95 protein-coding genes, 2 tRNA genes and 2 pseudogenes (1 of these 99 running past the window's edge) are annotated in these 115,343 nt (G+C 72.7%); 52 read left to right on the top strand and 47 right to left on the bottom strand.

The annotated features are described in order from the left end of the window. Positions 1-927, top strand: the end of a protein-coding gene (locus CKY47_RS29175; protein ID WP_306749533.1) for a carboxypeptidase regulatory-like domain-containing protein. The gene continues 1,791 nt to the left of window position 1, outside the view; only the last 927 of its 2,718 coding nucleotides appear in the window; its start codon lies off the left edge, out of view; it ends in the stop codon at positions 925-927. Positions 928-944: 17 nt separating this feature from the next. Here the strand turns inward: CKY47_RS29175 and CKY47_RS29170 are convergent, their stop codons facing one another. Both CKY47_RS29170 and CKY47_RS29165 read right to left on the bottom strand, forming a co-directional pair. Beyond that, the gene (locus CKY47_RS29170; protein WP_306749532.1) at positions 945-1,067 is read right to left on the bottom strand and encodes a hypothetical protein; all 123 of its coding nucleotides are present in this window, start codon (positions 1,065-1,067) and stop codon (positions 945-947) included. 303 nt (positions 1,068-1,370) lie between these two features. Beyond that, entirely contained in the window at positions 1,371-2,225 is an 855-nt protein-coding gene (locus tag CKY47_RS29165; RefSeq protein ID WP_306749531.1) for an integrase core domain-containing protein, read from the bottom strand. Between the two features lie 716 nt (positions 2,226-2,941). Here CKY47_RS29165 and CKY47_RS29160 point away from each other — a divergent pair. Then, positions 2,942-3,526: a DUF998 domain-containing protein gene (locus CKY47_RS29160; protein WP_306749530.1), complete on the top strand. Its 585-nt coding sequence runs from the start codon at positions 2,942-2,944 to the stop codon at positions 3,524-3,526. A gap of 141 nt (positions 3,527-3,667) precedes the next feature. Continuing rightward, a complete protein-coding gene (locus CKY47_RS29155; RefSeq protein ID WP_306749529.1) occupies positions 3,668-4,186 on the top strand; it encodes a hypothetical protein in 519 nt (172 codons plus the stop codon). Between the two features lie 134 nt (positions 4,187-4,320). Here CKY47_RS29155 and CKY47_RS29150 read toward each other — a convergent pair whose 3' ends face one another. Next, a complete protein-coding gene (locus tag CKY47_RS29150; protein WP_306749528.1) occupies positions 4,321-7,287 on the bottom strand; it encodes a helix-turn-helix transcriptional regulator in 2,967 nt (988 codons plus the stop codon). Positions 7,288-8,430: 1,143 nt separating this feature from the next. On the opposite strand from CKY47_RS29150, the gene CKY47_RS29145 reads away from it, so the two are divergent. The 5 genes from CKY47_RS29145 to CKY47_RS29125 all read left to right on the top strand — a co-directional run bounded on the left by CKY47_RS29145 (position 8,431) and on the right by CKY47_RS29125 (position 27,193). After that, a complete protein-coding gene (locus CKY47_RS29145; protein ID WP_306749527.1) occupies positions 8,431-9,654 on the top strand; it encodes a hydroxymethylglutaryl-CoA lyase-like TIM-barrel protein in 1,224 nt (407 codons plus the stop codon). Continuing rightward, complete coding sequence (locus CKY47_RS29140; protein ID WP_306749526.1) at positions 9,651-10,295, top strand: hypothetical protein; 645 nt, start codon at positions 9,651-9,653, stop codon at positions 10,293-10,295. Before CKY47_RS29145 ends, CKY47_RS29140 begins: the two co-directional genes overlap by 4 nt. 142 nt (positions 10,296-10,437) lie before the next feature. Further along, positions 10,438-24,189 (top strand): SDR family NAD(P)-dependent oxidoreductase, encoded by a 13,752-nt coding sequence (locus CKY47_RS29135; RefSeq protein ID WP_306749525.1) that lies wholly within the window; start codon positions 10,438-10,440, stop codon positions 24,187-24,189. A gap of 1,037 nt (positions 24,190-25,226) precedes the next feature. Further along, the gene (locus CKY47_RS29130) at positions 25,227-25,697 is read left to right on the top strand and encodes a MarR family winged helix-turn-helix transcriptional regulator (protein ID WP_306749524.1); all 471 of its coding nucleotides are present in this window, start codon (positions 25,227-25,229) and stop codon (positions 25,695-25,697) included. A 104-nt stretch (positions 25,698-25,801) separates the two neighbouring features. Next, positions 25,802-27,193 (top strand): amidohydrolase family protein, encoded by a 1,392-nt coding sequence (locus CKY47_RS29125; protein ID WP_306749523.1) that lies wholly within the window; start codon positions 25,802-25,804, stop codon positions 27,191-27,193. Positions 27,194-27,698: 505 nt separating this feature from the next. On the opposite strand, the gene CKY47_RS29120 is transcribed toward CKY47_RS29125, so the two are convergent. The 3 genes from CKY47_RS29120 to CKY47_RS29110 all read right to left on the bottom strand — a co-directional run bounded on the left by CKY47_RS29120 (position 27,699) and on the right by CKY47_RS29110 (position 29,851). Beyond that, positions 27,699-27,923, bottom strand: a complete 225-nt coding sequence (locus CKY47_RS29120; protein ID WP_306749522.1) for a hypothetical protein — start codon at positions 27,921-27,923, stop codon at positions 27,699-27,701. A 514-nt stretch (positions 27,924-28,437) separates the two neighbouring features. Continuing rightward, positions 28,438-28,671, bottom strand: a complete 234-nt coding sequence (locus CKY47_RS29115; RefSeq protein WP_306749521.1) for a hypothetical protein — start codon at positions 28,669-28,671, stop codon at positions 28,438-28,440. Between the two features lie 88 nt (positions 28,672-28,759). Beyond that, positions 28,760-29,851, bottom strand: coding sequence for an S-(hydroxymethyl)mycothiol dehydrogenase (locus tag CKY47_RS29110; protein WP_306749520.1), 1,092 nt, complete (start codon positions 29,849-29,851; stop codon positions 28,760-28,762). Between the two features lie 224 nt (positions 29,852-30,075). Here CKY47_RS29110 and CKY47_RS29105 point away from each other — a divergent pair, with 224 nt between their 5' ends. The 4 genes from CKY47_RS29105 to CKY47_RS29090 all read left to right on the top strand — a co-directional run bounded on the left by CKY47_RS29105 (position 30,076) and on the right by CKY47_RS29090 (position 35,321). Then, on the top strand, positions 30,076-31,296 hold the full coding sequence (locus CKY47_RS29105; RefSeq protein ID WP_306749519.1) for an MFS transporter: 1,221 nt from the start codon (positions 30,076-30,078) through the stop codon (positions 31,294-31,296). A 577-nt stretch (positions 31,297-31,873) separates the two neighbouring features. After that, the gene (locus tag CKY47_RS29100; RefSeq protein WP_306749518.1) at positions 31,874-32,317 is read left to right on the top strand and encodes a hypothetical protein; all 444 of its coding nucleotides are present in this window, start codon (positions 31,874-31,876) and stop codon (positions 32,315-32,317) included. Beyond that, positions 32,314-33,564, top strand: a complete 1,251-nt coding sequence (locus CKY47_RS29095; protein WP_306749517.1) for an ATP-binding protein — start codon at positions 32,314-32,316, stop codon at positions 33,562-33,564. Before CKY47_RS29100 ends, CKY47_RS29095 begins: the two co-directional genes overlap by 4 nt. Then, positions 33,561-35,321, top strand: a complete 1,761-nt coding sequence (locus CKY47_RS29090) for a tetratricopeptide repeat protein (protein WP_306749516.1) — start codon at positions 33,561-33,563, stop codon at positions 35,319-35,321. The genes CKY47_RS29095 and CKY47_RS29090 overlap by 4 nt, the downstream gene beginning before the upstream one ends. An 82-nt stretch (positions 35,322-35,403) precedes the next feature. On the opposite strand, the gene CKY47_RS29085 is transcribed toward CKY47_RS29090, so the two are convergent. Further along, positions 35,404-36,267 carry a LysR family transcriptional regulator gene (locus tag CKY47_RS29085; RefSeq protein ID WP_306749515.1) on the bottom strand — a complete coding sequence of 288 codons (864 nt, stop codon included), beginning with the start codon at positions 36,265-36,267 and terminating at the stop codon, positions 35,404-35,406. 96 nt (positions 36,268-36,363) lie between these two features. On the opposite strand from CKY47_RS29085, the gene CKY47_RS29080 reads away from it, so the two are divergent. Further along, positions 36,364-37,260 carry an aldo/keto reductase family oxidoreductase gene (locus CKY47_RS29080; protein WP_306749514.1) on the top strand — a complete coding sequence of 299 codons (897 nt, stop codon included), beginning with the start codon at positions 36,364-36,366 and terminating at the stop codon, positions 37,258-37,260. A gap of 28 nt (positions 37,261-37,288) precedes the next feature. Here CKY47_RS29080 and CKY47_RS29075 read toward each other — a convergent pair whose 3' ends face one another. Beyond that, a complete protein-coding gene (locus CKY47_RS29075) occupies positions 37,289-37,942 on the bottom strand; it encodes a response regulator transcription factor (protein ID WP_306749513.1) in 654 nt (217 codons plus the stop codon). Then, positions 37,927-39,189 (bottom strand): sensor histidine kinase, encoded by a 1,263-nt coding sequence (locus tag CKY47_RS29070; RefSeq protein WP_306749512.1) that lies wholly within the window; start codon positions 39,187-39,189, stop codon positions 37,927-37,929. The genes CKY47_RS29075 and CKY47_RS29070 overlap by 16 nt, the downstream gene beginning before the upstream one ends. Positions 39,190-39,521: 332 nt before the next feature. On the opposite strand from CKY47_RS29070, the gene CKY47_RS29065 reads away from it, so the two are divergent. Continuing rightward, positions 39,522-40,655: an acyltransferase family protein gene (locus tag CKY47_RS29065; protein WP_306749511.1), complete on the top strand. Its 1,134-nt coding sequence runs from the start codon at positions 39,522-39,524 to the stop codon at positions 40,653-40,655. Positions 40,656-40,794: 139 nt separating this feature from the next. On the opposite strand, the gene CKY47_RS29060 is transcribed toward CKY47_RS29065, so the two are convergent. Continuing rightward, complete coding sequence (locus CKY47_RS29060; protein ID WP_306749510.1) at positions 40,795-42,195, bottom strand: glycoside hydrolase family 10 protein; 1,401 nt, start codon at positions 42,193-42,195, stop codon at positions 40,795-40,797. A gap of 986 nt (positions 42,196-43,181) precedes the next feature. Here CKY47_RS29060 and CKY47_RS37015 point away from each other — a divergent pair. From CKY47_RS37015 to CKY47_RS29045, 3 genes and pseudogenes are all read left to right on the top strand, one after another. Next, positions 43,182-43,544 (top strand): annotated as a pseudogene (locus tag CKY47_RS37015) (DUF6188 family protein); the annotation flags it as partial. Between the two features lie 73 nt (positions 43,545-43,617). Then, entirely contained in the window at positions 43,618-44,088 is a 471-nt protein-coding gene (locus tag CKY47_RS29050) for a hypothetical protein (RefSeq protein ID WP_306749508.1), read from the top strand. Positions 44,089-44,581: 493 nt separating this feature from the next. Next, on the top strand, positions 44,582-46,105 hold the full coding sequence (locus tag CKY47_RS29045) for a non-reducing end alpha-L-arabinofuranosidase family hydrolase (RefSeq protein WP_306749507.1): 1,524 nt from the start codon (positions 44,582-44,584) through the stop codon (positions 46,103-46,105). Between the two features lie 131 nt (positions 46,106-46,236). Here CKY47_RS29045 and CKY47_RS29040 read toward each other — a convergent pair whose 3' ends face one another. Both CKY47_RS29040 and CKY47_RS29035 read right to left on the bottom strand, forming a co-directional pair. After that, positions 46,237-47,388: a serine hydrolase domain-containing protein gene (locus CKY47_RS29040; RefSeq protein WP_306749506.1), complete on the bottom strand. Its 1,152-nt coding sequence runs from the start codon at positions 47,386-47,388 to the stop codon at positions 46,237-46,239. Between the two features lie 254 nt (positions 47,389-47,642). Continuing rightward, positions 47,643-48,773 carry a serine hydrolase domain-containing protein gene (locus tag CKY47_RS29035; RefSeq protein WP_306749505.1) on the bottom strand — a complete coding sequence of 377 codons (1,131 nt, stop codon included), beginning with the start codon at positions 48,771-48,773 and terminating at the stop codon, positions 47,643-47,645. A 304-nt stretch (positions 48,774-49,077) separates the two neighbouring features. On the opposite strand from CKY47_RS29035, the gene CKY47_RS29030 reads away from it, so the two are divergent. The 3 genes from CKY47_RS29030 (at position 49,078) to CKY47_RS29020 (ending at position 51,779) form a co-directional block, all read left to right on the top strand. Further along, positions 49,078-50,289 carry a sensor histidine kinase gene (locus tag CKY47_RS29030; RefSeq protein ID WP_306749504.1) on the top strand — a complete coding sequence of 404 codons (1,212 nt, stop codon included), beginning with the start codon at positions 49,078-49,080 and terminating at the stop codon, positions 50,287-50,289. Then, entirely contained in the window at positions 50,277-50,933 is a 657-nt protein-coding gene (locus CKY47_RS29025; RefSeq protein WP_306749503.1) for a response regulator transcription factor, read from the top strand. The genes CKY47_RS29030 and CKY47_RS29025 overlap by 13 nt, the downstream gene beginning before the upstream one ends. A gap of 84 nt (positions 50,934-51,017) precedes the next feature. Continuing rightward, on the top strand, positions 51,018-51,779 hold the full coding sequence (locus CKY47_RS29020) for an HpcH/HpaI aldolase family protein (protein WP_306749502.1): 762 nt from the start codon (positions 51,018-51,020) through the stop codon (positions 51,777-51,779). Between the two features lie 36 nt (positions 51,780-51,815). Here CKY47_RS29020 and CKY47_RS29015 read toward each other — a convergent pair whose 3' ends face one another. The 4 genes from CKY47_RS29015 to CKY47_RS29000 form a co-directional block, all read right to left on the bottom strand. Continuing rightward, entirely contained in the window at positions 51,816-52,256 is a 441-nt protein-coding gene (locus tag CKY47_RS29015) for a hypothetical protein (RefSeq protein WP_306749501.1), read from the bottom strand. Between the two features lie 119 nt (positions 52,257-52,375). After that, positions 52,376-52,729, bottom strand: a complete 354-nt coding sequence (locus tag CKY47_RS29010) for a hypothetical protein (protein WP_306749500.1) — start codon at positions 52,727-52,729, stop codon at positions 52,376-52,378. A 126-nt stretch (positions 52,730-52,855) separates the two neighbouring features. Further along, entirely contained in the window at positions 52,856-53,119 is a 264-nt protein-coding gene (locus CKY47_RS29005) for a DUF4342 domain-containing protein (protein WP_306749499.1), read from the bottom strand. A gap of 155 nt (positions 53,120-53,274) precedes the next feature. Then, a complete protein-coding gene (locus CKY47_RS29000) occupies positions 53,275-53,856 on the bottom strand; it encodes a methyltransferase family protein (protein ID WP_306749498.1) in 582 nt (193 codons plus the stop codon). A gap of 181 nt (positions 53,857-54,037) precedes the next feature. Between CKY47_RS29000 and CKY47_RS28995 the strand changes: the two genes are divergently transcribed. Both CKY47_RS28995 and CKY47_RS28990 read left to right on the top strand, forming a co-directional pair. Beyond that, entirely contained in the window at positions 54,038-55,027 is a 990-nt protein-coding gene (locus CKY47_RS28995; protein ID WP_306749497.1) for an MmcQ/YjbR family DNA-binding protein, read from the top strand. Between the two features lie 1,093 nt (positions 55,028-56,120). After that, complete coding sequence (locus CKY47_RS28990) at positions 56,121-56,933, top strand: AfsR/SARP family transcriptional regulator (protein WP_306749496.1); 813 nt, start codon at positions 56,121-56,123, stop codon at positions 56,931-56,933. 76 nt (positions 56,934-57,009) lie between these two features. Here the strand turns inward: CKY47_RS28990 and CKY47_RS28985 are convergent, their stop codons facing one another. Beyond that, on the bottom strand, positions 57,010-58,428 hold the full coding sequence (locus tag CKY47_RS28985; protein ID WP_306749495.1) for a pyridoxal phosphate-dependent decarboxylase family protein: 1,419 nt from the start codon (positions 58,426-58,428) through the stop codon (positions 57,010-57,012). Between the two features lie 145 nt (positions 58,429-58,573). Further along, positions 58,574-58,954 (bottom strand): cupin domain-containing protein, encoded by a 381-nt coding sequence (locus tag CKY47_RS28980; protein WP_306749494.1) that lies wholly within the window; start codon positions 58,952-58,954, stop codon positions 58,574-58,576. A gap of 181 nt (positions 58,955-59,135) precedes the next feature. On the opposite strand from CKY47_RS28980, the gene CKY47_RS28975 reads away from it, so the two are divergent. From CKY47_RS28975 to CKY47_RS28965, 3 genes are all read left to right on the top strand, one after another. Continuing rightward, positions 59,136-59,221: transfer RNA gene (locus CKY47_RS28975), tRNA-OTHER, on the top strand. Between the two features lie 19 nt (positions 59,222-59,240). After that, a tRNA-OTHER gene (locus tag CKY47_RS28970) sits at positions 59,241-59,323 on the top strand. A 70-nt stretch (positions 59,324-59,393) separates the two neighbouring features. Further along, positions 59,394-60,449, top strand: a complete 1,056-nt coding sequence (locus CKY47_RS28965; protein ID WP_306749493.1) for an iron-containing redox enzyme family protein — start codon at positions 59,394-59,396, stop codon at positions 60,447-60,449. Positions 60,450-60,630: 181 nt separating this feature from the next. On the opposite strand, the gene CKY47_RS28960 is transcribed toward CKY47_RS28965, so the two are convergent. The 3 genes from CKY47_RS28960 to CKY47_RS28950 all read right to left on the bottom strand — a co-directional run bounded on the left by CKY47_RS28960 (position 60,631) and on the right by CKY47_RS28950 (position 63,358). After that, positions 60,631-61,620 (bottom strand): ferritin family protein, encoded by a 990-nt coding sequence (locus tag CKY47_RS28960; RefSeq protein ID WP_306749492.1) that lies wholly within the window; start codon positions 61,618-61,620, stop codon positions 60,631-60,633. Positions 61,621-61,741: 121 nt separating this feature from the next. After that, positions 61,742-62,254, bottom strand: coding sequence for a hypothetical protein (locus tag CKY47_RS28955; RefSeq protein ID WP_306749491.1), 513 nt, complete (start codon positions 62,252-62,254; stop codon positions 61,742-61,744). Between the two features lie 42 nt (positions 62,255-62,296). Continuing rightward, positions 62,297-63,358: an acyl-CoA dehydrogenase family protein gene (locus CKY47_RS28950; RefSeq protein WP_306749490.1), complete on the bottom strand. Its 1,062-nt coding sequence runs from the start codon at positions 63,356-63,358 to the stop codon at positions 62,297-62,299. A gap of 337 nt (positions 63,359-63,695) precedes the next feature. Between CKY47_RS28950 and CKY47_RS28945 the strand changes: the two genes are divergently transcribed. Continuing rightward, positions 63,696-64,688 (top strand): bifunctional lysylphosphatidylglycerol flippase/synthetase MprF, encoded by a 993-nt coding sequence (locus tag CKY47_RS28945; RefSeq protein ID WP_306749489.1) that lies wholly within the window; start codon positions 63,696-63,698, stop codon positions 64,686-64,688. A gap of 35 nt (positions 64,689-64,723) precedes the next feature. Continuing rightward, on the top strand, positions 64,724-64,954 hold the full coding sequence (locus CKY47_RS28940; protein WP_306749488.1) for a hypothetical protein: 231 nt from the start codon (positions 64,724-64,726) through the stop codon (positions 64,952-64,954). A gap of 42 nt (positions 64,955-64,996) precedes the next feature. On the opposite strand, the gene CKY47_RS28935 is transcribed toward CKY47_RS28940, so the two are convergent. Further along, entirely contained in the window at positions 64,997-65,737 is a 741-nt protein-coding gene (locus tag CKY47_RS28935) for a 2OG-Fe dioxygenase family protein (protein ID WP_306749487.1), read from the bottom strand. Between the two features lie 147 nt (positions 65,738-65,884). Here CKY47_RS28935 and CKY47_RS28930 point away from each other — a divergent pair, with 147 nt between their 5' ends. From CKY47_RS28930 to CKY47_RS28915, 4 genes are read left to right on the top strand one after another with little or no spacing between them, the layout of a single operon-like run. Next, positions 65,885-66,196 carry an acyl carrier protein gene (locus CKY47_RS28930; RefSeq protein WP_306749486.1) on the top strand — a complete coding sequence of 104 codons (312 nt, stop codon included), beginning with the start codon at positions 65,885-65,887 and terminating at the stop codon, positions 66,194-66,196. A 20-nt stretch (positions 66,197-66,216) separates the two neighbouring features. Then, on the top strand, positions 66,217-70,155 hold the full coding sequence (locus tag CKY47_RS28925) for a type I polyketide synthase (protein ID WP_306749485.1): 3,939 nt from the start codon (positions 66,217-66,219) through the stop codon (positions 70,153-70,155). Next, positions 70,142-71,797 (top strand): long-chain-fatty-acid--CoA ligase, encoded by a 1,656-nt coding sequence (locus CKY47_RS28920; protein WP_306749484.1) that lies wholly within the window; start codon positions 70,142-70,144, stop codon positions 71,795-71,797. The genes CKY47_RS28925 and CKY47_RS28920 overlap by 14 nt, the downstream gene beginning before the upstream one ends. Beyond that, complete coding sequence (locus CKY47_RS28915) at positions 71,797-72,291, top strand: nuclear transport factor 2 family protein (protein ID WP_306749483.1); 495 nt, start codon at positions 71,797-71,799, stop codon at positions 72,289-72,291. The genes CKY47_RS28920 and CKY47_RS28915 overlap by 1 nt, the downstream gene beginning before the upstream one ends. On the opposite strand, the gene CKY47_RS28910 is transcribed toward CKY47_RS28915, so the two are convergent. From CKY47_RS28910 to CKY47_RS28890, 5 genes are all read right to left on the bottom strand, one after another. Then, a complete protein-coding gene (locus CKY47_RS28910; RefSeq protein WP_306749482.1) occupies positions 72,236-72,844 on the bottom strand; it encodes a TetR/AcrR family transcriptional regulator in 609 nt (202 codons plus the stop codon). The genes CKY47_RS28915 and CKY47_RS28910 overlap by 56 nt on opposite strands. 156 nt (positions 72,845-73,000) lie before the next feature. After that, positions 73,001-73,357 (bottom strand): nuclear transport factor 2 family protein, encoded by a 357-nt coding sequence (locus CKY47_RS28905; protein ID WP_306749481.1) that lies wholly within the window; start codon positions 73,355-73,357, stop codon positions 73,001-73,003. 112 nt (positions 73,358-73,469) lie between these two features. After that, positions 73,470-75,131 (bottom strand): nitrite/sulfite reductase, encoded by a 1,662-nt coding sequence (locus tag CKY47_RS28900; protein WP_306749480.1) that lies wholly within the window; start codon positions 75,129-75,131, stop codon positions 73,470-73,472. Positions 75,132-75,147: 16 nt separating this feature from the next. Beyond that, positions 75,148-76,371, bottom strand: coding sequence for a hypothetical protein (locus tag CKY47_RS28895; RefSeq protein WP_306749479.1), 1,224 nt, complete (start codon positions 76,369-76,371; stop codon positions 75,148-75,150). A gap of 26 nt (positions 76,372-76,397) precedes the next feature. Further along, positions 76,398-78,077, bottom strand: a complete 1,680-nt coding sequence (locus CKY47_RS28890) for a hypothetical protein (RefSeq protein WP_306749478.1) — start codon at positions 78,075-78,077, stop codon at positions 76,398-76,400. A gap of 327 nt (positions 78,078-78,404) precedes the next feature. On the opposite strand from CKY47_RS28890, the gene CKY47_RS28885 reads away from it, so the two are divergent. The 6 genes from CKY47_RS28885 (at position 78,405) to CKY47_RS28860 (ending at position 84,267) form a co-directional block, all read left to right on the top strand. Next, positions 78,405-79,103 carry a phosphoadenylyl-sulfate reductase gene (locus tag CKY47_RS28885; RefSeq protein ID WP_306749477.1) on the top strand — a complete coding sequence of 233 codons (699 nt, stop codon included), beginning with the start codon at positions 78,405-78,407 and terminating at the stop codon, positions 79,101-79,103. Between the two features lie 96 nt (positions 79,104-79,199). Further along, positions 79,200-80,117: a sulfate adenylyltransferase subunit CysD gene (gene cysD, locus CKY47_RS28880; protein WP_306749476.1), complete on the top strand. Its 918-nt coding sequence runs from the start codon at positions 79,200-79,202 to the stop codon at positions 80,115-80,117. 2 nt (positions 80,118-80,119) lie between these two features. Next, positions 80,120-81,439, top strand: a complete 1,320-nt coding sequence (locus CKY47_RS28875) for a sulfate adenylyltransferase subunit 1 (protein ID WP_306749475.1) — start codon at positions 80,120-80,122, stop codon at positions 81,437-81,439. Between the two features lie 2 nt (positions 81,440-81,441). Beyond that, positions 81,442-82,536 (top strand): ABC transporter substrate-binding protein, encoded by a 1,095-nt coding sequence (locus CKY47_RS28870; protein WP_306749474.1) that lies wholly within the window; start codon positions 81,442-81,444, stop codon positions 82,534-82,536. Positions 82,537-82,616: 80 nt separating this feature from the next. Then, positions 82,617-83,339 carry an ABC transporter ATP-binding protein gene (locus CKY47_RS28865; protein ID WP_306749473.1) on the top strand — a complete coding sequence of 241 codons (723 nt, stop codon included), beginning with the start codon at positions 82,617-82,619 and terminating at the stop codon, positions 83,337-83,339. Further along, positions 83,326-84,267, top strand: a complete 942-nt coding sequence (locus CKY47_RS28860) for an ABC transporter permease (RefSeq protein ID WP_306749472.1) — start codon at positions 83,326-83,328, stop codon at positions 84,265-84,267. The genes CKY47_RS28865 and CKY47_RS28860 overlap by 14 nt, the downstream gene beginning before the upstream one ends. Before the next feature lie 116 nt (positions 84,268-84,383). Here CKY47_RS28860 and CKY47_RS28855 read toward each other — a convergent pair whose 3' ends face one another. From CKY47_RS28855 to CKY47_RS28840, 4 genes are all read right to left on the bottom strand, one after another. Continuing rightward, positions 84,384-84,806 carry a sirohydrochlorin chelatase family protein gene (locus tag CKY47_RS28855; RefSeq protein ID WP_306749471.1) on the bottom strand — a complete coding sequence of 141 codons (423 nt, stop codon included), beginning with the start codon at positions 84,804-84,806 and terminating at the stop codon, positions 84,384-84,386. Between the two features lie 266 nt (positions 84,807-85,072). After that, positions 85,073-86,506, bottom strand: a complete 1,434-nt coding sequence (locus CKY47_RS28850; protein ID WP_306749470.1) for an MFS transporter — start codon at positions 86,504-86,506, stop codon at positions 85,073-85,075. Between the two features lie 177 nt (positions 86,507-86,683). Beyond that, positions 86,684-87,316: a response regulator gene (locus tag CKY47_RS28845; protein ID WP_306749469.1), complete on the bottom strand. Its 633-nt coding sequence runs from the start codon at positions 87,314-87,316 to the stop codon at positions 86,684-86,686. Further along, positions 87,313-88,458, bottom strand: coding sequence for a sensor histidine kinase (locus CKY47_RS28840; protein ID WP_306749468.1), 1,146 nt, complete (start codon positions 88,456-88,458; stop codon positions 87,313-87,315). Before CKY47_RS28840 ends, CKY47_RS28845 begins: the two co-directional genes overlap by 4 nt. Positions 88,459-88,613: 155 nt before the next feature. Between CKY47_RS28840 and CKY47_RS28835 the strand changes: the two genes are divergently transcribed. Both CKY47_RS28835 and CKY47_RS28830 read left to right on the top strand, forming a co-directional pair. After that, positions 88,614-89,177, top strand: coding sequence for a VanZ family protein (locus CKY47_RS28835; RefSeq protein ID WP_306749467.1), 564 nt, complete (start codon positions 88,614-88,616; stop codon positions 89,175-89,177). A 232-nt stretch (positions 89,178-89,409) separates the two neighbouring features. After that, entirely contained in the window at positions 89,410-90,069 is a 660-nt protein-coding gene (locus CKY47_RS28830; RefSeq protein WP_306749466.1) for a lytic polysaccharide monooxygenase auxiliary activity family 9 protein, read from the top strand. A 105-nt stretch (positions 90,070-90,174) separates the two neighbouring features. Here the strand turns inward: CKY47_RS28830 and CKY47_RS28825 are convergent, their stop codons facing one another. Beyond that, entirely contained in the window at positions 90,175-90,843 is a 669-nt protein-coding gene (locus CKY47_RS28825; protein ID WP_306749465.1) for a hypothetical protein, read from the bottom strand. 205 nt (positions 90,844-91,048) lie between these two features. Between CKY47_RS28825 and CKY47_RS28820 the strand changes: the two genes are divergently transcribed. The 3 genes from CKY47_RS28820 to CKY47_RS28810 all read left to right on the top strand — a co-directional run bounded on the left by CKY47_RS28820 (position 91,049) and on the right by CKY47_RS28810 (position 94,248). Further along, entirely contained in the window at positions 91,049-91,903 is an 855-nt protein-coding gene (locus CKY47_RS28820; RefSeq protein ID WP_306749464.1) for a hypothetical protein, read from the top strand. Between the two features lie 74 nt (positions 91,904-91,977). Further along, positions 91,978-93,705: a family 43 glycosylhydrolase gene (locus tag CKY47_RS28815; protein ID WP_306749463.1), complete on the top strand. Its 1,728-nt coding sequence runs from the start codon at positions 91,978-91,980 to the stop codon at positions 93,703-93,705. An 81-nt stretch (positions 93,706-93,786) separates the two neighbouring features. Then, positions 93,787-94,248 (top strand): VOC family protein, encoded by a 462-nt coding sequence (locus CKY47_RS28810; RefSeq protein WP_306749462.1) that lies wholly within the window; start codon positions 93,787-93,789, stop codon positions 94,246-94,248. 9 nt (positions 94,249-94,257) lie between these two features. On the opposite strand, the gene CKY47_RS28805 is transcribed toward CKY47_RS28810, so the two are convergent. The 5 genes and pseudogenes from CKY47_RS28805 to CKY47_RS28785 all read right to left on the bottom strand — a co-directional run. Continuing rightward, positions 94,258-95,013, bottom strand: a complete 756-nt coding sequence (locus CKY47_RS28805; RefSeq protein ID WP_306749461.1) for a GAF and ANTAR domain-containing protein — start codon at positions 95,011-95,013, stop codon at positions 94,258-94,260. 210 nt (positions 95,014-95,223) lie between these two features. Further along, the gene (locus CKY47_RS28800) at positions 95,224-95,988 is read right to left on the bottom strand and encodes an O-methyltransferase (protein ID WP_306749460.1); all 765 of its coding nucleotides are present in this window, start codon (positions 95,986-95,988) and stop codon (positions 95,224-95,226) included. After that, positions 95,988-97,262: a 3-dehydroquinate synthase family protein gene (locus tag CKY47_RS28795; RefSeq protein WP_306749459.1), complete on the bottom strand. Its 1,275-nt coding sequence runs from the start codon at positions 97,260-97,262 to the stop codon at positions 95,988-95,990. The genes CKY47_RS28800 and CKY47_RS28795 overlap by 1 nt, the downstream gene beginning before the upstream one ends. Positions 97,263-97,279: 17 nt before the next feature. Further along, complete coding sequence (locus tag CKY47_RS28790; RefSeq protein ID WP_306749458.1) at positions 97,280-98,593, bottom strand: ATP-grasp domain-containing protein; 1,314 nt, start codon at positions 98,591-98,593, stop codon at positions 97,280-97,282. A 144-nt stretch (positions 98,594-98,737) separates the two neighbouring features. Then, positions 98,738-99,172: pseudogene (locus CKY47_RS28785) on the bottom strand (cupin domain-containing protein); the annotation flags it as partial. 715 nt (positions 99,173-99,887) lie between these two features. Between CKY47_RS28785 and CKY47_RS28780 the strand changes: the two are divergent. Then, a complete protein-coding gene (locus CKY47_RS28780) occupies positions 99,888-100,784 on the top strand; it encodes an SDR family oxidoreductase (protein ID WP_306749457.1) in 897 nt (298 codons plus the stop codon). On the opposite strand, the gene CKY47_RS37010 is transcribed toward CKY47_RS28780, so the two are convergent. Next, positions 100,733-101,152, bottom strand: coding sequence for a DUF3040 domain-containing protein (locus CKY47_RS37010; protein ID WP_371320753.1), 420 nt, complete (start codon positions 101,150-101,152; stop codon positions 100,733-100,735). The two genes, CKY47_RS28780 and CKY47_RS37010, sit on opposite strands and share 52 nt — an antisense overlap. A gap of 185 nt (positions 101,153-101,337) precedes the next feature. Between CKY47_RS37010 and CKY47_RS28775 the strand changes: the two genes are divergently transcribed. The 3 genes from CKY47_RS28775 (at position 101,338) to CKY47_RS28765 (ending at position 102,360) form a co-directional block, all read left to right on the top strand. Further along, positions 101,338-101,715, top strand: coding sequence for an STAS domain-containing protein (locus tag CKY47_RS28775; protein WP_306749456.1), 378 nt, complete (start codon positions 101,338-101,340; stop codon positions 101,713-101,715). Between the two features lie 121 nt (positions 101,716-101,836). Then, positions 101,837-102,076, top strand: coding sequence for a heme oxygenase-like domain-containing protein (locus CKY47_RS28770; RefSeq protein ID WP_306749455.1), 240 nt, complete (start codon positions 101,837-101,839; stop codon positions 102,074-102,076). Positions 102,077-102,174: 98 nt separating this feature from the next. Continuing rightward, complete coding sequence (locus tag CKY47_RS28765; RefSeq protein WP_306749454.1) at positions 102,175-102,360, top strand: hypothetical protein; 186 nt, start codon at positions 102,175-102,177, stop codon at positions 102,358-102,360. Positions 102,361-102,475: 115 nt separating this feature from the next. On the opposite strand, the gene CKY47_RS28760 is transcribed toward CKY47_RS28765, so the two are convergent. After that, entirely contained in the window at positions 102,476-102,946 is a 471-nt protein-coding gene (locus CKY47_RS28760) for a GNAT family N-acetyltransferase (RefSeq protein ID WP_306749453.1), read from the bottom strand. Between the two features lie 328 nt (positions 102,947-103,274). Then, the gene (gene ligA / locus CKY47_RS28755; protein WP_306749452.1) at positions 103,275-105,266 is read right to left on the bottom strand and encodes an NAD-dependent DNA ligase LigA; all 1,992 of its coding nucleotides are present in this window, start codon (positions 105,264-105,266) and stop codon (positions 103,275-103,277) included. 103 nt (positions 105,267-105,369) lie between these two features. On the opposite strand from ligA, the gene CKY47_RS28750 reads away from it, so the two are divergent. The 6 genes from CKY47_RS28750 to CKY47_RS28725 all read left to right on the top strand — a co-directional run bounded on the left by CKY47_RS28750 (position 105,370) and on the right by CKY47_RS28725 (position 108,639). Beyond that, positions 105,370-105,576: a hypothetical protein gene (locus CKY47_RS28750; RefSeq protein ID WP_306749451.1), complete on the top strand. Its 207-nt coding sequence runs from the start codon at positions 105,370-105,372 to the stop codon at positions 105,574-105,576. Between the two features lie 115 nt (positions 105,577-105,691). Continuing rightward, entirely contained in the window at positions 105,692-106,108 is a 417-nt protein-coding gene (locus tag CKY47_RS28745; RefSeq protein WP_306749450.1) for an STAS domain-containing protein, read from the top strand. Positions 106,109-106,176: 68 nt separating this feature from the next. Beyond that, positions 106,177-106,656 carry a DUF2975 domain-containing protein gene (locus CKY47_RS28740; protein WP_306749449.1) on the top strand — a complete coding sequence of 160 codons (480 nt, stop codon included), beginning with the start codon at positions 106,177-106,179 and terminating at the stop codon, positions 106,654-106,656. Beyond that, positions 106,656-106,916: a helix-turn-helix domain-containing protein gene (locus CKY47_RS28735; protein WP_306749448.1), complete on the top strand. Its 261-nt coding sequence runs from the start codon at positions 106,656-106,658 to the stop codon at positions 106,914-106,916. Before CKY47_RS28740 ends, CKY47_RS28735 begins: the two co-directional genes overlap by 1 nt. Further along, on the top strand, positions 106,913-107,842 hold the full coding sequence (locus CKY47_RS28730; protein WP_306749447.1) for an ABC transporter ATP-binding protein: 930 nt from the start codon (positions 106,913-106,915) through the stop codon (positions 107,840-107,842). The genes CKY47_RS28735 and CKY47_RS28730 overlap by 4 nt, the downstream gene beginning before the upstream one ends. Then, positions 107,839-108,639 (top strand): hypothetical protein, encoded by an 801-nt coding sequence (locus CKY47_RS28725; RefSeq protein WP_306749446.1) that lies wholly within the window; start codon positions 107,839-107,841, stop codon positions 108,637-108,639. The genes CKY47_RS28730 and CKY47_RS28725 overlap by 4 nt, the downstream gene beginning before the upstream one ends. 18 nt (positions 108,640-108,657) lie before the next feature. On the opposite strand, the gene CKY47_RS28720 is transcribed toward CKY47_RS28725, so the two are convergent. The 7 genes from CKY47_RS28720 to CKY47_RS28690 all read right to left on the bottom strand — a co-directional run. Next, on the bottom strand, positions 108,658-109,020 hold the full coding sequence (locus CKY47_RS28720; RefSeq protein ID WP_306749445.1) for a histone-like nucleoid-structuring protein Lsr2: 363 nt from the start codon (positions 109,018-109,020) through the stop codon (positions 108,658-108,660). 181 nt (positions 109,021-109,201) lie between these two features. Next, on the bottom strand, positions 109,202-111,289 hold the full coding sequence (locus CKY47_RS28715; protein ID WP_306749444.1) for a CotH kinase family protein: 2,088 nt from the start codon (positions 111,287-111,289) through the stop codon (positions 109,202-109,204). Further along, on the bottom strand, positions 111,280-112,104 hold the full coding sequence (locus tag CKY47_RS28710) for a polyphosphate polymerase domain-containing protein (protein ID WP_306749443.1): 825 nt from the start codon (positions 112,102-112,104) through the stop codon (positions 111,280-111,282). Before CKY47_RS28710 ends, CKY47_RS28715 begins: the two co-directional genes overlap by 10 nt. Further along, on the bottom strand, positions 112,101-112,703 hold the full coding sequence (locus CKY47_RS28705) for a DUF4956 domain-containing protein (protein WP_306749442.1): 603 nt from the start codon (positions 112,701-112,703) through the stop codon (positions 112,101-112,103). The genes CKY47_RS28710 and CKY47_RS28705 overlap by 4 nt, the downstream gene beginning before the upstream one ends. A 212-nt stretch (positions 112,704-112,915) precedes the next feature. Further along, positions 112,916-113,302, bottom strand: a complete 387-nt coding sequence (locus tag CKY47_RS28700) for a hypothetical protein (protein WP_306749441.1) — start codon at positions 113,300-113,302, stop codon at positions 112,916-112,918. A gap of 161 nt (positions 113,303-113,463) precedes the next feature. Next, entirely contained in the window at positions 113,464-114,051 is a 588-nt protein-coding gene (locus CKY47_RS28695; RefSeq protein WP_306749440.1) for an LURP-one-related family protein, read from the bottom strand. Positions 114,052-114,226: 175 nt separating this feature from the next. Beyond that, on the bottom strand, positions 114,227-115,343 hold a 1,117-nt coding region (locus CKY47_RS28690), incomplete at its 5' end, for a polysaccharide deacetylase family protein (protein ID WP_371320752.1).

Genomic DNA, 115,343 nt, shown 5'->3' with positions numbered 1-115,343 from the left:
GCGGACGGGGACGGGGCGCTCGACGCGGGCGAGGAACTGGTGGGGGCCCAGGTGGTCGCGGACGGCGGTTCGACCGGCGGCTGGTACGACGGCCACACCGACACCACCGGCCGGTTCCGCTTCGACGCCCTCCCCGTCGGCGTCTACCGCATCCACGTCGGGGCCTCCGGCTGGGTCGCGCCGTTCGACCACGTCGAACTGGTGGACGTCGGCAACGGCGAGACAACCCACACGGTCGGCCTGGTCCGGCCGCTGTCCGGGCTGGAGGTCTCACTGGCGTTCGCCCGACCGTCCTACGCCCCGACCGACCGGCCCGAGCTCGCCGTGCGGATCACGAACAACACCGGCGCGCCGATCCTGGCCCACGTCTTCTGCCGCACCATGAGAATGATCTACGAGGTCGGCAACGGCCCGGAGTGGGGACCGCTCGACCCGACCACCGGTGCTGGTGTGCCGGTGGCGCCGGGCTCGACGTGGACGGGCACGGTGTCGGCGTCGATGCCGGAGGGGGCGCCCGATCACGGCGTCGTCGTCGCCTCCTGCTTGGTCGGGCCACGGGAGCGGGACGGTGCGGTGTGGGCGGGTGCGCCGCTCGCCGGGGCGTTCACCAAGGTCCCGGGTCCGACGTGGACCACCGGTGGCACCCTCCGGTTGCAGGCGGGGGACGCCGTGGAGCCGATGCCGAACACCGAGTTGGTGCTGCACGACGCCTACACCGGTGCCCGGGTCGCGGCCACGACCAGCGGGCCGGATGGCCGGTTCACCTTCGTGGACCTGCCCGTGGGCCACTACACGCCCGCCGTGGCCGGCCACCACCCCGTGCAGTTCAGGTCCGGACCGCTGTTCAGCGCCGTCCGCGGCGAGGACTACCCGAGGGATGTGCGAGTGGAGGCCGCCGGGCTCCACGTCAAGGGGACGGTCCGCTGAAGCCGACCATTCCCCGATCAGGTCGCGAGTTGGTGGCGTAGCGCCAGGATCTCCACGTCCTTGTCCCGACCGCTCATGGGCGGCAGGCGGAGCAGCGCGGACGCGTTGGTCACGCCGAGGTAGGCCGGTCGGAGCGGCACAGTCGGTCATCGTGCCGTGCTGGTCGACACCCCGGTGGATGGCGGTAGTGCCCGCGAGCGCTTCGAGGTTTTGGGCATTGCACGCTCTCCACCTGCGTGGATGGGGTTCTCGGCAGGTACAGGGTTGGCGCTGCTGGTGTAGCCCGATTCCCGAATCTCCGCGAGCAGGTGGGTGACCGGAATCGCGGGATCGGCGGCGCGGCGCGCAGATGGTCGCGGTAGGGGTTGGCTCCGGGCCGGTGTCGGCCGGCGGGCTGGTGTGCGCAGGCGGAAGGACGGGGCGACCTCGGGCTGTGGCCGCGCTCAGGCGGGCGACTCGCTGATCGGGAAGCCGATCCGGCGGACGTCGTCCGCGATGGCGGCGAGGGTGTGGGGTGCCAGAAGTCGGCCACATGGTCTGACCTGCGGTTGGGCTGCTGCGGGTTCGTACTCGTTGATCAGGCCGCCGAGGACCGGTCGGCGGTGTACCGGGATGTGGCCCGGTTCTGGGATCGGCTGGTCCGGTCGTGGTGGTGCGAGTTGCGGTGCTCTGTGTGGTCTGCGGTGGCTGTAGTGGGCCGCGTAGCGGTTCAGCACTGCCCGCAGGTGGTGTTCGTCGATGACGAGCAGGCGGTCGGTGACTTCTCGCCTGACGGTTCCGATGAACCGTTCGGCGTGGGCGTTGGCCCGTGGGCACCGTGGTGGGATCTTCACGACCTCGATGCCCGCGTCGGAGAAGACCGTGTCGAACGAGGTGGTGAACCGGCCGGCCCGGTCACGGATGAGGAACCGGACGTCGTCGGCCTGGCCACCGAGGTCCATCAGCGGGTTGCGGACTTGTCGGGTGGTCCGGAGGCCGTCGGGGTTGGCCGTGGTGCCGAGGATGTGGACGTGGCGGGTGGCGACCTCCATCACGAAGAAGACGCAGATCCGTTTGGGGGTGGTGGCGCAGTCGACGTGGAAGAAGTCGCAGGCCAGCATGCTCGCGGTCTGCGCGTGCGGGAATCGTCGCCAGGAGGTGTCGGTGTCGCGCCGGGGCGCGGGTGGGACTCGCAGGTGCTCGAGCACGCGGCGCACGGTCGAGGCGGCCACCCGGTGGCCGAGCTTGAGCAGCTCACCCTGAATGCGTCGGTAGCCCCACGCGGCGTTCTCCCGGGCCATCCGCTCGATCAACGCCACGGTGGTGTCGTCGACCGGCGGTCGCCCGGTCCGGTTCGGTCAGGTCCACTTCTCCGCGACCAGGCGTCGGTGCCGGCGCGGCACGGTGCCCCGTGTCGCCAACCGGTGCTCACGCAGCAGCCGTGGCGGGTGCCGTGTCAACGCGGTGGGCACTGCGCGATCGGCCCACTCCAGCCGCGGGCGGGAGTGGCTGGCGCGGTACGGCGACTTCGTGTCGTAGCACGAGCAGTTCGACGTCCTTGGCCGCGGAGGACCGGCTGAGAAGCACCAGCCGGCCACCGAATCGAACGAAGATCAGGTACAGCAGTCGTGACGCCACACCACACGATCACGCTCCTGTAGTGCGTGGTGCGCGATCGCCGCAGATCAGCGCCTCGGTGCAGAGTTCTGGCACCCCACAGCATCCGCTGCTGCGCGGGCCGGGCGACACCACCGCCCCCGCCGGGTCGCGCATCTCGACCGGACCGGGCACCCGGAACAGTACCGCCCCCGCCCGAGAAGGAGTCCCCCGGTCCAGTACCCGCCGTCCAGGCGCTCGGTTGTCCCTGCCGCGGTCGCGACGGTCGGCGAGCGGCTCCCGTTCGGCGCCTCGGTCGAGGCGTTGGCCGCGGCATGGGCGGGAGCCGCGACCGACCCGGCACACCTGGTCAGCCTAGGCGCGACGACGGTCGTCGGGTGCGCCGTCGCGGGCATCCTCTTCCGCTGGGAGTGACGCCGTGACCTCGATCGGTGCGGTCGCCGCCGTCGTCTTCGTGGTCGTGTTCACCGTCGACGGGTGGACGCGGCCCGGTTACGGTCCCGTCCGCCGGCCGGTGAGCGCGCTGGCGCTCGGATCCCGGGGCTGGATCCAGCCGGCGAACTTCGTGGTCTGCGGCGCGGGTGTCTGCGCCGGTGCGCTCGCCCTGGTGAGCACCTCCTGGCCGCTTTCGACGGCCGTCGAGGTCTTCGGGGTCGCGTTGGTCGCCTCGGGCGTCTTTCCCATGGACGCCATGCGCGGCTACCCACCCGGCACGCCGGACAACACGCCGGAGCACTACTCGCGCCGGCATCGGCTCCACGACCATGCGGGCGCCGTGGTGTTCGTCTCCCTTCCCGCCGCGGCGGCGATCGCCGCGTTGACTCCGGCACTCGGCGTCCCGTCACGCACGTACTCCGCCGTGACAGCGGGGGTCTTCGCGCTGTTCGTCGTGTTCGGTCGGGCCTGGGAGGACGACTCGCCACGCGCGGGCCTGTGGCAGCGGCTCACGATCCTCGTCGGCTGGGCGTGGTTGGCCCACCTGTTCGTCCTCCACCAGCACTGACGCGGTGGCGGGCGGTGGGAGGAGCACTGCCGTCGGGTGATCGTGGACGCGATCCTGTACGTGGTGGACGACGGCGTCGAGTGGCACGTCATCGCGGATATCCGGTAACGATCGTGGCGGCTGGGCGCTTCAATGAAGCCCGTGGACAACCTGCCTGACGAGCTGCGCGAACGTGTGTCGCGGCTCAACGCCGACCTGCTCACAGACCTCCTCAGCCCTGACGAGGCGGTCTGGCTGGCCTGCGATCTGCTCGTCGCCGGTGTCGAGACCCCTGCGTTGCTCGAGTTGGCCGGCGAGTCGCCGACCCGCTTGACCCTCGCCGACGCGGCGCCGCTCGTTCGGCAGACGCTTGCCGAACTCGGTGCTGAGCCGATCGACGCATCGCAAGCTCCCTGGGTCATCGCCCGTGACGTCGCCCGCCAGATGATCGCCGGAGGTCTGCTGCCCGAAGACGGTGCGCGCTCGCTGTGGGGTCTGTGGTGGTCCTGCGACAACGCGGAGGAGATCGGCCTGATGCTCCAGCCGCTGGAAGCCTGGGACGAGACGTTGCCCGAGCACCGCGACGACGACGCACTCAGGGCTGAGATGCGAGAACTCGCCGAGGGAGTCGTTCGTGCCGCCGACGCGCACCTTGCCGCTGGTGGCATGGTCGAGCCGTGACCCGGCGGCAGGCCCCGAAGTCGTCACGGGGGGCGAGGGTCAATCGTCGCGGCTCGGCATCCCGGTGCGGAGTTCTGACACCCCGCAGAGCACTGCGGAGAACCGCAGTTCCCGGCGTGCTTTCCCCGGCACCATCACGCTCGCGAGACGAAGCCCGCAAGTGCGGAGGACAGTTGGGTTCGACGGCGTACGCCGAGCTTGCGGTAGATGCTCGTGAGGTGGAACTCGATGGTACGTCGCGAAACGTTCAGCTTGCGCGCGATCTCGTCGTTCGAGTTCCCCTCGAGCACCAAACTGGCCACGCGGTACTCGTGCGGCGTCAGCGCGAGCGCGTTGGTCCGGGGGTCGCGTGGTGCGGCCTTCGTCGGTTCGGCGGGCTGCGGGACCTGTGCGCGTGGTGCGCTACCGGAGGTCAGGTCGGCGAGCCGTTCTCCTGGCTCCACGGCGATGCCGCACTGCTCGCCGAGCGTCCTCGCCTCCGCGAGGTGTTGCCGTGCGGCGTCGTGCTGCCCCTTCTCCCGCCGCGCCGCGGCGAGTTCCAGCAGCACTTGTGCGTGCAGCATCCGAGCGGATGACCGCCGCAGCAACGAGTCGGCCTCGGTCAGCCACGGAGCAGCGGCGGTACCGCCGGTCGCGATGCCCACGGTCAGCAGCGCACGGCCGATCACGGTCGGTGCGCCCCACTCCCGTGCCAGTTTCAGCTCCTGCAACGCCAGGTCGAGCGCCGGCTTGCGCTGTCCGAGCCAGAGGTGCGCCAGCGCCGCGTAGGACCGCCAGGGGCGCAGGGCTGGGCTGTGCCGGCCCCAGGCCTGGAACCGCTCACCGCACTCGAGCTGGTCGGCGAGCGCTCCCTCGCTGTCGCCGAGTTCCATGCGCAACGCGCCCCTGGCGTGCAGGAGCGCGGTGTGGTGCCAGGTCTGCGGCAGTGCCCTGGACCTGCCGAAGGGCCGGAGCGCGTTCTCCGCCGCGCCGACGTCGCCGAGCGCCAGCCGAGCGCGGACCTGTGCGTCGACGGCGTAGACGTGTCCGAAGTGGTCCGGGGGCAGCTTCGCGGTACGTGCCGCGGACAACGCGAGTTCCGCGTCCGCGACCGCCTCGGTGAAGGACCCGCGGTGGTGGTGCGCCCGGGACCGGAGGGTGTGGCCGAGCAGCGTGATCAACGTCAGCCCTTCCCGATGGGCCTCGAGCAGGATCTCGTCGCAGTAGCGCATCACGAGCTCCGCCTCGTCGGCGCGGAGGAGGGAGTTGAGCGCTCCGACCATGCGTTGCGGGTGCTGCAGGATGGAGGCCGCACCTCCGGACAGTGCCGCGAGCGCCGCCTTCCGGCACAGCGCCAGGTCGACGCCCCGGTTGCTCGCGTCCTCGGCGACCAGTCCCGCCAACCTGCGGCCGTGCGCGTCACCGCGGCGCCACTCGTGCTCGTCGAACTGGCGGAAGTCCACCTGCCCGGCCGTCGGGTCCCGGGACGGCACGGTGATCCGTTCCAGCAGGCGCAGCATGTCCATGGCCGCGGGGATCTCCGGTCCGATCTCGGACATGGTGCGGCGCAGTACCTCGCTCACGCTGTCGTACGCACCGTCGAAGTAGAGGACCTGGGCGAGCCGGTAAGCGACCGCGAGAACCGTCTCCGGGTCGTCCAGCCCGGTCATCCCCTCCTCGAGGTGCACCACGGCCATCCGCGGGTCGAAGTAGGTCTCGGCAAGACCGAGCCGCAGCAGCAGGTCCTTCCTCTCCGCGGCGGAGAGGTCCTCGCCCAGGGCCCTCTCCAGGAGCTTCGCGCCAGAGCGGGGATCGCCCTCGACGATCACGGTGTCGGCGGCGACGCACAGGGTCTCCACCACCCAGGCGCCCAACCGGGAGGACGTCCGCAGGACGTGGCGTGCCACGAGGAGAGAGGGCGCCCGCGTGTGGTGCAGGAACCGCGCGGCCTTGGCGTGCAGCTCCTCGCGCTCCCGGTAGCAGACCGCGCTCTCGATCGCGCTCTTGATCACCGAGTGCGTGAACGCGAGCCCGCCCTCCGGCGCGAGCACCCCCATCCCCTCCAGCTGCCGCACCTGATCGGCGGCCGCGCCGTCGTTGATGCCGATGACGGCGGTCAGGAGGTCCAGGTCGGCCGGCTCCACGACCGCGATCGCCTTGGCTACCTCGACGAGTTCGCGTGACTGGCGGTTGAGCCGCGCGAGCATCGACTGACCGAGTTTCTCGGATTCGGGGCGGAGCAGGTTGCCCGCGGCCTCCTCGTCCGGCGGCACCGATCGTTCCCGCATCAGACCCAGGACGTGACTCGTCACCATGGGACAGCCGTTGGTGGCACGGAGGACGGCCTGGGTGAACTTCTCGTCCGGTGTGTGCCCGAGCATCCGCTCGGTGAGGTGCACGACGTCCTGCGTCGTGAAAACCGCGAGCCTCATGCGCTCGGCGTAGATCTCCAGCTCCGCGATCAGCAGGGGATCGGTCGGCCGGATGCCGGGCGTGCGGGTCATCAGGATCGTGATCGGGAGCTTGACGACGCGGTGGACCAGGTAGTTCAGCCAGCGCAACGACGGCACGTCCGCCCATTGCACGTCGTCGATGACCAGGCAGAGCGGTGAGCGCTGTGCGAGATCGGCCGCGAAGCGGTAGACACCCCGGATCGCCTGGTGGACGTGGGTCTCCCCGAAGTCGTCCACCTCGGCGGTGAAGTGCCCGGTGATGACGTCGTGCCCGTGCGGTGCGGCTCCATCGTCCCGGCCGGGGGACAGTTCCTCGCGCAGGTAGTCGAAGAGCTGCTGGACGACGGCGAAGGGCATCTCCCGCTCCACCGGCGAGGCCTTCGCCCGGCAGACCACGAACCCGCGCTCGTGGGCGAGCTCGCACGCCGCGTCGAGGAGGGTCGTCTTGCCGATGCCGGTCGCGCCTTCCACCAGGAGCGTGGCGGGTGTCGCGCCCCTCGCTGATTCGAGAGCATCGACGATCCGTTCCAATTCCGCACCGCGACCGACGAGGGTGGTCCGGTGTCGGTGTGCGTCGGCGACCATCCTGCGCGCTCCGTAGATGTCGGCTAGGCCATTCGGGTAGTGCGTAGATCGATTCTGGTCATGTCGGCGTCCGGACGATTCCACGATGCGAGTACCCGCCCGGTCAAGTTCGTACCACGTCGTGGGCGGAGGACTTGTCGTGGCTGAATCCGCAGGTCACGGCGGGCAGGCCCCGTCCAGGGCGCTGACAACGTCGTGCTCGGGCGTAAGTTACGCCGAGATTTGTCACACGTTCACCGTGGGATTGCCCGACCGGGTCGGAAGCGGGCGCGGCGTCGTTCGGCTCAACGGGGATGGTGGTGCAGTCCACCATCGATGGACGGAGGTGCGCGCACCGGTGCGCTCCTGTCCGAGGCTGTGACGAACCTCAGATGAGTGAAATCACGCCGCGTGGGGCGATCGGACAGCGCGTGTCAGCGTCGGCGTCATTTCCGTGTTGTACCGCTGCTCGTCCGTCGGTGCGGACGTGACGGTGTGGGCGGGTGTTTCGGCAACCCGGTCGACGAGTCGGGCGGTGGCATCGGGCGGTTGGCGGGGGCGAGCACGGACGTGCCCGCCGACGCTGTGGACAACCGCAGTGCCCCGCTCGGCGATCGGCGATCTGCGTCACGCTCCCGCAGTCGGCGTGAGCTGCCCGATCACCTCGTGGCGGGGATCCCCGAGGCCATTACCGCTCGTGGGCGGGCACATCGTGGCGGTCATCGCCGCGGACGTCCGGGTTCGGAGGTGGAACTGCGGACTTCCACAGCTCGGCCGGTGCGGAGCTGGTTAGCCTCGTATACGTCCCAGTCGGAGGGCGATCGCATCACCGAGGAGCTGCCGACGGCGGACGACTCGTGGAGTGGTGCGATCGGCCGCTCTGCCGGGCGGTGCGGTTGGTGTGGTCGAGCGGGTGTGGCAGGGCGCCGCAAGTCACCCCGTCCTCACCGTTCTGTCGCACCAGGTGAATGCAGTACGCGTCGATGGTGCCGCAGTGCGGTCGCGGCGGCGACTGTTTTCGTCGTTGCGGTTCTCCGTGGTGTGCGGGCGGCCGATCCGCTCCAGGATCGAGCCGGCCGACGCGGGGGAATTCACCGCATCGGCCTGGAGAGCTTCTTCTGCGCGACGAACGTCGACGTGGAGTCGGCTTCACCAGGAGGACAGGCCGAATTCACCGGACGAACGCCGCGAAACGGTGGCGCGCGGAAATCAGGGTTGACGAGAACAGATTGGCAACGGTGGGTAGTGATGACTGAGTCGGATGTGGTCCGGGAGTCGGCGTTGGCCGGCAAGGTCGTGCTCTGGGAGGAGTCGGCGCGGGACGGGGCCCAGGGCAAGACGCTGATGAGCCCGGACTTCCGGGTGCGGCTGGCACGCGAGCAGGGTGCGATCTTCGGCGAGGACGGCCCTCGGCACGTGGTGTTCGCCGCCGGTTTCCCCGCGGTGTGCAAGGAGGAGTTCGAGGCCGTGCGCCGGGTCGCAGTGGAGGCCGAGGGCACGGTGAGCCCCGCCGCGGTGTGCCGGGGCACGGCCGCGGACGTGCGGCAGGCGATCGCCTCCGTCCGGGGCGTGGCCCATGCGCGGGTGATGCTCGTGGTCCCGGCGTCGGAAGCGATGTCGCAGGTCATGACGCACCTGCCCGCCGCGGAGGCCGTGCGCGCTGGCGCTGCCCTCGTGACCGACTCGCTGGGTGCCGGGGTCGCGGTGGACGTGTGCCTGGCCGACGCGTCGCGCGCCGATCACGGTCTGCTCGCGGACGCCGCACGTGAACTGACCGCCGCGGGAGCGGGTGTGGTGTTCCTCGCGGACACCGTCGGCGACCAGCTGCCCGCCGACGCGGGGGCCATGTTCACGGCTGCGCGTTCCGAGGGCGTCGTGCTCGCCTCGCACGCGCACAACGACCTCGGTCTGGGGCTGGCCAACACGCTGGAAGCGCTGCGCAGCGGCGTGCGGGTGGTGTCCTCCTCCTGGTTGAGCGTCGCCGAGCGCTCCGGTCTGGTGGCCACCGAGCAGGTGCTGTTCCTGCTGTCCTACCGCGCCGACCGGGTGAAGACGCTGCTCGGCGAGGACGCCGACCCGTGGTGCACGCCCCCGGACCTGACCCGGCTGCCCGGCCTGGCCCAGGCGGTGGCCGAGGAGACCGGTGTGCCGCTGGGCGTGACCACCCCGGTGGTGGGCACCGGTGTCGGCACGATCTCCACCGGAACCCCGTTCGTGCACCCGGAGCTGTTCCAGCCCTTCGACCCGGAGCAGTTGGGCATCACCCCGAGCATCGTGCTCACCCACCTGGCCAGCGCACGTGTCGTCACCGCCGTCGCCGCCCGCCTGGGTCACGAGCTCGACGTCACCGGGGCGCGCGCGGCGATGTCGTGGGTCAAGTCCCGCGCCTTCCAGCAGGGCCACGCGGTGGTGGACGACCAGGCGTTCGCCCACTACCTCGACGGAATGCGCGCCGGGGCGGGACAGCGGTGATCGTCGACGTCGAGGGCGCGCGAGACGCCCTGGGCCGGGGAGAGGCGGTGGTCCTGCCCAACCCGGCGCCGCTGACCCACGTCGTCACCGCCACGACCCCGGCCGCGGTCAACGCCGCCAAGGGCCGCCCGGTCGACCAGGCCGTCGCGGTGTGGGCGCACAGCCCCGACGTCGTCACCGCGATCACCTCGGCGGCGACGCTCGAGCAGGCCGCGGCCGCCTTGGCCCGGCGGCTGCTCGCCGACGAGCACGTGACCCTGCTCGTGCCGGTGTCACCCGGTGCTCCCGGCTGGCTCGCACCTGCCACCAGGGACGGCTGGGCGTTGCTGTTCGGCGCCCGCTGGACCCCGGTGCGGCCGGTGCTGGATTCGTTCCCGCTCCTGTACGTGAGCAGTGCGAACCGCACCGGTCACCAGCCTGCGTCCACGACCGCCGACGCCCTCGGGATGTTCCCGCCCGGCACGCCCGTGCTGGAACTCGCGGACAGGGGCCGGGCGGAGCGGGTTCGCCGAGCCACCACCACGCTGCGCCTGCACCCCGACGGCAGCCTCGGCCTGCACCGTCGCGGTGCTCAGGACCATCCGCATCGCGACGCCGCCGCCTATCTCGACCACCTGCGCTCCCGTTACGCCGAATCCTGAACCGAGCAATGCGGCAGCGTTCTCAGTCCACGGGTCGCATTTCGTGCGGTGGGTCCTGGCCGCGGCACAAGTCGATGACAGAACCGCGCCAGGACTTCACCTCCGCACGCCTTCACCACGAATCGAAGGAATCCAGTCGCACATGACCGTGCCCGAACGCACTGCTGCCGCCGACCGGGATGGAATCGCCGTCGTCGGACTGTCCTGCCGTCTTCCCCGGGCGATGGACCCGGACGCCTTCTGGGAACTGCTCGTCACGGGGGCGAGTGCCGTCACCGAGACCCCGGCCGCGCGATGGGACGCGAACGCCCTGTACGACGCGGACCTGTCGCGGCCCGGCAGGGCGAACTCCCGCTGGGGCGGCTACCTCGACGAGGTCGACCGGTTCGACGCGGCGTTCTTCGGGATCTCTCCGCGTGAAGCGACGGACATGGACCCGCAGCAGCGGCTCGCGCTGGAGCTGGCCTGGGAGGCGCTGGAGAACGCCGGTGCGGTCCCGGCCGCCCTGCGCGGGCATCCGGTCGGTGTGTTCATGGGCGCGTTCGGCTCCGACTACGCCACGCTCGCGCAGCGCGAGGGGATCGAGGGGATCGGGCACCACACGGTCACCGGACTCAGCCGCGGTCTCATCGCCAACCGGATCTCCTACACCCTGGGGCTGCGCGGCCCCAGCTTCACCGTCGACTCCGCCCAGTCGTCCGCGCTCGTCGCGGTGCACCTCGCCGCGCAGAGCATCCGCACCGGTGAGTGCGAGGTCGCGCTGGCCGGTGGCGTGCACCTCAACCTCGCACCGGAGAGCACCGTCGGTGCCGCCAAGTTCGGCGGTCTCTCGCCGGACGGGCGGTGCCACACCTTCGACTCCAGGGCGAACGGGTACGTGCGGGGTGAGGGCGGCGGCATGGTCGTCCTCAAGCCGATCGCGACGGCGCTGGCCGACCAGGACGACATCCTCTGCGTGATCCGCGGCAGCGCGGTCAACAACGACGGCGCGAGCGACGGTCTCACCACCCCGGACGCCGACGCGCAGGCGGAGGTCCTCCGCGCGGCCTACCGCGCCGCGGACATCGACCCGCGCCAGGTGCAGTACGTGGAACTGCACGGCACCGGCACCAAGGTGGGCGACCCGGTCGAGGCCTCGGCGCTGGGCCGGGTGCTCGGCGCCGGCCGTGCTCCGGCCGACGCGCTGCGCGTGGGTTCGGTCAAGACCAACATCGGTCACCTCGAAGGGGCGGCCGGCATCGCGGGGCTGCTCAAGACGGTGCTCTCGATCAGCAGGGGGCAGGTTCCGCCCAGCGTCGACTTCGTCGAGCCGAACCCGAACATCGCGTTCGGCGAACTGGGCATCAGGGTCCAGACCGAGACCGCGGACTGGACCGCCGAGCCCCGGCTCGCCGGCGTCAGCTCCTTCGGCATGGGCGGGGCGAACTGCCACGTGGTCCTCTCCGGACCGCCCCGGTCCGCGGGCGGAGCCACCTCGGAGCAGGTCGAGGCGACCCTCCCGTTCGTGCTCAGCGCGAAGACGCCCGAGGCGCTGCGTGCCCAGGCCGGGAACCTGCGCGGCCGGGGACTCGACCACGCCGGCCTCGCTCAGGCGCTGCTCACCCGACGCACGCTGTTCGACCACCGCGCCGTCGTGCTCGCCGCCACCGCCGACGAGCTCGAATCCGGTCTCGCCGGGATCGAGCAGGGCGTCCCCGGCGCGGGCGTCGTCCTGGGGCGCGGCGACGAGGCGGACGCCGGTCCCGTCCTCGTCTTCCCCGGACAGGGTGCGCAGTGGGCGGGGATGGGCCGTGACCTCCTCGACGCCTCGGAGGTGTTCGCGGAATCCGTCACCGCCTGCGAGAAGGCGCTGGCACCGCACGTGGGCTGGTCCCTGACCGAGGTCCTGCGCACGGGCGACGGCCTCGACCGCGTCGACGTCGTGCAGCCGGCGTCCTGGGCCGTGATGGTGTCGCTGGCCCGGCTGTGGGCATCGGTCGGCGTCCGGCCGGCCGCGGTGCTGGGGCACTCCCAGGGCGAGATCGCCGCCGCGGTGGTCTCCGGGAAGCTCGACCTCGACGACGCCGCGACCGTTGTCGCCCTGCGCAGCAGGATCATCGCCGCCGAACTGGCCGGCCGGGGCGCGATGGCGTCGGTCGCCCTGCCCGCCGACGAGGTCCGCCCGTACCTGGTGGGCCACCCGGGAGTCGGGGTCGCGGTGGTCAACAGCGCGCGCTCGACCGTCGTCTCCGGAGACCGGGACGCGGTCGACGCCCTGGTGGCGCGGTGGGAGCAGGAAGGCGTCCGGGTGCGGCGGATCGCCGTGGACTACGCCTCGCACAGCCCGCACGTCGACTCCGTCCGCGAGCGGGTCGTCGAGGCCCTCGCCGGAATCCGCCCGAGGCGGGGCGGCATCCCGTTCTTCTCCACCGCGGACTGCGCCTGGGCGGACCGGCTGGACGCCGCGTACTGGGCGCACAACCTGCGGGCGCCCGTCCGTTTCGGCGAGGCCGTCGGGGCGCTGCTGGCCCAGGGTTTCCGCCACTTCGTCGAAGCCGGCTCGCACCCCGTCCTCGTCGGCGCCGTCGAGGACACCGTGGCCGACGCGGACGTCGACGACGCGGTCGTCGTCGGCTCGCTCCGCCGCGACGAGGGCGACCTCCGCCGCTTCCTCATGTCGGCCGCGGAGGCCTTCACGGGTGGGGTGGACGTCGACTGGTCCGCTGTGGTCCCGTCGGCGCGCGCATCGGTCCGTGCCGCCGACCTGCCGACCTACCCCTTCCAACGGCAGCGGTTCTGGATCGGTGACCGGAACGAGGCACCGGTCGAAACGGGACCGGTGCTGCGCGGGATCGACCTCGTCCGAGCCCACGCCGCCGCCGTGCTGCGCACGACTCCGGACGCGGTCGGTGTGCGGGAGCCGTTCAAGCGACTGGGTTTCGACTCCACCATGGTCGTCGAGCTGCGCAACCGGATCAACGCGGCCGCGTCGCTGAGCCTGCCCGCCGGCGTCGCGTTCGACTTCCCGACGCCCGCGGCCCTCGCGGCGGAGGTCGACCGGCTCCTCCCCGCCGGCACCCGGCAGGCCCCCGTCGCGCTCGCCGCCGCGGAACGGGTCACCACGACCGAGGAGGAGCCCGAGGACGACCCGGTCGTCATCGTGGGCATGGGTTGCCGGTTCCCCCGGGACATCCGCTCACCAGAGGACCTCTGGCGGTTCGTCACCGCGGAGGCCGACGCGACCGGGCCGTACCCGTCCGACCGCGGCTGGGACCTCCGCGCCCCGCTCCCCGGCGGTACCGAGGTCGCCCGCACCGGTGGTTTCCTCTACGACGCCCCGGACTTCGACGCGGAGTTCTTCGGTGTGTCACCGCGTGAAGCGCTCGCCATGGACCCGCAGCAGCGCCTCCTGCTCGAAGTCTCCTGGGAGGCGCTCGAACAGGCCGGGATCGACCCGGAACTGCTGCGCGGCACCGAAACCGGCGTCTTCGCCGGCGCGATGGCCGGCGACTACGGCACCCGGCTGCACGAAAGCCCCGCCGCCGTGGCCGGTCACCTCCTCACCGGTGTCGCCGGCAGCGTCGTCTCCGGCCGGATCGCCTACGTCCTCGGCCTCGAAGGCCCCGCCCTGTCGGTCGACACGGCCTGCTCCTCGTCCCTGGTCGCGCTGAACCTCGCCGTCGAGGCGTTGCGGCGCGGGGAGTGCTCGCTCGCCCTCGCCGGTGGCGTGACCGTGATGAGCACACCCGGCATGTTCGCCGAGTTCGGCCACCAGCGCGGTCTCGCGCAGGACGGCAGGTGCAAGGCGTTCTCCGCGGCCGCGGACGGCACGGGCTGGTCGGAAGGCGTCGGCGTGCTCGTGGTGGAGCGGCTGTCCGACGCGCTGCGCCACGGCCACACCGTCCAGGCCGTCGTCCGCGGTACCGCGGTCAACCAGGACGGCGCCTCCAACGGCCTGACCGCGCCGAACGGACCCGCGCAGCAGCGGGTCATCCGCAAGGCGCTGACCGACGCCGGCCTCTCGGCGTCCGACGTGGACCTCGTCGAGGCGCACGGCACGGGCACCTCCCTGGGCGACCCGATCGAGGCGCAGGCGATCATCGCCACCTACGGACAGGACCGCGACCGCCCGCTGTGGCTCGGCTCGCTCAAGTCCAACCTCGGCCACACCCAAGCGGCGGCCGGCGTCGCGGGCGTGATCAAGGTGGTCATGGCGATGCGGCACGGCGTCCTGCCGAAGACCCTGCACGTCGACGAACCCTCGCCGCACGTCGACTGGTCCTCGGGTGCGGTGCGGCTGCTGACCGAAGCCCGGCCGTGGCCGGAAGGCCCCCGCCGGGCGGCGGTGTCGTCGTTCGGCATCAGCGGCACCAACGCGCACGTCGTCCTCGAACACCGGCCGCGGCCGGAGCCGCAGGTGCGGCAGCGGCGGCAGGTCCCGTTCCTGCTGAGCGCCAAGACGCCGCAGGCGTTGACGGCACAGGCCAGGAGGCTGCACGACCACCTCGCCGACCACCCCGAGCTCGACCCGGCCGACATCGCCTTCTCCTTGGCCACCGGTCGCAGTCACTTCGACCACCGCGCCGCGGTCCTCGCCACCGACACGGCCGGGTTGCGCGAGCTCAGCGAAGGTCGTGGCGCCCGCGACCTCGCCCGGCCGGGCGAACCGGTCGCCTTCCTGTTCACCGGCCAGGGCGCCCAGCACCCGGGCATGGGCCGGGAGCTGCACGCCACCCACCCGGTCTTCGCCGCCGCCCTGGACGAGGTCGCCGACGAGCTCGACCGGCACCTGGACGAGCCGCTGCGCGAGGTCATGTGGGGCGACGACCCCGCCGTGCTGGACCGGACCGAGTACACCCAGCCCGCGCTGTTCGCCATCGAGGTCGCGCTGTACCGCCTCGTGCGCTCGTGGGGCGTCGAGCCGGACTTCGTCACCGGCCACTCGATCGGTGAGCTCGCCGCGGCCCACGTCTCCGGCGTCCTGACCCTGGCCGGGGCAGCGGAACTGGTCGCCGCGCGCGGCCGGTTGATGCAGGCCCTGCCGTCGGGCGGTGCGATGGTCTCCGTGCAGGCCACCGCGGACGAAGTGCGCCCGCAGCTGACCTCCGGCGTGGGACTGGCCGCCGTCAACGGGCCCGACGCGGTCGTGCTCTCCGGAGCGGAGGACGCCGTCCTCGCGCTCGCCGCGCGGTGGGCGGAGCGCGGTCGCAAGACCAAGCGCCTCACCGTGAGCCACGCCTTCCACTCGCCCCTGGTGGAACCGATGCTGGAGGAGTTCCGCCGCGTCGCCGCGCGGATCACCTACTCGGCACCGGCGATCCCGCTGGTGTCGAACCTGACGGGCACCCTCGCGACGGCCGAGCAGCTCCGCTCGCCCGAGCACTGGGTCCGGCACGTCCGTGACGCGGTCCTGTTCCACGACGGCGTGCGGCACCTGCGCCGGCAGGGCGTGACCCGCCTGGTCGAACTGGGCCCGGACGGCGTGCTCGCGGCGATGGCGCAGAACTGCCTGCCCGACACCGACCAGCTCGTCCTGCCCGTCCTGCGCAAGGGCAGGCCGGAAGGCGACACGTCGGTGCTCGCGCTGGCACGCCTGCACAACGCCGGTGTCACCGTCGACTGGACGGCGTTCTTCGCCGGCACCGGTGCCGGCCGCACCGAGCTGCCGACCTACGCGTTCCAGCGCGAGCGGTTCTGGCTCGACCCGGTCGCGAAGACCGCGGACCTCGCCTCCGCCGGCCTCGACCCGATCGCGCACCCGGTGCTCAAGGCGGCTCTGTCCGTCGACGGCACCACGGTGCTGACCGGCCGGCTCGACCCGGCCGGGCTGCCGTGGCTGGCCGACCACCGGGTCGGCGGCGCGGTGGTCGTTCCCGGGACGGCGCTGCTCGAACTCGCCGCCCGCGCCGGCGAGCACGTCGGCCGGACCGCCGTCACCGAACTGGTGCTGATCGCGCCGATGGTCATCCCGGCCGGTGACGCGCTGGACGTCCAGGTCCGGGTCGCGGCGGACGGCGCCTTGCGGACGGTGTCGCGCGCCTCGGGCCAGGGGGAGTGGACCACCCACGCCACCGGCCAGGTCGACGTCGCGACCGGCACCGGGCCCGCCCCGACGCAGTGGCCGCCGGCCGGCTGCGAACCGGTCGACCTGGACGCGTTCTACCCCGGCCTGGCCGACCGGAACCTCCGGTACGGGCCTGCCTTCCAGGGCGTGCGAGCCCTGTGGCGCGGCGACGGCGAGCTCTTCGCCGAGGTCCGGCTGTCCGAGGCGGAGAACGACTACCTGCTGCACCCGGCACTGCTGGACGCCGTCCTGCAACCGCTGGCGGCCGGTGAGCTGCTGCCCGACGGGGGAACGGCGCGGCTGCCGTTCTCGTGGGCGGGCACCCGCCTGCACGCGGCCGGGGCGTCGGTCCTGAGGGCTCGGCTGACCGGGCTCGGTCCCGACACCGTCCGGCTGGCCGCCTGGGACGGCGAGGGCAACCCCGTCCTCGACGCCGACTCGGTGGTGTTGCGGCCGGTGTCCGACGCCCGGTTGCGCGACGCCGTGGCAGCGGACTCGCTGTACCGCGTCGAGTGGCGGCCCACCACCGTCGTGGCCACCACGCGGGGCACCACGCGGCGGCTGCCGGCCCCGACCGGAGGTCCGCTGGCGCACCGGGTGCGCGAGGGACTCGCCTGGGCGCTGACCACCGTGCAGGACTGGCTCGCCGGCGAGCAGCACGGCCGCCTGAGCGTCGTCACCGGTTCCGACCCGGTCGGTGCCGCCGTGCAAGGACTCGTGCGTTCGGCGCAGACCGAGCACCCCGGTCGCTTCCAGCTGATCGAGGTCGACGGCAGCGCCGCGTCCGAAGCACTGCTGCCGTCCTCGGCCGGTGCATCGGAGCCGCACATCGCTGTGCGCGAAGGCAACGCACTGGTTCCGCGGCTCGTGCGCCACGTCCCCGCGGCGAACGGCGCGGAGACCAGGTGGGACAACGGCTCCCTGCTCGTCACCGGCGCCGGTGGAGTCGTCGGCTCGGCCCTGGCGCTGCACGCCGTGACCAGCCGCGGCATCGGTGACGTCGTCCTGGTCAGCCGTCGCGGCGAGCGCGCGCCCGGTGTCGCGAAGCTGGCCGACCGGCTGCGGACGATGGGCGCCTCGGTCACCGTCGAGGCCTGTGACGTGGCGGACCGCGCCCAGGTGGCCGGTCTGCTGGCCCGCGTCCCGAACCTGCGCGGCATCGTCCACGCGGCGGGGACGGTGGCCGACACGGTCGTCGAAGCGCTGACCACCGAAGGGATCGACGCCGTCCTGACGTCCAAGGTGGACGCCGTCAGCCACCTGGACGAGCTGACCAGGGGACTGGACCTCGACTGGTTCGTCGTCTGTTCCTCGGTGGCCGGGTGGTGGGGCACCGCCGGGCAGGCCAACTACGCCGCCGCGAACGCCTGCCTCGACGCGATCGTCCGCGACCGCGCCGCCGCCGGGTTCCCGGCGCTGGCACTGGCGTGGGGCCTGTGGGAAGAGCGCAGCGAGCTCTCCGGGCACCTCGGTGACGCCGACCTCCGGCGGATGGCCGGCGTCGGCATCGCGCCGCTGTCCACGAGGGACGCCGTCGCGGCGTTCGACAGCGCGTTGCGCTCGACGGAGCCGGTACTGGCTCCCATGCGCCTGGACGTCCGTTCCGTCATCGGGCAGCCCGTGTCGCTGCTGGCCGATCTCGTGCGCACGCCGGCCGTGACCAAGCCCGCCGCGACCGCGCCGGCGACCTCCGACGGCGCGTTCGAGCAGCTGACCGCCGACGGGCTGCGGGCGGAGCTGACCCGACTGGTGCGCACCTCCGCCGCCGCCGCACTGGGCCACGCCCAGCTGCGTGACGACCAGGTCGAGCAGCCGTTCTCCGCACTGGGAATGGACTCGCTGACCGCACTGGAACTGCGCAACCAGCTCAGCCGGGCGACCGGTCTGCGACTGCCGCCGACCTTGCTGTTCGACCGGCCCAGCCCGCTGGACGTGGTCGAACACCTGGTGGAAGAACTCTCGAGCGAGGAGGACACCGCTGTGGCCCACGTGGTCCCGCGCGCCGAACCCGAGCCCCGAGCGGCCGAGGACGACCCGATCGTGATCGTCGGCATGGCCGCCCGCTACCCCGGCGGGGTCGGCTCACCGCAGGAGTTGTGGGACCTGGTCGCCTCCGGGACCGACGGCATCACCGCGTTCCCCGACGACCGCGGCTGGGACCTCGACAACCTTTTCCACGACGACCCGGCCCACCGGGGCACCAGCTACACCCGCGAAGGCGGGTTCCTGCACGACGCCGCCGACTTCGACGCCTCGTTCTTCGGCATCGCACCCCGCGAGGCGCTGGCCACCGACCCCCAGCAGCGGCTGCTGCTGGAGACCTCGTGGGAGGCACTGGAGAACGCGGGCATCGACCCGCTGTCGGTGAAGGGCTCTCGCACCGGCGTCTACGCCGGCGTGATGTTCCACGACTACTCCACCCGCGTCCAGGACGTCCACGACATCCCGGACGGCATGGAGGGGATGCTGACGCTCGGCAGCCACGGCAGCGTCGCGTCCGGCCGCATCTCCTACGTCTTCGGCCTGCAGGGCCCCACGATGTCGGTCGACACCGCGTGCTCGTCCTCCCTGGTGGCCCTGCACCTGGCCGCGCAGGCGCTGCGCAACGACGAGTGCTCGATGGCGCTGGTCGGCGGGGTCTCGGTGATGTCCACCCCGGTCACCTTCGTCGAGTTCAGCCGCCAGCGCGCACTCGCCGCCGACGGGCGGTGCCGGGCGTTCTCCTCGGACGCGAGCGGCACCAGCTGGGCCGAGGGCGCGGGCATGCTCGTGGTGGAGCGCCTCTCCGACGCTCAGCGCAACGGGCACCGGGTGCTCGCCGTCGTCCGCGGCAGCGCGGTCAACTCCGACGGCGCCTCCAACGGCCTGACCGCGCCGAGCGGCCCGGCCCAGCGCCGGCTCATCGAACAGGCACTGGCCGACGCTCGGCTGGTCGCATCCGACGTCGACGTGGTCGAGGCGCACGGCACGGGCACGGCCCTGGGCGACCCGATCGAGGCGCAGGCGGTCCTCGACACCTACGGCCAGGACCGCGACCGCCCGCTGTGGCTGGGTTCGTTGAAGTCCAACACCGGCCACACCCAGGCCGCCGCGGGCGTCGGCGGGATCATCAAAATGATCATGGCGATGCGGCACGGCGTCCTGCCGAAGACCCTGCACGTCAGCGAGCCTTCGCCGCACGCGGACTGGACCTCGGGCCTGGTCGAGCTGCTGACCGAGGCGCGGCCGTGGCCGGAGGGCACCCGCCGGGCGGCGGTGTCGTCGTTCGGCATCGGTGGCACCAACGCGCACGTGATCCTCGAAAGCCCCGCCGAAGCCGCCGTCCCGGCGTCCGAGCCGCGTGCGGGGGCGATCACGCCGTGGGTGCTCAGCGCCAGGACACCGACCGCGCTGCGGGCGCAGGCGGCCAAGCTGGCGGACTTCCTCGACCGGGAGCCCGGCCACGACGACGACGCCATCGCGGCGGCGCTCACGAGGCGGTCGCGGTTCGACCAGCGCGCCGTCGTCCTCGGTGGCGATCGCGACTCGTTGCTGGCGGGCCTCACCGCCGCCGCGCACGGCGACGACGCGCCGAACCTGTTCGTCACGGCCGACGAGCGCGCGGGCGGGACCGCCTTCCTGTTCGCCGGTCAGGGCAGCCAGCGGGCCGGCATGGGACGCGAGCTGCACGAGGCGTTCCCGGCGTTCGCGGCCGCGTTCGACGAAGCGGCCGAGGCGCTCGACCCGCTGCTCGGCGTCAGCCTGCGCGACCTGGTCCTCACCGGCGACGGCCTGGACCGGACCGAACACGCGCAGCCCGCGCTGTTCGCGCTCGAGGTGGCGCTGTTCCGCCTCCTCGAAGCCTGGGGGGTGCGACCGGACCGCGTGGCCGGGCACTCCATCGGCGAGATCGCCGCGGCCCACGTGGCCGGCGTCATGTCGCTGCGCGACGCCGCGACGCTGGTCGCCGCTCGCGGCAGGCTGATGGGCGACCTGCCGGAAGGCGGCGCCATGGTCGCCGTGGAGGCCGCCGCCGCCGAGGTGACCGAGCTGCTCGCCGGTCGCGGGCACGAGGTGGGGATCGCCGCGGTCAACGGCCCGAGGTCCACGGTCCTGTCCGGTGCCGCCGGCCCCGTGCGGGCGATCGCCGAGGAGTTGGGGTCGCGCGGCCACCGCACGAAGGCCCTGCGGGTCAGCCACGCGTTCCACTCGCCCCTGATGGGGCCGATGCTGGAGCAGTTCAGGGAGGTCGTGTCCCGCATCGGGTTCTCGGCGCCGCGCATCCCGATGGTGTCGACCCTGAGCGGCCGGGCCGCCGGAGCGGGTGACTTCACCACCGCGGAGTACTGGGTCCGCCACGTGCGCGAGTCGGTCCGTTTCCAGGACGCCGTGCGCGCGCTGGAAGCCGGTGGCGTCCGCACCTTCGTGGAGCTGGGCCCCGACGGCGTGCTGTCGGCGATGGCGTCGGCGAGCCTGTCCACGCCGGCCGCGCTGCTGCCGCTGCTGCGCAAGGACCGCCCGGAACCGCGAGCACTGCTGGACACCGTCGCGAAGCTGTTCGTCCGCGGCATCCCCGTCGACTGGTCCGCTGTCCTGGGCGACCGCGCGCGGCCGCACGTGGAGCTGCCGACCTACGCCTTCCAGCGGCAGCGCTTCTGGCTCGACACCCCGCGTGCCACCGGAAGCGTCGCGGGCACCGGCCTCGGTGGGGTCGGGCACCCGTTGCTGACCGCGTCGATGTCCCTGGCCGGCAGCGGAGCCACCGTCCTCACCGGGCAGTTGTCCACCGCACGCCCGGCCTGGGCCGGTGGCCACCGCGTCGGCGGTGCCGCCGTGGTGCCCGGCACGGCCCTGCTGGAGATGGCCGCCAAGGCCGGGCAGCAGGTCGGCTGTCCGCGGGTGGCGGAACTCCTCTTCCGGGCCGCGGTGGTGCTCCCGGCAGAGGGCACCCTGGACGTCCAGGTGGAGGTGTCCGCGCCCGAGGACGACGGCAGCCGTGTCCTCACGCTGCACTCCCGGACCTCGGCCGACGCGCCGTGGACCGCGCACGCCACCGGCCGCCTCGTTCCCGGCGCACCCGGCGCGGGGGAGAACCTGACCGAATGGCCGCCCGCGAACGCGGAGCCGGTCGACCTCCACGGGCTCTACCCCCGTCTCGCCGAGGACGGCCTGGGCTACGGGCCCGGATTCCAGGGCGTCCGCAGGGCTTGGCGCCGTGGCGGTGACGTCTTCGCCGAGGTGACCCTGCCCGCGGCCCTGCAGGACGAAGCCGGCGACTACCTGGTGCACCCCGCGCTGCTGGATTCCGCGTTGCACCCGTTGCTGGCGGACGCGCTGCGCCTGCCGTTCTCGTGGGCAGGGGTGGAGGTCCACGGACCCGGTGCCGCGTCGCTGCGGGTTCGTCTGCGGGATGAGGGGCAGGACTCGTTCGGCATCGTCGCCTGGGACAACGTGGGCATGCCGGTCCTCTCCGCGGACGAGCTCGTCGCGCGGCCGGTGGTGCGCGAGCAGTTGCAGGTGATCGGTGCCGCACAGGCGGCGGAGACCCTGTTCCGGATCGACTGGACGGCCCCGAAGAAGCTGTCGGGAGCACGAGGAACCGGGCACCTCACGCTGCCCGTCGACAACGGTGACCCGGCGCTGCCGCTGCCGTGGCGGGTCCGGACCGCGCTGGACGCGGCACTGGCCTCCGTGCGCGGCTGGGTGGCGCGGGACCACGAGCCCGGTGCCCGGCTGGCCGTGCTCACCCGAGGCGCGGTGGACGGCGACCCGGTCGCCGCGGCGGTGTGGGGTCTGGTGCGCTCCGCGCAGACCGAGCACCCCGGCATGCTGCAGCTGATCGACCTCGACGGCACGGCCGCGTCGGACAAGGCGTGGAGGAACCTGGTCGGCACCGACGAACCGCAGCTCGCGATCCGCGGTGGACAGGTCCGCGTGCCGAGGCTGGCCGGTGCCGGCACCGCCGGGCCGTCCACCGCCACCGAGTGGCGCGGCGGTTCGCTGCTGGTCACCGGTGCGGGCGGGGTCGTGGGTTCCGCGCTGACCCGGCACGCCGTGCGCGAGCACGGGGTTCGGGAGGTGGTGCTGCTGAGCCGTCGCGGTGCGGACGCACCGGGTATGGCCCGACTGTCGGCCGAGCTGCGCGAGCTGGGCGCGTCCGTCACCGTGGAAGCCTGTGACGCGGCGGACCGGGAGCAACTCGTCGGAGTCCTCGCGCGGATCCCGTCGGATCGGCCGCTGGCCGGCGTCATCCACGCCGCGGGAACCTCGCGGGACGCGACCGTCCAGTCGCTGACCGCGGAGGCCGTGGAGGCCGTGCTGCCGGCCAAGGTGGACGCCGTGACGCACCTCGACGAGCTGACGAGGGACTCCGACCTCACATGGTTCGTCGTCTGCTCCTCCGCTGCCGCCTGGTGGGGCACGGCTGGTCAGGCCAACTACGCCGCCGCCAACGCCTGCGTCGACGCCATCGCGCAGCGCAGGCACGACGCCGGACAGCACGCGCTGTCGCTGGCGTGGGGGCTGTGGGCGGAACGCAGCGAGTTGTCCGGCCACCTCGACGAGGCGGACCTGCGCCGGCTCGTCCGGCTCGGGATCACGCCTCTGTCCACAGAGGACGCGTTGGCCGCGTTCGACACCGCGTTGCGCTCGAAGGAGCCGGTGCTCGCCCCGATCGGGTTGGACACCCGTCAGCTCGTCGACAGCGAGTCGGCGCCGCTGACCCCGCTGCTGCGTGAGCACGCGAAGTCGCGCCCGGCGGTCGAAGCCATGCCTGCGTCGTCCATCGAGGGGCAGCTGGCGGGGAAGGACGAAGGCGCCCAGGAGGCCTTCCTGCGCGACCTGGTCCGAGGGCTGGTGGCCCAGGTGCTCGGGTTCGCGGGTGCTGACGAGGTGGAGGCCGACCGCGGCTTCTTCGAGATCGGGTTCGACTCGCTGACGGTGCTGGAGCTGCGCAACCGCATCGAGAAGGCCACGGGGCAGTCGGTACCGCCCACGGCGATCTTCGACCACCCCACGTCGAGCGCCCTCGCGAAGTACCTGCGGATCCAGCTCGGCGGCGCGCAGGAGGCGGAGCGGCCACTCGACGTGGAGAGGCCTTCGCTGGCCGGGACGACGGTGTTGCTGACCGGCGCGACCGGCGGTCTCGGGCGGTTGTTCGCCGAAGGACTCGCCGAGGCCGGGGCGAACCTCGTCCTGACCGGGCGCGACCGGAGCGCTCTCGACGAGCTGGCGGGTTCCCTCAGCGGCCCCTCGCTGGCGCTGGTCGCCGACGTCACCGACAGCACGGCGTTGACCCGCGCCGTCGAGCGTGCGGAGCAGGAGTTCGGCTCGGTCGACGTGCTGATCAACAACGCCGGCGTCGGCGGTCCGGCCGGCCCCCTGTGGGAGGTGGACGAGGACCACTGGTGGCAGACGATGGAGGTGAACCTGCGCGGGACCGTGCGCGCTTGCCGGGCGGCGTTGCCCGGCATGGTGGAGCGCGGTCACGGGCGGGTGATCAACGTCGTGAGCTCGGCCGGCAAGCACCGCTGGCCGAACGTCTCCGGCTACTCGGTGTCCAAGGCCGCCGCCATCAAGCTCGGCGAGAACCTCGCGCCGGAGCTGGCGGGTACCGGGGTGTCGGTGCTCAACTACCACCCCGGGCTGGTCGACCTCGGTCTGACCCGCAGGCAGCTGGAAGCGGGGGAGACCGGTGACCGGCACCTCGACGGGGTGGGCGCGTGGATGGCCGACCAGCGCGACGGCGGCCGGTTCACCGAGCCCGGAGCCTCCTCGGAGATGCTCGTGCGGCTGGTGTCCGGTGAGGCGGACGCGTTGTCCGGCAGCTACCTGACGCCGGAGGACGACCTGAGCCGCCTGCTCGGAGGCTGATCGAGTGCCCGGACCGCGCCACTCGCGCGGTTCGGGCCTCTCCCGGCGCCCAGGTGGAACGCCTTCCCAGTCGGTATGCCCGTGGACTTGGCCGTCCCGCGACCTGAGGTGGCCTTGCCCGCCGACAACCGCTTCGACGTCACAGCGAACCCAGCGGAAGAAGAACAGCGTGGCGGACGTCGCCCGAGGCGACCACTGGCCGTGGAAGTTCCACACCACACCTGAGGAACCTCCACACCTGGTGTCCTTCCCCGTACGCGGGCGGCTCCGCCGGGTGGTTCGCCAAGCTCAGCGCGGAACTCGCCCGTGACGTCCGGTCGTCCTCGCGGTCGGGCGTGCGGTGGCGCCCGGCGGCTGGTGTGCTCGATGACCGCGAGCACGTACAGACGGGTGCCGCTCGGGGTGGAGGTCTCGAAGAAGTCGCAGGCCGGTAGGGCGTCGACTTGTGAGCGGACGGAGGAAGCCGACCAGGTCGTCGTGGTGCGCTGGGGCGCCGGGCCGGTTCCGGCGTCCTGGAGGAGCTGCCGGACGGTGGAGGCGGCGACCGTGATGCCGAGCACGAGGAGTTCGCCGTGGATGCGGCGGTGGCCCCACGCGGGGTTCTCCCGTGCCGGGCGCAGCACCAGGAGCCCGAAGGAGCGGTTGTCCGTGTGCGGGCCGGGTCGCTGGGGACGGGACCTCATCGCATGGCGTGCGAGGAAGTCCCGGTGCCACCGCAGCACCGTGTCGGGACGTACCGGCAGTGGCGGATCGTGACAGTCGCCTGCTGTAGTGCCATCTCGTACCACTCCGGCGGTCGTCGTCGCGGGTAGTGCGGCAGCTGTGAAGTCCGGAAACCCGACCCGTGTCGTATGGCCTGCGGTGATGTGTTCAGGCGGTGCGGGTCGTTTCAGGATGACGGGGGTCGTTCGGTGGGGGCGGCGTCGAGGCCCGAACGGCCACACGCCTGGTGACCGCTTGCAGTTGTATGTGCGAAGTCGAGTGTGTGCGTGACGTCGGGCATGTGTCTTTTGTCCACGATGTCCTAGAGTCGATATGTGACGAACGACGACCAATCCCGAGACGCTGCGGGTGACGACCTGTTGGACTTGATCGGTCCTGCGTTCGCACGGCTGCGCAGGCGTACGACGCAGGTGGTCGTCGATCCGCCGGTCGAGCGCAAAGACCTGAACCGGAACCTGGTGCTGAACGTCGTCGACGAGGCCGAGGGGGAGATCGGCGTCGGGGACGTGGCGGACGTCTTGGGCGTCGATCCTTCCGTGGCCAGCAGGATGGTCGCCGACTGCATCTCCCACGGTTACCTCCTGCGCCTGCCCTCGCAGGCGGACGGTCGCCGGGCGGTGCTCCGGCTCACCGAGGCGGGACTCGGCCTTCGCGACCGCTTCCGGTCGCAACAGCGCCAGGCGTTCGAGCGCATCACCCGTGACTGGCCCGAGTCCGAGCGCCGGGAGCTTGCGCGGCTGATCATCAAGTACGTCGACTCGGCGACCGAGGCGATCAAGGGTTGAGTGCGCCTCGGCGCGTCGGGCCCGTCGGCTGAGGGTTCTCTCAGGAAGAGCACACCGCGCAAGCGAATGTATGTAAGTTGCACATGTAGGCAACATGCATAAATGTGATCGCGCTCATCCTGAACGGAGCTGCCTCGATGTGTCCTGTCAGTCGTCGTGCCCTGCTGGGGTCGGTCGGTGCCGCCGCGGTGGCGGCCGGGTCGTCGGCCCTGGTCGCCGCATGCTCCACCGACGGCCCGGAGCAACCGTCCTCCGGTCTGACCGCCATCACCAACGCACGGATCTTCGACGGCGAGCGGGTGCTCGATCAGCACACCGTCCTGATCGAGGGTGGGTCCGTGATCGGGATCACCGGGGATGCGCCGTCGAACGCCCGAATCGTCGACGCCCTCGGCGCCACGTTGCTGCCCGGGCTGATCGACGCGCACGTGCACACCTCCGAGGACGGCTTGCGCAACGCGCTGCTGTTCGGTGTCACCACCGAGCTGGAGATGCAGGGCGGGTTCGACGCGAAAGGACGAGAGTCCATCGCAGACCGCGACGACCTGGCCGACGTCCGATCCGCGGGATTCGGCTTGACCGCGCCGGGGGGCCACCCCAGCGAGCTGGTGCCCGACGGCCCGCCGCCCGGGGCCGAGGGCGACGGGCAGGGGCCGCCCGAGGGCCCGTCCGGGTCCAACCCCGCCGAGTCCGAGGTCACGACTCCCGAACAGGCCGTCGCCGCCGTTCGCCTGCGGATCGGGGCCGGCTCGGACTTCATCAAGATCATGATCGAGGACGGGCGCGTCCTGGGTGCGCCGGACCTGCCGGTGATGAGCGACGAGACGATCAGGGCCGCAGTGCTGGAGACGCGGCGGCTCGGCAAGTTGGCCGTCGCGCACACGTTGACCGTCGCGGCGACCGAGCAGGCCATCGCAGCGGGTGTGAGCGGTCTCGCCCACTTGTTCATCGACCGCCCGCACACGCCCGAACTCGTCGAGAGCATCGTGCGTTCCGGGGTGTTCATCACGCCGTGCCTGTGCCTCAACGCTTCGATCATGGGCCGGACCGGTGCCGAACTCGCGACCGACGAACGGGTGGGACCCAGGCTGAGTCCCGAGTGGCGCGACACCCTCAACGGCAGTCTCGACAAGTACCCGGAGGGCGACTTCGACGCGGTTCTCGCGACAGTCGGGGCGTTGCACGCCGCCGGAGTGGACCTCCTGGTGGGCACCGACGTGTCCGTGGCGTGGCCGGAACTGGGCGGGATGGCGCACGGCGCGAGCGTCCACCACGAGATGCAACTGCTGGTGAAAGCGGGTCTCAGCCCTATCGCGGCGCTGCGTGCGGCGACCTCCGCGCCGGCGCGCCGGTTCGGCCTGTCCGACCGGGGCCGCATCGTCCAGGGGGCTCGTGCGGATCTGCTGCTGGTCGACGGTGACCCGACGAGGAACATCGGCGACTCCCTGTCGATCAGGGAAGTGTGGCGGCGGGGCGTCCGGCAGGCCAGGGCGTAGCACCGGGCTGTGCCGCTTGAGAAGGCTTCGTCGTGGGCTCGACTCGGACGTCCGGGCGCAGCCCGCGCACCCACCTGGTACGAGCCGTTCCCGGTTCGAGCCGCGCTGCCGCGGCGGCGGTGCCCGATCTGAGCGGGTGGACAGGTCGAGCACGCTCATCGGATCGTCCTCCGTGTAGTCCCGTGACGACGGGGTTCTCTTCGTGGTGGTCCCGCGATTCGGGGCGGGGGACTGTGAACGAGTGGTTCTGTCGCTGACTGCGTGATCAACGGTTCGAGCTGAAGGGTCGTCGAACTCCGCCGCTGCTTCTGGTTGAACAGGATTCGCTTGCACAGCAGGGCGAAGTTCGCCCGTCCGTGGGTCTGCCGCTTGAGCAGCGAAACGGCGAAGCGTCGCTTGGTCACCGGCGGCCATGCGATTGTTGCATGCATGCCGGCTGTGCGGGGAAGCCGACGGGGCGCGAGCCTCCAGGTCCGCGCCCCGTCGAATCACCGACCCCGCGACGCTACTTGGCGACCTGGTCCAGGTCCACCGGGGTCGCCGCGAGCTTGAAGTACTTGCTCGTCCCCAGGTCCCGTACCGTCTTGATGTTGAATGCCGCGGCCAGCTTCTCCGCGTCACCCTCGCTGACCCCGGCCAACGCCGCGATCGGCGCGTCGAGGACCTCGGCCACGGTCAACCCCTCGTACGCCTTGTCCAGCTGCTTGGCCAAGTCCACGGGAACAGCCACTGGTGACTTCCCCTCGCATCCAGTAGTCGATCATGACTTTGTCACTCTATCGGGCAAGAAGTCCGCATTGCCGCCTACGACCGGATCGGCGCGCACGGCCACCGGGATGGAGCATCGGGCCTCGCCGGGCACCGACCCGACGGTAAGACGCGGCACCTCAAGCGTTCACGGTCGACGGGCTCAGCACGACCGCCCGTACGAGCAGGTTCGACACCGATGGCGTCGGCTCCGAGTCGCGCCCGCCGGCACGGATGGCCACCGATCGGCCGGCTGTTCCGGACCGTGTCTGCCAGACCGCCCCGGCTGCATCGCTGTGGACAACGCGGACGTGCTGCGCACGCGGACCCCCGACCGCGCACCCCGCAGGAGACCAATGGGAACGGGACTGGACCGGGAACTGGCATTCCGCCCCGATGCTGGTCCCGCGAGAGGAACAGGACCGACCTGCGGAACGCCTGATCACTCCGGTGCCCCGGCGGGAGTACCAAGGGTGGGAATGAGGCTGACCGGAGGTTCATGTCGGCAGCCTGGTGGTGGAGTCGTCGTCCGGCCTGTCCGCGCCCGAGCACAGGCCTTGAACGGTCAGGATTGATGGTGCTGCTCGTGGTTCGCTGTCGATGACCGTGGCCAGGATGACGGCCGTGGCCAGGATTCGGCAGGGGCCGTGCGGGGTGCGGGAAGCGGCGTCGGCGATCGCGGTGATCGTCGTGACGGACTGGTCGGACACGTCGCGCTGGTCGGCGGGCACCGTGATCGGGCTCGCGGCTTGGTGGGCACCTCGAGCCGCGGTCGGTCCGATGTCGGGTGCCGTGGCGTGGAGGTCGGCGACCCGACCTTCAGGTGAAGACCACCACGCTGCGCAGCACGTCACCGGCGCGCATCGAGGTGAACGCCCCCTCCACACCGGTCAGGCCGATGCGTTCGGTGACGAAGTGGTCCAGTGGCAGCCGGCCTTGCAGGTGCAGGTCGACCAACGGGCCGAAGTCGCGGGACGGGAGGCAGTCGCCGTACCAGCTGGTGCGGTAGGTGCCGTTGCGCAGGAACGTGTCCAGCAGCGGCATCTCCAGTCTCATCGAGGAGTCCGGGCGGGCGACCAGGACGAACGTGCCGCCGAGCGCCCGGGCGTAGAACGCCTGCTTCCACGTCTCGGGCGTGCCCGCGGCGTCGATCACCACGTCCGCGCCGAGGTCGTCGGTCAGGCCGCGGATCGCGGCGACCACGTCCGGTGTGCGGACGGCGTCGATCACGTCGGTCGCGCCCAGTGCCCGCGCGTGGCCCAGCTTCCGCTCGTCCAGGTCCACCGCGATGATCGTGGTGGCGCCGGCGAGTGTGGCGCCCGCGACGGCCGCGCACCCCACGCCGCCCGCGCCGATCACGGCCACGGTGTCGCCCGTCGTCACGCCGGCGGTGTTCATCGCCGCCCCCAGGCCGGACATGACGCCGCATCCCAGCAGCGCGGCGACGGCGGGGTCGGCCTTCGGGGACACCGGCGTGCACTGGCCCGCGTGCACCAGGGTCAGCTCCGCGAACGCGCCGATGCCCAGCGCGGGCTGCAACGGCGTGCCGTCGGTGAGCGTCATCGGCGTGCTCGCCGTGTAGTCGTCCACGCAGGACTCGGCGCGGCCGCGGCGGCACGCTCGGCAGCGGCCGCACACCGCGCGCCAGTTCAGCACGACGAAGTCGCCGGGTGCGACGTTGTCCACGCCGGCGCCGACCTGCTCCACGATGCCGGACGCCTCGTGCCCCAGCAGGTACGGGAAGGCGTCGCCGATCACGCCGTCGCGGTAGTGCAGGTCGGTGTGGCAGACACCGGACGCCAGCACCCGGACCGTGGCCTCGCCGGGGCCGGGGTCGGGCACGACGATCTCGCGGAGTGCGACCGGCTCGCCCCGGCGCAGGGCGAGGACCGCCTTGACGATCTTGGACATGGTCCGGGCCTCCGCGTCGACCGGTTCGGGCGGCCACAGGATAGGCCACCGGTGGCCGCTATCGGGAATTCCTATGGGCTCGCGCCGGTCGTCGCGTCGGGGGATCGCCGCGTTGGTGCCTTCGGAGCAACGTCCATCGGGAACAGCGGTGTTCTCCCAGCCCAGGGCGCGTGGCAGCATGAACGAGTCCTGGGGGACTGCGCCGCGAGGCGGTCTGGAGAAAAATGAGCACCCTGCCCAAGGTCGCGTCCGGCATCACCGCGTTCGCGGTGTTCGCCACGACCGTCAGCTTCGTCATCTCCATGGCGGGCTCGTCGATGAAGTCCACCGTGCAGGTGCTGTTCCTGCCGATCGCGGACGACTTCGACGTCAACCGCGGCACGCTCGCGATCGGCACGACGCTGTTCGCCGTCGTGACGGCGCTCGCCTCGTCCGCGGTGGGACACCTGGCCGACCGGATCGGCGCGGTGCCGGTGTTGGCGATCGGCGCGGGTATCACCGGCGTGGTGCTGGTGGTCTGCGCGCTGGCCACCGACATCCGGGTGTTCGTCCCGACCTACGGCATCCTCGGCGCGATCGGCTGCACGATGCTGTCGTTCGTGCCGCTGGGCGTGCTGGCCGACCAGCTGTTCCAGGGCCGCAACGCCGGGTTCCTGTACGCGGTGCTGACCAACGGCGCGGCGGTCGGGTTCATGGTGCTCGTGCCGTTGTGGACGTTCCTGGGCGCCGTCACGTCGTGGCGGCAGATCCTGCTGGGCGTCGGCGTGGTGTTCCTGGTGGTGATGTTGCCGCTGTCCTTGCTGCTGGTGCGCTACTCCAACCGCAACTCCGCCCCGCCCGCGCCCGCCGAGCACGGCTTCTGGGCGGGCATCCGGATCGCGTTCGCCGACAAGCGGGTGCGCGGCCTGATCCTGCCGTTCGTCGCGTGCGGCACCACGATGGCGTTCATCGACGTCCACCTCTTCCCGCACATGCACGACCACGGCGTGGCGCCGGTGACCAGTTCGGTGGCGTTCGTGCTGCTGGGCGGGCTGGAGATCGTCGGCTCGCTCGTGGCGGGTCGGCTGTGCGACAAGGGCCTGGTCCGGGCGACGCTGATCGGCGGCTACGCGCTGCGGGCCACGGCGATGATGATCGCGCCGTTCTTCGCCGCCGAGTTCACCGTGCTGGTGTTCGGCGCGCTGTTCGGCGCCAGCTACCTGATCACGGTGGTCGCCACCACGATGTGGATCGCGAAGATCCTGCCGCGCGGCCGCAAGGGCACCGCGATCGGCGTGCTGTGGGCGCTGCACATGGTCGCCGTCGCGGCCAGCAGCCAGCTCGGCGCCGTCCTCGCCGACGCCGCGCACGGCTACCTGCCGGTGATCCTCATCAGCGTCGCGCTCACCCTCGGCGCGATCGTCCTGGTGGCGATGCAACCCGACCCGGACAAGGCGACCGCCTGAGCGGTGCCGCGGGAAGCGGATGCGGACCGGCGCGCCGCCCTGCTCCCCGGCGCGGGCAACGTGCCCGCGCCGTCGTCGAACGAGCCGAACAGCGGCGGTGGCGGTGTCGGACAACCGCGGGGTCGGGCCGGACGGCCCGTCGGGGAACGTGGACTCCTCCCGGTCGTCGCTGCCGACCAGCCGCCGCGTCAGCCTGCGGTCGTGGATCGACCAGCGGCGGTCACGGGTGGCCACGTGCCCCGCCACGGCCGCGCGGGTGTGGTGCGAACGACCGATGCGGCCCGTTCGCCACCCGGGTAGTTTGCCGGTCGCGGGATCGAGGTCGGCTGTCGGTCAACGACCCCGTCCGGCTTCGCGCTGACGACCCCGCCGGCACGGGCTGCGGCGACATCGTCGCGGACAGCGGCCGAGGCGAGCACGACATCATCCGGTTTCCGCCGACGCCCGACGTGCCGGTGCGTCCGATCGCGCGTCCGTGGTCGACGGCGTGCTCGTCCCCGGTCTTGCACCGGACGGGTGCGCGCGTTCGGGGTCGTGACCGCCACTGTGGACAGCAGGGCAGACGAGAGGGAGCCGAATGACCGGGGACGACAAGCCCGAGGTGGTCGCCGAGCTGGACCGCCTCGATGCGGCGGTCAGGGCGGCGCCCGTGGGGGACACGACGGCGCAGATCGCGCTGTGGCGGCAGGTGAGCGCGTTGGAGCACTGGTTCTTCATCGCGCGGGGCCCGGCCGACCGACCCAGTCCCTATGCCGTGGCCGCCGGACAGGGGCCGATGATCTGCCTCTACAGCAGCGCCGCGCGGGCGGACGAGGCCACCCGCACCCTCGGACTGGTCGACCCGGAGAGCGGCTCGGCGCCCTTGTTCGGCGTGCCGATGCCGGCTGCGATCGACTACGTCGCCTCGTTCGGCCAGGCCGGCGTCTTCGGTGTGACGCTGGACCACCCCCGGCTCGGTCACTACATCCCGTTGGCGAACCTGGGGCTGCTCAAGGGCTGGGTCGGAGGGACCGGGCAGTGAGTGGTGCCGACCCGGGTGACAGCTTCGTCGAGGTGATCGCGCGCGAGGTGGAGGCGGACTCGGGCAACCTGGCGTTGCGCGAGGATTTCATCACGCTGCTGCTGGAGCAGGACGCCGACCGCGCCGCCACCGAACTGGGAGCGTTCGAGGCGCTCGGCGGTGATCCGGCGCGGGTCCGCCTGCTGCGCGCCCGGTTGATGGCGGCGCGGTTGCGAACCTCGAACGCGCCGCGGGTCGACGGGACCACGCCCCCGGCCGCGCCGCCCGCACCGGCGGTGCGGGCCGGGGGGAGCGAGCCGACACCGGTTCCGACCCCGACCCGCGAGGACCGTCGGGACGGCGGCGCCGCCGTGTCCGCGTCGCTGTGGGACGCCGAACGCCCGACGGTGACGCTGGCCGACGTCGCGGGCCTCGCCGAGGTCAAGCGGCACCTGGACACCGCGTTCCTGGCTCCGCTGCGCAACCCCGGGCTGGCGGCGGCGTTCGGGCAGAAGCCGGGCGGGTCGTTGCTGATGTACGGCCCACCCGGGTGCGGCAAGACGTTCATCGCCAGGGCGATCGCCGGCGATCTCGGAGCGTCCTTCATCCACGTGACCCTCGCGGACCTGCTCGGCAAGTGGGTCGGGGAGAGCGAGAAGGCGATCCAGAGCGTGTTCCGCGATGCGCGCGCGGCAGCGCCGTGCGTGGTCTTCGTCGACGAGTTCGACGCGCTCGGCGGACGGCGCACCTCCGGTGGCGGCGGGTCGCAGGCGATGCGGATGCTCGTCACCCAGCTGCTGGAGGAGCTCGACGGCGTGGCCGGCGCGAACGACGGGGTCTACTTCCTGGCCGCCACGAACCGGCCGTGGGACATCGACTCCGCGCTGCGCCGACCGGGCCGGATCGACAAGACGGTGCTGGTGCTGCCACCGGACGCGGCCGCCAGGGCGGCGATCGTCAGGGGCGCGCTGGAGGGCAAGCCCGCCGACGGTGTGGATGTCGTCGCCGTCGCGGCGGCCACGGAGGGGTTCTCCGGTGCCGATCTCAGTCACCTGACGACCACCGTGCTGCAGCAGGCCATGGTCGAGTCGATGGACCGCGGTGAGCTGGTACCGGTCACCACCGACGCGGTGCTGGCCGCGGTCGGCGGCGTCACCCCGTCCACGACGTCCTGGTTCGACCAGGTGGCGCCGGTGCTGGAGTACGGCGTCGACGACGGCACCTTCGACCAGCTCCGGGCGTACCGGGTCAGGCGGGGCATGCGATGAGGGACACCGGCCGCACGGCCGCGGGCGACGACGCCGTGGAGCGGAACCTGGACCTGGCCTGGGAGCTGTTCGCGGCACAGCCGGCGCATCCCCAGGTCGCCGAGCTGGCCTCGCAGGTGCTCGCGGTCCAGCCGGAGCGGAGCAGCGTGTCGCTGCTGCTCGCCAACCACCACGAGGTCTGCGGCCGGACCGGCGAAGCGCGGCGCCTCTACCTCCAGGTGGCCGGTCGCCGCGACCACCAGTTCATCAACGCGGCTCGTGCCCTTCGGCACCTGGCGGTGGCCGAGCACGATCATCCCGAGGCGCTGCGCTGGGCGCGCGCGGTGCTGGGCGAGGACCACGAGGGGTGGGGCGACTGGATGGAGCTGGGCTTCGCCCGGGCACTCTGCGGGGAGCACGAGGACGGGTGGCGCCAACTCGACGAGGCGGTGGCACTGTGCTCCCGGACGACGCCGGACGAACTCCCCCACGCGCTCGGGCAGCGCGCGGCGTGCCTGCTGGGCAGCTTCGCACCGCCCGACCGGTTCGTCCCCGCGGCCGAGGAGGCAGTCCGGGCCGATGCGGCGAACTCCCGGGTCGCCCTGCTGCTCGGCTGGGCCTACCTGGTGCAGTACCGGTTCGCCGACGCCGAACGACTCGGGCTGCGACTGCTGCGCGAGAACCCGACGGAAGACCTGTTGCAGGGTTTGGTGGGGACCGCTCGGACGATGCTGCGGATCGTCGGGAACGCCCACGCCCAGGACATCACGCTGGACGACATCCGCCGCAGCGGGGTGATCGAGCTGGGGTGGCGACAACTGCGCGACCAGGTGCTCGGCACCGACCTGGCTTCCGCGCTGGCCGCGTTGGACGACGTGATGCCCGCCGACCTGCGCGCCACCCTGCGACCGGGGGTTCCGATCTCCGACGTGCCCGGGAGCGACAAGCTCGGCTCCGTGGCCGCGGAGGACCTGGTGGCCTGGCACGACGGTCAGCAGCCCGGCTCCGGTGCGGCCTGGGGGCCGGCCGGGTCGTTCCGCCTGATGTCGGCAGCCGAGATCATCGCGATGAGCGCCGGGATCGAGGCCGATCCGGCAGCGCACCCGGACTGGCCCGAGAACGAGGTCTGGGAGCAGGTGATGACCGACGACGCCGGGGCGTACCTGGTCGTCGTCGCGTTCGGGGCGCTGGTCGAGCGCCGACCCGGACACCCCGACGAGCCCGTCGCCGCGTCGATGGCCGACTGGGTCTGGGACCGGGTGGCCGACTTCGGTGGTCGGGACCCGCGACCGGCGCCGCGGAAGGCCGAGCCCTTCCCGGCCGAGCCACCCCCTGTCCCCGGGACGTCGTTGACCGGCGTCATCGCGACGATGTACGCCGCCCTGGGCGCGTCCGAGCGCTCTGCGCCGTACGCGGAGCTGCGCGGGATCTTCCCCGACTCGACCGTCCGGCACGGTGCGCCGGACACCGCGGACCCGAGTCCCGGTGGTGTCGACATCGCGTTGCTCGACGGGGTGGTCAAGAAGATCACCGTCGATGTCGCGCTCTGCCCGGGCGCCGACCGCGTGATCCGCGGGCTCGACCTCGATGGGCGGCGCGGACCGGTCGACGCCCACGTGCGGGCGCACGGTGCCCTCCCGCACAACAGCTGGGAGAACCGCGCCACCGGCGAGGTCACCGTCAACTACGACCTCGCCGAGCACCGACTCGGCTTGCAGTGGAGGAGGGGGAGGCTCGTCCGGGTCTCCGTGTCCGCCGCCGGTCGACCGGACGACTGATCAGGGGACGAGACCCGGTGGACGTGCCGGGCGCTCGCGGAGCTGCCGGTCACCGGTGGATCGCCGGGGTTCACCGGCGCGGTCACAGCCGCGAGGCCGTCCGGACCAGCCCGGCCAGGGCGCGGGAGCGGCTGTGCGCGGGCCAGGCGATGTGGGTGGTGACCAGGGGGGCGTCGCTCAGCGGGACGGCGACGTGCTCGTCCCACAGCCAGGTGCGGGCGGACTCGGGGAAGACCGCCGCGGTGCGGCCGAGGGCGATCAACTGGGCCAGCTGCGTCTGGTCGTGGACCTCGGGACCCGGGCCGGGCGGGTAGGTGCCGTGGCGGGGCCAGCGGGCGAGCGGGAGGTCGGGGACGTCCGAGATCTCCGCCAGGGACAGCCTCGTGCGCTCGGCCAGGGGGTGCTTCGCGGGCAGGATCGCCACCTGGCCCTCCGTCATCAGTTCGACGCTGTCGAACCCGGCGAGGGAGTTGAACGGCGCGTGCATGAGCGCCACGTCGGCGCGCCCGTCGCGCAACATCCCCTCCTGTTCGCACGTGCCGCTCGGCAGGACCTCGATCTCGGCGGCGCCGGGTTCGGCCGCGTGGGCGTCGAGGAGCTTGTCCAGCAGCTCGTGGAACGCGCCCGCCTTCACCGCCAGCACCAGGCGCTCCCGGGGGCCACCCGGACCGCCGGCGCCCCCGGCGCGGCGGGTGCGGCGGACGGCGGCGGTGGTCGCGTCGAGAGCCGCACGGCCCTCCTGGAGCAGGACCTCGCCGGCGCCGGTCAGCGAGACGCCGCGGCGATCGCGCTCCAGCAGGGCGACGCCGAGGCGCCGCTCGAGCTGCTGGATCGCCCGGGACAACGGGGGCTGGGCGATGCCGAGGCGCTCGGCGGCGCGGCCGAAGTGCAGTTCGTCGGCGACGGCGATGAAGTACCGCAACTCGCGGGTCTCCACGGTGTCCACGCCACCAGCCTAGCCCCGCCGTGATACCGGTCGGGTATCACAGGTGACCGGATCGGTGTTGGCGGCCTCCTCCGGCCGCGGGCGAGCATCGACGGCATGAGCACCGACGACACCGCTGTTCCCCTGCCCGGCGGCACCTGGTCCCTGGGCGACCTGACCGTCACCCGGTTCGGCTACGGCGCCATGCAACTGGCCGGCCCCGGGGTCATGGGCCCGCCCGCCGACCGCGACGGCGCGCTCGCCGTCCTGCGCGAGGCCGTCGACCTCGGCATCACCCACATCGACACCTCCGGCGCCTACGGCCCGCGCGTCACCAACGAGCTCATCCGCGAAGCGCTGCACCCCTACCCCGAATCGCTGCACATCGTGACCAAGGTCGGCGCGCACCGCGACGAGCAGGGCGGCTGGCCCCCGGCCCGGCGGCCCGAGGACCTGCGCCGCGCCGTCCACGAGGACCTGGAAACCCTCGGCGTCGACCGGCTCGACCTGGTCAACCTCCGGCTCGGCGACGCCCGGGGAACGCAGCCCGGTTCGCCGGCCGAGGCGTTCGGCACCCTGGTCGAGCTCCAGCAGCAGGGCTTGATCCGGCACCTCGGCGTTTCCAACGCCACCGCGGACCAGGTCGCCGAAGCCCTGGCGATCGCGCCGGTCGCGTGCGTGCAGAACATGTACAACCTCGCTCACCGGCACGACGACGCGCTGATCGACGACCTCGCCGGCAAGGGCATCGCGTACGTGCCCTTCTTCCCGCTGGGCGGGTTCAGCCCGCTGCAGTCCTCGGCGCTGTCGGCCGTCGCCTCGCGGCTGGGCACGACACCGATGTCGGTCGCCCTGGCCTGGCTGCTGCGACGATCGCCGAACGTCCTGCTCATCCCCGGCACCTCGTCGGTGGCGCACCTGGTGGAGAACGTCGCGGGCGCGGGCGTCCCGCTCTCCCGTGACGACCTCGCCGAGCTGGACGGGATCGGCTCGGGGAGCGGCGCCGCCGGGTGATCCGCGGGCAGTCCCGGCGCGGGTGCGCTCAGCCGGCCCCGGCGGCGCCGAGGAAGGCCAGCACGGCGAGGACGCGGCGGTTGCTGTTGTCGTCCGAGGTGATGCCGAGCTTCGTGAAGATCGAGGTGGTGTACTTGCTGATCGACCCCTCGCTCAGGAACAGGCGTTGGCCGATGGCCGAGTTCGACAGGCCTTCGGCCATCAGCGCGATGATCTCGCGTTCACGGCCGGTGAGCGCGTCCAGCGGCGAGGTGGAGCCCGCGTTCAGGATCTTCGCGACGACCGCCGGGTCGAGGGAGGTGCCGCCGGCGCCGACGCGTTCCACCGCCTCGATGAACTGCTCGGCTTCGAAGACCCGGTCCTTCAGGAGGTAGCCGACGCCACCCCTGCCGTCGGCGAGGAGTTCGCGCGCGTAGAGCTGCTCGATGTGCTGGGACAGCACGAGCACGGACAGACCCGGCCGGGCCCGGCGCGCCTCCAGCGCTGCCTGGAGGCCGTCGTCGGTGTAGGTGGGGGGCATCCTGACGTCGATGACGGCCACGTCCGGCCGGTGCTCGGCCAGGGCGCGCAACGTCGCCTCCTTGTCCCCCACGGCGGCCACCACCTCGTGGTCGTAGGCTTCGAGCAGCCGGACCAGCCCGTCCCGCAACAGGTACAGGTCCTCCGCTACGACGATCCGCACGGCACCTCCACGGTGACGCGCGTGGGCCCGCCGGCGGGGCTGTCGACGTGCAGGGTGCCACCGAAGGCGCTGAGCCGGCTCCCGACACCGGCCAGACCGGACCCGGCACGGCGGTCGGCTCCACCCCGTCCGTCGTCCGAGACGGTGATGGCGACGCCCGTGCGCGTGCGGTCGACGGTGATGTCGATGGCCGATCCCCCCGAGTGCTTGACGGCGTTGGTGACGAGCTCCGCGGTCGCGAAGTACAGCGCGGACTCGACCGGAGTCTCCAGCCGGTGGTCGAGGGTGGAGCGCACCGCGGTCCGGACCGGCGCGTCGACGGCGAGCGCCCGGACCGCGTCGACGAGACCGCGCTCCAGGAGCACCGGCGGGACGATGCCGTGCACGAGCTCGCGGAGTTCCCGGAGCGCCGCCAGGGAGGTCTCGCGGGCCTGCCGCAACAACACCTTGGTCCTGGCCGGGTCGGTGTCGACCAGCCGTTCGGCGGCACCGAGCGAGAGGCCGATGGCGACGAGCCGCGCCTGGGCGCCGTCGTGGAGGTTGCGCTCGATCCGGTGCAGCTCGGCCTCCTGCGCGCGCGTGAGGTCGGCCCGTCCCTGGACCAGGGTCGCGATCCTGGCGCCGAGCAGTGCGACCGCGGGCGGCCCGAGGAGGTGTCGCGCCACCGGTCCGGCGGCCCTCCAGGCCACGGGCAGCAGGGCGATCCCGGCGCCGACCGCCGCCGACGCGGCGGTCACCACGAGCGGCTCCGGCGCCGGCGGGAGCAGTTCGGGCGTCGCGAGGCCGAGGGCCCCCGCCGCGATCAGCGCCAGTGGCGTCGCCGACACGGCGCCGACGGTGACCGGGCCGACCAGCACCCAGAGCATGTCCCGCCACGCCGCGGGGTCCAGCGTTCGCCTGAAGAGCCACCGGTGGCACACCGAGATCCACCGGTAGGGCTGGTAGTCGTACCCGTTCCACCAGTAGCCCGTTGCCATTCGGGTCACCGGGACGAGTGGTCGGTACGCGGCGGGGAGGTCGACGCCGGTCCAGCGGGTGACCACGTGCCTCGTGGCGGCGCACACCGGACGGGCGAGCAGCACCAGGTGCAGGACGACCAGCGGGAACACGCAGGCGAGTGCGGCGGGCACGCTGTCGAACAGGCGGGCGAGGACCAGGCCCGCGCCGCCCCAGGCGACCGGCGCGGACGCGGTCAGCGCGACGAGTGCCAGCGAACGCGTGAACCCCTCGGCGAGGGATCGCGCCACCGCGTTGATTCCGCTACCGGCACGGGACATGACCCGCATGTTCTCGGTTGGTGCGGCCGCGTGCAACCGCCGTGCCCAAGAGTGGGGCCGGCCCCACTGCACCCGGGGTCCGGACGCATTACGGCGGCGTCGCGGGCCGCATAACGTCGTCGAAACGACATGCGAGCACGAGCGAAGAAGGACTTCATGGTTGTCGGCACCTGCTCCTCCAGCGGCGACGACGTCGTCGTGGTGAATCCGATCGAACACGTCACGTCCGTCGCCCTCGCCGTTCCGGGATGCCCGTCGCGGTCCCGGTTCGCCCGGGTCGAGCCGACGGGACGTGCCGCCCGGTGAGAACACGACTCGACGCCGACCGCACCACGCGCCCGGCACGCCTCTCCCACATCGACAACCTCCGCGTCCTCCTCACCCTCCTGGTGGTGGTGCACCACTCCGCTGTCCCCTACGGCAACCTCGACGCCTGGCCCAACTGGCGACAGCCCGACCCGTCGTCCGTGGCGTGGCCGTTGGACCTGCTGCTCGTAGCCAACCAGGCGTTCTTCATGGGCTTCTTCTTCCTGCTGTCCGGGTATTTCGCACCCGGCGCGGTCGACCGGAGAGGGCCGGGCGGGTTCGCGGTCGGGCGCCTGAAGCGGCTCGGGATTCCGTTCCTCGGGTTCATCGTGCTGCTGCGCCCGTTCTTCATCCTGCCGACCTACCTCGACCTGCCGGCCGCGACCCGGCCCTCTTTCGCGGTCTACTACCTCACCACCTGGGAGGTCGGTCCCGCCTGGTTCCTCGAAGTGCTGCTGATCTTCTCGCTCGCGTACGCGTTGTCACGGCACCTGCGCGCGACCGCGGCGCCGGTGCGGTCACGACCGTTGCGGCGGCGGGACCTGCTCGCCTTCGCGCTCGTCCTCGCCGTCGCCACCTACGCGTGGCGGACCCTCGTCCCCCTCGGCACCGGTGAGCCGGTGCTCGGACTGCCGAGCCCCGCCTACATGCCGCAGTACGTGCTGCTCTTCGCCGTCGGTGTCGCGGCGTACCGCCGCCGCTGGTTCGAGTCGCTCCCGCGGGGATCGGGCCGGCTCGGCGCGCTCCTCGTGGTGGCGTCGTTCGCGCCGATGGCGCTGGGCGGCTACCGGGGCTTCGGGGTGTCCGGTGCCCTGGCCGGTCACGACCTCGCCCACCTGGCTCTCGCCCTGTGGGAATCGCTGTTCGCGATCGGCGTCATCCTGGTCCTGCTCCGCGGGTTCGAGCGCCACGTCGCCGGTACGTCGCGCTCCAGCCGCTACCTCGCCGACAACGCCTTCGCCGTCTACCTCGTGCACGCGCCGGTCATCGTCGGAGTCGTGGCGGTGTTGCGGCCACTCGGCATGGCGCCCGTGCCGAATTTCCTGCTGACCCTGGCGCTCGCCGCCGTCGCGAGCTGGGGGATCTCGGGCGCCCTGCGCCGTGTGCCCGCCGTGCGGGCGGTGGTGTAGGTGGCTCCGGGGTGTGCCGCTCGTGAAGTGATCGCCGCTGGTGGAGCGGAAGGGTGCTCGACCACGGGCTGCGTGATCGGTGTCCACCACCTCGACCCGGCGGGCGGGAGGTGCGCCGCATCCCGCCCGCCGCGATGCGTCAGGCCGTGGCGCAGGTGACGGTGGGAGTGCCGTTGGTGCCGGTGTGGGCGCCGATGAAGCCGAACGCGGTGGTGCCGTTGACGGCGATCCTGCCGTTGTAGGAGGCGTTGCGCACGGTCATCTCCTGGCCGTTGGCGGTCAGCACGCCGTTCCACAGGCTGCGCACGGTCTGCCCCTGGGCGAAGGTCCACTCGACGGTCCAGCCCGTGGTGGCGGTGGCGCCGGTGTTGCGGACGGTGACCTCGGCCTGGTAGCCGCCGTTCCACTGGCCGGTCACCCGGTAGGTCGCGGTGCAGCCGCTGCCGTTGCCACCGGTCGTGGTGGTGGTCGTCGCCGTGGTCGTGGTGCCGCCGAGGGCTTCGTGGACGGCCCAGTAGGAGGGCTTCTCGGCGAAGTTCTCGTCGTAGATCAGGGCCGCGCCCTCGCCGGGGAACACCGAGGGAATCCAGGAGTGGCCGTCGGAGAAGTCCCACACCGTGATGCCGACGCAGCGGGTCACGGCCAGGCAGGCGTTGGTGACGGTGCGGTAGTCCTGCGCCTGCTGGGCGTCCTTGGTCGCGTCGCGGGGGGTGCGCATGCGGATGTCGAGTTCGGTGATGGCGACGTCCACGCCGAGGTCGGCGAAGCGCTGGATGTTCCGCTGCAACGTGCTGGGCACCTGACCGAGGATGAGGTGGGCCTGCAGGCCGACGCCGTCGATCGGGATGCCCTGCTGCTTGAACGACTTGACCAGGTTGTAGACGGCGTCGCTCTTGGCGCCGATGCCCTCGATGTTGTAGTCGTTGTAGTACAGCTTGGCGTTCGGGTCGGCGGCGCGGGCGGCCTTGAACGCCTCGGCGATGTAGCCGTCGCCGATCTTCTGCTGGAACACCGACTGACGGCGGGTGCCGTCCTCCTCGAACGCCTCGTTGACGACGTCCCAGTGCACGACCTCGCCCTGGTAGTGGCCGGCGACGTTGGTGATGTGGTTGCGCATCACGCCCAGCAGTTCGCCGGCGGGCACGCTGTCGACCCAGTCGGGGAGCTGGTTGTGCCACACGAGGGTGTGCCCGCGCACGATCTGGTCGTGGGCTTGGGCGAAGGCGACGATCTTGTCGGCCTGGGTGTAGTCGAACTGCCCGCGGCGGGGTTCGGTGTACATCCACTTCTGGGTGTTGCCGACGGTGATCTGGTTGAACTCGCTGCCCAGGACGGCGGTGTAGGGGGCGTTGTCCAGGGTCGGGTTGTCCGTGGCGGAGCCGAAGTAGCGGCCCTTGGCGGCGGCGAGCTGCCCCAGGGTGGGGCCGGCATCCGCCGAGGACGGTGCGGCGACCGCCATGCCGACGGCGAGCGTGCCCATGACGGCGACCGTCGTCGTCGCGGCGAGGACGCGACGCGCGCGGCCTGTTGGTGCTGACATCGTGTCGTCTCCTGCATCGGTGTCGGGACCGGCCGCACGGGCGTGCCGGGGGAGTGGGCACCCGCACGGCCGGGCGGGTGCACGGGGCGGACCGGTGGGGTGGTTCCGTCGACCCTGCCCGCGCCTCGGCTCGCCTCGTCCCGACTACCGCCCCGTGGATCGGGACCTGGCCGTGCCCGGCGTGTTCCGTCGTGGCGCGCCACGGTTTCCCGACGTCGTCGACTGAGCGGGGCAGGGGAGGCGCTCCAGGGGGGCGCACCGCCGAGTCTCGTGCACGGGTGCTCCGGCGCGTCGTCAACGGGGTGCCACTGCGGTGGGCGTCCATCGGTGGTGGAAACTTTCGCAACTATAACCGATCAATTTCGACCGGCACGTCAATGTAGCCAGGCCGTGTTCGCCCCGTCAACGCGCTCGCGTGCTAAATGTCCGGGAATACCTTTAGCTCCACCATTTCTTCCCGGCAATGGTGTGAGCGGGATGTCGACCTCAGCCGATCGGAGCAGGGTCTCCCGAGACCGGCAGGGCCGTCGACGGTGAACCGCGACCCCGTCCTGTGGGCACGGGTGGCGGGACTGTCGCGGTCGGGCCGGTCACCCCTGTCGATCGCCGGTGGGCGCGTGGCCCTCCGCGAGAACGCCGGTCTCCTCGGACACGGGGAGCGGGGCCGTACGACGGGGATGCGCCGTGTCCGGCGAACCACTCGCAGCGCGTTGTCACCAGGCCGATGTGCGAGGTCGTCCGGGTGAACCGGCCACCGCCTGACGCGCTTGCCCAGTGCTCTGCTGCGCGTCGTGCTGCCGGGCGGGCACGACTGAGGCGGCGTGCGCTGCTGAGCCGGGTGTGCTCGCTGATGGGCACGTCCTCGCGAATCGACGTCACGTGGGTGGCCGTGAATCCAGAGGGCCGACTGCCAGTCGCCGGCTACCGCGCCGGTGAGCGGCGGTTTGGTCCGGGCCCGGCACGCGGAACCCTGTCGGGTGTCGGGGATGATGGCCGTCGTGGACCCGGTGACCGCAGGATTGGACCGGGCAGGCGATGCTTGGCGCCTGCCCCTGGCGGGGTCGGCCGTCGTCCAGTGCCGCGTCGACTACGCGGTGACCTTCTGCTTCGACTCCCCGGACGGTGTCCACGAGCTGCGGATCGAGGAGGACTTCGTCTTCGCGCCGGCCGACGGGGGCGAGATCGTGTTGCGCCCGGAGAGCGACCCGGCGGGCCTGGGCCCGGTGCTCGCCTGCACCCGCACTTCGGTCGCGGAGGCCCTCGCCTTCGATGACGGACGCCTGGCGGTCTCCTTCGCCGACGGCGGCGGGCTCGCGGTCGGGGGTTCGCGGCACTACGAGGCGTGGACGTTGTCCGGCCCGGCCGGTCTGCTGGTCGTGTCCACTCCGGGCGGTGCCCTGGCGCTGTGGTGGGGGAGAGGACGTGAGGCTCGTCGATGTCGAGTTGGCCCGCCACGACTGGGGGTCGTTGCCCGTGGCGGGGGACAGGGCGGCGGCGACCCCGCGCAGCCTGGTGGGGTTGCTCTCGGCGCACACCGAGGAGGACGCGGACCGGTACTACTGGCGGCTGGAGAACGTCGTCGTGGTCCAGGGCGGGCTGTACGAGGCCGCACCGGCGGTGGTGTCGGTGCTGCTGGCGGGCTTGGCCGGGAGGTTGTCCGAGCCTGCCGAGGAGTGGGTGCTGGAGCTGCTGTTCCAACTCGTCGCGGGCGAGTCCTCCGCGGAGGCCGTCGATCGCGGCCACCCGGACCTCGGCGACCGGTGCAGACGAGTGGCACGGGAAGGGCTGTGGCTGCTCTACTCCGAACTGGGGGGTCCTCGCGGTCGGGCCGTCCGCGCCGTCCTGGAACGCGTCGACGAGGTGTCCGACAGGCTCACCGCCTTGGACGCCTGACCGTCGGCCCGGCCGGATCAGGCCGGCGGACTGGCGCGCGGTGCCGGGACTCGGCCGCCACCGCGCCGGGCACACCTCCCGCGCCGGTCGTCCGCCGATGTCCGCGATCGCTCCCCGCGACCGACTTCGAGCACTGCTCGCACCGTGCCGCTCGATCCGGTCGGCGCCTGAGCGCGGCGGTCGACATCCGCGTGCGCTAAAGGTATTCGCGCTATTTTTAGCAATGGACAGTGCGCTCGATCGTCGCCCCGATCGTCCGTGCGAAACTTTTTCGTCACGTCTTGACCGACGGTGCGTGATCCTTCACAGTCGAATGAACGCGGCGGATGTCCCTGGCGGTCATGTCGCAAACCCACTGCACCTCTTTGCGCAGAGGAGAGGCGAAAGCTCAATTGTTAGCGCTAACAAAGTCGGTCTGAGCGCCTGAATCACGCGGAGACCGCACGTACGCCCCCCATCCCGCCGCCCCACCTCGACGAAGAGGAGTACGCCCATGGCCGGATCAGGCCAACACCCGCCCACCACCGTTCCGCGAGCCCGCAAGCGCCGCAGCCTGGTCGGTGCAGCCATCGCCGTCGTGACCGTGCTGCTCGGCGGCGTGGTAGCCGCGATCGGCGCGGCGCCCGCGTCGGCGGCGACCGTCGACACGACGGCCTGGTACGTGCTGGTGAACCGGAACAGCGGCAAGGCGCTCGACGTCTACAACCTGGCCACGAGCGACGGCGCGCGGATCACCCAGTGGGCCCGCAACGACGGCAACCAGCAGCAGTGGCAGTTCGTCGACTCCGGCGGCGGCTACTACCGGCTCAAGTCGCGCCACTCCGGCAAGGTGCTCGACGTCTACAACTTCTCCACCGCCGACGGTGGCGGCATCGTGCAGTGGGCCGACGGCAACGGCACCAACCAGCAGTTCCGCCTCGCCGACTCCGACGGCGGCCACGTGCGGCTGATCAACCGCAACAGCAACAAGGCCGTCGAGGTGCAGGGCGCCTCCACGGCCGACGGCGCGAACGTCGTGCAGTACAGCGACTGGGGCGGCGCCAACCAGCAGTGGCAGCTCGTGCGCATGGGTAGCGGCCCCACCACCACGACGACCACGAATCCCGGCACGTGCTCCCTTCCGTCGACCTACCGCTGGTCGTCGTCCGGCGTGCTGGCGCAGCCGAGGTCGGGCTGGGTGTCGCTCAAGGACTTCACCTACGTCCCCTACAACGGCAGGCACCTGGTCTACGGCACCACGCACGACACGGGCACGAGCTGGGGCTCGATGAACTTCGGGCTCTTCAGCAACTGGTCGGAGATGGCCTCGGCACCCCAGCAGGCCATGAACTCCGGCACGGTCGCGCCCACGCTGATCTACTTCGCCCCGAAGAACGTCTGGGTGCTCGCCTACCAGTGGGGCGGGACGGCGTTCAGCTACCGGACGTCGAGCGATCCCACCAACCCGAACGGGTGGTCGTCGCCGCAGGTGCTCTCCACGGCGAGCATCACCGGCTCCGGCACGGGACCCATCGACCAGACGCTCATCGGCGACGGCCAGAACATGTACCTGTTCTTCGCCGGTGACAACGGCAAGATCTACCGCCAGGTCATGCCGATCGGCAACTTCCCGAGCAGCTTCGGCTCGTCCTACACCACGATCATGAGCGACACGACGAACAACCTGTTCGAAGCGCCCGAGGTCTACAAGGTCAAGGGCCAGAACCAGTACCTCATGATCGTCGAGGCCATCGGCGCGAACGGCCGCTACTTCCGCTCGTTCACCTCCAGCAGCCTCAGCGGCTCCTGGACCCCGCAGGCCGCCACCGAGAGCAACCCCTTCGCGGGCAAGGCCAACAGCGGCGCGACCTGGACCAACGACATCAGCCACGGTGACCTGGTCCGCGCCACCGCCGACCAGACCAAGACCATCGACCCCTGCAACCTGCAACTGCTCTACCAGGGTCGCAGCCCCAACTCGGGTGGCGACTACGGCAAGCTCCCCTACCGGCCGGGTCTGCTGACGCTGCAACGCTGATCCTCCGACGCGGCTCCATCCCGACCGGGCTGGCGCCCCCACCCCTCGACGGGGGTGGGGGCGCCGGCCCGCGAGGTGCCCGACCCGGCCGCGAACCGGGTCGGGCACGGGCTCCCGCTTCGCGGAAGCTCCTACTTCGTCGCGCACAGCGCCTTGTCGAAGAAGGCGAGGACTTCGGCCCGGCCGGCTTCGTCGTTCGTCACGGCGACGGTGACCGCCCGGCCGTCGGCGGTGATCGCGGCGCGGGTCTGGAAGCCGTCGGCGTCGCCGCCGTGGCCGTACGCCGTGCCCCCGCAGCTGAGCTTCATCTCGATGGTGCCCAGGCCGTAGCGCCACCCCTCGGGGAAGCCGGGCGCGGCCACCGTCCGACGCATCTCCGCGAGCCCGCCGGGCTTGAGCAGCCGACCGTCCTGCAGGGCGACCAGGAACTTGTTCACGTCGCTCGGGGTGGCGATCATCTGCCCCGCGGCACCGGCGATCGACGGGTCGAACCGGGTGATGTCGACCATCTCACCGGCGATGATCCTGCCCTTGTCGTCCCTGGCCGGCAGGTAACCCCGCGGGTGCGGGGCGCGGATCTCGCGGTCGCCCGGCCCCGGGTAGTACGTCTCCCGCAGCCCGATCCGGTTGATGATCCGGTCCGTGACCACCTCGGCGAACGGCCGTCCCGCCACCTTCTGCGCCACCAGGCCCAGCAGCACGTACCCGGCGTTGCTGTACGCCCACGTCCTCTCCTGGCCGGGGGCGAACGTCGGTGCTTGCGTCAACGCCGCGTCCAGCAACTCCCGGGCGTCGAAGTAGCGGTCCCTGATCGGCAGGATGCCCTCTGGCATGAGGGGCATCTCGGTGGTCATCCCGCTGGTGTGGTTCAGCAGCTGCCTGATGGTGATGTCCCGGCCGTCGACCGTCGCACCGTCACCGGTGCCCCGCACCACGCCCGGCAGGAACTTCTCCACCGGGTCGTCCAACGCGATCCTGCCGTCGTCGACCAGTTGCAGGATCGCCACCGCGGTGAACATCTTGGTGTTGCTGGCGATCCGCACGTATCCGTCGGACGGAACCTTCGACCTCGTCCGGACGTCGCCCACCCCGGCGGTGTAGTTCGTCACCCTCCCGTCGCGGTTGCGCACCGACATCAACGCCCCGGGCAGCGACCCGTCGCGGACCAACTCCTCCAGGCCCGCCTGGAGCGCCTTGTCGTGGACCGGCCTCGACCGCTCCTCCGACGCGCCCGCCGACGCCACCTGCGTCACCGCGAGACCGGCGACCGCTACCGCCGCCATCGCCGCGGCGACCACACCGCGACGCCGGCGCGCGGTGCCCGGGCGGGTTCCGGCCGGGCGACTGAGACCATTCGACAAGGGGCACTCTCCAAAGTGGGCGATTCTCGCTGACACGCACAGTCTTGCCGCGGCTCCGGCGCCGCACGATCCCCCGCACTGCACAACCCGGGTACAGCCAGCACTACCTCCGCCGGGGCCCGAACCCCTGCCACGGGGCGACCTCGCGGGCTCGGTGGGCGTCCGCAGGCCGTGCCTCAGTTCGCGCACAGCGCGGCGTCGACGAGTGCGCCCCGGTCCGCGGCGGCGGACCCGTCGTTCACCGACCCGTTGAGCGAGGTGACGACGAGGGTCGTCGCGCGGCCGTCGTCGGTGGCCGCGTTGACGGTCGAGTAGCCCGGGATGTCGCCGCCGTGGCCCCACGCCACCCCTCCGCAGCTCAACGGCATGCTGAACACGCCGAGCCCGTAGCCCTGGCCGGAGCCCGGGGCCGTCGGGATGGTGGTGCGCATCTGGGCCGACTGGGCCGGCTCGAGCAACTTCCCGTCCAGCAGCGCGCGCAGGAAGGTGTTGAGGTCGCCCGGCGTGGAGACGATGTGGCCGGCGGCCCAACCCCAACCCGGGTCCATCCTGGTGAAGTCGACCAGCTCGCCGGTCGCCGGGTCGCGCTGGTACCCCTTCGGGTGCCGGCCGCGGATGTCCTGCTCGCCGACCCCGGGCGCGTACGTGTCGCGCAGGCCGATCCGCCGGATCACCCGCGTGGTGACCAGTTCGTCGAACGGGCGACCGGTGACCTGCTGGGCGATCAGGCCGGCCAGGACGTAGTTCGTGTTGCTGTAGGACCACCCCGTGCCGGCGGGCCTGCCGTCCTCCCTGGCGTTCGCCAGGTCGAGCAGTTCACGGGGGTCGAGGTAGACGTGCCGGTACGGGAAGTAGTCCCCGATGCCCGTGAACATCGAGTCGGTGTGGTCGGGCAGGCCGCTGTCGTGCTGGAGCAGTCGGCGGACCGTGATCCCGTCGACGTCCACGCCCTCGGCCCGCACCAGGCCGGGGAGGTACGTCCCGATGGGCGCGTCGAGCTCCACCCTGCCCTCCCCGACGAGCTGGAGCACGACGACGGCGGCGAACATCTTGCTCGCGCTGCCGATCCGCACCCTGCCGTTCACCGGCACCCCGCCGCCGGTGCGCAGGTCGCCGACGCCGGCCGTGTAGTGACGGGTCCGGCCGTGCCGGTCCCGGACGGCGGCCAGCGCCCCGGGGTGCCGGTCGACACCGACGAGCTTCTCGATGCGCTGCTGGACGGCATCGCGGCGGGGCTCGGCCGAGGAGGTCGGGACCGGGCCGGTGAGCGCGAGACCGCCCGCCGCGGCGACCACCGCCGCCGTCACGGCGACCGCGCGGCGACCTGGCGAGGAGGGCGTTCTGCCCTGTCGGGAAGGAGGTGTGGACGAGTGGGAAGGAGGTGTGGACAAGGCGGACGACTCCCGGGTTCCGTGGACGTGGGTCCTGCGAGGACGGACCGCCCGAGTCTGTTCAGCCTCGCCCGGGTGGACAATCCAGCCTGCTGGACGACCGGGGTGGCGGTGGCACCCCCGGGCCGCTCCTGCCCGGGCTGGTGGGCCGGGACGGGCAGGGGTCCGCGTCCGGTGCGGGGTCGTGTCGATCGGATAGGGTCGCGGCGGGGGAGGTGGCATGGCACGGGGGCGGCAGCGCCTGCGGGGGGCGATCGACGTCGTCGCGCGCCTGGTCGGCGGTTTCGGCACGGCGCTGCTCGCGACGGCCGTCCTCGTCTGGCTCGGCGTGGTCGCGCTGCTCGGCTGCGTCGGTGTCGGCGTCCCCCTGGTGCCCGCGGCCCTGCGTGCGCTGCGGGCGGCCGCGAACCGGGAACGGGCCCGGCTCGAGGTGCTCGACCCCGGCCCGGCGCCGCACCGGGTGCGGGCCGCGCTGCGCGACGCGACCGTGCGGCGTGAGCTGGCCTGGCTGCCGCTGCACGCCACGGCCGGCCTGGCGACCGGGTTCATCGGCCTCGCGATGCCCGCCACGGCGCTGCAGAACACGACGTACCCGCTCTGGTACCACCTGCTGCCACCCGAGGACAACACCCCCAGTCCCATCCCCTGGGCGGTCACCGACCTCACCGGCGCGCTGACCGTGGGGCTGACCGGCGTGCTCTGCGCCGCCGTCGTCGTCGGGCTCGGGCCGGCGCTCGTCCGGGCGCAGGAGTGGCCGGGCCGGCACCTGCTGGCGCCTCCCGCGGGCGCCGACCTCTCGCTGCGGGTCGCCGAGCTGACCGCCACCCGCGCCGCCGCTCTCGACGCGCACGCCGCCGAGCTGCGCCGCATCGAGCGGTCGCTGCACGACGGCACGCAGAACCGGCTGGTCGCGGTGACCGTGCTGCTCGGCGCCGCCCGGCGGGCCGTGGACCGGGACCCGGCCGCGGCCGGCGCCGTGCTGGACCGGGCCCAGGACGCCGCCGAGCAGGCGCTCGCCGAGCTGCGCGAGGTGGTCCGCGGCATCCTGCCCCCGGTACTGGCCGACCGCGGGCTCGCCGGCGCCCTGACCGGTCTCGCGGGCAGTTGCGGCGTGCCCTGCGAGGTGGTGGTGGACGTGCCGGGCCGGTGCGCCGCCTCGGTCGAGGCCACCGCGTACTTCGTGGTGGCCGAGGCCCTCTCCAACGTGGCCAAGCACAGCGGCGCCGCGACCGCCGTGGTGGAGGTGGGCCGGGCGGGTGACCGGCTGCTGCTGCGGATCGGCGACGACGGTCGGGGTGGCGCGGACGAGCGCGGCGGGTCGGGCCTGTCCGGCATCCGCCGGCGGGTCGAGGCGTACGACGGGCGCCTCACCCTGGACAGCCCGCCCGGCGGGCCGACGACGATGCGAGTGGAGCTGCCGTGCGGATCGTGATCGCGGAGGACGACCCGCTGCTGCGCGAGGGGGTGGCGCTGCTGCTGCGCGCCGAGTCGCTCGACGTGGTGGCCACCACGGACACGCCGCGGTCGTTCCTGGCCGCGGTGGCCGAGCACGAGCCGGACGTCGCCATCGTCGACGTGCGGATGCCGCCCACCCACACCGACGAGGGGATCGTGGCGGCCGTCGAGGCGCGCCGCCGCCTGCCCGGTCTCGCGGTGCTCGTGCTCTCGGCGTACGTGGAGCAGGCGTTCGCCACCGAGCTGCTCGCCGCCGGCGCGAACCGGCTCGGCTACCTGTTGAAGGAGCGGGTGGGGCGGGTGGACGAGTTCCTGGGCGCACTGCACCGGGTGGCGGCCGGCGGCACCGCCGTGGACCCCGAGGTGGTGGGCCAACTGCTGGCCCGCAACCCGCGGACCAGCGCGCTGGGCCGGTTGAGCCCTCGGGAACGGGACGTGCTCGCGCTCATGGCCGAAGGGCTCGGCAACGCCGCCATCGCCGAGCGGCTCGTCGTCACCGAGGGAGGGGTGCACAAGCACATCCGCAGCATCTTCGCGAAGCTCGACCTGGCACCCGACGACCGGGCCGACCGGCGCGTCACCGCGGTCCTGCGCTACCTGGAGGGCACCGGGTCGAGGTAGCGAGGCGGTCGCCGGCGGTCGGCCAGGTCGAGGGGGCGGCGCGATCGGCGCTACGGTGCTCCGACGACGACCACGGGAGACAGGATGACCCGGACCGGCGGGAAGACGGGCGTGCCGCGTGAGCTCGGCACGGGGTTGTGGGTCGGGAGCACCGACGCGCGGGTGGTCCGGGCGGCCGCCGGTGGCGGGTTCGACTGGGCGTGCGTCGACGAGCAGCACGGGGGCGCCGCCGGCGGGCGGGAGAACACGGACCTGATCGCCGCCGTGCGCGCGGCGGGCGTCCCGGCCTTCGTCCGCGTCGCCTGGAACCGGCCCGAACTCATCGGCAGGGCCCTCGACAGCGGTGCCGACGGGGTCGTCGTCCCGATGGTCGACAGCGTCGAGCAGGCGCGGGCGGCTGCCGCGGCGACGCGGTTCGCGCCGCGGGGAACCCGCAGCTTCGGGCCGATCCGGTCCGTCGACGGGGTGGCGATCCCGGCGCCGGAACAGGCGAACGCGGACGTCCTGTGCCTGGTGATGGTCGAAACGGTCCGCGGCCTCGACGCGGTCGACGACATCGCGGCCGTGGACGGCGTGGACGGCGTCTTCATCGGCCCGTTCGACCTGTCGCTGGCCCTGGGCCTGGACGTGGCCGGGTTGCTGGCCGACGACGGCGAGGACGGTCCCCTCCGACGGGTGGTCCGCGCCTGCCGCGCCCGCGGTCTCGTGGCGGGCGCGTACGCGGGATCACCGGAACGCGTCGCCCGGCTCCGGGCAGCGGGCTTCACGATGATCGCCGCGGTCGACGACCTGGCGATGATCGCGCGGAGCGCGGGCGAAGCCGCCGCCGCGGCGAAGGCGCGCTGATCGTCGGGGTGCGCCTCGGCGACGGACCTGTCCCGGTCAGCGGCGGCCGGTGGCGAGGATGACGAGGAACTGGCCGCCGCCCGCCTCGACGTCGGCGGTCACCGGCAGCCCCGGCACCAGTCGGGAGAACCGGTCCACGAGCCACTCCGCCGCTTCCCGGGCGTCCCGCTCGGTCGGGCAGCGGGCCACCATCTCGCGGCCGCCCTTGCGCTCCAGCCTCCCGGCGACGGTGATCAACGGCGCGGGTTCGGCCACGTGCAGGCGGTCCGGCCAGGCGATGACCACCTTGACCGCGCCCTTGCGGGTGTTGCACCCGCGGTGCGCGAGCCGCTCGGCGACCTTGGCCTTCCGGTCGGCGGTCCGGCTGTCGACGCTGGGCCCCCGCGGGTCGTTCACCGACATGTCGGGGTCGACCGGTTCGTCGCACACCCAGCACCGCCAGCCGTCGCGCTCGGCCACGTCATCGAGGAGGCTCATCCGGGCAAACTAGCCTGCCGGCCGCCGCCCCGCGCACGCGCCCGGACGAGCGCCGCGGGAAGGGCGTGCCCGGGTCGGCGGGCACGATGGCCGCTCCCGTGCCGGAACCCGGGCGACCGTCAGGCGTCGACCTCCGGCGCCACCAGGGCGTGCAGCAGCTTGACGAGCTGGATCAGGAGCGCGATGGACACGGCGACCACGACGATCGTCAACGTGGTCCGCGTGAGCACCGTCCAGGGGATCTGCGCGTCGTCGAACCGGGACGGGAACACGGCTCGCGCCACCGTCCGCGAGACCAGCGCCGCCGTCGTCGTCAGCACGTCGCCGAGCAGGACCAGCCGGCGCCGGAGGAACAGCGCGTGGACGAGGTTGACCACCACGCCCGGGGCCGGGCCGGCGTCCAGCATCGCGGCGGTCAGGTAACCGGTGCGCGGCCCCGTCGTCACGGCCGGCCGCATCGCTGTGCTCGTCATGGCCGCCTCCGCCTCGTCGGTGCCCCGCCCCTCATCGTCGACCCCCCGGGTCGGGTGCGGACAGGGGCGGAAGTCCGGTGCGGGAGGGACCGGGGTCCTCTCCCGCGCCGGACTCCCGGTGCGGCGCTACGCGCGAGGGGTGCCGTGGCGCTCGACGTCGACGGACCACTCGCTCGCGAGGGCGGCGATGGCCGCGACCGCCGTCACGACGGGCGCGACGACCGCGGCCGCCACCCCGGCCGTCACGGGGACCTCCATCACGGCGCGGCCCTTCTCGTCCTTGATGACCAGGCGCCGGACGTTGCCCTCGTGCAGCAACTCCTTCACCTCCTGCACCAGCGCTTCGCCGCGCAGCCGCGTCGTCGTGCCGGCCTCCGACTGCCCGGTCATGTCGAACCTCCCGTCCCGGTCACCTGGTCAGGTGAGCCGGCTCCTGGGTGCCTCCTCCCAGGCTTCCCCGGGTCGGTGCCCCGGTACAGGGACCTTCGGCCCGCGCCGGCCGGGCGCCGGGTCCCGCGCCTCGACCTCGCCGCCGTCCCGGTCGCTCACCGGTCGTGGGTGGTGCGGGGGCGGAAGCCCGGGATCAGTCGTGGCACGCGCCGGGCGTAGGCGGGGTAGTCGGGGAAGCGCCTGGCGAGGCGGGTTTCCTCCCAGCGGGCCTTGATGCCGAGCAGGACGGCCAGCGCGAGCAGGGCGCACGCCCGCACGGGTCCGGGGGAGGCGAGGGTCCACCCCAGGGCGGTGATGAGCAGTCCGGTGTACATGGGGTGGCGGACGAACCGGTACGGGCCGGTGGTGCGCAGCACGGCGTGGTCGTTGGGCAGCGGCGAGGGCGTCAGGCCGCGGCGCAGCGTGGCGGCGGTCGCGGCCATCGCCACCAGGCCCAGGGCGACGAGGACGAGCCCGGTCCAGCGCAGCGGCGGCGGAGGCGCCCAGCGCGGTCGGGAGAGGACCAGGATCACCAGCAGCGCGAACTGGGCCGCGACCAGGGACACGGCCACCGTCCTGTCGCGGGCCGCGCCCGGCGGCGGGGTGCCCGCCGGGGCGGGACCCGAGGATGCGGGACTGGCCGGGCCGGGACTGGACGGGGCGGGACGCGGTGCGTCGGGTGGTTCGCCGGTACCCATGCGGGCGGACTGTACCCCCGGAGGGGAGCGGGAGGTGCCGATCCGAAGCGCGGGTGGGGTGATCCGATCGGCACCTTCGCGCGGTGGGTCGTCGGTGGTCCGGGGGACGCCCGGTCGACCGGCGGCGCGCGGGCGTTCGGGGGACGACGCACGGGCGCGTGAGGGCCTAGGGTCCTGCCGTGTGGAACCGGATCTCGCCTCCTTGCGTGCCGCCGTCGCCGAGTTCGGCGGGTTTGACCAGCCCGAGCGGTCCTGGGCCGTCCTGACCGCCGCCACCGGGCCGTCGATCGACCTCGGTGTGCCCGCGCACCGCGACGCCGTGCACGTGTGGCTCAACGCCTGGGGGTGCCGCATCCGCACCCCGCGCCCCGGTGAGCCGCGGGTCCTGGACACCGGTCTCGCGGCCTGGTGGGCGGAGTGGCGGGACGACCTGCCGGACCCGGCGGCGCGGCTTGCCCAGTTGACCGACGACGAGGTGGAACGGCTGGGCGAGTGCTTCGCGGCGCTGTCGGCGACGGAGGCCGCGCGGCACGGGCGCGGCACCAGGACACTGGGGCCCACCGCCGCGTCGAAGCTGCTGTTCGCGTTGCGGCCCAACAGCCTGCCGCCGTGGGACAACCTGATCGCGCAACGGCTGCACGGCGCGCGCGACGGCGTGGCGTACCGCGCGCACCTCAGGGTGACGCGGGGGTGGGCGGTGGGGCTGCTGGCCGAGGCCGGCGTGCCCGAACCCGAACTGCTCGACGCGCTGGGGCGGCCCGGGAGGTCGTTGGCGAAGGTCATCGACGAGTACTGCTACCTGGTGTTCACGCGCGGCTGGACGGCCCCGCGCGCGGGGGTGACGGCCGACGACGTGCGGCGGATCGCGAGTGCCCTGCCGCGCACCGAGGAGCGCGTGGTGCGGGACCAGGTCAGGTTCCGCGTCGGTCGGCTCGTGTACCTGGCCCTGTCGCCCGACGAGGAGACGATGGGGTTCGCGTTCCCGAAGGAGGAACGTGAAGCGCTGATCGCCTCGGCGCCGCACCGGTTCCACGCCCCGACGCGGTCGGACATGCGGTTCAACTGGGTGTGCGCGACGCTGTCGGAGCTGACCGTCGACGAACTCGAGGAGTTGGTCGTGGACGCCTGGCGCATGTGCGTGCCCAAGAGCGTCGCGCGCACCCTGTCCTGAGTGCCGCGGTGGTGTGGTGACCGGCCTTCGGAGGCCGGGGGTCGTGACCCCGTCGTCCGCCGGCCGGTCGGTGTTCCCGCGCGGTCGGGTGCGTCCACCCCGGACCCGTCCACCCCGGACCCGCCGACCCCGTCGTCCCGTCCGCCACGCAGCCGGCGGCGGCCCGGCACCGGCCTCGGCGGCGACCCGGTCGGTGTTCCGGGCACCTCGACCACCGCGTCCCGCGCCGGGCCCGAGCGGAACCGGACGGCGGACCGGGCGACGACAGGCCGGAGTGGTCGTGACACCGCGCTCCACAATTACGCTTCCGTTATGTGCGGTGCGCGGTGCGTGATCACCGCTGCTCAACGTCGCGAAACGGAGTTCCGAAACCCTGCCGGCGGGACGCGTCCGACCATTCGATCATGGACCTTCGTGACGGTCGGTAATGGCCTGTAGGTAGTGAACGGAAGCGTTTCGTAACGCTTCCCCCGTCGGCTCGCGGGAAGTTCGAAGTTCGTGGTCCGACGGACGGGGGCCGGCTATCCGTCGAGCCTAGGCCAGATGGCTCGTTGACAGAGGTTTCCTGCTCGACTACCTTTTGATCAATGTTTGTGGAACAATCGGTCCAATTCATTGACATTGGCTGGGGTGCAAATGTCGGAATTCTACCGTCCCGGCGGCGATATCGTTCGGGGTGAGCCGCCCCGCCGCATCCGCCGACACTCGCGACCGCTGTCGGTCGTGAGTTCGCCCACTGCCTTCTATCAGTTGCGGAACCGCCCCGTATGCGGTTCGGTCCACATCGTTGACGGTGTGGTAGCAGTCACGTAGGTTCGAGTTCGGCCTGGTCAAGGCCCGCTTCGAAGAGCGTGTCAACTGCGGAAAACCGAAGCTTCGTCGATAAGTCGAACTGGTGGGAATCCTGGCGCATGATGTGGCTGAACGACGAGTTCGTCTCCCGATGACGGCTCGCGGACCCGGCTGCCCCATGGGTTTGCCGCGGCGTCGGCCCACCTTGTGAAGTCGTCACGATGGGTTTTCTTCGCCGTCTGGGGGATCAGTCGTGTATTTCTCTGTTCTTGGATCGATTGAGATCCGTCATCAAGGTCAAGTGATCCGGCTCAGCGGGGCCATGCAGCAGACGCTGCTGGTCGCCCTGCTGATGTCGGGAGGCACGTTGTTGACCGTCGACGTACTGATGGAAGAACTCTGGGGAACCACTCCCCCCGCCAAGGTCGCCAACGCGTTGCACGCCCAGGTGAGCCGCCTGCGTCGCAGCCTGGCCAGGCTGGAAGCCGGTCAGGCCGAACCGCGCTTGACGACCAGTCCCTCCGGTTACGTGCTCCGCGTCGACCGGTCGGAATTGGATGCCTGCGTGTTCGTCGACACCATCGACGCGATACGCGCCAGGGTGGACGCGGGACTCGTGGCCGACCCGTCCGCGTGCGCCGCCGAGGTGCGGGCGTCGCTCGCGCAGTGGCGGGGACCGGTGTTCGGCGGCCTGACCGGCGGTCTGCTGTGCCAGACGGCCGCCGCGAGGTTCGCCGAGTCCCGCATCTCGGCCCTGAGCCTGCTCTACGAGCTGGAGATCAGCAGCGGCCACAGCACGAAGGTGCTGCCCGAGCTGACCGAGCTGTTCGCGCAGAACTCGTCCCAGGAGCAGCTGTGCCTGCTGCTCATGGTCGCGCTGTACCGCTCGGGCAGGCAGATCGACGCGCTGGACGTCTACCGGAAGTTCCGGCGGGTCCTCGCGGACAACCTCGGCATCGAGCCGACGCCGGCCCTGCAGCGGTACGAGCGGGCGATCCTGGCGCACGACCCGATCCTCGTCGAGGACTTCCTCCGGGTGTCCCGCGGCGGTGACAACGGCAGGCGGCGCCTGGACCTGGTCCAGCCCGCCATGTCCGCACGGGCCGCCGGCTGAGGCCGGGAGGGCCGACGCCCGACGTCCGCGCCACCCACCGGTCCGGTGGGTGGCGCGGACGTCGTTTCCGAGGGGGTCAGCCGGCGCGGCGGTCGTGCTCCGCGCCCGCCGCCGCGGCGACCGCGGTCCTGATCACCTTGACCGAGCGGTCGACGTCGTCCTCCGTGGTCCGCCACGACACCACGGACACGCGCATGGCCGCCCTGCCGTACCAGACCGTGCCGCCGAACCAGCACTCGCCGCTCGCCTGCACGCGGGCGATCACGTCCCGGGTGACCGCGTCGTCGTCGCCGAACCGCACCATGACCTGGTTCAGCACCACGTCGTTGAGCAGCTCCACGCCCTCGATCCCGGCCAACTGCTCGGCGAACCGGCGGGTGAGCGCGCAGCAGCGGTCGACCAGGTCCGCGACCCCCGCCTTGCCCAGCGTGCGCAGCGCCGCCCAGACCGGCAGGCTCCGCGCGCGGCGGGAGAAGTCCGGCACCCACTCGATGGCGTCGCGCTCGCCCGGCCGCTCGGCGGGCAGGTAGCCGGCGCGCTCGTTCAGCATCGCCGCCCGGTGCGCGTCCGGCCGCGTCACGAAGACGATGCCGCAGTCGTAGGGCACGTTGAGCCACTTGTGCGCGTCGCACGCCCACGAGTCGGCCCGCTCCACCCCCTCGACCAGCGGGCGCAGCGACGGGCTCGCCGCCGCCCACAGCCCGAACGCGCCGTCCACGTGCACCCACGCGCCGTACCGGTGCGCCAGGTCGCAGATCTCGCCCACCGGGTCGATGGCGCCGGAGTTCACGTCGCCGATCTGCGCGCACACGATCGGCGGCGACGCGCAGTCGGCCAGCACGCGCGCCAGCTCGTCGACGCGCATCCGGCCCCGCTCGTCCACCGGCACGACGCGGACCCGGCCCGAGCCGAACCCGAGGTACCGCAGGGCGAGGTCGATGGTCATGTGGTGCTGCGCCCCGGCGATCACCTCGATCTCCGGCGCTTCGCGCAGGCCGTGCTTCTCCACGTCCCAGCCGCGCTGGCCCAGCAGGTGGTTGCGCGCCGCGGCGAGCGCGGTCAGGTGGGCCATCGTGCAGCCGGTCGGGAACCCCACCGAGGTGCCCGGAGGCAGCCCGAAGAGGTCGACCAGCCAATCGCCGGCGACGTGCTCGGCGACCGAGATGGCGGGGGAGAGGTTGTACAGGCTGGCGGTCTGGTCCCAGGCGGCGACCAGCCAGTCGGCCGCCACCGCGACCGGCAGCGTGCCGCCGGTGACGTAGCCGAAGAATCGCGGACCGGACGCCGCCGGAATTCCCCCGCGCTCGACGGCCTCGCCCAGCAGCTTGATCGTGTCGACCGCGGGCAGGGAGTTTTCCGGCATGGGGCCGCCGAGCAGTTCGATGAGTTCGTCGAGACCAGCCGTGGCGCCCACCGGCCGTTCCCGCAACCCGGTCAGGTAGTCCACTGCCTGCCGATAGGCCAGGTCGAGTGGCGCTCGTTCGATATTGGTCACGAACTACACGATAGGCAGTGGCGCTGACCGGGACCTGACCATTGTCGGGCCTGTTCGCGAATTACTCCGGAAACACCAAGGCACTCGCTGCCGACAGCCGGGGCCATCGGTCGCGAGCGCCGAGGAGGTGGATCGCGGGGAATCGTCACTCGAGCTGGGACACGATCATGGTGCAGTCGCTGTGCGCCTTCGTCCAGTGACCCTTGCCCTCGGTGTCCTCCACCAGCATGGTGTTTCCGGGGATGAACCGGCGCGACTCGCCGTCGCTCACCCGGGACTCCAGGTCGCCGCTGATCAGCGTCATGATCTGGCGCCGCGGGGCCGGGTGGAAGTCGCCCACGTAACCGGCCGGGAGGAACAGGTAGACCACCTGCTTCGCGGGCACGCCGGCGGAGACGTAGAACGGCGGCGCGGGCGGCGCGAAGTCCTGCGCGACCACCTCCAGCATCTCGTCGACGAAGTGCGACTCACCGGACTCGTCGTGGTACAGCCGCTGGACTGCAATCTTGCGTGACTCGTCGCTCAAGTTCTTCTCCTTCGAATCGGACGCTCGCTCACGAGCATCCCAGAGGTCGCTGATTCCACGCTGATGCGGGACTGCCGCGGCGGATCGCCGGCTCGGCTCAGCGCCAGATCAGGAACGCGTCAGGACCCGTGTCGTAAGGTGGTGACAGCGAAAGGGAGAACGACGAAGCGGAAGCAAGTCGGGAGAGGTACCCAAAGCGGCCTAATGGGGTCCGGGAAACCGGACGGGCTCGCGCCCACGCAGGTTCGAATCCTGCCCTCTCCGCCACCTTTCGCCCGGTAAGTCGGGAGAGGTACCCAAAGCGGCCCAATGGGGTCCGGGAAACCGGACGGGTTCACGCCCACGCAGGTTCGAATCCTGCCCTCTCCGCACGTCCGGCACGGGCGGCGCGGCCGATCGTGCCCAATCCGATCCGGTTTACTACAGAAACGGAGATGCGGTGCCCAGCATCGATACTCCTGACGTGGCGGTCGGCGACCCGGTCGACCACCGGGCGGTCGTCGACGAGGTGACCTCCTGGCTCACGCGTCCGGCGGACGAGGTGGACGCGAAGCTCGCGCCCGAACAGGCCCGCGTGGTGGCGGCGGTCGACCGGCTGAACGGCGACGCCGAGTCCGGGGACGACGACGCGTACTACCTGCAGCAGCTGCTGCTCTCGCGCATCTACCAGACGGTCATGCAGATCCCGGAGTCGCCGACGGCCGAGGGGTCGCGGGTGCTGCACGAGGTCACCCGGTCGCTGGAGGTCGCCACCATCGCCTCGGAGAACCGGTGGATCGAACCGGGCTTCCTCGACTCCGCGCCCACCGAGCCCCGGGAGTACCTGTCCTGGCTCAAGGGCATCGTGCGGGGCCACCGCGCCTTCAAGCACCCCTACTACACCGAGTTCATCAACCAGTCCGCCGGGCACGACGACCTGCGGACGTACGTCATCCAGGAGTCCCTGGTCGACGGCCGGTTCGACGACTTCCTCGCCATGATGCAGGTCGGCACGTCCGGCCAGGCGAAGATGGAGATCGCGAACAACTTCTGGGACGAGATGGGCAACGGCGACCCGGCCGAGGTCCACACCCACCTGTTCAACAAGATCTACGAGGTGTTCGACGTCCGCCTCGACGAGGTCGAGCACCTGCTCACCGGCAGCGACCTGCTCTCCGGCAACCTCGCCGTGATGCTGTGCCGCTACCGCAACCTCTACCCGGAGGCCGTGGGCTACCTCGGCATGACCGAGTGGCTGGTCCCGGACCGCTTCCTCAACGTCATCCGCGCGTGGGAGCGGCTCGGCCTGCCCGAGGTCGGCATCACCTACCACCGGTTGCACGTGACCATCGACTCCCAGCACGCCGCCGGGTGGTTCCACAACGTGGTGCTGCCCGCCGCGACCTCGGAGTACATGCGCCGCGGCATCGCCCGCGGTGCGCTGTGGCGGGTGAACTCCTCGGCCCGCCACCTCGACGAGCGCCTGTCCTACGCCCGCGTCACGGCCAAGGCCTGACAGCCGGCACCCCGTCCCGGTCCGGCCCGCGGCAGCAAACCGCCGCGGGCCGGACCTTTCCCGCCGTCCGGCCCGGGGAGCACGCGCACCCACGCGCGACCCGGGCCGGACGACGGCCGGAAGCCACGAGCCGCCCGCACCGGCGGCTCGTGGCTTTCCGGTTCCCCGGGTCCTCCGCCGCTCAGCGGTGCTGCTTCACCGGCATGGTGCGGATCAGCTCGACCGCCTCCGGCACGCCCATGTACGGCAGGCGGACCTCGGCCATGTCGTCGGTCCACTGCTCGGCCAGGTCGTAGCGCTCCTGCGGCGTGGTCTCCAGCAGCTTGCGGCCGGGGAACACCTCGTAGTCGCGCAGCAGGTCCGCGTGGGCGGCCATCCCCTCCTGGAACAACTCCTCCCGGTGCAGCACGAACTCGTCCACCGGCAGCTCGTCCCACAGCGCCTTGCCGCGCCGCACCAGCTCGATGAGCCGCGGCCGGTACTCGGGGTGCCGGATCAGGTGCTTGCGGACGATGTCGCTGCCCACCGCGAGGTGGCGGATCTCGTCGATCGACGCGCCGCGCGCGATCTCCGCGGCGGCCGGGTCCAGCAGCGTCCACTTGCGCTCGCTGAGCTCGGCCGCGGGCGCCAGGACGCCCTCGATGACGATGGTGAACACCGCGACCGCGCCGATGAAGTCGCCCTCGTCGCGCACCACGCCGGTGGCGAAGTCGGCGATCGGGTCGAGCACGCGTTCGGTGTAGTCGGCGCCCTGCTCGTCGATCAGGGCGTGCAGCTTGTCCTCCGGCACGCCGAGTTCGAGCAGGTGCCGCCGGAAGATCATCGCGTGCCGGGCCTCGTCGACCACCTGGGTGGTGAAGAACTCCAGCTCGGCGATCCCCGGCGCGGCGATGACGTAGTTCGACAGCACCCGCACCGCCCGCGCCTCGGCGATGGAGCGGTTGCCCAGTTCGAGCACCAGCGCCTCCCGCAGGGGGCCGGGCTCGCGCATGTAGTCGGGGGTGGTGGTCGAGTGGCCGCGATCGGCGCGGCCGCGCAGGGTTCCCTGCGCCACGGCGGTCAGCCAGTACGCCAGGTCGCACTGCTCGGCCGACATCGTGAGCTCCTGGGCGCCGTCGAGCAGGTTGGGCGCCCGGTCCCAGTCGGCTTCGACCGGTACGTCGATAGTCATGTCTTCCTTCCGCGGTGGTGTGGACTGCGTGGACGACCGCCCGCACGCGACGCGGGCCGACAGGCGAAGCCCGTCGACCCGCGCTCGTGGTGCCGGCCCGGTGCGGGCGCGGTCGGGTGGATCAGTGGGTGGCCTGGGCCGGCAGCGGGGCGACGTCGTCCTCCAGCGGCGCGGGCACCCGGTCGGACTGCGACCGGCGGCGCATCATGTCCACCAGTTGCTGGTAGCGGGGGCTGTCCTCCGGCTCGAACGGCAGGCCGAACGGCTTGAGGAAGTTGCCGAACACGCCGCGGTCGCCGAAGACGTGGAACGCGACGGCCAGCAGCGCCCACTCCGGGCCGAAGATCAGCATCCACAGGCCCACCACGACACCGCACGTGATGAAGCTGTGCATGGTGTTGTAGAGGACGTAGTAGAACTTCGGGATGCGACCGTCCTTGCTGCGCCGGTACGCGATCGCGCCGGGGATGTAGCCGAACACGTCGATGTAGAGGAACAGGCCGATCGCCGCGATCCAGTTGATCTCGGTGAAGTGCACGATCATCAGCACGATCGTGATGGCGAACGCCACCAGGTACTCCGCCCGGTGCAGGGCGAAGGTGGTCGGCGACTCGTAGGGGTTCTTGATGTCCATGGCTGCGCCCTTCCACGACCTCGTGGTGGTGGTCTGCGGTGATCAGGACAGGTGGAGCGGGTTGCCGGCGAAGTAGTCGGCCAACTGCGCCGCCACGCTGCCGCGCGAAGGCGGGTGGAACGCCAGCGCGTGCACCGCGGACGCGAGGTAGGCCACCTCCGGCGAGCGGATGAACGCGATGCCGCCGAGCATCTCCACGGCCTGCGCCACCGTGCTGGAGAGCAGGTCCTGCGACGCGTACCGGGCCACCAGCACCTTCGCCACGGCCTCGTCGTCGGTCACGCCGTCCTCCAGGGCGCGGGCCGCGCCCTCGACCAGGTCGACGGCCGCCTCCATGCGGACCGCGAGCGCGCCGCGGTCGCTGTCGCTGCCGCGCTTGCGCGACAGCACGGTGTCCACCAGGGACGAGGCCGCGCCGACGTAGGCGGCCGACGTCAGCAGCTCGAACCAGGTGAACCCGGCCCGCTGGAGGTCGTCCAGGCTCTGCTGGTCCTCCAGCGTGCTGCGGATGACCATGCTCCGCGGCACGTGCACGTCGGTCAGCCGGACCTCGTGGCTCTGCGAGGCGGCCAGGATCGGCGTGGTCCAGAACGGCGCGACGTCGATGCCGGGCGAGTCGGCCCGGATCAGCAGCAGCGCCAGGCCGGACCAGCCGTCGGAGTCGGTGAGGTTGACGCTGGCCGTGAGCACGTCCATCGACAGCGACAGGCTGCACGGCTTCTTCGAGCCGTTGACCCGGTAGCCGTCCTCGACCGGTTCGGCGACGACGGCCGGGGCGAGGATGTTCTGGTCGGTGCGGCCCTCGGCCCAGCCGGACGCCAGCAGCAGCCGGTCGCCCGCCACCGAGGACAGCAGCGCGAACTGCGTGGCGGTGAGCCGCTCCGCGGTCTGCGCGAGGCTGAACAGCATCGCCACGGTGAAGTGGTGCATGACCGTGGCGACGCCGAGGGACGGGGACACGGAGGCCAGGCCGCGCTGCACCCTGGTCGCCTCCAGCGGTCCGGCCGCCGCGCCGCCGTACTGCGAGGGCACCAGCAGACCGGGACCGGAGTGTTTCCGGTACATCTCGACCACCGGGCTGTCGGCGGCCTCCCGCTCTGTCATCGGCAAGCTCTCCAGAGTGCCGAGCAGTCCGGGGTGGAAGCGCTCACAGGCCTCCCGTGCGGTTTCCAGAGAACGCATTGCCGTGCCTTTCACGCGAGAGGGCCGAATAGGCGACGCAATGGTGCGCCAAGGGCGCTGCACGTCTCGCGACCCAGCCTGGCAGCCTGGCGCTGACCTGACCCTGACACCGTTCTGACCTGCTTTGACGGTCAATGGGGGAGGTGGCTGCTGACCGCGTGCTGACTGCGCGCGATCAGCTCTTGCGGTGGCGCGGAACTCGTGCGATAAACGAGGCGAACGCAGCTGACGACCGCCACGGGCGAGTTTGGATGCCGTCATGACAGAAGTGTCAGTGGAATCGGACGTGGTGGACACGATTCGGCGGTACGCCGATTCGGGCAATCCCAGCGCCTATTTCGCGTTCAACACCGGCAACGAGCACTTCCGGCTGCCCGGGGTGCCCGGCCTCATCGTGTACCGGCCGGTCGGCCGGTACCTGGTGCAGTTCGGCGGCCCGTTCGCGCCGCCGGACGCCGCGGGCGCGCTGCTGCGCGGGTTCGTCGCGCTCGCCGCCGAGCAGGGTCGGGAGATCGTCGCCGTCCAGCTCCAGGGCGCGGACGCGGGGCCGTACCTGGCGGAGGGCTTCACGATCAACCAGATGGGCGCCTCCTACGCGGTGGACCTGGACACCTTCTCTTTGGCGGGCACGAGGTTCATGCGCCTGCGCAACAAGATCTCCCGGGCGATCCGCACCGGCCTGGAGGTCCGCGAGGCCCCCTACGAGGAGTGGGCGGACCAGGTCCGCGCGCTGGACGCGGCCTGGCTCGGCACCAAGGGGCCGGACGTCAAGCCGCTGGAGTTCCTGGTCGGCCAGACCGGCGGGCCGTACCAGCACCTGCGCCGGCTGTTCGTCGCCGAGCGCGAGGGCACCCTCGTCGGGTACGTGTCCTACGCGCCGGTGTACGGACCGCAGGCCGGGTGGATGCACGACCTGAGCCGGCGGCAGCCCGACTCGCCGCCGGGTGTGATGGAGGCGATCAACAAGGCCGCCCTGGACACCTTCCGCGAGGAGGGCGTGAAGTGGCTGCACTTCGGCTTCACCCCGTTCACCTCGCTGGACGCGCCGAGGTTGCCGGGCTACAGCAAGGCCTTCCACTGGTTCATCAACCACCTGTGGGAGCACGGCGAGCACATCTACCCGTCGCGGACCCAGTTGGCCTACAAGGAGAAGTGGGCGCCGAGCCTGGTGCTGCCCGAGTACCTCGCGTTCCAGCACGGCGCGAGCCTGCCCGCGCTGGTGCACGTCTTCCGGGCGTGCAACGCCATCTGACGCCGCCGTCCGACCGCGCCACCGAAGGGGTGCCGATGCTTGAGCAGCAGATCGGGGAACAGGGCCTGCGGGTCGTGGAGTCGTTCACCGCGTGCGGGGCCGCGCCGGACGACCTGGACGTCGCCCGGGCCGCCGACGAGGCGTTGGCGCGGTTGGAGGTCCTGCTCGCCGAAGCCGAAGCCGAAGCCGGCTCGGACCTCGGGACCGACGCCGGGACCGCGGCCGAGCCCGGTGGGACGCCCGACCGGACCGGCTCCCTGCGGTAGCCGATCCGGTCGCACCGCCCGCCGGCCGCGCCGGCGGGCGGTTCAGTCGTCCTCGCCGAGCGTCGGGTCGCAGCGGTAACCCATGATCAGCACGTCCCTGACCGCCGGGGTGCTGTCGTCCACGACGGTGATCGGCGTGACCGCGTGCAGGATCATCTCGTCGGCCCAGAACATCGTGTCCATGGTGTTCTGGAGCTGGAACTCCGCGACCAGTTCCCGGTCCTTCGTGTAGACCTGCGAAAAACCGCCGGACGCGTTCGTCCGGGACATCAGGTGGATCGCGCCGAAGTGGACCTCGTCGCGGTGCGGGCCCTCCGGCGTCGGCTCGCCGAGTTCCTCGGACCGACCGATGATGCGGAACTGGTGGCACTGCACGTCCCACGGCTGGTGCAATTGTTCCGGCTCCACCGGGAAGTGCTCGAAGTTCCACCGGATCAACGCCTGGAGCAGTGGGTTCTGCACGGTGGTCGCGGTCAACGGGGGCACCGAGCGCTCGATACCGCCGCCGTAGTCGTTCACCTCGGCCGACTGGAAGTAGGGCCGGTGCGGCCGCAGTCGGACCGAGTCGGTGGCGGGCACGTAGCGAAAGCGGTCGTAGCGCCGCTCCCGGAATCGGGCGCCGTTCTTGAGGTACTGGTCCACTTCGAGGTTCTCCCACTCCTTGGCCAGGTCGGCCTCGAAGCGGCGGAGTTCCGGGTCGATCGTCAACTCGGCCGCGGGTACCCGGGCGTAACCCCTGGTCCGCAGCTCTTCACGGGCATTGGGCACCGCTCTGTCCTCCATCCGGGGCTGATCCCACCTCGACGATCCCAAAATGCGCCTGACAGCGAACTGACACGTCCGCGACCGGTTCGGGGTGTCAGCGGGTAGTCAGCCGGAGGTCACGTCGCGGTGATTTACTCGAAGCGCCAGCCGAAGGGGACGGATGCGATGACCGCGGTGCTCGAAAAATTGCAATCGCTGTCCAGGGCGGAACGGCTCGCCGAACTCGAAACCGTAATAGTGGCGGAGTTCAAGGCGGCGTTGCTGATGGACGAGGACGACGAACTGCCGTTGACCGACAGCTTCTTCGACCTGGGCTTGACCTCATTGGGCCTGATGGACGTCCGCGAACGCCTGGAGGAACTCCTCGGCCGCGGCATCGGCAGCACGATGCTGTTCAACAGCCCCACCGTGGAGCTGTTGCTGGACTACTTGACCACCGACGTGCTCACCGAGTTGTTCCCGGCGCGTCGACAGTGACCGGACAGGAGACGCCGGCCATGCCGGACGAGGATGTCGCGACGATCCGGGCGGAGCTGCTGGCCGCCTACGAGACCATCCAGCAGCAGCAGCGCAGCCTGGAGAAGATCGTCCTGGAACGGCTCGAACCGATCGCCGTCGTCGGCACGGGGCTGCGCTTCCCCGGCGGCAACGACACCCTCGACGGCTTCGAGGAGTTCCTGCGCGCGGGCGGCTCGGGCATCGGTCCGCTGCCCCGCGAGCGCTGGGACGTCGCCGACCAGGACGTCGAGGGGCGCATCGGCACGGTGGCGGGCGGCTTCCTCGACCGGGTCGACGAGTTCGACGCCCAGTTCTTCAACATCCCGCCCAAGAGCGCGCCGTACGTCGACCCGCAGCAGCGGCTGCTGCTGGAGACCGCGTGGGAGGCGTTGGAGAACGCCAACATCGACCCCACGGCGCTCCGGCACGGCAACGGCGCGGTGTACGTCGGCGCGTCACCGCTGGACTTCGCGCTCGGCCTGGGCACCCTCGGGGCGGACCAGCTCGACGGCGCCATGGCCACCGGCCTCGGCGCCTACTCGCTGTCGGGCCGGCTGTCCTACTTCCTCGGCTGGCGCGGCCCCAGCCTGACCGCGGACACCGCGTGCGCGTCGTCGCTGACGGCGCTGCACCTGGCCGTGGAGGGCCTGCGCCGCCACGAGAGCGACATCGCGCTGTGCGGCGCGGTCAACGCGCTGCACGACCCGCGCTCGTTCATCATCCTGTCCAAGGGGCGGATGCTGTCGCCCGACGGCCGCTGCAAGTCCTTCGACGACGCCGCCGACGGGTACGCCCGCGCCGAGGGCTGCGGCGTGCTGGTCCTCAAGCGGCTGTCCGACGCGTGGCAGGACGGCGACACGGTGCTCGCCATCGTGCGCGGCACCGCCATCGGCCAGGACGGCGAGAGCGCGGGCCTCACCGCGCCCAACGGCGTGGCCCAGGAAGCGGTCATGCGCACGGCGCTGGCGAACAGCAGGCTCGAACCGGCCGACATCCAGTACGTCGAGGCGCACGGCACCGGCACGCCGCTGGGCGACCCGATCGAGATGGGCTCGATCCACGGCGTCTTCGGCGGTTCCCGGTCCCACGACGACAGGCTGACCGTCGGCTCGCTCAAGTCGAACATCGGCCACATGGAGCCGGCCGCGGGCGTCGGCGCGGTCATCAAAGTGATCCTGCAACTGCGCGCCGGCGTGTTCTACCCGAGCCTGATCGACGCGCCGTCCGGCCGCATCCCGTGGCACGACTACTCGGTGACGGTGCCGACCGAGTGCCGCCCGTGGGAGGCGCCGGTCCGCCGCGCGACCGTGAACGGGTTCGGCGTCACCGGCGCGATCGGCGTCGCGGTGCTGGAGGAGGCACCCCAGCCGCCCGCCCCCGAGGTGCCGCCGCGGGACCTGCCGCGCGACGCCGGGCACGTGTTCACCCTGTCGGCGAAGAGCGAGACGGCGTTGCGCCGGCAGATCGAGCGGTACCGGCGGTTCGTCGCCGAGCACCCGGACCTCGACCTGGCCGACCTGTGCCACACCGCCAACACCGGCCGGGCCCACTTCCGGCACCGCGTCGCGGGCGAGGTGCGCACGCACGCCGAGCTGACCGCGCTGCTGGACCGCGAGGCCGCCAACCCCGGCGTGCGCCCGCGCGGGTCGTTCCGCCGGGTCGCGTTCCTGTTCACCGGTTCCGGCTCGCAGCACGTCGGCATGGGCGAGGTGCTCTACGAGCGGTACCCGGGGTTCCGCGCCCGGGTCGACGAGTGCGACGCGCTGTTCCGGCCGCACCTGGGGCGTTCGATCACCGACCTGATGTTCGGCCGCGCGCCGGACGCCGCGGACGTGATCGCGGAGACCAGGTTCGCGCACGCCGCCCTGTTCACGCTGGAGTACGCGCTCGCGGGGCTGTGGCGCTCGTGGCGGGTCGAGCCCGCGGTGCTGATCGGGCACAGCGTCGGCGAGGTCGTCGCGGCCACGGTCGCGGGCGTGTTCTCCCTGGCCGACGGCGTGGCGTTCCTGGCCACCAGGGCCCGGCTGATCGAGTCGGTGGCGGGCGCGGGCGGGATGGCCGCGGTCGCCGCACCGGTGGACGAGGTCGCCCCCCTGCTGGAGCGGTGGCCCGACCTGGCGGTCGCCGCGGTCAACGCGCCCGACCAGTGCGTGGTCTCCGGCGGCGCGGACTCGCTCGCCGCGGTGGTCGAGGTGCTGCGGGAGCGCGGCGCGGTGGTGAAGCCGCTGCGGGTGTCGAGCGCGTTCCACTCCCCGCTGGTCGCCGGGGTCTCCGACGAGCTGCGGGAGTTCCTGGAGGGCGTGGAGTTCCACGAGCCGGAGCTGACGGTCATCTCGAACGAGACCGGCGCGCCCGCGTCCGCGGACGAGATCACCACGCCCGGGTACTGGGTCCGGCACGTCAACGACACCGTGCGCTTCGCGGCGGGCGTGGCCGCGATCGCCGAGCGCGGCCGGCACGTGATGCTGGAGGTCGGGCCCGCCGGGGTGCTGACCGCGCTGGCGCGCCAGTGCGTGCCCGAGGACGACCACCGGTGGCTCGCCTCGCTCAGCCCCCGCGACGCGGACGCGCGGACCATCCGCGAGACGTTGGCGCACCTGTACGTGGCCGGGGTCGACGTCGCGTGGGCCGCCGTCCACGAGGGGCGGCAGCGGCAGCGGGTCGCGCTGCCGACCTACGCCTTCGACCGCCGCCGGTACGGGTTGCCGAGGCGGGCGGCGGACCTCGACGCGGCCGGGCACCCGCTGCTCGGCCGGGCCGTGCCGGCCGAGGCGCCGGCACGGGAGTTCGCGAGCCGGATCAGCGCGCGCCGACCGGCGTACCTGGCCGACCACCGGGTGGGCGGGAAGGCCTTCCTGCCGGCCGCGGCGCACGTCGAGGTCCTGCTCGCGCTGGCCGACGAGCTGCACGGCGACGCCGGCCGCCCGATCGAGGACGTCCGCTTCCACGAGGCCGTGTTCCTGACCGACCGCCCCACCGGGCTGCGCACCAGGGCGACGCCCGGCGCGGACGGCCGGTGGCGGGTCGACGTGCACAGCCGGCACGACGGCGAACCCGGTGAACGCCGGTGCGCGTCCGCCGTGCTGGGCGCCCCGGACGTGCCCGCCCTGACCGACACCGGCCGCGAGCTGCTGCGCCGCCTGGACGACCTCGGCGAGCCGGACCAGGTGCTGGGCGCGGACGAGGTGCGCGCCGCCTACGCCCGCGCGGGCCTGGACTACGGCCCGGAGTTCAGCCGGGCGAGGGCGGTGCGCCGGCACGGCGCGGACCTCGCGGTCTGCGAGCTGTCCGGCGAGGGCCTGTCCACCGCCGAGCACCTGCCGCCGCCGCTGATGGACGGGGTGACGCACGGCCTCGCGGCGTTCGTGGACGACGGCGAGAGCTACGTGGCCACCGGGATCGCGCGGGTGCGCGTGTTCAAGAAGCCGCGGGCGCGGCTGCTGCGCTCGGTGCTGCGGATCACCAGGCCGGAGCGCGGCCCGGCGTTCACGCTGGACGCCGTCCTGCTGGAGGACGGGACGCCGGTGCTGGAGCTGTCCGGCATGGCGTTCGTGCGGCTGTCCCGCGCCCCGTCCGCACCGGCCGCCGGACCGGCAGCCGCCGGTGACGCCGCGAACGGCAACGGGAACGGCGCGAACGGGAACGGGCAGGTCCCGCCCACGCCCGTCGCCGACGTCATCCGCCGCACCCTGGCGGACCTGCTGTCCATGGACGAGGCGGACGGGGTCGACGGCGACACCACGTTCCTCGAACTCGGGGTGGACTCGTTGGTGGTCGTGGACCTCAAGGACCGCCTCCAGTCACGGCTCGGCCTGACGCTGCCGCTGTCCGCGGTGCTCGAACGGCCGACGGTCGACCAGCTCGCCACTTTCCTCGACCACCAACTCGCGGGCGACCCGGTCGGGTCCCGCACCGGAGGTGATGATGACCGGGGTTGAGATCACCGGGATCGACGAGCACGCCCACGCCGGGCACGAGCCGGACGAGCAGACGCTGACCGCGAGGTCCGCGCTGCACGCCGCGCTGCGGCCCGACGCCGTGGCGGTGGTCTGCGAGGACCGCTCGCTGACGTTCGGGCAGCTGCACGCGGAGAGCAACCGCACGGCCCACGCCCTGCTGGCCGAGGGCCTGGCGCCCGGCACGCGGGTCGGCTACCTGGGCATGGAGTCCGAGCACTACTTCGACATCGCCCTGGGCTGCGCGAAGAGCGGCACCGTGCTCGTGCCGATCAACTGGCGGCTCACGCCCCGCGAGATCGACCACGCGCTGCGCGACTCGCGCGCCGAGCTGCTGTTCGTGGAGAGCGCCTTCCAGGACGTGGTGGGACGGCTGCGCGCCGCGCTGCCCGCCCTGCGGACGGTGATCACGCTGGACAGCCCGACGCACGTGGCGGGCGGCCTGCTGGAGTGGAAGGCCGGCCGGTCGGACACCGACCTGTCGCCGGGCACCGGCCGGGACGACGCGGTCGCCCAGCTCTACACCAGCGGCACCACCGGCCTGCCCAAGGGCGTGGTGCTGCCGCACCGGACGTTCTTCACGTTCATCGCGGACATGCGGCGGCACGGCGTCGACTGGATCGACTGGCAGCCGACCGACCGGGGGCTGAGCTGCTTCCCGGCGCTGCACACCGCGGGCTTCGGCTGGTTCTTCCACTCGTTCAACGTCGGCGCGACCACGGTGATCATGCGCCGGTTCATCGCCGACGAGGCCGCGCGGATCATCGAGCGCGAGCGGATCACCATGCTGTGGGTGGCCCCGGCGATGATGCGCATGATGATCACCGAGCGGGGGGTGACCAGCGAGACGTTCGCCTCGCTGCGCAAGGTGGTCTACAGCGGCTCGCCGATCGACCGGGAACTGCTGCTGACCTGCCTGGAGGTCATGGGCTGCGAGCTGGTCCAGGGCTACTCGTCGGCCGAGGCGGGCAGCTTCGTGACCTGCCTGCCGCCCGCGGCGCACACGTCGGACAGCACCGTGCTCGGCTCGGCCGGCCTGGTCTGCCCCGGCAACGAGGTGCGGATCGTCGACGAGGACGGCACGCCGCTGCCCGCGGGGCAGCTCGGCCGGGTCCTGGTGCGCAGCCCCGGCCACTTCATCGAGTACTGGCGGCAGCCCAAGGCCACCGCCGACGCGCTGGTGGGGGACTGGCTGCGGATGGGCGACCTCGGGTACCTGGACGAGAACGGCTACCTGTTCCTGGTCGACCGGGTCAACGACACCATCATCGTGGCGGGCCAGAACATCTACCCGGCCGAGGTGGAGGCCGTCCTGCGGGACCACCCGGACATCGTGGAGGTCGCGGTGTTCGGCGTGCCCGACCCGCACTGGGGCGAGGCCGTGCGCGCCGCCGTGGTCTTCCGCCCGGACGGCGCCGTGCCGCCGCGCGAGCTGGTCCGCTTCCTGCGCGGCAAGATCGCCGACTTCAAGATCCCCACCGGGTTCGTGACCGTGGACGCCCTGCCGCGCAACCCCACCGGCAAGCTCCTGCGCCGGGTCCTGCGCGAGCAGCACGGGACCGGGCCGAGCGCACCGCAACGGCAGACGACCGGCCTCACCGACTCCCCGCGGAGGACACCGTGATGCTCGATCCCGAAGAGTTCGCCGACCGGTACGTGGCGCTGTGGAACGAGGTCGACCCCGACCGCCGCCGCCAGGGCGTGCTGGAGCTGTACGCGCCGGACGCCACCTACGTGTTCTACCGCCGCGACCCGGTGATCGGCCACGAGGCGATCATCGCCCAGCTGGCCTACACCCACGAGATCTACGACCCGATGGGATACGTTTTCCGCTCGGCGCACAACGCGGTCGGCCACCACAACCTGATCCGGTTGAACTGGATGATGGTGCTGGCCTCGACCGGTGAGACGGAAATGCGCGGCGAGGACCTGCTGGTGCTCGACGACGACGGGCGAATCCTCTCGGACTACCAGTTCCACGACAAGCTGCCGGAGTCGTTCGTCTACAACGACGGGTACGAGACCCACGGGGTCGCCACCCGGCCGGCCAGGCCCGAGCGGGTCATCCCCTGGCCGCAGCAGCAGCTCCAGCGGTCGCCGGGCACGCCTGCCGGATGATCGCCGCCGCGGTGGGCACCGCGTGCTCCGCCGGGCCCTTCCCGGCGAACGCCGTGCCGTTGACGAGGAGTCCGCCGATGATCAGCAGGAGCGTGTCCGCGAGGCCTTCGGGGTCCTCGGCCCCGGCCTCGCGGCCGTAACTGGCCAGCAGCGCCCGCACGCGTTCCAGGTGCGCCACGGCCGCCAACCGGCCGGGGTGGTCCTCGTCGCGGAACTCGGCGATCGTGTTGTAGAACACGCACCCGTAGAAGTCGTCGGCCAGGACGCTGTCGTGGATGAACTCCACCAGCGCCAGCATCTGCCGGGCCGGGTCGCCCTCGTGGGGCCGCGTCGCCGCGTCGGCGTACTCGCCCCAGGCCTCGTCGGTCTCCCGCAGCCACTCCGCGACCAGGTAGTCCTTGCTGCTGAACTCACGGTAGACCAGGCTCTTGCCGAGACCTGTCTCGTCCACGAGTCGCTGCATGCCGACGGAGCGGACGCCGTGACGGCCGAACAGCCGCGAGGCGACGGCCAGGATCCGCTGCTTGGTGTCGGGGGCTTGCCGGCGCGCCATGTGTGCTCCTCGAATCCGGCTACACACCATCCCTGTGGAGCCAGGTTAACACCGCGCGACGGCTTCGGACCGATCGGTCTGCGTCTTCCCGCCCACAGCGCCGCGGCCGGGCCGCGAGGGGGTCGCCCCCTCGCGGCCCGGCCGCGGCGTGTCGGATCAGCCCTTGACGTAGCCCATGCCCTCGACGATCAACCCGTCGCGCAGGCGCATCAGGTTGACCCCGCGCACGTGGTCCTTCGGGCCCGGGCCCCAGGTGAGCTTCCACCGGATGATGCCCCGGTCACCGGATGCCCAGACCTCCTCGGGCTCGAAGTTCGCGTTGGCGTCCGCCGCGATCGCCGACCAGAACTCCCGGCAGGCGGCCAGCCCCTCGTGCCGCGAACCGTCCGGCGCCGGTCCCGAGTTCTCCAGGACGCAATCCTCGGCGAGCAGTCCCTCCAGCAGGCTCGGGTCGTGCTTCTGGAATGCCGCGTTGAATTGGTTCAGCACCTGCAAGGTCTTGTCGTCGGACATCGGTCTTTCGTACCTCCGTGTCGGCGGTCTGGTAAGTGAAGTAAAGCCACATGCGGCCGCCGGTGCCACTTCCATCGGCGGCCGTATCAGTGCCGTGTCAGAATTCGGCCGTTCAGCGCAACCGGTCCTCGGGCGCCCGCGCGACCCACTCGGTGAACGACTCGGACCCGTCGACCCGGTCGTCGAGGTAGCGCAGGCTCAACCGCTCGACGTAGGCGGGCAGCTCGGCCGCCGTGGTCTTCAGGCCCCGCAGCTTGCGGCCGAAGCCGCCGCCCTGGTTCTCCGCCATGCCCAGGCCGCCGCCCAGGTGCACCTGGAAGCCCTCCACCTGGGCGCCGTCGGCGTCGGTGACCAACATGCCCTTGAGGCCGATGTCGGCGACCTGGGCGCGGGCGCAGGAGTTGGGGCAGCCGTTGAGGTTGATGCTCAGCGGCACCGGCCGGTCGCCGAGCCGTTCCTCCAGCTCCGCCACCAGGGTCGCGGCCCGCTGCTTGGTGTCCACCACGGCGAGCTTGCAGAACTCGATGCCGGTGCACGCCATCGTGTTGCGCCGCCACGGCGACGGCTCGGCCTCCAGGCCGATCGCCCGCAGCTCGCGCACCAGCGGTGCGGGGTCGGCGACGTCGAGCACCAGCAGCTTCTGGTACGCCGTGAGCCGGACGCGCCCGGAACCGTGCGCCTCCGCGAGGTCCGCGAGCCGGGTCAGCTGCTTGCCCGACACCCGCCCGACCACCGGCGCCACGCCGACGTAGTGCCGACCGTCCCGCTGCCGGTGCACGCCGATGTGGTCGATCGGCGCCGCGGGCAGCGCGGGCGGTGGGCCGTCGAGCAGCGGGCGGCCCAGGAACTCCTCCTCCAGCACGGCCCGGAACCGCTCCACGCCCCAGTCCGCGACCAGGAACTTCAGCCGCGCCCGGTGCCGCAGCCGCCGGTACCCGTAGTCCCGGAACAGCCGCGTGATCGCCAGCCACACGTCCGGCACCTCGGCGAGCGGCACCCACGCGCCCAGCCGCTGGGCGAGCATGGGCGCGGTGGACAGGCCGCCGCCCACCCGGACGTCGAAGCCCGGCCCGTGCTCCGGGTGCACCGCACCGAGGAACGCCACGTCGTTGGCCTCGTAGGGCACGTCGGCCAGCCACGACACGGTCGACTTGAACTTGCGCGGCAGGTTGGACAGCGAGAGGTCGCCGACGAAGCGGTCGACGATCTCCCGGATGGCCGGGGTCGCGTCCACGACCTCGTCCACCGAGACCCCGGCGACCGGGCTGCCCAGCACCACGCGCGGGCAGTCGCCGCACGCCTCGGTGGTGGACAGGCCGACCTCCTCCAGCCGCCGCCAGATCTCCGGCACGTCCTCGATGCGCACCCAGTGCAGCTGGATGTTCTGCCGGTCGGTGATGTCCGCGGTGTCGCGGGCGTACCGGGTCGAGATGTCCGCGATCGCGCGCAGCTGGGCCAGGTCGAGCTGACCGCCGTCGCTGCGCACGCGCATCATGAAGTACTCGTCGTCCAGCTCCTCCGGCGCCAGCACACCGGTGCGGCCGCCGTCGATCCCCGGCTTGCGCTGGGTGTACAGGCCCCACCAGCGGAACCGGCCGCGCAGGTCGTCCGGGTGGATGGCCGCGAACCCCTCCCGCGCGTAGACCCGCTCGATCCGCTCGCGCACCAGCAGCGGGTTCTCGTCGGCCTTCATCTTCTCGTTGGAGTTGAGCGCTTCGCGCTGTCCCAGCGCCCATTGGCCCTGCGACCTGGTGGGTGTCGACGTGTCGGTCATGGTGGGGTGGCCCCTCTCACCTCTCGGGCAGCGGCCCGGTCACCGGGATGATCAGGCCGCCGGGCAACCAGTCGGGGGTCGAACCGTGTTCGTGCGCGGTCGCGCCGCCCATGCCGGGCATGTAGGGCGCCGCCGCGACCGCGTAGAGGCGCACCGGGTCCGCCGCGACCGACCGGCCGCGCGCCTGGTGCCAGGCCAGGTAGCCGGCCGCGCTCGGCGCCTCGCCGGGCACCCGGTCGGCCAGCGCGGCCAGGTAGTCGGTGGCCGCCGGGTCGCGCGGCGGGTACCGCAGCGGGATCTGCTGGCCGCTGGCCCGCCGCAGCAGGGCGGAGGAGAGCAGCCACGGCGCCAGGTAGGTGCTCTGCGCCACGACCGCGCCCGTGTCCACGTCGCGCACGACGGCCTCCGCGCCCGCCCAGCCGGCGACGACGACGAGCGGTCGGTTCGTGCCGTCCGGCGCGGTGGCGGAGAGCCCCGCGCGCTGCGCCGCCGAACGCACCTCGGCGGCGGCCGCGACACCGCGCGGCGAGTCGTCGGACACCAGCGCGATGCTCCGCTCGCCGCGGCCCGCCAGGAAGTCCACCGTCGTGCGCAGCGCCTCGGCGTCCGCCTCGGACAGGCCGTCGGACGGGCAGGCGCCCGGCACGGCGTCACCGTCGGCGAGCAGCGCGCCCACGACGGCACTGGCGCACTCGGGGCCGTCCGGGCCGCGCAGCGCCTCCTGGGCGGTGGCGGCGTCGGCGCCGGTGTCGACGTCCAGCGCGCCGGTCGCCCCGCCCGCCGACACCCAGAGCTTGCTGGGGCCCGCCGGGAGGTCGACCCCGACCCAGGTGTGCGCGCTGCCCGGGCGCCGCTCGCCCGCGGTGAGGCGGTCGCGGTCGGTGCCCGCGCCCGCGTCCGGCGCGCCGACCGCGACGAGGTTGAACCCCGGCCGGTTCGGCACCACGAGCACCGGCACCTGCTGCTCGCCCAGCGCGAGCGCGTCGAGCCGGGGCGCGCCGGCGTCGGGGAACAGCCCCGAGTCGTCGGCCCGGGTGACGCTGACCAGCAGGGAGGCGGTCGTCACCGCCAGCGAGGCCGCCAGCGCGGCGACGAACCGCCCGCGGGGCAGCTCGCGGCCGAGCAGGACGACGCCCGCGGCGGCGACGGCCGCGAGGCCGGCGACGATCATCGCGATGACCGCCGCCTTGTCCCCGGCCGCCACCGACCGGTCCAGGTGCCCGTGCTGAGCGATCAGCACGGACACCTGGGTTGGGACCGGTCCACTCACCTGAGGTTCCCGTCGCTGACCGCGAACAGGACGCCGTGCGGCTGGCTGTCGCCGTAGTCGCCGTGCGGCCACGAGGTGCGGTTGAAGTTCACGCAGGGCTGGCCGGTCCGCTCGTCGCGGAACGACCTGTCCAGGTCCACCTTGCCCGCCCGGCTCAGGTCGAACATGCAGATCCGGTGGTCACCGCCGCCGCCGAAGGAGCCGGCGACGAAGTAGTTGGACAGCGCGAGGCGCTTGACCTGCTGCGTCTCCCGGTACATGCCCCGGTGGTCGCGCTCGAAGTTGTCCATCGCGCCCCAGTGCGGGCCGCCGTCGGTGGTGTCGCGGATCGGCACCACCGCGGTCAGCTCGGGGCAGTCGCGCTCGGAGCCGCCCGCGTAGACCTCGCGCAGCTCGTCGACGCTGCACCGGACCCGGTCGCCCGAGTTCAGCAGCTTGCGGATGTCCAGCACGTAGATCATGCCGGTGGTCTTGTCGAGCGGCTTGCCGTACGGGGTGGACTGGCCCATCACCGCGTGGAACAGGAAGCGGTCGTCCGGGCTGACCGCGAGCCAGCTGGAGTTGTCGCCGCCACCGGTGACCGAGCCGTCCGGGTGGAACTTCTTGTACGCGGTCGTGTCGTCGAAGACCTCGCGCCACTGCGGCGCGGCGGCGGTGATGTCCGGCGTGTAGAAGACCGCGCCGCCGGCCATGGAGGACACGAACGCGCCCTTGTGCCCGGGCCGGTTGGTCATCGCGACCTCCATGACCACGCGCGACTCCTTGAAGAACGCCTTCTCCTCGAGGACGGAGCGCGGGCCGTCGTGCACCTTCGACACCGAGCGCAGCGTCGGGTTGGTGCGGTTGGTGATGTCGAAGACCCGCACGGTCTGCCGGGCCAGCTCCTCGCGCAGCGGCGAGTCCGGCGTCATGAAGTTCCGCGCCTCGGCGAAGTCGCTGGCCACCATCACGTTGAGGTCCTCGCGGACCGCGATGCCGTGCGGGTTGGCGCAGCTGGACTGGGGCAGGGCCGGCACGTTGCCGCACTGCGCCGGGTCCTCGCCCTCCTTGGTCGCCGCCGGGATCTCGGCGAGCGTGCGGCCGTCCTTGCCGATCAGCACGATGTCACCGGGCGAACCGCCCGCACCGTTGCCGATCCGCACCTCGCCGTTGGTGTAGGTGCACGGGCCGGCGACGTTCGGGCCGCCCATGTAGGTCGCGTAGGCGGTGCCGTCGCTGAGCGTCTGGTACGCGTCCGGCAGGGTGCCGCACGGCGTGTCCATCGGCGTGTTCACGCCGACCAGGCGCAGCGCGGGCAGCGCCTTCGAGTCGAAGACGAACGTCGTGTCGGAGATGATGCCGCCGGCGTAGATGTGGTCGCCCTTGTGCCACACGTACTGCATGTGGTGCGGCTCGTTGCCCATGCCGGGGCCGACCGTGACGGTGTTGACGACCTTGCCGTAGGTGCGCGACCGGGGCGTGGCGTCGATGACCGCCAGGAAGTCCGGCGCCGGCTGCTTCGCGGGCCCCGTCCAGGCGAGCAGCCATTGCCGACCGTCGCCCCGGGCCGCCGGGAGGAGGTGGTTGGTGGCGGTGTAGGTGGTTCCGTCGGACCCCTTGAAGCTGGTGGTCCACTTGACCGTGGCGCTGCCGACCGGATTGGCGCCGGTGAGCAGCGCGGCGGCCGTCACAAACACTGAAACAAGCCCCAGCGCCCTCGCTGCCGGGCTTTGTCGGAAATTGAGGAGCTTCACTCTTGTACCCGCTCTTTCGGGAGACGGACGGTGATCCCGCGGTGCCTGGGCATGCGCATTCGCACACCTTCCCGCGGTACTGTCGCAGATAGTCGCTGACTTCCTGCTGATACGCCGTGGTGCGGGCCCGCGCAATGCGAATCAGCGCGCTGTCAGCCCGGTGTCCGCCGGTCCTGCTAATGTCGTCGACACCGGGCACCTTTGTTCGAAAAACGTTCCCCGAACTACCGCTCCATCGCGGGGTTCGGCTGTGGGAGGTGGTTCGGAACAATGACTCGCAGCAGCACTCCCGATCTCGCCGAGTTGGCCGGCCAGGCGGATCGGCGCTTGGCGGAGGCGTCGGCCGAGGAGGTCCTGGAGTGGGCCGCGTCCACTTTCGGCGAGCGGCTGTGCGTCGCCTCGTCGATGGCGGACACGGTGCTCGTGCACCTGGCCTCCAGGGTCGCCCCCGGGATCGACGTGCTCTTCCTGGACACCGGCTACCACTTCGCCGAGACCATCGGCACCCGTGACGCCGTCGCGGACTTCATGGACGTGACCGTCGTCAACATGCTGCCCCTCCAGAGCGTCGCCGAGCAGGACGCGCGGTACGGGCCGCAGCTGCACGACCGCGATCCCGACCTGTGCTGCGCCCTGCGCAAGGTGGAGCCGCTGGACCGGGGGCTCGCGGACTACGACGCCTGGGTCACCGGCCTTCGCCGCGAGGACTCGCCGACGCGCGCCGACACGCCCGTCGTCGGCTGGGACGCCAAGCGGGACATGGTGAAGATCTCGCCGCTGGCCCGGTGGACGCAGTCCGATGTGGACTCGTACGCCGCGGAGCACGGCGTGCTGCTCAACCCGTTGCTGACGGCCGGCTACCCCACCGTCGGCTGCGCGCCCTGCACCCGCCCGGTGCAACCGGGCGAGCACGCCCGCGCGGGCCGGTGGGCCGGCCTGGGCAAGACGGAGTGCGGTCTGCACACCTGACGCCGGGCGCGTCCCGGGAGCACCACGGCCGACAGCCCTCCGGCCGGTCAACATCCCTACCACCACAGAGGACACGGTGTGACGACGGCGGCAGCGGTGAGCGAGTGGACAGACGACCCCTACGCCCTGACCCACCTCGACGCCCTCGAATCCGAGGCGGTCTACATCTTCCGCGAGGTGGCGGGCGAGTTCGAGCGGCCCGTGCTGCTGTTCTCCGGCGGCAAGGACTCCGTGCTGATGCTGCGCCTGGCGCTCAAGGCCTTCGCCCCGGCGCCGCCGCCGCTCACGCTGATGCACGTGGACACCGGGCACAACTTCGCCGAGGTGCTGCACTACCGGGACCGCGTCGTGGCCGAGTGCGGGCTCAAGCTGCACGTCGTCTCGGTGCAGCAGTACATCGACCGCGGCGTGCTGCACGAGAGGCCGGACGGCACCCGCAACCCGCTCCAGACGCTGCCCCTCAACGACGCGATCCGACAGCACCGCTTCGACGCGGTGTTCGGCGGCGGCCGGCGTGACGAGGAGAAGGCGCGGGCCAAGGAACGGGTGTTCTCGCTGCGCGACGAGTTCTCCCAGTGGGACCCGCGGCGGCAGCGCCCGGAGCTGTGGCAGCTCTACAACGGCAGGCACGCGCCGGGCGAGCACGTCCGGGTGTTCCCGCTGTCGAACTGGACCGAGCTGGACGTGTGGCAGTACATCCACCGCGAGCACATCGAGCTGCCGGACCTGTACTACGCCCACCGGCGCGAGGTGTTCCGGCGGGACGGGATGTGGTTGGCGCCGGGCGACTGGGGCGGCCCGCGGGCGGACGAGCCCGTGGAGACCCGGATGGTGCGCTACCGCACGATCGGCGACATGTCGTGCACCGGCGCGGTCGAGTCCGACGCGACCGACCCGGCCGCCGTGATCGCCGAGCTGACCGCGTCCCGGCTGACCGAGCGCGGCGCGACCCGGTTCGACGACCGGTTGTCGGAGTCCGCGATGGAGGACCGCAAACGCGAAGGGTACTTCTAGCCATGGTGACACCCGGCACGACGACGACCACCCTCCTCCGGTTCGCCACCGCGGGCAGCGTGGACGACGGCAAGTCCACCCTGGTGGGGCGGCTGCTGCACGACTCGAAATCGGTGCCGGCGGACCAACTGGCGTCGGTGGACCAGGTCTCCCGCGACCGGGGCGGCGAGGGCATCGACCTGGCGCTGCTGACCGACGGGCTGCGCGACGAGCGCGAGCAGGGCATCACCATCGACGTGGCCTACCGCTACTTCGCCACGCCCCGCCGCCGGTTCATCCTCGCCGACACCCCCGGGCACGTGCAGTACACCCGGAACATGGCCACCGGCGCGTCCACCGCCGAGCTGGCGATCATCCTGGTGGACGCCCGGCACGGCGTGGTCGAGCAGACCCGCAGGCACGCGGCCATCACGGCGCTGCTGCGCGTGCCGCACGTGACGCTCGCGGTGAACAAGATGGACCTCGTCGACTGGTCGGAGCGGAGGTTCCGCGAGATCGCCGACCAGTTCAACGCCTACACCGACACCCTGGGCCTGCCCCGGGTCACCGAGATCCCGATCGCCGCGCTGACCGGCGACAACGTGGTGGAGCCCTCCGCCCGGATGCCGTGGTACGACGGTCCCACCGTGCTGGAGCACCTGGAGTCGGTGCCGGTCAGCCACGACCCGGCGTCGTTCCCCGGCCGGTTCCCGGTGCAGTACGTGATCCGGCCGCGCGGCTCGGCGCACGCCCACTACCGCGGCTACGCGGGCCAGGTGGCGTCCGGCGTGCTGCGGGTCGGCGACCGGGTCACCGTGCTGCCCGCCGGCACCACGTCCACCATCACCGGCATCGACGCCCTGGGCGACAGCGTGCCGGCGGCGTGGGCGAGGCAGTCGGTGACCATCCGGCTGGCGGACGACCTGGACGTGGCGCGCGGCGACCTCATCGCGCCGGCCGACAGCGCGCCGACGCCGACCCGGGCGGTCGACGCGATGGCGTGCCACGTCGCGGCCCGTCCGCTCGCGGTCGGCGACCGGGTGCTGCTGCGGACCACCACCCGCACGGTCAAGGCGATCGTCGAGGGCATCGAGGTGCAGCCGGGCGTGGAGGACGCCGCCAGGTGGGCGGGGGAGGGCGGGCGGCCCGCGGACCGGTTGGCGGTCAACGAGATCGGCCGGCTGGCGCTGCGCACCGCCGAGCCGCTGGCCGTCGACGCCTACGCCGACTGCCGGTCCACCGGCTCGTTCCTGCTGATCGACCCGTCCGACGGCGCCACGCTGACCGCGGGCATGGTCCGGTCCGCGCCGCGGGCCGACGGCCTGCCCGATTGGGGCTGGTGAGGATGGCGGTCACCGCCCTGGCGGCCCGCGCCCGGCACGTCGCCGTGGTGCTCGCCGCGCTGGTGCTGGCCGGCTGCGGCTACGGCTCCCTGCGGGACGCCGATCCCGCCCCGGTCGCGGCGAGCGGTCCGAAGCTGTCCGTCGACGAGGTCCGCATCGGCCACCTGCCCAACGTCACCCACGCGACCCCGCTGGTCGGCGTGCGCGACGGGTTCTTCGCCAAGGAGCTGGGCGGCACCGGGGTGGCGGACGTGGTGTTCAACGCCGGGCCGTCGCTGATCGAGGCGCTGAACGCGAACGCCGTCGACATCGGCTGGATCGGCCCGTCGCCGATCGTCAACGGCTACGCGCGGGCGGGCGGCGAGAACCTGCGGGTGATCTCGGGCTCCGCGTCCGGCGGGGTGCGGCTGGTGGTCCGCCCGGAGATCGCGTCCGCGCAGGACCTCAGGGGCAGGAGGATCGCCTCGCCGCAGCTCGGCAACACCCAGGACGTCGCCCTGCTCACCTGGCTCGCCGAACAGGGGCTGCGGGTCGACGCGCGCAGCGGCCGGGGCGACGTCTCGGTGGTGCGCACCGACAACGCGGAGACGCCCAGCGCCTACCGGACGGGCGCGATCGACGGCGCGTGGGTGCCGGAGCCGACCGCGGCGAAGCTGGTGGCCGAGGGCGGCAAGGTGCTGCTGGAGGAGTCGGACCTGTGGCCGGACGGGGAGTTCGCCACCACGAACGTCGTGGTGTCGCAGCGCTTCCTCGCCGAGCACCGGGACGTCGTGGCCGCCGTGCTGCGCGGCTCCGTCGCGGCCAACGCGTGGATCAACGCCAACCCGGGGCGGGCCAAGGAGTCGGTCAACGGCGCGCTGCGGCGGCTGACCGGCAAGGCGCTGCCCACCGAGGTGATCGACCGCGCCTGGGAATCCGTCGAGTTCACCGACGACCCGCTGGCCTCGACCCTGGAGACCCAGGCCGGGCACGCCGCGGCCGTCGGCCTGATCGAGCCGCCGGACCTGCGCGGCCTGTACGACCTGAGCCTGCTCAACGACGTCCTGCGGGCCGCGGGCAGACCCGCGGTCACCGACTCCGGCCTGGGGGCGAAGTGACCTCGGCGAAGCCGCGTCCGGCGGCCACCGGCGCACCGCCCGCCCCCGCGCCCCCGGCGTACCAGGTCCGGGTGCGGAACGTGTCGAAGTCCTTCCGCACAGGCGACGGGACGACCGCCGTGCTGGACGGCGTCGACCTGGACGTCGAAGCGGGTCAGTTCGTCACGCTGCTCGGCGCGTCCGGCTGCGGCAAGTCCACCCTGCTCAACCTGATCGCGGGGCTGGACCGGCCCTCGGCCGGGACCATCGACACCGGCGGCGACCGGACCGCGCTGATGTTCCAGGAGCACGCGCTGTTCCCGTGGCTCACCGCGGGCCGCAACATCGAGCTGGTGCTGCGGCTGCGCGGGCTGGGCAAGGCGGAGCGCCGGGCCGAGGCGGAGCGCCTGCTGGAGGTCGTCCGGCTCACGGGCGCGCACGGCAAGAGGGTGCACGAGCTGTCGGGCGGGATGCGGCAGCGCGTCGCGCTCGCCCGCGCGCTGGCGCAGGACTGCCGCCTGCTGCTGATGGACGAGCCGTTCGCCGCGCTGGACGCGATCACCCGGGACGTGCTGCACGAGGAGCTGACCCGCCTCTGGCGGGAGACCGGGCTGTCCGTGCTGTTCGTGACGCACAACGTGCGCGAGGCGGTGCGACTGGCCCAGCGGGTGGTGCTGATGTCCTCCCGCCCCGGTCGGATCGCCCGCGAGTGGCGCGTCGACATCCCCCACCCGCGTCGCGGCGAGGACCCCGCGGTGGCGAGCCTGTCGGTCGAGATAACCGAGGTGCTGCGCAGTGAGATCCGACGGCATGGCAGGAACTGACCACCGGGACGGGGGCGGCGTCGACGACCTGGCCCGCCTGGAGGCGGGGCTGGACGCGCTGGAGTCGCGGACCGCGCGGCGGGCACCGCTGGGCGACGTGCTGCGGCGCAAGGTGTTCCCGCCCGTGCTGGCGCTCCTGCTGATCCTGCTCGTCTGGCAGGTCCTGGTCTGGGCGCGGGTCACCGACGACTACAAGCTGCCCGCGCCGCTGGACGTCTGGGCCAGCGCGCGGGAGCTGTGGCTGCGCGGCGAGCTGCTGCACATCGGCTGGACCAGCGTGTCCCGCGGCCTGTCCGGTTTCCTGCTGGCGCTGGCCATCGGCACCCCGCTGGGGCTGCTGGTCGCGCGGGTGGCGCTGATCCGCTCGGCGGTCAGACCGGTGCTGTCCGGGCTCCAGTCGCTGCCCTCCATCGCGTGGGTGCCGCCCGCGGTGATCTGGCTCGGGCTCAACGACACCATGATGTACGCGGTGATCCTCCTGGGCGCGGTGCCGTCGGTCGCCAACGGCCTGATCGCGGGCATCGACCAGATCCCGCCGCTGTACCTGCGCGCGGGCCGGGCGATCGGCATCCGGGGCGTCCACAGCATCCGGCACGTCGTGCTGCCCGCCGCGCTGCCCGCCTACGTGGCCGGGCTCAAGCAGGGCTGGGCGTTCTCGTGGCGCTCGCTGATGGCGGCGGAGATCATCGCCTCCTCGCCCGACCTGGGCGTCGGTCTCGGCCAGCTGCTGGACAACGGCCGCAACAACGCCGACATGGCCGGCATCTTCCTGGCCATCATCCTGATCCTGGTCGTCGGCATCGCCATCGACCTGCTCATCTTCTGCCCCCTGGAACGGGTGGTGCTGCGGAACCGCGGTCTGCTCCAGGAAGGGGAGAACTGCCGGACGACGTGGTTCCGGCGCCCCGGTGGCGGGACCGCGTCGTAGCCCCGTAGCGGTCGGGCACCAGCCGCACCGGCTCCGGCGCGTCGCCCGGCTCGGCCGCCACGACGTCCGCGTCCGCCGCGCCCCGCTCGATGCGGTGGACAGCCGTCCCGGGCAGATCACGCGGCGGGCCACCGCCACCTGCCGCACGCCGTCCGCGCGCAACGCCCGGACGGCGTCCTCCGGTGAGGGGACGCCGGTGGGGGAGGAGCCGAGGGGGAGGAGCCGGTGGCGAACGCGGGCAGCACCGCGCGCCACCCTGCCTCCGCCCGCACCCGCGCGACGGGCCGGATCACCGCGACCGCCTCCGGGGCGGTCGACGCCCGGTCGACCCGCCGCCCGTCCGCCTCGGCGAGCCTGCGCTCCAGGGCGCGCACGGGCGGGTAGGACGGGCCGAGGACGGCGGACCGGCGGACCACCACCCCCTCGGGCGCGTGGTCGCGCAGCAGCGCGGGCAGGTCGACCTCGGCGCGGGACGCGCGGGTCGGCGGCAGCGGCACGGCGACGACCTCCGCGGTCCCGCCGGCGGCCACGGCGTCCACGCACTCCCGCGTGCCGGGCTGGTCGAAGTCCGCGACCGCGGGCGCCGCCCGCGGTCCCGGGGCGCAGGGCGCGGACCCGGTCGGCGGTGGCCGCGTGCCGCGGGTCGCGGCTGCCGTGCGCGACGGGCATCGGCGCCGGCCCCGTGCTCGTCCCTTCCGCGGCCGTGGACGTGGAAGAGCCGCGTAGTGCGAACCGTGGTGGGTGCTCCACCGGGGAGGGGTTGTTCGCACTACGCGGCAGGGAGTCCTCCGTGTGGAGGCGTGGCTCAGGCGGCCGCCTTCTTGCGGTAGGTGACCGCACCCGCGAGGGCCAGCAGCGTGACGGCGATCGTCGTGATGGTCACGACCCACAGGCCCGCCCGGTAGCTGCCCACCGCGCTGGTCGTGACCACCGTGAGGACGGTGGCGGTGATCGCGACCACGACGCCGTTGCCGATCTGCGCGCCCGCGTTGAACAGGCCGGACGCGAGGCCCTGCTCGTTCTCGGCGGCGTTGCCGACGGCGGCGATGTTGAGCGCCGGGTAGACCGCGGCGAAGCCGAGACCACCGAGCAACTGCTGGACCGCCAGCAGGATCAGCGGGTCGACGGTGCCGATCAGCAGCACCCATGCCAGGTAGCCGACGCACATCATGATCAGGCCGATGGACGCGATCGGCCACGCGCCGTGCTTGGTCACCAGGACCGCGCCGTAGCGGGCGGTGCCCGCCGTGAGCACGCCACCCACCAGGAACGCGAGACCCGCCTGGAGCGGCGACCAGCCCAGCTCGACCTGGTAGTACAGGGTGAGCACGAACTGGAACGCGACGTAGGCGCCGAAGAACAGCATGCAGACGTTCGCCCGGGTCAGCTGGGGCCGCCGGAAGATGCCCAGCGGGATCAGCGGTGCGGGGTGGTTGCGCTCGACCGCGGCGAACAGCGGGAACAGCACGACCGCGGCGGCGAGCGAGGCGAGGGTGACCCAGTCCCCCCACCCGTTGGTGGCGGCGCGGCTGAGCCCGTACACCAGGGCGACGGCGCCCGCGGTCACCAGGACCGCGCCGAGCACGTCCATGCGCTGACGCTGCGACGCCTCCTGGCGGCCGGGGATCACGGCGCCCGCGAGCACGGCGACGATGAGGCCGACCAGGGCCGGCATGAACATGGTCAGCCGCCACGAGATGCTGGACAGCAGGCCGCCGAGCACCAGGCCCAGCGAGTACCCGGCCGACGCGACCGCGAGGAACGTGCCCAGCGCCCGGTTGCGGGCGCTCGGTTCGCGGAAGGCGTCCAGGAGCACGGCCATGGCGACCGGTGCGGTGATGCCGGCGCTGATGCCCTTGGCCAGGCGCGCGACGACCAGCAGGAGGCCGTTGTCGGCGAACCCGCCGACGAGGCTGGCCACGATGAACACGACCAGCCAGCCGATGAGCAGCTTCTTGCGGTTGTAGACGTCCGCGAGCCGGCCGCCCAGGAGCAGGAACCCGCCGAAGCCGAGCGCGTAGGCGCTGACCACCCACTGGAGCGCCGCGGGCGACATGGCCAGGTCGTCCTGGACCAGGGGGAGGGCCGGGCCCATGGACGCGATGTCCATCGCGTCGAGGAACTGGACCGCGCAGACGACCGCCAGCAGCAGCGGCAGGTTCTTCACCACTGTCGTGCCGACCGGCGGTTTCGGGTCGTGGGAAATGGGTGGCGAGGCCGCTGGGGACGGCTCGGTCATGATCAGCTCCGCTCGTGTGGGACGTCGACCCACCTTTAGTGGACCGATCAGTCCCGGACTGGTCGGTCCATCTTCCGGGCAGACGAATGCCTCTGTCAACAGAGGCATTTGCGGTCGTTATCGGCCCGTGGGCTTCGCGAACCGTCGAACCGAGCCCCGACGGGCCCGTCCGCCGGGTCAGTCCCGGGCGTCGAGGAGGCCCGACTCCCACGCCCAGGCGGCGATCTCGACGCGGTTGCGGGCGCCCAGCTTCGCCTGGACCGCCGCCAGGTGCGTCTTGACCGTGCCGACCGTGACGTGCAGGGTGTGCGCGACCTCGGCGTTCGTGTGCCCGCGCGCCACCAGGAGGACCACGTCCAGCTCCCTCGGTGACAGCGGCACGGCGCGGGGTTCCCGGCGGCGGCCCGCCAGTTCCCGGAGCAGGCGCACGGTGATCGCCGGGCTCACCAGGGCCTCGCCCGAGGCGGCGGCCCGGATCGCCTCCACCAGGAGGGTCGCGCCGGAGGTCTTCAGCACGAAACCGGACGCCCCGTGGCGCAGGGCTTCGCGCACGTGGTCGTCGTCGTCGAACGTGGTGACCACGACGACCTTCGGGCCGCTGATCCGGCGCAGCGCCCCCAGGCCGTCCAGGCGGGGCATCCGGATGTCCATCAGCACCACGTCCGGCGCCAGGTCGCGCGCCATGGCCACGGCCTCCACGCCGTCGACGGCCTCGCCCACCACCTCGATGTCCGGTTCGGCGGACAGGATCATGCGGAAGCCGGTGCGGACCATCGCCTGGTCGTCGGCGATGAGGACGGTGGTCGTCACGCTTCCTCCCCGGCCCCGACCGGCAGGTCGGCCTCGACCACCCAGCCGCCGTGCGGGGCCGGACCCGCGGACAGGGTGCCACCCGCCGCGGTGACGCGTTCGCGCAGGCCGCGCAGGCCGAAGCCGCCGGGCCTGCCCGGAACGGGCCCACCGGGAACGGGCCGGCCGTCGTCGGTCACGCGGATCTCGACGTCGTTGCCGGTGCGGTGGAGCGCCACGTCGACGGCGGTGGCGCCGCGCGCGTGCTCGCGCGCGTTGGTCAGCGCCTCCATCACCACGCGGTAGGCCGCCGTGGAGGCGGTGGGGTGCACGTCGGCGAACGGGCCCCGCAGGTCCAGTCCACCGGGGAGGCCCGACGTGCGGCGGAAGCGTTCCACCAGGGCCGGCACCTCGCCGAGGCCGGGCGCCTGGTCGTCGTCGGCGTCGCGCAGCAGGCCCACCGCGCGGCGCATGGCGTCGACCGCCTCGGTGCCCGCCCGCTCGATCTCCCGGAGGGCGGGCAGCACCAGCTCGGGGTTGCGGCCGGCGACGGCCGCCGCGCCCTGGGCGTGCACCACGATCCCGGTGACGTGGTGGGCCACGAAGTCGTGCAGGTCGCGGGCGAACTCGGCGCGCTGGGCGGCGCGGGCGCGCTCCAGCTGCCGGTTCCGGGCGGCGGCGGTCAGGCGTGCCGCGAGGCCGGCTGTCGCGGCGAGCGCGACGCCGAGCGCCAGCACCAGCACACCCACCGCCGTGCGCAGGTCGTCCCCGTCGCCCCGCAGTGGCTGCACCAGGACGGACACCGCCAGGACCGGCGCGGTGACGGCGGTCCACCGGGGGTCCCCGCGCCACGTCAGCAGGCCGAGCACGCCCAGCAGGGCTGCGGTGGCGGACAGGGTGAAGGGCATCCCCGCCGTCTGGTCGTGCCTGGTCGACCACCACGCGCCGACCGCGCCCGCGGCCTGCGCCACCGCGAGCACGGGCAGACCTCGCGGGCCGGGCCGGTCGGCGCACAGGGCCACCGCCACCGCCGCCACCGCCCACGGCAGGCGCGCACCGCCCTGACCGCTGAACTCGCCCAGCCACAGGTCGACCAGGCCCAGGGCGGCGAGCGCGCACGCGGCGGCCAGCCGGGGGACCACCGCTCGGAGGAAGGACCGCACCCGGCCAGCGTAGGGACCGGGGCGCGGTCGCCGAATCCCTCGGGAGGAGGTCTGCCGAAAGGAGGAGGCGGGCGGGTGGGACCTGTCGGAGGGGGGAGGCCCGGGTGGCGCGCCCCGGCGCACGCTGGCGCCGATCCGACCAGGAGGTGTCGCAGGTGTGGGATGACGTCGGTTACGCGGGTGTCGGGATCGAGTCGTGGTACGTGCTCGTTCCCGCGCTCGCGCTGTGGGGCGCGGTGCTCGTGACGCGCGCGGTGCGCGGCCGGCCGGGGTGGACGGGGCGCCACCTGGTGCTCCGGGCGGTGGTCGGGGCGTACGTCGCGGGGGTCGTGCACTTCACGCTGTTCCCCGTCGACGTGCAGTGGGGCGCGTACGCCGACCGGGCGGCCTGGTACACGCAGGTCAACTGGGTCCCGCTGCTCACCGCGGACCTGCCGTCGTTCGCGCTGAACGTGCTGATGCCGGTGCCGTTCGGCGTGCTGCTGCCGCTGGTGTCGGCGCGGGCGGCGGGCGCGGGGCGGGTGGCGGTGTGGTCGCTGGCGTTCAGCGCGTCGATCGAGGTGGCGCAGCTGCTGGTCTACGTCGTCGCGGGGAGCGGGCGCAGCGTCGACGTCAACGACCTCCTCGCGAACGCGCTGGGCGGGGTGCTCGGGTACCTGCTGGGCAGGTCCCTGCCGGCGCTGCGGCGCGTCGCGCTGCCCGGTGCGGCACCCGCCTGAGCCACGGGTCGGCGCGGCGGCCGGTGTCGCCGCGCCGACCCGCGTTCCGGGTACGGGCAGGTCAACGGGCCCGTGAGGGAGGTCGTCCGCGGGTGGTCCGGCACGGATCGCAACCATCACTCAATGTTTCGTTGAAGTTTCGTTCAGTGACGGATACGCTTGCGATTCATCTGGGAGCGCTCCCAGAATTGATCACCGCCGCTCAATCACCCGAAGAGTGGAGGCTCATTCCATGCGTATGCGCAGTACCTCCAGGTCCGTCGCCAGGCGGGGCATCATCGCGCTGATCGCCAGCACGGTGGTCGGTCTGTTCATCACGGTGCCGACGGCCTCGGCACACGGCACCATCGTCGGTCCCGCCACCCGCGCCTACCAGTGTTGGCAAGCCTGGGGCAGCCAGCACACGAACCCTGCCATGCAGCAGCAGGACCCCATGTGCTACCAGGCTTTCCAGGCCAACGCCGACACCATGTGGAACTGGATGAGCGCGCTGCGGGACGGGCTCCGGGGGAACTTCCAGGGCGCGACCCCCAACGGGCAGCTGTGCAGCAACGCCCTGTCGCGCAACAACGCCCTGAACACCCCCGGCAGGTGGCGGACCACCAGCGTCGGCAGCAGCTTCCAGATGCACCTGTACGACCAGGCCAGCCACGGTGCCGACTACTTCCGGGTCTACGTCAGCAAGCAGGGCTTCGACCCGACCACCCAGAGCCTCGGTTGGGGCAACCTGGACCTCGTCACCACGACCGGCAGGTTCGCCCCGGCCAAGGACATCAAGTTCAACGTCCAGACCAACGGCTCCTACCGGGGGCACCACGTCGTGTTCACGATCTGGCAGGCCTCGCACCTCGACCAGGCGTACATGTGGTGCAGTGACGTGAACTTCGGCTGAGAACCGGGCTTCGGCCCAGCACGGCGGAAGTGACCAGCCCGGCGTCGGCGGTACCGGCGCCGGGCTGGTCGTGTCCCGGGGTCTCGTGCGCGGGCCCCGGTCGGCTCACGGCAGCGCGGCGGGGTCGCCGGTCGGTTCGCCGAAGTCGCGGCCCAGGTACCTCGCCCAACTCGTCAGGTAGTGCGCGTCCCGGGCCTTGGTGCGGCTGTGCCGGTCGACCCACGCGGCCAGTTCCGCCAGGCCGCCGCGCAGGGGCTCGCCCTCGTCGCGGGCGATCGCCCGGTCCCACCAGAGGACGTGGACGCCGATCAGCTCGTGCAGCAGCGGGAGGTCGACGACTCCCGCCACCCGTGCCGCGTTGACGCGCTCGAAGTACCGCAGCACCACGTTGGCGTCCCGGAGAGGCCTGCCGCGCTCCGGGGCGGCGTAGGCGGCGAACCCGTCGTCGGTGCGCAGCCGGTCGAGCGTGACGGGCCGGACGCCGCCCTCGGCGCGGGTCCCCTGGAGGCGGACGAGCAGGCGGACCCGGGCGGCCTGCACGTCGCCCGCGGTCAGTTCGGCGTGCAGGCCCAACGCCCGGTCGACCTTGCGGCTGTGGGTGTCCGCGAGGAGCGTGCCGGCGCCGAAGACCAGCGCGACGGTGACGCCCAGCGCCTGCACGCCAGTGGCCAGTGCCTGGTACTGATCCGCGTCCAGGAACCGGATCGGCACGACGAGCAGGGTCGCGGTGGCCGCGGTGAGGGCGACCGCTACCCGCGAGAGGTTGAGCTGCACGGTTCTCGCTCCCTGGTGCTGGCGGGTGGGGTCGAGTATCGGGGACCGCCCCCGGCGCCGGGGGCGGAACGGCCGGAGCCGTAGCACCCGCCGCACCGCACCGCGCACCCCACCCCGCGGCCGGTGCGCGCGGACCGGCCCTGCACCCTTGTCCCGGGCCCTGGTTGTCCCGGCGGGGGTCCACACCACTACCGAGGATCGACACGTGACGCTTCCCTACGAACCCGACGACGACCAGGCCGCCGACCGCTTCATCAACCTCGCGCTGCGCAGCCGCGACGAGGAGACGTGGCGGCTGCTGGCCTCCGACGCCCGCGTCGAGCAGACCGACCGGGTGCTGCGGGCGATGCTCGACCGGATCGCGGCGACGCGCACGCACCGCACGGCCGAGCGCGCCACCGCGCGGGCGCGGGCGTCCGCCGGCGAGATCACCCAGGCCGAGTACCAGCGCGACGCGGCCGAGGAGGCCGCCCGGGCCACCAAGACGGCCCACTTCGAGACGCTGGTGCGCGAGCACCACCGGCTGATCGCGGCGGCGGTGCGGCGATTGCGCGGTGACGACGTCCGCGACGAGCTGGTGGACCTGGTGCTCGCCCTCGGGTCCGCCGTCGACGCCCACCGGTCCGCCGTGCTCGCCGGAGGTGGCGAACCCACCGCGGCGGACCTGGCGCTGTGGGAGCGGCTCGCCGCGCTCGACGTGCCGGGCACGCCCGACGGCGAGGGGCGCACGTCGGTGGAGGACCTGGTCAAGCGCCACGGGGACCGGCAGGACGACCTCGGGCGCGTGCTGGCCGGGATCATCCTGGAGGTGGCCGGCGAGGCGACGTCGGTGCCGCGCTCCGCGCTGCTGGCCGAGTGGAAGAGGGTGGTCGCGCCGACCCTGGACACCGGGCAGAAGGGCGAGTTCGCGGCCAAGGGCAAGGGCTCGCTGGTGACCGAGAGGCTGCGCAAGACGATGGGGCACCTGGAGCGCAAGGGCCTGGTCAAGCGCTCCGGGCCGCCGGACGCGCAGCGGCTCGACCTGCTCGACCGGCCCGGCCTGGAGGAACTGGCGGGCTGAGCGCGTTCCGGCCGGGTGCCCGGGGTGCGGTGACCGGCTCGCCGGCGCCGCCGGGGACGAGCAGGATGGCGGACATGCGACGCACCGCCCTGCTCGTCGCCGCGATCGCGGCCCTGTCCTCCGTGCCCGCGCCGGCCTCGGCCGACCAGGGGCCGGCCCCGGCCCACCCCGCCCACCCGGCTTCGACCCGTCAGGCTCCGGCCCACCGGGCTCCGGCCCACCCGGTGCGGACGACCGACGCGACGTACCACAACGGCGCCACCACACCCGGCGCCGACCCGCACGTGCTGTTCGACCGCCCGAGCGGGTACTACTACGCCTACTCCACGGAGGGGGCCGACCCCGGCTACCACTTCGCCGTTTACCGCTCGCCCGACCTCGCCACCTGGGAGCACCTGCCCGGCGGCGCGCTGCGGGCCGGGCAGGACGGGGACTGGGCGCACGACTGGTTCTGGGCGCCCGAGGTCTACCACAACCCGGCGACCGGCCTGTACTTCCTGTTCTACGCGGCCAGGATGAACCGCGGCGTGGCCGAGCACTTCCGCTACGCGGACTTCGAGGAGCCGTGCAAGGTGGGCGTCGCCGTGTCGCGCTCGCCGGCGGGGCCGTTCCACGACATCGTCGAGGCGCCGCTCGACTACCACCCGTACGACCCGGCGTACCACGACGTCAACCTGATCATGGACGCCGAGCAGAAGAAGCCGCCCGCCACGCAGGCGGAGGGCCGGACCGCCCCGCTCGGCACGTACATCCCGTACATCGACCCGAACGTGTTCTTCGACGCCGACGGTCGCACGTACCTGTACTTCTCCCGCAACGCCTACCGGAACTGGGTGTGGGACGACGACCTCGGCAAGTACGTCGAGGAGTCCAACATCTACGCCGTCGAGCTGACCGGCGACTGGTGGCACGACCCCACCGGCCGCACCATGCCGACCATCGCGCCCGCCTACCGCGACGCCAACCTGGCGCCGGGCGACCCGGCCGGCACCCGCAAGGACGGCTACGTCCCGGTCCTCGCCTACGGCTCCGACGAGCAGGCGTGGGAGAACGCGCACGTCGACGACTACGCGAGGTCGGGCGGCGGGAAGAAGGACCGCCGGTGGGCCGAGGGTTCGACCACGATCAGGACCGTGGACGGGCAGGGCAACCCCCGCTACCACCTGACCTACTCGGCCAACAACTACGAGAACGAGTTCTACGGCGTCGGCTACGCGACGGCGGACGGCCCGCTCGGCCCGTGGCGCAAGAGCCCCGCGAACCCGGTGCTGTCCCAGGACCCGGCGAAGGGCCTGTACTCGACCGGGCACGGCAGCGTCATCGGCTCGCCGGACGGCGAGGAGCTGTACTACGTGCACCACGGACGGCCGTCGACCACGTCCTCGCGGGCGCTCTACACCTCACGCCTGCACCTCGGCGACGACCTGTCGATCGACGCGTCCACCTCCGACGAGCCGCTGCCGTCCGGCGTCGGGCCGCTGCGGCTGCGGGCCGACGACCGGGTGCTGCGGGTTCGCCCGGGTGGTTCCGCGACCACCGCGGTCCACGCGGCCGGCGCCCGCGGCGCCGGGTTCGCCCTGGCGAACCCGCAGAACCGCGTCCGCGCCGAGCTGTGGCCCGCCGACGCGGGCACCGTCGTCGTGCGGGGCGACCAGGTCACGGTCACCGCGCACCGCCCCGCCCGGCTCACCGTGGTCTACCAGCGCCGACTGGCCGACGGCGGCTACCGCGACGTGGCCAACACCGGACGGCGGCACAGCTCGCCCGTGCGGGTGACGATCCCGGTGGTGGTCCGCCCCTGAGCGATCGCGGACCGCGGTTGTCCGCGATGGGTGGCACCGTGGCGACCTGAACGCGACGAGCACCACGAACGGAGCACAGCGATGAGCCGCCACGTCCAGGTCACCTTCGACGCCCACGACCCGAGGGCGCTGTCGTCCTTCTGGCGCGACGCCCTGGGCTACGTCCACCCCGCCCCGCCCGGGGTGGAGCTGCCCGGGGGTGCGGACCCGCTGGCCGCGTGGGACGACTTCCTCGCGCGGATCGGCGTGCCGGAGGGGCAGCGCAACGCGCAGTCGGCCATCGAGGACCCGGAGGGGCACGGGCCGCGGGTGTTCTTCCAGCGGGTGCCGGAGGACAAGGTCGCGAAGAACCGGGTCCACCTCGACGTCCGCGCGGCCCCCGGGCTCCAGGGGGCCGCGCGGATGGCGGCGCTGGAGGCGGAGTGCGACCGGCTCGTCGGGCTGGGCGCGAAGCGGGTGTCCCGCCACGAGCCCGCCCCGCCGATGAGCGCCGGCTTCATCGTGATGACCGACCCCGAGGGCAACGAGTTCTGCCTGGACTGACGTGCCCGGTCAGGGCGCGCGGTGCGCCTCGGTGGGCAGGTGACCGGTGCGGACGAGGTGGTCGGCGACGTCGTGCAGCTTGGTGTTGCCGTACTGGCTGGAGCGCACGAGCACGGCGAACGCCTGGTTGGCGCTGAGCTTGTGGCGTTCCATCAGGATGCCCTTGGCCTGGCCGATCAGGTCGCGGGTGCGCATGGCCTCGGTCAGCTGCTCCTCGCGCCGCGCGGCGGCCAGGGCGACCGCGGCGTGGGTGGCGAACAGCTGCCCGACGTGCACCGACTCCTGGTCGAACGCGCCCGGCTCGGGCGAGTAGAGGGTGAGCGCGCCCAGGTCCTCGGCGCTGACGAACAGCTGGAACGACAGCGCGCCCAGCACGCCCAGCCCACCCGCCCTCGTGGCGAACGCGGGCCACCGGGTCTCGGCGCGCAGGTCGGGCGCGGTGACGGTGAGGTGCCGGTGCAGCGAGTCCAGGCCGGGCCCCTGGCCGACGTCGCACTGGACCCGCTCGACCAGGTCGACGAGGTCCGAGGTCCGCGCGACCGTGCGCACCGCGCCCTCGTCGACGACCATCATGATCCCGGCGTGCCGGGCGCCGGGGATCGCCCGCACCGCCGCGCGCACCACCGCGTCCAGGGTGTCCTGGGCGTTGTCCTGGTCCCGGAGCGCCCGGGCGATCCGGCCCAGCCGCACGGCGACCTCGTCCCACCGACCGCCGCCCGGGGCGTCCGCGCCCCGCGGTCGCCGGTCCACGCCCTGGCCGGCCATCGCACCCTCCCGTCGTACCGACCCCGTCCACCGGACATGAAACCGCACCCGTCGCGGTGGGGCACGCCCATCCGGGCCGCCTCGGCCACCACGCCGGCGGGGTGACCGCCCGTGTGCTGGACTTCGACGGCCGCGCGTGTCTCGGGGACGTCGTCGTCGCAGGTCGGCGGCCTGTCGGGGCGTGCGCAGGAGGTCGGCCGCCGCCTGCGGTCAGCGCAGCACCCGGATGAGGGTCACCCCGTCGCGCAGCGGCAGCAGCACCTGCTCGAACGCCGGGTGCGCGGCCACCCGCGCGTTGAACTCCGCGACGGCCGCGCCCAGCGGCGACCGGCGCGCGGCGTCGAGGTAGACCTCGCCCTGGTGGAGGGTGTTGTCCACGGCCACCACGGCGCCGGGCGCGAGCAGCCCCCGGCGGTGGGCCACGTCGAGGTAGTCCCAGTACTGGGTCTTGTCCGCGTCGACGAAGGCGAGGTCGAACACCTCGCCCGCGTCGGCGAGTCGATCCAGCGTCGCCAGCGCGGGTCCCTCCACCAGGGTGATCCGGTCGCACCCGGCGAACGCCTCGCGGGCGACCCCCGCCGCGCGCGGGTCGGCCTCGCACGTGACCACGCGGCCGTCGGCGGGCAGCGCCTCGGCCATCGCGAGCGCCGAGTAGCCGGTGAACGTGCCGATCTCCAGCACCCGGCGCGCCCCCGTCACGGCGACCAGGAACCGCAGCAGTTGCCCCTCCACGTGACCGGACAGCATCTCCGGCTCCAGGGTCGCCACGGCGCCCTCGGCCCCGGCCCACACGTGCCCGGCGGTCCGCCGGTTCAGCGCCGCCAGCCGCTCGGACTCGGGCGTGGTCATCGCGGACAGGTAGTCGTCCAGCCCCGAGGCGAGCGCGCGGGCGCGGTCCAGGCGCGGGGAGGGCCGCTCCCGGTCGAGCGACTCCAGCTCGTGGGCCAGGATCGACAGCGGGGTCACCGGCCGCATCACGCCCACCTCGCGTCGCGCAGGTACATGGCCGACCCGCCACCGCCGTCGGGGAAGCCGCTGCACCGCGCCCGGTGCCTGCCCACCGCCTCGGCCAGCAGCGAGTCCCCGACCTCCGCCAGGTAGTCGCACCTGCCCAGGACGTCGCGCGGGGCCACCACCCACAGCGCCGAACCGCCGCGCTTGCGCCGCACCGTCTCCTGCGCCGCCCGCATCAGCGCCAGGTCCTCGATCACCGGGTGGTGCACGGCCAGGCCCAGGTCCCGGCACAGCGCCAGCAGCGCGTCCCGATCGTCCTCGTCCAACCAGCCCACCAGGGTGGCCAGCGTGGCGGTGAACGCCATCTCCACCGCCACCGCGTGACCGTGCAGCAGCCCGGCGACCGGCTCGAACTTCGTGCTCCAGGTGTGCCCGTAGGCGTGCGGGCGGTCCTGCCGCGTCTCGAACATGTTGGTGCCCTCGTGCCGCATGTACGCGTAGAGGGAGCGGAACAGCACCTCGTCGGCGACCGCCGCGAGCCCCGGGTCGTCGCCGGTGGTGGCGAACCGGGTGGACAGCAGCGCGCGGCCGTGCCGCTGGAGCAGGCCGAACAGCACCTCGTCGTCGACGGCGGCCATCTTCACGATCTCCGCCACGCCGTGCCGCAGGTGCTCGGGCGCCAGGGTGCGGAACAGCGCGCGGTCCACCAGCGTGAGCACCGGCGGGTGGTAGGCGCCCAGGGCGTTCTTCATCAGGGTGCCGTTGACGCACGTGCGCGGGGACGGTCCCGCGTCGATCGCCGAGACGATGCTGGTGCCGATCATGACGTAGGGGGTGCGCCGGTTGAGCAGGGCGCACGCCAGGCCCGCCGTGTCGGTGAGCACGCCGCCGCCGACGACCAGCACCGGTTCGCCGCGCGCGACGTCGCACCCGTCGCTGCCCAGGAACGCCGCCATGCGGCACACCGTGTCGAGCGTCTTGTCCTCCTCCAGCGCCCGGAACACCTCGACCGTCAGCGGGATGCCGTGCTCGGCGAAGTACGCGCGCAGCGCGTCGCCGTGCAGGCGGTCGACGGTGGCGTCCACGAGGGCCACGCACCGCCCGGCGGGCGCGTACACCTCGGCCAGGTCGGGTGTGGCGGGGTCGAACACGCGGTCCACCAACCGCACCTCGGCGCGCAGGCTGAAGGTGGCGTCGACGGTCAACGAGCGCCTTCCGGCGTCGTGCCGGATGCGCCCGGACCCGTCGTAGTGGGCGGAGGTGGCGTACCTGTCGGCGTGTCGCAAGGCCGTCATCGAATGCCCTTTCGGTGTCACACGAGCTTCCCGGTGGCCCAGTTGACGCGCTCCCACCGCTTGCCCCCGACCAGTGCGCGCAGCACCAGCACGGGGAGCTGCACGTGGTGCATCACCAGGAAGGGCAGGGGGTCCCGCCAGTCGAACACGGCGTCCTTGCCGCGCCGGAGGTCGCGCAGCCACGTCCGCAGCTCCCGCCGCCGCAGCACCTGCCGCAGCCTGCCCAGTTCCGCGCCCAACCAGTGCACCGGCCGCGAGCCGGGCAGCGGGCGGACGACGCGGTCGGGCGCCGGTGAGGTGGGCGCCGGTGAGGTGGGCACGGGGTCCAGGTAGGCCGCGGCGAGGTCCGGGCTGTCGTGGAAGGCGACCAGCGCCGAGTGCGGCCGGGGGTTGCACTCGATGGGGCGGGGCACGCCGTCCCCGTCGAGGATGAAGTCGAACGACACCTGACCGTCGAGCCGGTGCGCGGCGACGAAGTCGCGCACCCACCGCCAGATCGCGGGCACCTCGACGTGGCGGTAGTTCAGCTGGAGCGGGGAGGACTCCGAGCACGTGTACGCGGTGATCCGGCCCGCGCGGCACGTCGTGTGCGCGCAGTACTCGCGGCCGGTGGCGCGTCGTTGCAGCACCCACGGCCGGTCCGGGCCGATCGGCAGGTCGCCGGGGACCGCCGCCGGGTCGGCCACCACGACCACGCGGTGGTCGGCCGCCATCGACGTCCACTCCGGGGGTTTGAGCACGTACTCGCCGCCCGCGAAGTCGACGTCGCGCAGTTGCCGCACGTCGGTGACCCGGCGCGTGTCCAGGTCCGGCAGGCCCGCGTCGCGCACCAGTCCGGCGAAGTCCGCCTTGTCGTTGAGCAGGCGGTGCGTGCGCGGGTCGTTGGCGAGGACCGCGCAGTGCTCGGCGAGGACGGGGCCGGCGTCGGAGGTGGGCTGCGCACGGCCCGGTTCGTCGATGACCGGCACGACCGCGTCCACGTCCTCGGCCCGGATCACCGCGACGAGGTCCCGGACGTAGCCGGCGGGGTCCGTGCCGGGGTCGGCGACCAGGTGGAACGCGCAGGCGGCGCGGGAGAACCGCAGCGGCCCCCAGCGGTGCCGGGGGATCGACACGGCCACCACGCGGTGGCCCGCCTCGTGGAACTTCCTGGCCAGCAGGAGGCTCTTGGTCATGTGCGTGGTGGTGATCAGCACCGTCGTCCGGCGCCCGCACGGCGGGCGGGGCGCCAGCAGGTGCGCCACGCCGCACACCAACCCCGTCACCGGGGCGGTGACGACCAACGCGGCCAGCAGGGCGGCGCCGCGCGCACCGGTCGAGGACGACGTCACCGGACCACCTCCCGAAACATGCTGTCCAGGGCTGCCCGGGAGGGGTACCGGCAACCGCCGTGCCGGTCGATTCACCTGGACGTGTCGGTGGCGGTCACGCACCGGTGTCGTGGGCCGTCGCCCGCCGTGCGGGGTCCGGCCCGGTCAGCCGCGCGGGCTGACGTGGAGGCGTTCGCCCTGCGGCCCGAGCAGGACGAGCAGTTCCGCCGCGCCCCCGTCGGTCGAGCCGAGCCGGCGGGGAGCGCGGTGTCGAACTCGGCGGCCTCGCCCGGCGGCAGGACCGCGTCCCGGTCGCCGACCACCAGTCGCAACCGTCCGTTGAGGACGTGGAGCCACTCGTGACCGCCGTGGGTCCGCGGGGGTGGGTTGCGCGGGGTGCTCCCGGTCCGGGATGGGCATCTTGTACACCTGCACGCCGCCGGGCCTGCGGCTGAGCGGGACGAACGTCATGCCGTGGCGGTGGATCGGGTGCAGGTGGACCCTCGGGTCCCCGGTGCGCGGTGCGCCCACGAGGTCGTCCAGCGGGGCGTCGTAGGCGCGTGACAGCGGCAGCAGCAGGTCCGGGTCCGCCTGCCGCTGGACCCGCCCCGCCCCGGCGCGGTACTGCGCGAGGCCCAGCTCCAGGGCGAGCCGGTCGGTCGCCGCGCCGGTCTCCGGACCGCGTTCGCCCGGCCCGTCCGCGACTCGGGCCCGGTGCTCGCCGGGAGCGGCGGCGGGCGTCAGGCGCAGCGCCGCGACCGCCTCGTCCACCGTTGCGTACAGCGGGAGCCGCGTCGACCTGGCTCATCCGCAGGGGGCGCAGCACGCAGCGCGTGTCCGCGACGACGGCGAACGCGACGTCCGACCTGCCGGCCCGGTGGTGGCGTCGACGAGCAGCGCGATGCCCGCCGATCCCAGGAACCCGACCGCGCGCAGGTCCAGCACGACCGCGGTCGGGCGTGCGTCCAGCACGGCGCGTTTCCGCGTCCAGGTCGCCGGACACGGCCGGCAACGGGGTGCCGCGGCGCAGTTCGGTGACTGCCACGCGGCGTGGGGTCCGCTCGTTCACGTCGGCTCTCCCCGCGATCGGAGGCCGCAGGCGCGTCACCCGGGCGCGCTGTTCGACCCGGGTGGAATCCCGCAGCCGTGGGCTCGGGCCGGGATGCGCTCACCGCGCACCCGTCGCACGTCACCACCCCTCGGCCTCCCCGCCAAACGCCGAGGGTGGGGCGTGCCGCCGTGCCCGGGTGGTTGAACGGCCGGCGGGTGGGAATGCGTACGGGGCAGGCCCCACACGCACGGAAGGCGACACGGCATGGCGGAAGACCAGTACGACGAGAGCACCGCGCAACGGCACCCGGAGCCGGAGCAGCAGGAGGGGCAGGAGCAGGCGCACCCGGGCACCGGCGAGGCCATGGACCCGCCGCCCGACCACGGTGAGGACAGCTACCGGGGCAGCGGTCGGCTGGAGGGGCGCCGGGCCGTCATCACCGGCGGCGACTCCGGGATCGGGCGTGCGGTGGCCATCGCGTTCGCCCGCGAGGGGGCCGACCTGCTGCTGTCCTACCTTGAGGAGGAGCAGGAGGACGCCGAGCGCACCGCCGAGCTGGTGCGGGAGGCGGGGCGGAAGGTCGTGCTGGTGCCCGGCGACATCCGCGACGAGGCGCACTGCGGGCACGTCGTCGAGCAGGCGGTGGCGGAGCTGGGCGGCATCGACGTGCTGGTGAACAACGCCGCCTACCAGATGGCGCAGGAGGACGGGTTGCTCGGCATCACCACCGAGCAGTTCGACCGGGTGCTCAAGACCAACCTCTACGCGATGTTCTGGCTGTGCAAGGCGGCCGTGCCGCACATGCCCAAGGGGTCGTCGATCATCAACACCTCGTCGATCCAGGCGTTCCAGCCCTCACCGGAGCTGCTGGACTACGCCGCGACGAAGGGGGCGATCGTCAACTTCACCAAGGGGCTGTCGCAGTACCTCGCGGACAAGGGCATCCGGGTCAACTCGGTCGCCCCGGGGCCCGTGTGGACGCCGCTGATCCCGGCCACCATGCCCGCCGAGAAGGTCGACTCCTTCGGCGAGCAGACGCCGCTGGGCCGGGCCGCCCAGCCCTCCGAGCTGGCCCCCGCGTACGTCTTCTTCGCCTCGTCGGAGTCGAGCTACGTCACCGGCGAGGTGCTGGGCGTGACGGGTGGCCAGTTGCTGACCTGAGTCGGTTCCCCCGTCCACCGGACCCGCCCGACCGCGCCGGTCGGGCGGGTCCGGTGCGTCCGGGTCACCGCGTGTGGCGGGTGACGTGCAGGCACGCCGCCACCATCAGCGCCACGACGCCCGCGAAGACGAGCGGGAGATGGGTCATCGCCCAGCACGACGGAGCAGACCCCCGGCAGGGCGAGGCACGCGAGCGCCGCGTCGCGCCGCACCGGCCGCGCCGCGACGGCCTGGCCGGCCAGGGTCGCGGTGAGCACGGGGTCGTTGTGCTCGAACCAGCGCTCGATCCTGCGGAGTCGGCGGCGTTCCGAACCTGGAGCTGGTGGAGGGGGGTCGGCGCGGAGGTCTCCACGACCACCGAACCGCAACCCGTCGACACCCTCGCCACCGCCTGGTCCACCTGGTTCGGCCCCGGCGGGCGGTCGTCCTCGCTGAGCCGGACGGGTGCCGGTCCGCGCCGGCGCATGAGAAGTGCGCCGACCGGGAAGACAATGCGTGCGGTGGGCGTCCGGGGCCTCCGGCCGCCCGTCGCGGTTCGCGAGGAGGCGATGTGGTGACCGGCAGTGAGCACCGCGGAGGACACGTCGAACAGTTGCGGGTGGAGCGCGCGGACCGGGACGAGGCGGTCGTCGTCAGCGCGCACGGCGAGGTGGACGGCACGAACGCGCCCGTGCTGCACGAGGGGTTGACCGCCGCCTTCGCCTCGGCGGCGGCGAGGACCGTGCCGGTGGTGGTCGACCTGACCGACGTGCCCTTCTTCGCGTCGAGCGGCATGGCGCTGCTGGTGGAGCACCACAACCTCGGCGCCCGCCGGGCCACGCCGCTGCGCGTGGTCGCCCCGGCGCGCAGCCCCCTCCGCGCGCTGCGCGCCGCCCGGCTCGACCAGGTGCTCGACCTCTACCCCGACCTCCCGGCCGCTCTCGCCGGGTGATCGCGGCCCGTGTCCGCGCCGGCCGGGGACGACGCAGGCCCCACGGGCGGGTCACCCGGGTTCGGGCGGGCGGCCCGGGTGGCGCGACGACCTGGCGCCGCTGCCCGCCACCCGGTCCTGCGTGGACCGGCCGCGGGAGGTGTGCTCCACCGACCGGCGGGTGCGGGAGGCCTGCGGGGTCGAGGGCGACGGCGTGCGGTTCCACGAGTTCGACCGGATCGCCGCGCCCGAGCCGTTCCGCGACCGCTCCCGGGCGCTGCTCGACCGCGCCGTGGAGCGCGAGTCCCTGGTCGGGGAGGCCGACACGGCCTTCCGCCCGAACCGCGCCGTGTTCGACGACCTGTCCGCCGCGCACCGCTGAATTCCGTCGAGGGCGGGGCTGCCGCGTCGATCACCGGCCCGGACGCGCGCGCGGTTCGTCGTCGGCCGCGACCGCCCGGGTTCCGCTAGCCTGGGTCGATGAGACGTGGACCGGCGATCGGGTTCGGGGTCCTGCTGATCCTGGTCGGCGCGCTGTGGACCGGTCAGGGTCTCGGGTACGTCGGGGGCAGCTTCATGACCGGGCAGAAGCTGTGGACCGCGATCGGGCTGCTGTGCGTGGTCGGCGGGGGTGCCCTGGTGCTCGCGCTGCTGCGCAGGCGGTGACCCGCCGCGAGGTGGTTCGCGCCGGATCGGGGTGCTCGCGCGCGGGAGGAGTGCCGCGACGCACTCGATCGCCGATGGCGGGACGACCTCCGTCAGCATCGGTGGTGGGGCCGGGTCAGCCGGTGCCCCGTGTCGGGGGCCGCAGGTCCAGCCACATGATGCGGAGGCCGACGTCCCCCAGGACGGGATGGCGGAAAGCCCCGGGCGCTGTACCCAGGGTGCCGAACCCGAGGCTTTCGTAGAGGTCGACCGCGGCCCTGTTCGTGTCGACGACAGCGTTGAACTGGATCGCCGCGAATCCGTTGCCGCGCGCCCAGCTGATCATGTCGGTGGTGAGGGCCCGCCCCACACCCGTGCCCCGTGCGTGCTCGGCGACCACCAGGCTGCCGGACGCGACATGGCTCCCGGGGCCCGGCCGGTTGGCGTACATGTTCGCGGTACCCAGCACCCGGTCGGCATCGGCGGCGACGACCACCCTGGCCGGTGCGGCCACCAGCCACGTGCGCTTGGCGTCGTGCTCGCTCATACCGGGGTCGTAGGCGAACGTCCGCTGCTCGGTGATGACGTCGTGCAGAATCGGCCACATCCGCGGCCAGTCCTCGTCACGTGCCTCGCGGACCACGAAGCCCGGCCCCGCGGGGGGCTGTGGATCAGCCATGTCGCCGGCTGCCGGAACCCGCGCCTGCGACGAGGTCGGTGAGTGACCGCACCCCCCTGATCCTGCCTGTGCCGCGCCCACATCACCACCCGATTCGCGTACGCGGCACTCCCGGCGCACCGGTCTCCCGTGCCGGGCAGTCCGGTCTTGCCCCACGCCGGACGGAGTGCCGACGGCAGCCGGGCACCCCGCCGGACGACCACCACGCCCGACCGGCCGACTCGAACGCTCGGTCACACCCCGCCCCGGAGCGGGGCTAGGCGATGCCGGCGGCGATCAGCTGCCGCCAGATCTCGCCCTGGTCCACGACCTCGACGCCGAGCTTCTCGGCCTTGGTGAGCTTGCTCGCGCCCACGTCGGCGCCGGTGACGAGGTAGTCGGTGTTGGCCGACACGGAGGTGGCGGTGGTCGCGCCGGCCTTCTCGCACAGCCGCTGGAAGGTGGGGCGGGGGACCTTCTCGCCCGAGCGCGGGTCGCTGATCGCGCCGGTGACCACGACCGTCTTGCCGGCCAGGGGCGCGTCGGAGGCGACCACCGGGGGGAGGTCCTCCTCGCGCACGTCGAGGGACACCCCCCGTTCGCGGAGGCGTTCGAGTTCCGGGCGCAGCCGGGTGAGGTGCTCGATCAGGGAGGCGGCGACCCTCGGGCCGATGTCCTCCACGGCCACGAGGTCGTCCTCGCCGGCGTCGGCCACCTCCTCCAGCGAGCCGAAACCCGCTCGGCACAGGCGGGTGGCGGTCCCCTCGGACGCCATCGGGATCGCGAAGCCGATCAGCGCCCGGCGCAGCCCCACCCGACGGCTCGCGGCGATCGACTCGATCATGCGGGTGGCCGAGGTCTCCTTGATGCGGTCGAACTCCAGGAGCTGTTCCTTGGTCAGGGTGTAGAAGTCCGAGGGGTTCTCCAGCAGGCCGGCTTCGGCGAGCCGTTCGATCCACACCGGACCGACCGCCTCGATGTCCGCCGCCGCGCGCGAGGCCCAGTGGATCAGCCGGCGCACGGTCTGCGCGGGGCAGGCGGCGTTGGTGCAGAACAACTCCCGGCTGTTGCCCTGCTCGGTCAGGTCGTGCCCGCACGACGGGCACGCGGCGGGCGGCACGATGTCGCGTTCCGCGCCGGTGCGCTTGGACTCGTCCAGCACGCCCGCGACGAACGGGATCACGTCGCCCGCGCGCCGCACCAGCACCGTGTCGCCGATCTTGATGCCGCGCGCCCGGATGACCTCCTGGTTGGCCAGGGTGGCGCGGGTGACCGTCGTGCCGCCCACGAACACCGGTTCCAGCCACGCCACCGGGGCGATCTTGCCGGTCTTGCCGACGTCCCAGACCACGTCGGTGAGCACGGTGGTCTTCTCCTCGGCGGCGAACTTGAACGCCAGCGCGCCGCGCGGCGAGTTCGACCGCACCCCGGCGGCGGCGAACGCGTCCCGGTTCGCCAGCCGCAGCACGGCGCCGTCCAGGTCGTAGTCCAGTTCGTTGCGCTGCGCCTCGATCTCGGAGATCACCGCCTGCGCGGCCTCCGCGTCGGTGCGGTGCCGCATGTCCGCCACGTCGAAGCCGAGCGCGCGCAGGCCCTGCTCCAGGTCGGCGGCGGTGGCGTCGGCGGAGGTGTCGAGGTCGAAGGCGAAGAACTGCAGGCGCCTCCCGGCGACGGTGGCCGGGTCCTTGGCGCGCAGGGTGCCCGCGGCGGCGTTGCGGGGGTTGATCAGCGGCTTGTCGGGGTGCGCGGTGTTGTAGGCGGTGAACGTGGAGCGCAGCATCACGGCCTCGCCGCGCACCTCGACCCGGCCCGGCGCGTCGATGCGGTCCGGGATGCCGTCGGCCAGCGCCCGCACCAGGAACGTCACGTCGTCGCCCGTCGTGCCGTCGCCCCGGGTCACGGCGCGGGCCAGCCGGCCGTCCTCGTAGACCAGGGCCAGCGACAGGCCGTCCAGCTTCGGCATGACCACCACGGGCTGGCCGGGGAAGCGGTCGAAGAACGCGGCGACCTGCTCGGGCTTCGTCGCCTTCTCCAGGGACAGCATGGGGCGCGAGTGCCGGATCGGCGCGTGCAGCACCGACGGCGCGCCGACCTGCTCCAGCGGGTTCGGGTCGGGCGCGAGCTCCGGGTTCGCCTCGACCAGGCCCCGCAGCTCGTCCTCGATCGCGTCGTACTCCGCGTCCGCCACCAGCGGCGAACCGCGGTAGTAGGCGTCGCGCAGCACGACGACCTGGTCGGCGAGTTCCCGGATGCGCTCCTGAGCGTTCACGGCGCGAACGCTACCGGTGGCCACCGACAACCGGTGGACGCGCGGTCGGCGTCGCCCGATGGGGGGTAGCGCCACCGCCCGGTCGGCGCGGAGGATGGGCGGCATGGGTTTCCACGGCGGCACGGCCGCCCGCGCCGCGGACCGTCATCGGCACGTCGGGATGGCCGCGGTGGCGGTCGTCGCCGGGGGGCTGGGCGCGTTCGCCGCGCCGTGGTGGACCTGGGTCGTCGTGTCCGCCGGCCTCCTGCCGACGTTCGCGGTGCTGCGCCGGATGACGCCCGCCGACGTCGTGACGAGGTGCTCCGCGTAGGTTCCCCGCCCACGTCGGCGGACCCCGCACCGGCGTGTCGGCGGCCACGTGTCGAACGGGGTACCACCGGGTAACCGCTCCGGGTGAACCGGGACCGAGAGTGCGGAGGAGCGTCGTGGAACAGGACGTCCACCTGCCTCCGGTGAACGTCGGCGTCGCGGTCGCCCGGCGTCGCGGGGTGGTGTTCGCGGACGTGCGGGGCGAGGTCGACACCGACAGCTACCGGCACCTGCGCCAGGAGCTGTTCTCCTGCCTGGGCGGCGGCCCCGCCGCGCTGGTGGTCGACCTCAGGCACGTGGACTTCTTCGGGTCGCTGGGCATCGCGGTGCTGATGGAGGTGCACGAGCGGGCCACCGAGCTGGGCGCCGCGTTCGCCCTGGTCGCCGAGCACCGCACCGTGGTCGAGCCGATCCGCATCACCGAGGTCGGCGAGCTGCTGGGCCTGTGCTCCACGGTGGAGGAGGCGGTGGCCCGGGTGGAGGGCGGCCCGGCCGGTGCCGAGGCCGACGGCTTCTCGTGGTGGTCCTCCTAGGAGCGATGGTTGCCGGAAGGCGATAGCTACCGATTGACATTCGATAGGTGGCCATCGAGAATCGATGCATGTTCGCTGAGCATCGGGCGGTTGCCCCTCTTCGTGTCTTCCTCGTGCTGCTGTTCGGGGTGCTCCTCCTCTTCCAGGTCATGTCGTTGCCCGGCCAGTTCGCCCACATGGCGGAGCGGTCGCCGGAGATGGCGCACCTGCGGTGGCCCCTGACGGCCGTGACCGTGTTCTGGGTGCTGTGCGTGCAGGTGGTGGTCGTGGCCACCTGGAAGCTGCTCACCCTGGTCAAGAACGACCGCATCTTCAGCGAGCCCGCCCTGAGGTGGGTCGACGCCATCGTGTGGGCCGTCGCCGCCGGGTGGGCGACGTTCGGGGTCGTGTTCCTCTTCGTCGGCTTCAACGCGGACGACCCCGGCGTCCCGCTGCTGATGTTCCTCCTGCTGGTCGGCATCACCGTGCTGGGACTGCTGATGGTGGTGATGCGGGCGCTGCTGCGGCAGGCCACCACGCTGCGCACCGACATGGAGTCGGTGATCTGATGCCGATCATCGTGCGCATCGACGTCGAGCTGGCCAAGCGCAAGATGAGCGTCGGCGAGTTCGCCGAGCGCGTCGGGCTCACGCCGGCGAACGTCGCCGTGCTGAAGAACGGCCGCGCGAAGGCCGTGCGCTTCAGCACCCTGGAGGCCATGTGCCGGGTGCTCGGCTGCCAGCCCGGCGACCTGCTGGAGTGGATCGACGACGGGGAGGAGCCCGACGACGGCGCGCTCCGGGCCGTCGGGGACGAGGGGCACCGGTGATCGAGGTCCGGGGCCTGACCAGGCGCTACGGCGACGTCCTCGCCGTCGACGACTTGGACTTCACGGTCGAGCCGGGCAAGGTCACCGGGTTCCTCGGGCCGAACGGCGCCGGGAAGTCCACGACCATGCGGATCGTGCTCGGCCTCGACCGGCCCACGTCGGGCACGGCGCTGGTGAACGGCCGGTCGTGCGCGGCGCTCGCCGAACCGCTCCGCGAGGTCGGCGCGCTGCTCGACCCCGGCTCGGCGCACCCCGGCCGCACCGGTCGCGGGCACCTGCGCGTGGCCGCCCGGACGAACGGCATCCCGTCGCGCCGGGTGGACGAGGTGGTCGAGGAGGTCGGTCTCGGCCGCGCCGCCCGCCGCCGGATCAAGGGCTACTCGCTGGGGATGCGGCAGCGGCTGGGCATCGCGGCGGCGCTGCTCGGCGACCCCGGCGTGCTGCTGTTCGACGAACCGGTCAACGGGCTGGACCTCGACGGCGTCCGCTGGGTCCGCGGGCTGCTGCGCCGACTGGCCGACGAGGGCCGCACCGTGCTGGTCTCCAGCCACCTGCTCGGCGAGGTGGAACAGGTCGCCGACCGGCTGGTCGTCATCGGGCGCGGCAGGCTGATCGCCGACGCGACGACGGAGCAGGTCCTCGACGGGCTGGGGGACGTCCGGGTGCGCGTCCGCGCCGCGGAGCCCGACCGGCTCCTCGCCGCGCTGCGCGAACGCGGTCTGGAGGCCCACCGGGTCGACGCCCGCGAGCTGCGGGTCGAGGGCAGCACCGCCGAGCAAGTGGGCGAACTCGTCCACTCCCTGCACATCCCGCTGCACCACCTCTCGGAGGTGCGCAACACCCTTGAGGACGCCTACGTGGAGTTGACCGGCAGCAGCGTGGAGTACCACGGCGGCCGGGCCGCGACGAGCGGGGTGGCGCGGTGACGGCCCCCTCGGCACCCCGGGCCGCCCCGGCCCGCGTTCCCCTGGCCCGCGTGTTCGCCCGCACCTGCGCCGCCGAGTGGACGCGGTTGTGGACGGTCCGGACCACCTGGTGGTTCCCGGCCGCCGCCGCCGCGGTGATGGTGGGGATCGCCACCGTCGCCGGCCTGGAGGCGGGCTCCGACCCGGTGCCGCCGGAGGGCGGGTCGGCGTGGCGGATGGCGGGCGTGCCGGCCCTGCCGGGGCAGTTCGCGCTCCTCGCGCTCGCCCTGACCGCGGTGACGTCGGACTACTCGACCGGCGGGATCGTGCCGACCCTCCAGTGGACACCGCGCCGCGCCGTGCTGTTCCTGGCCCGCACGACCGTGGCGGTGTGCGTCGCGACCGCCGTCGGCACGCTGCTGGCGCTCGCCGCCGCCGTCACCGCGTTCACCGCGGCCCGGCCGGTGCTCGTCCTGCCCGTCGACGGGGGCCTGGAGGTGCTGCCCGACGTGGCGCTCGTGTTCGCGGCGGGGGCGGCCCTCGCGGTCGGGCTCGGCTTCCTGCTGCGCCACACGGCGGCCACGCTGGTCACGGTGTTCCTGCTGATGCTGGTGCTCCCGCTGATGCTGCCGAACCTCGGCGTCGAGTGGGCGTCGACGCTCGCCGACGCCCTGCCCGGGGCCGGTGCGGCGTTCCTGCTCATCGGCGAGGTGCCGGGCATGACGCGGACGTCGTCGGTGGTCACGCTGCTCTGCTGGGCCGCCGGGGCGCTGCTGCTCGGGTGGCTGCGGCTGGCGCGCGACGACGCGAACCGCTGACCGCGGCCCGGCGGGGCGTCAGCTGCGGTGGGCCACCTCGAACGCCTCGATGACGCTCGCCGGGATGCGCCCGCGGTCGGCCAGGTCGTGACCGTTCTTGCGGGCCCACTCGCGGATCGCCTTCGTCTGCTCCTTGTTCCTGACCTCGGAGCCGGGGCGGCGGACCGGGGCGCCCGCGGCGGCCGTGCGCCTGGTGCGGCCACCCGTCCTGCGCGCGTTCGCGACGAAGCCGGCGAGGGCGTCGCGGAGGCGGTCGGCGTTCTGCGGGCGGAGGTCGATCTCGTAGGCGACGCCGTCGAGGCCGAACGAGACGGTCTGGCCGTTCTCGGCAGCGGTGCCGTCGAGGTCGTCGATGAGCTGGACGAGCACTTTCTGAGCCACGGACACCTCACGGGTGATCAGCGTTGCGGTGGACGTGGCAGCGTAACAAGACCGACTTCGCGAGCGCTGCGGCTCGACCGCGCGTGTCGCCGGGCGCTGCGGGTCGACCGGTGCGTCGTCGGCGGTGGAAGCCCGGTGGCGCGGCGGCCTCGGCCGCCGCGCCACCGGCCCGGTCATCCGGTCAACCGGCCGTGCACGTCGGCACCGGTGTGCCGGGCGCTCCGGTGGTGGCGCCCAGGAAACCGAACGAGGTGCCCGCCCCGGCCCCGAGCGACCCGTTGTGCGCGGCGTTGCGGGCCGTGACCGCCGTCCCCTGGCTGGTGACGGTCGCGTTCCACGCCTGGGTGATCGTCTCGCCGGCGCCGGTCGTCCAGGACACGGTCCAGCCGTTGATCGCCGCGTTGCCCGCGGTGACCCGCACCTCGCCCTGGAACCCGCCGGACCACCGGTTGACCACGGTGTACGTCGCGCTGCACCGGGACGGGCCGGGCGGCGGGGTCGTGGTCGTCGTTGTCGTGGTGGTGGTGGTCGTGGTGGTGCTGGTGGTCGTCGGCGTGGTCGTCACGGTGCCGCCCCACCCCGCCGCCGAGTCGAGCCAGGCGCTGCGGCGCTGCATCCAGTCCTTGAAGAACTGCACCTGGCCCTGCCACGTCGGCGCGGTCGGGGTGTTGAAGAAGCCGATCCTCGGCGACGACAGGTTCGGCCAGCGCTGGAAGTTGCGCTGCGCGCCGTTGGTCAGCGGCCGGGCGAGGCCGTCGATCCGGCTCTGCACGGCGGAGTCCGCGAGCGGGCCCCGGCGCAGCGCCTGCCAGCGCGCCTTCAGCTGGTTGACGAACGCCGGGTCGCGCAGCAGCCGGGCGACCCAGTCGTTGGCCATCGGCTGCCGGGTCTGGAGGTGCTGCCAGCCCTCGACCTGGTCGTTCTGGAAGTACCCGCCCACGCCGAACGTGAGGTCGAAGTCCCACAGCGGCCCGGCGACGATCCTGCCGTCCCGGTCCTTGTGGAAGTAGGCGCTGCGGAGGTAGGCGTCCATGCTGCGGCTGACCTCGTTGACGATCACCTGGTCGATGAAGGACGCGACGTCGAGGTACTTGCGGTAGCCGGTGTTCGGGTCGGCGGAGTTCGGCGCCCGCAGCACGTCGTGGAACTCCTGCAGGTGGGCGCGCAACCAGTCGCGCTGCGCCGGCTGCAACGGGTCCGGGTCGACCACTTCGAGGTAGTTCCAGCAGGTGGCGGCCGGGCCGGTGCACGGCAGAGTGGGCTCCTCGGCGGCCATCCACTCGAACTTGAAGATGTACCCGCCGGTGATCTTCGGCAGCGTGAGGTCGTCCTCGTCCAACTGCTTGAGGTCGAGCCGGTTCTTGGAGTTCTTGATCGTCTCGACCAGCATGTAGACGCCCATGTAGTCCTCGGTGCCGACCGGGGTGGCGTCGGTGTTGAGGTAGAACTCCGCGAACGCGTACCGCGGCGTCTTCATCCCCATCTCCCGGCCGAGGTCGTAGACGAGGGCCTCGCGGACCAGGGACTTGTCGGTGAACGGCCCGCGCAGCACCCAGTCGGAGTCGGCGGGCATGCCGAGTACCGGGTAGTCGGCGTCGTCGTCGTCGTTGTCCCGGAATTCCAGGCGGTAGGGCGCTTTCTCGAAGGTCGCCGACGACTGCCCGCGCAGCCGGAACCCGGCCCGGGTGGCCACCGCCGGGGCCGCCGCGAGGGACGTCGTCCCGCCCGCGCCCGGCTGGAAGATCATGGTGGTGGCGTCGAAGTACTCCCGCTGGGGTCTGCCCGCGCCGTAGGAGTCGATCACGACCACGGGCAGGTCGTGGTTCGTGGTCGTGGCGGCGCGGGCGGTGTACATGGCCGTCCCGGGCGCGCCGGACGCCGTCTGCCCGACGAACGCCTGCGCCCGCAGCTGGGTGGTGCGGGTGAAGGTCAGCGGTGTGCCCTGGTAGGGGGTCGACTGCGCGGTGGGCAGCCTGCCGTCGGTGGTGTAGCGGACCTGGGCCCCGCTGACGGTGGTGCCCAGCGACACCGACACCTGGCCCTGGAACGTGCCGCTGGGCACGGAGAAGGTGATGTCGCCGACGAGGTCGTCCGCGGCCGCGGCGGCTGCCGCCTCGTCGGCGGCGCCCGCCGGGACCGCCTGGGGCGCGCTCGGTTCGGCGTCTGCCGACAACGGCACGAGGAACGCGGTGAGGAGCACGGCGGCGACCGCGACCCAGGCGGAGCGCCGGGTCGCCGCGGCTCCGTCGCTGCGGGTGGTCAAGCGCACGATGCCTCCTGTTCGGGGTGGTGGGAGAGGGCGGGCGTCGGGGCGGTGCCGCGGAAGTGCCGGCGCAGCGTCCGCCGCCACGGCGCGTCGGGCAGGTCCAGGCGCAACGCGGCCAGGCCGGTGGCGTACTTGGAGATGCGGACGGGCCTCAGCCCGCTCTGCCACAGCACGCGGTCGACCGGCGTGGCGGCGGAGGGGGACTTGGTCTCGACCACGGCGAGGCCGGGCAGGCTCAGCGCCGAGTGCTCGTCCCGCCAGGTGAGGCCGGTGTCGATGGTGACCCGGCCGACGTCACCCGGCAGCAGCAGGGTGGCGCGGTGGTAGTCGGTGATCAGCACCGCGTCGAAGGGGCTGTCGGCGGTGGACCCGAGCGACTCGCGGGCGAGCGCCTCGTCGATGAAGGCCCGCCCGGGGTGCACGGTGCCGCAGTCCCGGGGGTGGTAGGGCAGCCGGTGCTTGGTGACGCTGCCCCGCGCGCCGCTGATCTTGACCTCCAGCCAGCACTGGGCGGAGTCGAGGTACGTGCGGGTGCGCACCTTGAAGCGCCGCCGCCGCCGGTAGGCCGCGCAGTGGAAGCTGGTCAGCAGCGGCGTGTCGAAGTAGACCGACTCGTAGTGGAAGGTGCGCGCGCCGTCGACGTCCAGCACCCTGGTGTCCGCCGGGAGCCCGCCCAGCAGGCGGGGCAGCGCGTCCACCGGCACGAGGTACTTGCGGTCCACCCTCGTCTGCAGCGCGGCGCGGTCGATCAGCTCGGCGAGCCCGACGGGGGCCAGCCGCGCCAGGGTCCGGGCGAGGGGGGTCGTGGTCGTGGTCATCGGCGTGCTCCGGATCGCGCCGGCGTGCCGGGCGCGGTGGTCGGGGCGCGTTCGGTCAGCGCGTACCGGACGTCCACCACGGTGGTCTCGTTGACCAGGTCGAGCCGCTGGACGCTGGCGACGTGCACCCGCGCGTCGAGCAGCTGCTCCAGGTGGGCGACGAGCGCGAGGTGGTCGGTGACGGCCGAGTCCAGCACCAGGACCTGGTGCCGGTAGCGCCGGAACAGCCACCGGTGGTCGCCGAGGAACATCGTGGCGAGGATGAGCGCCATCAGGCCCGCGTTGAGCCACGGTGACGTGGTGTTCAGCGCACCGAGGAGGCCCAGGGCGAGGGCGGAGAAGTAGTACGCGACCTCGTGCTGGTCGAGTTCCGTCGAGCGCAGCCGGATGATCGACAGCACGCCGAACAGCGCCATCCCCAGCCCGAGCCCGGCGCCGACGTCGCTGGTGCTGAGCGCGCTCGCCACCGCCAGGACGCCGACGTTCACGCCCAGGTAGGCCACCACCAGGTCGCGTCGTCGGTGCCGCGGGAAGTAGAGCCCGAAGACGAGCAACACCACTGCGCAGATGTCGACCGCGAACAGGACGAGCTGTGACATCTCGTGCGTCCCTCCTGAGCCACTGCCGGGATTGGCGGGCACCGCCCGCTTCTTGGCGGGGGTCTGCGGGGACGGTCGCCGAAACTTTCGAGTCTTTAGGTAAACTTTCGGGAACTCTGGGGAAACGATAGGGCGCGGTAAGGGGTCACGTCAATGAACTCATGGCGTCACCCTGCGTATCAAAAGGTGGCCCTGCCGCTGGTAGGACTCGATCACGGCGTCAGGTTGCCGCCTACCAGGTCATAGCGCCGGGTGCTCGGGTCGTGCCGCGGACCGCGCGCGATGTTGCGAAAGTTTCGCTCTGTTCGGCTGGTGAACGTCGCGGCGGCCCACGCCGCCGGTTCCGCGCGCGCCACCTCCGGTGAACCGCCCGTGCCCGTGGTGACCAAGGCGAAGTGCAGCCCCGTGTCCGATGTGGACAGCAGCAGCCGGCGCGGGCCGGCCGGCCCGGTTCCGGGGCCGTCGAGATCGGTTCCGCACCGGTGTGCGGCGGCGGGGCGGTGGTGGTGCCGAGGGAGCTGACCACGGTGGTGGCGCCCGGCGGGAACGACGCGGGCAGGTGCGGCTCGGTGGGTGCCGCGCCGCCGTTCCAGCGTCACACCAGGACGCCGTACGGGGCGGCACGAGCACCAGGGCGAGCACCGATCGCCGCATCGCGGCCGCCTCCATCGAAGATGGAGTTGATTCACTTCGACCGTAGCGGCGTTGCCGGACCGCGCGACCACCACGAGGCGGTCGGCCCGCGGCCACCCGGCCCCGGCTACCGGGACTGGAGCGCGTCCACCGCGACGGCCTGCGCGATCACCAGGCGGCGGTCGACGTGCGGGTCGGCGATCGTGATCAGGTAGTGGTCGCGGACCCACGTCTTCTTGTCCACGCTGAACACCGGCTGCCCGTTCCGGGTGAAGTCGAAGTGGAAGCGGAACGGGACGGGGATGTTGTTGACGAACGGCAGGAAGCCCCACACGCGGCGCAGGATCGCCAGGCCCGCGTTGCGCTCGCGCCCGGTGGCCGTCGGCGCGCCCGGCTGGTCCAGGTGCCAGGTGGAGTTCGTCAGGGACTTGCCGAAGTCCTTGCGGAACGAGCCGATGGACCGGCCGTCGCCGTCGGTCACGTCGTAGCCGCTGCCGAGGTCGATCACCTTGCGCGCCCGGAAGCCCGCGAGCACCTGCCCCTTGCCGGAGTCGGTGAAGATCGTCACCTGCTCCTTGAACGCCATCCGCTTCTGCTCGACGAACGCCACCAGGTGGCCCGGCTCGCCGCCGTTGTCGGCGAAGATCTCGTAGCGGTTCACCATCAAGGTGACCTTCTGGTGCATGTGCAGCACGTTCATGGCCTGTGGGTGCATCGTGGGTCCCCTGACTCCGGTGGTGACCGCAGTGTCTCACCTGACCGGGTGAAGATCGTCTCCGACCCGAGCGGGCCACCGCTCCCCGGAGCGCGGGAACAGGCCGACCCGCCGCGCCGACACCGGTCCGCTCTGACCGGGTCCGCGCAGCGGGTCGGGGTCGTTCCGCCTTACCTCAGGGGGTGCGGCAGGAGACGGTCGGCGCGGCCCACTGGCCGTTGGCCATCACGGTGAAGCCGAACGTCGTGCTCGCGCCCGGCGCGAGGTTGCCGTTGCCGCTGGGCTTCATCGTCATCACGTTGCCGCTGGAGTCCCAGCTCGGCGTGCCGCTCCACGTGCTCGACACCTTCTGCGGCGCGGTCACCGTGACGGTGGCCGTCCAGCTGCCGATGGCCGACGAGCCGGCCCGGACGGTCACCTCGCCGTTGAAGCGGTCGCCCCACTGCTGGGTCGTCCGGTAGGTGGCGGTGCAGGCGCCGCCCGGCTGCTGCGACGTGGTCGTGGTCGTGGTGGTGGTCGTGGGACCGCCGCCCGGCGTGTCGCCCGGCGCGACGGCGCGACCGGTCGACGGGGAGATCATGCCCGCGCACAGGCCCCGGCTCGCCAGGTTCGCGGCGATCTGGGGGATGGCGTTGACCGTCGTCTGGTAGCCGTCGTGCATCAGGATCACGCCGCCGTTCTGGAGCGTGGACGCCGCCTGCACGATCGCCGCGGTGCTCGCGCCGTTCCAGTCCTGCGAGTCGACGCTCCACAGCACCTCGGTGAGGCCGAACTGCGCCTGGACGGACCTGAGCGTGGCGTTGGTCTCGCCGTACGGCGGGCGGAACAGCTTCGGCGCCTCACCGGTGGCCTGCTGGATGGCCTGCTGGGTCTGGGAGATCTCGGAGGTCATCTGCGACTGGCTCAGCTGCGTCATGTGCGGGTGCGACCAGCTGTGGTTGCCGATCCAGCCCACCTGGCGCTGCGCCTGCACCAACGCGGTGTTGCCACCGACCTTGTTGCCCTGGTTGAAGAACGTCGCCCGCAGGTTGGCCGACCGCAGCGCGTTGATCAGCTGGGTGGTGGTGCCGCCGGGGCCGTCGTCGTAGGTCAGGCCCACGTAGCCGTTGGGGCAGCTCTGGCCCGGCTGCGTCGTGGTGGTGGTCGTGGTGGTGGTCGGGTTGGTGCCGCCGCCCGCGTTGAGGGCGTTGAGGACCGAGGTGTAGGCGGCCTTCTTGTTGCCGCTGCCGTCGAAGAGCAGCGGGGTGCCGCTCGCGCGCCAGGAGTCGGTGTCGCGGATGCCCCACACCGTG

Origin of the sequence: Saccharothrix longispora, from assembly GCF_030852425.1 — a bacterium.
GTDB classification, from domain to species: Bacteria; Actinomycetota; Actinomycetes; order Mycobacteriales; family Pseudonocardiaceae; genus Actinosynnema; species Actinosynnema longispora.
This window is presented reverse-complemented; position numbering and strand designations above follow the sequence as displayed.

Coding starts and splice junctions, on each gene's coding strand:
- CKY47_RS29145 (WP_306749527.1), top strand. CDS start 8,431: ATGACTGAGTCGGATGTGGTCCGGGAGTCGGCGTTGGCCGGCAAGGTC.
- CKY47_RS29015 (WP_306749501.1), bottom strand. CDS start 52,256: ATGAGCCTCCTCGATGACGTGGCCGAGCGCGACGGCTGGCGGTGCTGG.
- CKY47_RS29030 (WP_306749504.1), top strand. CDS start 49,078: ATGGCACGGGGGCGGCAGCGCCTGCGGGGGGCGATCGACGTCGTCGCG.
- CKY47_RS28945 (WP_306749489.1), top strand. CDS start 63,696: ATGACAGAAGTGTCAGTGGAATCGGACGTGGTGGACACGATTCGGCGG.
- CKY47_RS28765 (WP_306749454.1), top strand. CDS start 102,175: ATGAGACGTGGACCGGCGATCGGGTTCGGGGTCCTGCTGATCCTGGTC.
- CKY47_RS28915 (WP_306749483.1), top strand. CDS start 71,797: ATGCTCGATCCCGAAGAGTTCGCCGACCGGTACGTGGCGCTGTGGAAC.
- CKY47_RS28740 (WP_306749449.1), top strand. CDS start 106,177: ATGTTCGCTGAGCATCGGGCGGTTGCCCCTCTTCGTGTCTTCCTCGTG.
- CKY47_RS28885 (WP_306749477.1), top strand. CDS start 78,405: ATGACTCGCAGCAGCACTCCCGATCTCGCCGAGTTGGCCGGCCAGGCG.
- CKY47_RS28960 (WP_306749492.1), bottom strand. CDS start 61,620: ATGACTATCGACGTACCGGTCGAAGCCGACTGGGACCGGGCGCCCAAC.
- CKY47_RS29100 (WP_306749518.1), top strand. CDS start 31,874: ATGACCGGGGACGACAAGCCCGAGGTGGTCGCCGAGCTGGACCGCCTC.
- CKY47_RS28935 (WP_306749487.1), bottom strand. CDS start 65,737: ATGGAGGACAGAGCGGTGCCCAATGCCCGTGAAGAGCTGCGGACCAGG.
- CKY47_RS29110 (WP_306749520.1), bottom strand. CDS start 29,851: ATGTCCAAGATCGTCAAGGCGGTCCTCGCCCTGCGCCGGGGCGAGCCG.
- CKY47_RS29020 (WP_306749502.1), top strand. CDS start 51,018: ATGACCCGGACCGGCGGGAAGACGGGCGTGCCGCGTGAGCTCGGCACG.
- CKY47_RS29005 (WP_306749499.1), bottom strand. CDS start 53,119: ATGACCGGGCAGTCGGAGGCCGGCACGACGACGCGGCTGCGCGGCGAA.
- CKY47_RS28750 (WP_306749451.1), top strand. CDS start 105,370: ATGGGTTTCCACGGCGGCACGGCCGCCCGCGCCGCGGACCGTCATCGG.
- CKY47_RS29060 (WP_306749510.1), bottom strand. CDS start 42,195: ATGTCAGCACCAACAGGCCGCGCGCGTCGCGTCCTCGCCGCGACGACG.
- CKY47_RS28710 (WP_306749443.1), bottom strand. CDS start 112,104: ATGACCACGACCACGACCCCCCTCGCCCGGACCCTGGCGCGGCTGGCC.
- CKY47_RS28800 (WP_306749460.1), bottom strand. CDS start 95,988: ATGCGGCCGGTGACCCCGCTGTCGATCCTGGCCCACGAGCTGGAGTCG.
- CKY47_RS28910 (WP_306749482.1), bottom strand. CDS start 72,844: ATGGCGCGCCGGCAAGCCCCCGACACCAAGCAGCGGATCCTGGCCGTC.
- CKY47_RS28815 (WP_306749463.1), top strand. CDS start 91,978: ATGCGACGCACCGCCCTGCTCGTCGCCGCGATCGCGGCCCTGTCCTCC.
- CKY47_RS29040 (WP_306749506.1), bottom strand. CDS start 47,388: ATGGCGGCGGTAGCGGTCGCCGGTCTCGCGGTGACGCAGGTGGCGTCG.
- CKY47_RS28735 (WP_306749448.1), top strand. CDS start 106,656: ATGCCGATCATCGTGCGCATCGACGTCGAGCTGGCCAAGCGCAAGATG.
- CKY47_RS29090 (WP_306749516.1), top strand. CDS start 33,561: ATGAGGGACACCGGCCGCACGGCCGCGGGCGACGACGCCGTGGAGCGG.
- CKY47_RS28860 (WP_306749472.1), top strand. CDS start 83,326: ATGGCAGGAACTGACCACCGGGACGGGGGCGGCGTCGACGACCTGGCC.
- CKY47_RS28850 (WP_306749470.1), bottom strand. CDS start 86,506: ATGACCGAGCCGTCCCCAGCGGCCTCGCCACCCATTTCCCACGACCCG.
- CKY47_RS28805 (WP_306749461.1), bottom strand. CDS start 95,013: ATGGCCGGCCAGGGCGTGGACCGGCGACCGCGGGGCGCGGACGCCCCG.
- CKY47_RS28920 (WP_306749484.1), top strand. CDS start 70,142: ATGACCGGGGTTGAGATCACCGGGATCGACGAGCACGCCCACGCCGGG.
- CKY47_RS28810 (WP_306749462.1), top strand. CDS start 93,787: ATGAGCCGCCACGTCCAGGTCACCTTCGACGCCCACGACCCGAGGGCG.
- CKY47_RS28900 (WP_306749480.1), bottom strand. CDS start 75,131: ATGACCGACACGTCGACACCCACCAGGTCGCAGGGCCAATGGGCGCTG.
- CKY47_RS29080 (WP_306749514.1), top strand. CDS start 36,364: ATGAGCACCGACGACACCGCTGTTCCCCTGCCCGGCGGCACCTGGTCC.
- CKY47_RS29000 (WP_306749498.1), bottom strand. CDS start 53,856: ATGGGTACCGGCGAACCACCCGACGCACCGCGTCCCGCCCCGTCCAGT.
- CKY47_RS28870 (WP_306749474.1), top strand. CDS start 81,442: ATGGCGGTCACCGCCCTGGCGGCCCGCGCCCGGCACGTCGCCGTGGTG.
- CKY47_RS29045 (WP_306749507.1), top strand. CDS start 44,582: ATGGCCGGATCAGGCCAACACCCGCCCACCACCGTTCCGCGAGCCCGC.
- CKY47_RS29010 (WP_306749500.1), bottom strand. CDS start 52,729: ATGACGAGCACAGCGATGCGGCCGGCCGTGACGACGGGGCCGCGCACC.
- CKY47_RS28780 (WP_306749457.1), top strand. CDS start 99,888: ATGGCGGAAGACCAGTACGACGAGAGCACCGCGCAACGGCACCCGGAG.
- CKY47_RS28955 (WP_306749491.1), bottom strand. CDS start 62,254: ATGGACATCAAGAACCCCTACGAGTCGCCGACCACCTTCGCCCTGCAC.
- CKY47_RS28830 (WP_306749466.1), top strand. CDS start 89,410: ATGCGTATGCGCAGTACCTCCAGGTCCGTCGCCAGGCGGGGCATCATC.
- CKY47_RS29135 (WP_306749525.1), top strand. CDS start 10,438: ATGACCGTGCCCGAACGCACTGCTGCCGCCGACCGGGATGGAATCGCC.
- CKY47_RS28925 (WP_306749485.1), top strand. CDS start 66,217: ATGCCGGACGAGGATGTCGCGACGATCCGGGCGGAGCTGCTGGCCGCC.
- CKY47_RS28940 (WP_306749488.1), top strand. CDS start 64,724: ATGCTTGAGCAGCAGATCGGGGAACAGGGCCTGCGGGTCGTGGAGTCG.
- CKY47_RS28760 (WP_306749453.1), bottom strand. CDS start 102,946: ATGTGGCCGATTCTGCACGACGTCATCACCGAGCAGCGGACGTTCGCC.
- CKY47_RS28905 (WP_306749481.1), bottom strand. CDS start 73,357: ATGTCCGACGACAAGACCTTGCAGGTGCTGAACCAATTCAACGCGGCA.
- CKY47_RS28795 (WP_306749459.1), bottom strand. CDS start 97,262: ATGACGGCCTTGCGACACGCCGACAGGTACGCCACCTCCGCCCACTAC.
- CKY47_RS29105 (WP_306749519.1), top strand. CDS start 30,076: ATGAGCACCCTGCCCAAGGTCGCGTCCGGCATCACCGCGTTCGCGGTG.
- CKY47_RS28930 (WP_306749486.1), top strand. CDS start 65,885: ATGACCGCGGTGCTCGAAAAATTGCAATCGCTGTCCAGGGCGGAACGG.
- CKY47_RS28950 (WP_306749490.1), bottom strand. CDS start 63,358: ATGACAGAGCGGGAGGCCGCCGACAGCCCGGTGGTCGAGATGTACCGG.
- CKY47_RS28705 (WP_306749442.1), bottom strand. CDS start 112,703: ATGTCACAGCTCGTCCTGTTCGCGGTCGACATCTGCGCAGTGGTGTTG.
- CKY47_RS28695 (WP_306749440.1), bottom strand. CDS start 114,051: ATGCACCCACAGGCCATGAACGTGCTGCACATGCACCAGAAGGTCACC.
- CKY47_RS28875 (WP_306749475.1), top strand. CDS start 80,120: ATGGTGACACCCGGCACGACGACGACCACCCTCCTCCGGTTCGCCACC.